This window comes from Streptomyces sp. NPDC014727, from assembly GCF_043083485.1.
Lineage (GTDB): Bacteria > Actinomycetota > Actinomycetes > Streptomycetales > Streptomycetaceae > Streptomyces.
Genome location: NZ_JBIBYR010000016.1, coordinates 1 through 115,343, shown reverse-complemented (window position 1 = coordinate 115,343; position 115,343 = coordinate 1). Strand labels below are relative to the sequence as shown.

At 69.8% G+C, this 115,343-nt stretch carries 77 protein-coding genes and 8 pseudogenes (1 of these 85 running past the window's edge); 49 read left to right on the top strand and 36 right to left on the bottom strand.

Translation table 11 applies throughout. The features are described 5' to 3' along the window. On the bottom strand, window positions 1–2,590 hold the 5' portion of the coding sequence (locus ACF1B9_RS24485) for a S8 family serine peptidase (RefSeq protein WP_391743505.1). It extends 1,640 nt beyond the left edge of the window; the window shows 2,590 of its 4,230 coding nt (coding positions 1–2,590); its start codon is at window positions 2,588–2,590; the stop codon falls past the left edge of the window. Window positions 2,591–2,681: 91 nt separating this feature from the next. Between ACF1B9_RS24485 and ACF1B9_RS24480 the strand changes: the two genes are divergently transcribed. Further along, on the top strand, window positions 2,682–3,644 hold the full coding sequence (locus ACF1B9_RS24480) for a helix-turn-helix domain-containing protein (protein ID WP_391743507.1): 963 nt from the start codon (window positions 2,682–2,684) through the stop codon (window positions 3,642–3,644). Between the two features lie 550 nt (window positions 3,645–4,194). Here ACF1B9_RS24480 and ACF1B9_RS24475 read toward each other — a convergent pair. Next, window positions 4,195–4,461, bottom strand: a complete 267-nt coding sequence (locus ACF1B9_RS24475; protein WP_391743508.1) for a hypothetical protein — start codon at window positions 4,459–4,461, stop codon at window positions 4,195–4,197. A 465-nt stretch (window positions 4,462–4,926) separates the two neighbouring features. Here ACF1B9_RS24475 and ACF1B9_RS24470 point away from each other — a divergent pair, with 465 nt between their 5' ends. The 8 genes from ACF1B9_RS24470 to ACF1B9_RS24435 all read left to right on the top strand — a co-directional run bounded on the left by ACF1B9_RS24470 (window position 4,927) and on the right by ACF1B9_RS24435 (window position 18,771). Further along, window positions 4,927–5,529, top strand: coding sequence for a hypothetical protein (locus ACF1B9_RS24470; protein ID WP_391743509.1), 603 nt, complete (start codon window positions 4,927–4,929; stop codon window positions 5,527–5,529). Window positions 5,530–5,684: 155 nt separating this feature from the next. Beyond that, window positions 5,685–10,295 (top strand): HAD-IC family P-type ATPase, encoded by a 4,611-nt coding sequence (locus tag ACF1B9_RS24465; RefSeq protein WP_391743511.1) that lies wholly within the window; start codon window positions 5,685–5,687, stop codon window positions 10,293–10,295. Then, window positions 10,208–11,218 carry a carboxylesterase family protein gene (locus ACF1B9_RS24460; protein WP_391795942.1) on the top strand — a complete coding sequence of 337 codons (1,011 nt, stop codon included), beginning with the start codon at window positions 10,208–10,210 and terminating at the stop codon, window positions 11,216–11,218. The genes ACF1B9_RS24465 and ACF1B9_RS24460 overlap by 88 nt, the downstream gene beginning before the upstream one ends. Window positions 11,219–11,454: 236 nt before the next feature. Continuing rightward, on the top strand, window positions 11,455–11,976 hold the full coding sequence (locus tag ACF1B9_RS24455; RefSeq protein ID WP_391743512.1) for a hypothetical protein: 522 nt from the start codon (window positions 11,455–11,457) through the stop codon (window positions 11,974–11,976). Continuing rightward, a complete protein-coding gene (locus tag ACF1B9_RS24450; RefSeq protein ID WP_391743626.1) occupies window positions 11,946–13,370 on the top strand; it encodes a hypothetical protein in 1,425 nt (474 codons plus the stop codon). Before ACF1B9_RS24455 ends, ACF1B9_RS24450 begins: the two co-directional genes overlap by 31 nt. Further along, complete coding sequence (locus tag ACF1B9_RS24445; RefSeq protein WP_391743513.1) at window positions 13,367–14,737, top strand: VWA domain-containing protein; 1,371 nt, start codon at window positions 13,367–13,369, stop codon at window positions 14,735–14,737. The genes ACF1B9_RS24450 and ACF1B9_RS24445 overlap by 4 nt, the downstream gene beginning before the upstream one ends. 99 nt (window positions 14,738–14,836) lie before the next feature. After that, window positions 14,837–15,961: an AAA family ATPase gene (locus tag ACF1B9_RS24440; protein ID WP_391743515.1), complete on the top strand. Its 1,125-nt coding sequence runs from the start codon at window positions 14,837–14,839 to the stop codon at window positions 15,959–15,961. After that, window positions 15,958–18,771, top strand: a complete 2,814-nt coding sequence (locus tag ACF1B9_RS24435; RefSeq protein ID WP_391743517.1) for a hypothetical protein — start codon at window positions 15,958–15,960, stop codon at window positions 18,769–18,771. The genes ACF1B9_RS24440 and ACF1B9_RS24435 overlap by 4 nt, the downstream gene beginning before the upstream one ends. On the opposite strand, the gene ACF1B9_RS24430 is transcribed toward ACF1B9_RS24435, so the two are convergent. Next, window positions 18,758–20,044 carry a hypothetical protein gene (locus ACF1B9_RS24430; RefSeq protein WP_391743628.1) on the bottom strand — a complete coding sequence of 429 codons (1,287 nt, stop codon included), beginning with the start codon at window positions 20,042–20,044 and terminating at the stop codon, window positions 18,758–18,760. The two genes, ACF1B9_RS24435 and ACF1B9_RS24430, sit on opposite strands and share 14 nt — an antisense overlap. Before the next feature lie 479 nt (window positions 20,045–20,523). Beyond that, on the bottom strand, window positions 20,524–21,831 hold the full coding sequence (locus tag ACF1B9_RS24425) for a PP2C family protein-serine/threonine phosphatase (protein ID WP_391743519.1): 1,308 nt from the start codon (window positions 21,829–21,831) through the stop codon (window positions 20,524–20,526). Between the two features lie 164 nt (window positions 21,832–21,995). Between ACF1B9_RS24425 and ACF1B9_RS24420 the strand changes: the two genes are divergently transcribed. The 4 genes from ACF1B9_RS24420 (at window position 21,996) to ACF1B9_RS24405 (ending at window position 25,920) form a co-directional block, all read left to right on the top strand. Next, the gene (locus ACF1B9_RS24420) at window positions 21,996–22,529 is read left to right on the top strand and encodes a hypothetical protein (RefSeq protein WP_391743520.1); all 534 of its coding nucleotides are present in this window, start codon (window positions 21,996–21,998) and stop codon (window positions 22,527–22,529) included. A gap of 64 nt (window positions 22,530–22,593) precedes the next feature. Continuing rightward, window positions 22,594–23,607 carry a hypothetical protein gene (locus ACF1B9_RS24415; protein ID WP_391743522.1) on the top strand — a complete coding sequence of 338 codons (1,014 nt, stop codon included), beginning with the start codon at window positions 22,594–22,596 and terminating at the stop codon, window positions 23,605–23,607. Between the two features lie 21 nt (window positions 23,608–23,628). Further along, on the top strand, window positions 23,629–24,963 hold the full coding sequence (locus ACF1B9_RS24410; RefSeq protein WP_391743523.1) for a Dyp-type peroxidase: 1,335 nt from the start codon (window positions 23,629–23,631) through the stop codon (window positions 24,961–24,963). A 63-nt stretch (window positions 24,964–25,026) separates the two neighbouring features. Further along, a complete protein-coding gene (locus ACF1B9_RS24405; RefSeq protein ID WP_391743525.1) occupies window positions 25,027–25,920 on the top strand; it encodes a bile acid:sodium symporter family protein in 894 nt (297 codons plus the stop codon). Window positions 25,921–26,113: 193 nt separating this feature from the next. Here ACF1B9_RS24405 and ACF1B9_RS24400 read toward each other — a convergent pair whose 3' ends face one another. After that, window positions 26,114–28,507, bottom strand: coding sequence for a ricin-type beta-trefoil lectin domain protein (locus tag ACF1B9_RS24400; RefSeq protein WP_391743527.1), 2,394 nt, complete (start codon window positions 28,505–28,507; stop codon window positions 26,114–26,116). A gap of 68 nt (window positions 28,508–28,575) precedes the next feature. Further along, window positions 28,576–28,851, bottom strand: coding sequence for a hypothetical protein (locus tag ACF1B9_RS24395; protein WP_391743529.1), 276 nt, complete (start codon window positions 28,849–28,851; stop codon window positions 28,576–28,578). A gap of 85 nt (window positions 28,852–28,936) precedes the next feature. Between ACF1B9_RS24395 and ACF1B9_RS24390 the strand changes: the two genes are divergently transcribed. Next, window positions 28,937–29,224 carry a hypothetical protein gene (locus ACF1B9_RS24390; protein ID WP_391743531.1) on the top strand — a complete coding sequence of 96 codons (288 nt, stop codon included), beginning with the start codon at window positions 28,937–28,939 and terminating at the stop codon, window positions 29,222–29,224. 279 nt (window positions 29,225–29,503) lie between these two features. Here ACF1B9_RS24390 and ACF1B9_RS24385 read toward each other — a convergent pair whose 3' ends face one another. From ACF1B9_RS24385 to ACF1B9_RS24375, 3 genes are read right to left on the bottom strand one after another with little or no spacing between them, the layout of a single operon-like run. Beyond that, window positions 29,504–30,544: an ABC transporter permease gene (locus tag ACF1B9_RS24385; RefSeq protein WP_391743532.1), complete on the bottom strand. Its 1,041-nt coding sequence runs from the start codon at window positions 30,542–30,544 to the stop codon at window positions 29,504–29,506. Beyond that, the gene (locus ACF1B9_RS24380; RefSeq protein ID WP_391743534.1) at window positions 30,541–32,112 is read right to left on the bottom strand and encodes a sugar ABC transporter ATP-binding protein; all 1,572 of its coding nucleotides are present in this window, start codon (window positions 32,110–32,112) and stop codon (window positions 30,541–30,543) included. Before ACF1B9_RS24380 ends, ACF1B9_RS24385 begins: the two co-directional genes overlap by 4 nt. Before the next feature lie 40 nt (window positions 32,113–32,152). After that, window positions 32,153–33,205: a substrate-binding domain-containing protein gene (locus tag ACF1B9_RS24375; protein WP_391743535.1), complete on the bottom strand. Its 1,053-nt coding sequence runs from the start codon at window positions 33,203–33,205 to the stop codon at window positions 32,153–32,155. Between the two features lie 366 nt (window positions 33,206–33,571). On the opposite strand from ACF1B9_RS24375, the gene ACF1B9_RS24370 reads away from it, so the two are divergent. The 5 genes from ACF1B9_RS24370 to ACF1B9_RS24350 all read left to right on the top strand — a co-directional run bounded on the left by ACF1B9_RS24370 (window position 33,572) and on the right by ACF1B9_RS24350 (window position 39,273). Beyond that, on the top strand, window positions 33,572–34,747 hold the full coding sequence (locus ACF1B9_RS24370; RefSeq protein WP_391743629.1) for an ROK family protein: 1,176 nt from the start codon (window positions 33,572–33,574) through the stop codon (window positions 34,745–34,747). 128 nt (window positions 34,748–34,875) lie between these two features. Next, window positions 34,876–36,174, top strand: a complete 1,299-nt coding sequence (locus ACF1B9_RS24365; protein WP_391743536.1) for an ABC transporter substrate-binding protein — start codon at window positions 34,876–34,878, stop codon at window positions 36,172–36,174. Window positions 36,175–36,277: 103 nt separating this feature from the next. Beyond that, entirely contained in the window at window positions 36,278–38,074 is a 1,797-nt protein-coding gene (locus tag ACF1B9_RS24360) for an ABC transporter permease subunit (RefSeq protein ID WP_391743537.1), read from the top strand. A gap of 295 nt (window positions 38,075–38,369) precedes the next feature. After that, window positions 38,370–38,630: a LuxR C-terminal-related transcriptional regulator gene (locus ACF1B9_RS24355; protein WP_391743539.1), complete on the top strand. Its 261-nt coding sequence runs from the start codon at window positions 38,370–38,372 to the stop codon at window positions 38,628–38,630. A 112-nt stretch (window positions 38,631–38,742) separates the two neighbouring features. Continuing rightward, window positions 38,743–39,273 (top strand): DUF4303 domain-containing protein, encoded by a 531-nt coding sequence (locus ACF1B9_RS24350; protein ID WP_391743541.1) that lies wholly within the window; start codon window positions 38,743–38,745, stop codon window positions 39,271–39,273. Window positions 39,274–39,662: 389 nt separating this feature from the next. Here the strand turns inward: ACF1B9_RS24350 and ACF1B9_RS24345 are convergent, their stop codons facing one another. Then, complete coding sequence (locus ACF1B9_RS24345; protein WP_391743542.1) at window positions 39,663–39,935, bottom strand: hypothetical protein; 273 nt, start codon at window positions 39,933–39,935, stop codon at window positions 39,663–39,665. Between the two features lie 92 nt (window positions 39,936–40,027). On the opposite strand from ACF1B9_RS24345, the gene ACF1B9_RS24340 reads away from it, so the two are divergent. From ACF1B9_RS24340 to ACF1B9_RS24320, 5 genes are all read left to right on the top strand, one after another. After that, window positions 40,028–40,510, top strand: coding sequence for a S8 family serine peptidase (locus ACF1B9_RS24340; protein ID WP_391743544.1), 483 nt, complete (start codon window positions 40,028–40,030; stop codon window positions 40,508–40,510). 753 nt (window positions 40,511–41,263) lie between these two features. Next, window positions 41,264–41,671, top strand: coding sequence for a hypothetical protein (locus ACF1B9_RS24335; protein WP_391743545.1), 408 nt, complete (start codon window positions 41,264–41,266; stop codon window positions 41,669–41,671). Window positions 41,672–42,184: 513 nt separating this feature from the next. Further along, window positions 42,185–42,451: a DUF5988 family protein gene (locus tag ACF1B9_RS24330; protein ID WP_391743546.1), complete on the top strand. Its 267-nt coding sequence runs from the start codon at window positions 42,185–42,187 to the stop codon at window positions 42,449–42,451. Window positions 42,452–42,522: 71 nt separating this feature from the next. Beyond that, window positions 42,523–43,839, top strand: a complete 1,317-nt coding sequence (locus ACF1B9_RS24325; protein WP_391743547.1) for a beta-ketoacyl synthase N-terminal-like domain-containing protein — start codon at window positions 42,523–42,525, stop codon at window positions 43,837–43,839. A gap of 236 nt (window positions 43,840–44,075) precedes the next feature. After that, entirely contained in the window at window positions 44,076–50,435 is a 6,360-nt protein-coding gene (locus tag ACF1B9_RS24320) for an SDR family NAD(P)-dependent oxidoreductase (RefSeq protein ID WP_391743548.1), read from the top strand. A gap of 18 nt (window positions 50,436–50,453) precedes the next feature. Here the strand turns inward: ACF1B9_RS24320 and ACF1B9_RS24315 are convergent. Continuing rightward, window positions 50,454–50,607: pseudogene (locus ACF1B9_RS24315) on the bottom strand (transposase); the annotation flags it as partial. Window positions 50,608–50,728: 121 nt separating this feature from the next. Further along, window positions 50,729–50,917: a hypothetical protein gene (locus tag ACF1B9_RS24310; RefSeq protein ID WP_391743550.1), complete on the bottom strand. Its 189-nt coding sequence runs from the start codon at window positions 50,915–50,917 to the stop codon at window positions 50,729–50,731. 238 nt (window positions 50,918–51,155) lie between these two features. On the opposite strand from ACF1B9_RS24310, the pseudogene ACF1B9_RS24305 reads away from it, so the two are divergent. Continuing rightward, window positions 51,156–51,326, top strand: a pseudogene (locus ACF1B9_RS24305) (universal stress protein); the annotation flags it as partial. 235 nt (window positions 51,327–51,561) lie between these two features. Here the strand turns inward: ACF1B9_RS24305 and ACF1B9_RS24300 are convergent. Further along, window positions 51,562–52,095, bottom strand: coding sequence for a SixA phosphatase family protein (locus ACF1B9_RS24300; protein WP_391743552.1), 534 nt, complete (start codon window positions 52,093–52,095; stop codon window positions 51,562–51,564). 4 nt (window positions 52,096–52,099) lie between these two features. Further along, the gene (locus ACF1B9_RS24295; RefSeq protein WP_391743554.1) at window positions 52,100–52,336 is read right to left on the bottom strand and encodes a hypothetical protein; all 237 of its coding nucleotides are present in this window, start codon (window positions 52,334–52,336) and stop codon (window positions 52,100–52,102) included. A 259-nt stretch (window positions 52,337–52,595) separates the two neighbouring features. Here ACF1B9_RS24295 and ACF1B9_RS24290 point away from each other — a divergent pair. Further along, window positions 52,596–52,709, top strand: a pseudogene (locus tag ACF1B9_RS24290) (VOC family virulence protein); the annotation flags it as partial. 189 nt (window positions 52,710–52,898) lie between these two features. On the opposite strand, the gene ACF1B9_RS24285 reads toward ACF1B9_RS24290, so the two are convergent. Both ACF1B9_RS24285 and ACF1B9_RS24280 read right to left on the bottom strand, forming a co-directional pair. Beyond that, the gene (locus ACF1B9_RS24285; RefSeq protein ID WP_391743556.1) at window positions 52,899–53,054 is read right to left on the bottom strand and encodes a hypothetical protein; all 156 of its coding nucleotides are present in this window, start codon (window positions 53,052–53,054) and stop codon (window positions 52,899–52,901) included. A 103-nt stretch (window positions 53,055–53,157) separates the two neighbouring features. Then, window positions 53,158–53,296 (bottom strand): annotated as a pseudogene (locus ACF1B9_RS24280) (IS630 family transposase); the annotation flags it as partial. 28 nt (window positions 53,297–53,324) lie between these two features. Here ACF1B9_RS24280 and ACF1B9_RS24275 point away from each other — a divergent pair. After that, window positions 53,325–53,912, top strand: a complete 588-nt coding sequence (locus ACF1B9_RS24275; RefSeq protein WP_391743558.1) for a histidine phosphatase family protein — start codon at window positions 53,325–53,327, stop codon at window positions 53,910–53,912. Between the two features lie 105 nt (window positions 53,913–54,017). Here ACF1B9_RS24275 and ACF1B9_RS24270 read toward each other — a convergent pair whose 3' ends face one another. After that, the gene (locus tag ACF1B9_RS24270) at window positions 54,018–55,043 is read right to left on the bottom strand and encodes an Lrp/AsnC family transcriptional regulator (RefSeq protein ID WP_391743560.1); all 1,026 of its coding nucleotides are present in this window, start codon (window positions 55,041–55,043) and stop codon (window positions 54,018–54,020) included. Window positions 55,044–55,197: 154 nt separating this feature from the next. Between ACF1B9_RS24270 and ACF1B9_RS24265 the strand changes: the two genes are divergently transcribed. The 5 genes from ACF1B9_RS24265 (at window position 55,198) to ACF1B9_RS24245 (ending at window position 62,758) form a co-directional block, all read left to right on the top strand. Then, window positions 55,198–56,583: an MFS transporter gene (locus ACF1B9_RS24265; protein ID WP_391743562.1), complete on the top strand. Its 1,386-nt coding sequence runs from the start codon at window positions 55,198–55,200 to the stop codon at window positions 56,581–56,583. Next, a complete protein-coding gene (locus ACF1B9_RS24260; RefSeq protein WP_391743564.1) occupies window positions 56,580–57,824 on the top strand; it encodes an amidohydrolase in 1,245 nt (414 codons plus the stop codon). The genes ACF1B9_RS24265 and ACF1B9_RS24260 overlap by 4 nt, the downstream gene beginning before the upstream one ends. A gap of 417 nt (window positions 57,825–58,241) precedes the next feature. Then, window positions 58,242–58,478, top strand: a complete 237-nt coding sequence (locus ACF1B9_RS24255) for a hypothetical protein (RefSeq protein WP_391743566.1) — start codon at window positions 58,242–58,244, stop codon at window positions 58,476–58,478. A gap of 671 nt (window positions 58,479–59,149) precedes the next feature. Next, complete coding sequence (locus ACF1B9_RS24250; RefSeq protein WP_391743568.1) at window positions 59,150–61,801, top strand: SdrD B-like domain-containing protein; 2,652 nt, start codon at window positions 59,150–59,152, stop codon at window positions 61,799–61,801. Window positions 61,802–61,918: 117 nt separating this feature from the next. Next, on the top strand, window positions 61,919–62,758 hold the full coding sequence (locus tag ACF1B9_RS24245) for a hypothetical protein (protein WP_391743570.1): 840 nt from the start codon (window positions 61,919–61,921) through the stop codon (window positions 62,756–62,758). 108 nt (window positions 62,759–62,866) lie between these two features. Here ACF1B9_RS24245 and ACF1B9_RS24240 read toward each other — a convergent pair whose 3' ends face one another. After that, complete coding sequence (locus ACF1B9_RS24240) at window positions 62,867–64,210, bottom strand: right-handed parallel beta-helix repeat-containing protein (protein ID WP_391743571.1); 1,344 nt, start codon at window positions 64,208–64,210, stop codon at window positions 62,867–62,869. 54 nt (window positions 64,211–64,264) lie between these two features. On the opposite strand from ACF1B9_RS24240, the gene ACF1B9_RS24235 reads away from it, so the two are divergent. Next, complete coding sequence (locus ACF1B9_RS24235) at window positions 64,265–65,476, top strand: Dyp-type peroxidase (protein ID WP_391743573.1); 1,212 nt, start codon at window positions 64,265–64,267, stop codon at window positions 65,474–65,476. Window positions 65,477–65,540: 64 nt separating this feature from the next. Beyond that, window positions 65,541–65,687: pseudogene (locus tag ACF1B9_RS24230) on the top strand (MBL fold metallo-hydrolase); the annotation flags it as partial. A 25-nt stretch (window positions 65,688–65,712) separates the two neighbouring features. Here ACF1B9_RS24230 and ACF1B9_RS24225 read toward each other — a convergent pair. Beyond that, complete coding sequence (locus tag ACF1B9_RS24225) at window positions 65,713–66,963, bottom strand: FAD-dependent monooxygenase (protein ID WP_391743575.1); 1,251 nt, start codon at window positions 66,961–66,963, stop codon at window positions 65,713–65,715. 69 nt (window positions 66,964–67,032) lie between these two features. Between ACF1B9_RS24225 and ACF1B9_RS24220 the strand changes: the two genes are divergently transcribed. Further along, window positions 67,033–67,602: a TetR/AcrR family transcriptional regulator C-terminal domain-containing protein gene (locus tag ACF1B9_RS24220; RefSeq protein ID WP_391743576.1), complete on the top strand. Its 570-nt coding sequence runs from the start codon at window positions 67,033–67,035 to the stop codon at window positions 67,600–67,602. A gap of 144 nt (window positions 67,603–67,746) precedes the next feature. Here ACF1B9_RS24220 and ACF1B9_RS24215 read toward each other — a convergent pair whose 3' ends face one another. Then, entirely contained in the window at window positions 67,747–70,539 is a 2,793-nt protein-coding gene (locus ACF1B9_RS24215) for a BTAD domain-containing putative transcriptional regulator (protein ID WP_391743578.1), read from the bottom strand. A 177-nt stretch (window positions 70,540–70,716) separates the two neighbouring features. Between ACF1B9_RS24215 and ACF1B9_RS24210 the strand changes: the two genes are divergently transcribed. After that, on the top strand, window positions 70,717–72,054 hold the full coding sequence (locus ACF1B9_RS24210; protein ID WP_391743580.1) for an RICIN domain-containing protein: 1,338 nt from the start codon (window positions 70,717–70,719) through the stop codon (window positions 72,052–72,054). 281 nt (window positions 72,055–72,335) lie between these two features. On the opposite strand, the gene ACF1B9_RS24205 is transcribed toward ACF1B9_RS24210, so the two are convergent. The 3 genes from ACF1B9_RS24205 to ACF1B9_RS24195 form a co-directional block, all read right to left on the bottom strand. Next, on the bottom strand, window positions 72,336–73,154 hold the full coding sequence (locus ACF1B9_RS24205; protein ID WP_391743581.1) for a DUF2690 domain-containing protein: 819 nt from the start codon (window positions 73,152–73,154) through the stop codon (window positions 72,336–72,338). Between the two features lie 91 nt (window positions 73,155–73,245). Further along, window positions 73,246–74,256 carry a teichoic acid biosynthesis protein C gene (locus tag ACF1B9_RS24200; protein WP_391743583.1) on the bottom strand — a complete coding sequence of 337 codons (1,011 nt, stop codon included), beginning with the start codon at window positions 74,254–74,256 and terminating at the stop codon, window positions 73,246–73,248. Between the two features lie 77 nt (window positions 74,257–74,333). After that, window positions 74,334–74,765 carry an SH3 domain-containing protein gene (locus ACF1B9_RS24195; RefSeq protein WP_391743584.1) on the bottom strand — a complete coding sequence of 144 codons (432 nt, stop codon included), beginning with the start codon at window positions 74,763–74,765 and terminating at the stop codon, window positions 74,334–74,336. Between the two features lie 749 nt (window positions 74,766–75,514). Here ACF1B9_RS24195 and ACF1B9_RS24190 point away from each other — a divergent pair. The 4 genes and pseudogenes from ACF1B9_RS24190 (at window position 75,515) to ACF1B9_RS24175 (ending at window position 78,753) form a co-directional block, all read left to right on the top strand. After that, window positions 75,515–76,258 (top strand): SDR family NAD(P)-dependent oxidoreductase, encoded by a 744-nt coding sequence (locus ACF1B9_RS24190; protein ID WP_391743586.1) that lies wholly within the window; start codon window positions 75,515–75,517, stop codon window positions 76,256–76,258. A 137-nt stretch (window positions 76,259–76,395) separates the two neighbouring features. Then, window positions 76,396–76,753 (top strand): annotated as a pseudogene (locus tag ACF1B9_RS24185) (IS1380 family transposase); the annotation flags it as partial. Between the two features lie 183 nt (window positions 76,754–76,936). After that, window positions 76,937–77,743 (top strand): MerR family transcriptional regulator, encoded by an 807-nt coding sequence (locus ACF1B9_RS24180; RefSeq protein ID WP_391743588.1) that lies wholly within the window; start codon window positions 76,937–76,939, stop codon window positions 77,741–77,743. Beyond that, complete coding sequence (locus tag ACF1B9_RS24175; RefSeq protein ID WP_391743589.1) at window positions 77,740–78,753, top strand: BtrH N-terminal domain-containing protein; 1,014 nt, start codon at window positions 77,740–77,742, stop codon at window positions 78,751–78,753. The genes ACF1B9_RS24180 and ACF1B9_RS24175 overlap by 4 nt, the downstream gene beginning before the upstream one ends. Window positions 78,754–79,260: 507 nt before the next feature. Here the strand turns inward: ACF1B9_RS24175 and ACF1B9_RS24170 are convergent. Next, window positions 79,261–79,788, bottom strand: a complete 528-nt coding sequence (locus ACF1B9_RS24170) for a DUF4303 domain-containing protein (RefSeq protein ID WP_391743590.1) — start codon at window positions 79,786–79,788, stop codon at window positions 79,261–79,263. 170 nt (window positions 79,789–79,958) lie between these two features. Here ACF1B9_RS24170 and ACF1B9_RS24165 point away from each other — a divergent pair. The 6 genes and pseudogenes from ACF1B9_RS24165 to ACF1B9_RS24140 all read left to right on the top strand — a co-directional run. Continuing rightward, window positions 79,959–80,354, top strand: a pseudogene (locus ACF1B9_RS24165) (IS5/IS1182 family transposase); the annotation flags it as partial. Between the two features lie 268 nt (window positions 80,355–80,622). Continuing rightward, complete coding sequence (locus ACF1B9_RS24160) at window positions 80,623–81,027, top strand: nuclear transport factor 2 family protein (RefSeq protein ID WP_391795939.1); 405 nt, start codon at window positions 80,623–80,625, stop codon at window positions 81,025–81,027. 694 nt (window positions 81,028–81,721) lie between these two features. After that, window positions 81,722–82,162: a hypothetical protein gene (locus ACF1B9_RS24155; RefSeq protein ID WP_391743593.1), complete on the top strand. Its 441-nt coding sequence runs from the start codon at window positions 81,722–81,724 to the stop codon at window positions 82,160–82,162. A gap of 733 nt (window positions 82,163–82,895) precedes the next feature. Beyond that, on the top strand, window positions 82,896–83,975 hold the full coding sequence (locus tag ACF1B9_RS24150; protein ID WP_391743594.1) for a protein phosphatase 2C domain-containing protein: 1,080 nt from the start codon (window positions 82,896–82,898) through the stop codon (window positions 83,973–83,975). Window positions 83,976–84,391: 416 nt separating this feature from the next. Continuing rightward, a complete protein-coding gene (locus ACF1B9_RS24145; RefSeq protein ID WP_391743595.1) occupies window positions 84,392–84,919 on the top strand; it encodes a GNAT family N-acetyltransferase in 528 nt (175 codons plus the stop codon). An 864-nt stretch (window positions 84,920–85,783) separates the two neighbouring features. Continuing rightward, window positions 85,784–86,905 carry an amidinotransferase gene (locus ACF1B9_RS24140; RefSeq protein ID WP_391743630.1) on the top strand — a complete coding sequence of 374 codons (1,122 nt, stop codon included), beginning with the start codon at window positions 85,784–85,786 and terminating at the stop codon, window positions 86,903–86,905. A gap of 201 nt (window positions 86,906–87,106) precedes the next feature. Here ACF1B9_RS24140 and ACF1B9_RS24135 read toward each other — a convergent pair whose 3' ends face one another. From ACF1B9_RS24135 to abc-f, 4 genes and pseudogenes are all read right to left on the bottom strand, one after another. Continuing rightward, window positions 87,107–89,431, bottom strand: a complete 2,325-nt coding sequence (locus ACF1B9_RS24135) for a heavy metal translocating P-type ATPase (protein ID WP_391743596.1) — start codon at window positions 89,429–89,431, stop codon at window positions 87,107–87,109. A 915-nt stretch (window positions 89,432–90,346) separates the two neighbouring features. Further along, window positions 90,347–91,627, bottom strand: a complete 1,281-nt coding sequence (locus tag ACF1B9_RS24130) for an erythromycin esterase family protein (RefSeq protein ID WP_391743598.1) — start codon at window positions 91,625–91,627, stop codon at window positions 90,347–90,349. A gap of 249 nt (window positions 91,628–91,876) precedes the next feature. Further along, window positions 91,877–91,978: pseudogene (locus ACF1B9_RS24125) on the bottom strand (antibiotic acetyltransferase); the annotation flags it as partial. 73 nt (window positions 91,979–92,051) lie between these two features. After that, complete coding sequence (gene abc-f, locus ACF1B9_RS24120; protein ID WP_391743600.1) at window positions 92,052–93,671, bottom strand: ribosomal protection-like ABC-F family protein; 1,620 nt, start codon at window positions 93,669–93,671, stop codon at window positions 92,052–92,054. A gap of 160 nt (window positions 93,672–93,831) precedes the next feature. Here abc-f and ACF1B9_RS24115 point away from each other — a divergent pair, with 160 nt between their 5' ends. Further along, window positions 93,832–94,479, top strand: coding sequence for a TetR/AcrR family transcriptional regulator (locus ACF1B9_RS24115; RefSeq protein ID WP_391743602.1), 648 nt, complete (start codon window positions 93,832–93,834; stop codon window positions 94,477–94,479). A 640-nt stretch (window positions 94,480–95,119) separates the two neighbouring features. Here ACF1B9_RS24115 and ACF1B9_RS24110 read toward each other — a convergent pair. After that, on the bottom strand, window positions 95,120–95,413 hold the full coding sequence (locus ACF1B9_RS24110) for an NUDIX domain-containing protein (RefSeq protein WP_391795941.1): 294 nt from the start codon (window positions 95,411–95,413) through the stop codon (window positions 95,120–95,122). Window positions 95,414–96,137: 724 nt separating this feature from the next. On the opposite strand from ACF1B9_RS24110, the gene ACF1B9_RS24105 reads away from it, so the two are divergent. Then, entirely contained in the window at window positions 96,138–96,467 is a 330-nt protein-coding gene (locus ACF1B9_RS24105; RefSeq protein ID WP_391743605.1) for an antibiotic biosynthesis monooxygenase family protein, read from the top strand. Between the two features lie 433 nt (window positions 96,468–96,900). Here the strand turns inward: ACF1B9_RS24105 and ACF1B9_RS24100 are convergent, their stop codons facing one another. Next, complete coding sequence (locus tag ACF1B9_RS24100) at window positions 96,901–97,917, bottom strand: helix-turn-helix domain-containing protein (protein WP_391743607.1); 1,017 nt, start codon at window positions 97,915–97,917, stop codon at window positions 96,901–96,903. A gap of 258 nt (window positions 97,918–98,175) precedes the next feature. Here ACF1B9_RS24100 and ACF1B9_RS24095 point away from each other — a divergent pair, with 258 nt between their 5' ends. Then, window positions 98,176–101,865 carry a S8 family serine peptidase gene (locus ACF1B9_RS24095; RefSeq protein ID WP_391743608.1) on the top strand — a complete coding sequence of 1,230 codons (3,690 nt, stop codon included), beginning with the start codon at window positions 98,176–98,178 and terminating at the stop codon, window positions 101,863–101,865. A gap of 192 nt (window positions 101,866–102,057) precedes the next feature. Here ACF1B9_RS24095 and ACF1B9_RS24090 read toward each other — a convergent pair whose 3' ends face one another. The 6 genes from ACF1B9_RS24090 to ACF1B9_RS24065 form a co-directional block, all read right to left on the bottom strand. Beyond that, on the bottom strand, window positions 102,058–103,344 hold the full coding sequence (locus tag ACF1B9_RS24090; protein ID WP_391743610.1) for an MFS transporter: 1,287 nt from the start codon (window positions 103,342–103,344) through the stop codon (window positions 102,058–102,060). A gap of 88 nt (window positions 103,345–103,432) precedes the next feature. Then, window positions 103,433–103,639: an MbtH family protein gene (locus ACF1B9_RS24085; RefSeq protein WP_391743611.1), complete on the bottom strand. Its 207-nt coding sequence runs from the start codon at window positions 103,637–103,639 to the stop codon at window positions 103,433–103,435. An 86-nt stretch (window positions 103,640–103,725) separates the two neighbouring features. Next, on the bottom strand, window positions 103,726–105,222 hold the full coding sequence (locus ACF1B9_RS24080; protein WP_391743613.1) for an amino acid adenylation domain-containing protein: 1,497 nt from the start codon (window positions 105,220–105,222) through the stop codon (window positions 103,726–103,728). After that, window positions 105,219–108,563 carry an amino acid adenylation domain-containing protein gene (locus tag ACF1B9_RS24075; RefSeq protein WP_391743615.1) on the bottom strand — a complete coding sequence of 1,115 codons (3,345 nt, stop codon included), beginning with the start codon at window positions 108,561–108,563 and terminating at the stop codon, window positions 105,219–105,221. The genes ACF1B9_RS24080 and ACF1B9_RS24075 overlap by 4 nt, the downstream gene beginning before the upstream one ends. Further along, window positions 108,556–110,355: a carbamoyltransferase gene (locus ACF1B9_RS24070; protein WP_391743617.1), complete on the bottom strand. Its 1,800-nt coding sequence runs from the start codon at window positions 110,353–110,355 to the stop codon at window positions 108,556–108,558. The genes ACF1B9_RS24075 and ACF1B9_RS24070 overlap by 8 nt, the downstream gene beginning before the upstream one ends. A gap of 50 nt (window positions 110,356–110,405) precedes the next feature. Beyond that, window positions 110,406–115,343, bottom strand: a 4,938-nt coding sequence (locus tag ACF1B9_RS24065) for an amino acid adenylation domain-containing protein (RefSeq protein WP_391795938.1), incomplete at its 5' end; no start/stop codon positions are given.

Here is a 115,343-nt window from a genome sequence, read left to right as displayed (position 1 = left end):
CCGCGACGGGCAGTCGGCCCAGCTGGCGCCAGGAGGCACCGTTGTCGGTGGTCAGCCAGGGTGCCGCCTTCTGGTACTGGGTGAGGACGGCCTGCTTCGGCCGACTCGGCGAGAGGGCGACCGACCCGGCCTCGCTGTTGGGGCCGACCGGCTCCCAGCGGTCCCCGCGGCTGTCGACCGGGGTGACCTCGAAGGCGCCGGCGCCGGTGAGCCGCTGCCCGGTGCCGGCGGTGCCGCGCACCGAGACCCGGTAGGCGCCGGCCACGCTGCCGGTCACCTCGGCCCGGTAGTAGCCGCTGGCGGGATCGAGCGTGGAAGTGACGTCGACGGCCTTGCCGCGAGGCGGGGTGACGGTGACGACCGGCGGTGCGGCCAGCCGGGTCGGCGGGGCGATGTGCACGGTCGAGCGACCGTCGCTCGGGTCGGGTGCGGCCTGGACGGCCAGGTGCCGGACGGCGAGCAGATAGGGCACGTTGATCGTCGGCCCCCGGTCGGGAGTCGCCGTGAGACGGCCGCTGATCTCGGTGTCGGCGGCAGGCCGGGCGACACGCAGCGAGACCGTGACGGTCGCGGTTCTCCCGGCCGGCACGGTGACCCGCCTCGGCCAGGCCTTGGCCGGACCGTCGGTCCGCAGCGAAGTGGTGACCGGCCGCATGCCGGGGTTGTGCAGCGTCACCTTCGCGGTGCCGCCGATCTGACGCCCGGACAGGTCGGCGAGTCCGAACGACACCGAGGCCGGTGAGGCGCTGACCGCGGCCGAGGCGGCCGCCGCCACATCGAGCCGGCCCGCGCCCCGCGTCGTGGGCCCGGTGTCGCCCAGCGGCTTCGCGGTACCGATCAGCTCGGCCTTGATCTCAGCGGGCGTCCGGCCGGGGTGCAGCTGGTGCAGCAGGGCCGCCGCGCCGGCGACGTGCGGGGCCGCCATCGACGTACCCGACATGCGGTACTGGCCCGGCCCGTACAGCGACTTGGGCACGGTGGAGCGGATCTCCACGCCCGGCGCGACCAGATCGGGCTTCAGACCGAAGTCCTGTGTGGGGCCGCGTGAGGAGAACGAGGCGATCCGGTCGGTGGTGTCGGCGCCGCGCAGCGTCACCGACACGTTCCCGGCGGCGAGTCGGCCGCTCAACTCCGTGTACTGGGTCGAGTCGATGCCCATGACCACCAGGTGGTCCATGCGCAGCGAGTCGCCGGAGGCGTCGATCCGCGCGGGAGACGACGGCACTTCGGTCACTCCCGGCTCGGGGTTCACCTCCGGCGGCCGGACCCCGTCCGACGCACCGGCGACGAACACCGGGCCGTCGTTGGAGGGCAGGCCGGCCAGCACGGCGATCGCACCGCGCTTCTCCGCCTCCCGCGCCCACTCCACGGCACTCGCCGTCAGGTACTGGGCGGCGGAGGCGACGAGCATCTGCGCCCGTACGATCTTTCCGCGTACGTCGCCGGCCCGCTGCCAGTCCTCAGGGGTGCCCTTGCCGACATCGACGAGCGGCGCCGTGACCGGACCCTTCGGCGGGTTCGCGGACAGGACGCCGCGGTAGCTCTGGATCAACTCGGGTTTCCGGCCGACCAGATAGGCACTGGGCAGCCGCAGATTGCTCGTCGACGCGCCGACCGAGAGCACGCCGTCGGCCGTGCCGGGGCTGCTGACCGTGCCCGCGCCCGGCCCGTCGTTGCCGGCCGCTGCCACCACGACGACACCGGCTCGCACGGCCGCGGTGGCGGCGCGGCCCAGTGGATCGGTGCCGTCGCCGGGGCCGCCGAGGCTCATGTTGATGACATCGGCGCGGTGCGGGTTGGCCGGGTCGGAGGCCGCCTCGATTCCGGCGATGATGTCCGACGTGTAGCCGGAGCCGTCGGCGTCCATCACCTTGTAGGCCAGCAGATTCGCGCCGGGTGCCACGCCGGTGACGCCGCCCTTCTCAGCCGCCTTGCCCGCGATGATGCCGGCGACGTGGGTGCCGTGGCCGTTGTCGTCCATCGGGTCCTCGTCACCGTTGACGAAGTCGTGCCCGCCGACGACCTTGTGCGTCTTGCCGAGTCCGCCGCCCAGGTCGGGGTGGGTGTAGTCCACGCCGCTGTCCAGGATCGCGACGGTGGTCCCCTTGCCGGTGACGCGGCCTCCGGCAGGATCCTTGCGCTGCCAGACGCCGGGTGCGCCGATCAGCGGCACGCTCGCGTCCGTCTTCGTCAGCACCCGGGTGTCGGGGCGGACGGCGGTGACGCCCGGCAGCGAGGACAGCCGCCCCACCTCGGACGCGGGCACCGTCATCGCCACGGCATCGATGAGCAGACCCAGCTTGCGGGTTGCCGAAGGGTGCAGTCCGGCGCTCCTCGCCGAGCCGAGGAACGTCTCCTGCCGCGCGTCGAGCGCGCGGCGGGCGGCGCCGACGCCGCGGGCGGCCTCGGCGGACAGCAGCGATCCGCCGGGCGCGGCGGTGACCGCCGGGTTCCCGGACAGTTCGACGAGCACTCGTTGCGACGGGGCGGGCGCGGACGCGTTGGCGGCACCCGGTGTCGCCGCCAACGTGCCGGCGAGAACAACGGCGGCGAGGGCGGCATGACGCGATCTTCGTGACTTCATTGCCATGCGTAAAGGTCCTAGTGGTGAAGGCACTTGCCGCACAACTGATCTCCGTGGCCCATTGCTGTCGCTGGCACAACTGGGCCACCATCCGTCCATGACTCCCGAGACACCACAACTCACGGCGGCAGGCATCGATCCGTTCGACGAGAGCGTCTACCGCGCCGTTCTGACCCGGCGGACGGCGGCGCCTGCCGAACTCACCGCGGATCTCGACTGTTCGGCCGAGCGCGTCGCGAGGGCGCTGGACCGGCTCCGCGACCACGGGCTGGTCGGCCGGCTCGCAGGCTCCCGCCGCCGGTACGCCGCCATCGAGCCGGGTGCCGCTGTCGAGGCGCTGGTACGGACCAGAAGCAATGAGCTGGAGCGGGTCCGTTCGGCGGCCGACGAGCTGTCCCGGCTGTTCGCCGCCGCGCGAACCGGCGCGACCTGCGAGGACGAGGTGGAGATCACCACCGGCAGCGAGGCGCTCGGCCGCTGGTTCGTCCGCCTTCAACAGGAGGCCCACGAGGACGTGATGACCCTGGACCGACCGCCGTACGCCCTGACGACCTCCAACCCGGTGGAGGCGACGGCGCTCGGCCGCGGCGTACGGTACCGCGCGGTCTACGCCCCCGAGGCCCTGGAATGGCCGGGCGTCCTCGACGACATCCGCGAGCTGGTCCGGCACGGCGAACAGGCTCGCGTGCTGCCCGGCCTGGGCATCAAACTCGCCATCGCCGACCGCAAGCTCGCCCTGATGCCGCTCTCTCTCGACCTCGACGACGTCCGCGCCGCGGTGATCCGCCCGTCCACCCTGCTCGATGCCCTCACCGGCTACTGGGAAATGTGCTGGAAGCAGGCCCTGCCTCTCAACGCCCCCGCCGAGGACCCCCTCGGTGAGGAGGACCGACTCGTCCTCACCCTCCTGGTCAGCGGCCTCAAGGACGAGGCGATAGCCCGTCAGCTCGGCTGGTCCGTCCGCACCATGCGCCGCCGCATCAGCCGCCTGCACGACCTCCTCGGCGCCGCCAACCGCTTCCAGGCCGGAGTGATCGCGGCCCGCCGCGGCTGGTTGTGAGACGGCACGACGGCAGCAGGTGGGACGGCAATGAGTGAATGTGGTCTCGGCGCGTCAACCTCGGACAACCGAGACACGAAACAGCCCAGTCCGGGACACACAAGACGGGGGCCGCGCGGAGGCGTCCACGGAGCAGGCGGGTGAACCGCCGGATCGCCTCCCGCTGGCTGGACCTGGTGGCTTTTGGGAGTCCAGTCGGCGGTGAATGGCGGCTTGTGGAGCCCGGTGAGGCCGGTAACCTCACCGGCGAGTCCGACCGGGCGGTGTTCTCGTTGCGGCCGGAGCCTGAAGGCGGCTGCTGACCGGCCTGCGGCCCTGGGTGTGAGATGTCCCGCATCTGCGCTCGGGGCCGACGTGTGCCCGGTGGCTTCGTTCACGTCCAGCGGTGGTGGCTCGGGCTTGTGCGATGCCGCCACGCCGCTCCTCACGCCCTCCCGGGCGGTGCGCGTGCGTGCGGTGGACGTCCCCGGCCTGGCGTCGCCGCTCCACCTGTGTGGCGACTACCCGGAACATCGTTCAGCGGCCGTGGGTGGTCGAGCCGGCAAGGGATTCACGGGGTGCCGGGCCGGGGGCCGTGGTCGGTGGTGCCGGTGTCGAGTGCCTGCCGGGCGAACCGCAGGGCGTACGGCAGTGCGGCCCGGGTGAGCGGGCCCGCGCCGACGGCGACGGCCGCGGCCAGGACCACGGGCTCCGCGCACACGACGGCGCGGAGCAGGGCGGCGGGAGGGGCGCACAGCCGGGCCGGCGGGCCGGGGAGTACGAGGGTCAGGGTCCGGTCGTCGGTACCGGGGCGCGGCCAGGTGAGTTCGATGCGCATGAGACGGCCTCCGCGGAAGTGGGGCTCGGCGCCTGCGGCCCGGAGGGCGTCGCCATCGCGTACAGCGGGCCAGCCTGGGCCCGGCGGAGGAACGCGGGGCAGGCCGGCCGGCGTGCGCGGGGGGACCGCGGTCAGGCCGGAGGGGCGGTGAGGGAGGTGATGGTGGTGAGGGTCGGCTTTCTGGAATACGGGTCGGGACTGGACCGGGCGCTCATGTCGTCACCTCCTCATGGCCGGGACACGCGCACATGTCCGGAAACCGAAACGCCGGTCGGGCGTCTCCTCGGATTCGTCCGGCGGAGAGAAACGGGCGGCGCAGAGGCCGCACCGCCGACTCCACCATCCAGCGGATACGGACATCTCCAAAGTTGCCGAAATTCTCGGATCTGGTCAAGGTTGTCGAAAAGGTGAGCTATGTCACGGCATCGCCGCATGCCTCGCCTGTCCTACGGAGGGAGATCGACCATGACTGGCAGTTCCCATGCGCACGGCTCAGGGGACACGAAGGCGCGGCATCCCGTTCAGGAGACGCTGGCGCACCCCATGCAGATGGCGGCGACGGCGGTGGAGAAGGTTCCCGGTGCCGACCGGGCCAAGGAGTTCGTCGACGGCGTGCTGGACTCCGTCGGGATCGTCTCGCCCCACGCACGGCGCGTCGCGGCGTACGCCGGTGCCGGGCTGCTCGGTGTGGTCGGTGTGGTCGAGTGGCCGGTGGCCGCGGCGGGCGCCGCCGCCGTGTGGCTCACGCAGCAGCGTCCCAAGGACGCCGCGGCGGTCCGGACGGCCGGCGAGACCCGTGCCGAGGGGGCGTCGACGAAACGCGCCGCCAAGTCGGCCAAGGCGTCGACTGCCACCCGCAAGGCGAAGTCCCCTACCGGCAAGGCGAAGTCCCGTCCCGACACGGCCAAGTCACGTCCCGGCAAGGCCGGTTCGGGCACGGCGAAGTCCCGCGCGCCCAAGTCTGCGAGCACCACGAGCAAGGCCAAGGCCCGCTCGTCCGGGCGGACCACCAAGAGCGCCGCGGCCGGCACCTCGCGCACCAGGGCGGGTGGGCGGAAGAAGACCTGACGCCGGTCCTCCGCCCACTCCGACGGCCGAAACCGCGACGACCGACCGGCGCGACCAGAGGCCGCTCGACGCCCCCCGCTCGACGCCCCCCGCTCGACCGTTCCGACGACCGTCCGTTGCCCTCGGCCCGTGCGGTAGGCCCGCGAAGGTGAGACATGCTGCTCCGCTCAGTGACCGGGCTGCCCGCCGTGGTCCTTCAGAACGCCCTGGCGGCCCCCGTCGGGGCCACGCGCCGGATCGCCCCGCCGGCCACCGGCACGGCGCGGATGGCCGCCGAACTCGTCAGCACCGGCGCGCGTGGCGTCGTGAGCGGCGCGGCGGCGGTGTCGGCGACCGCACTGCGGGTCGGCAGGGTCGCCCGCAACGCCATGACCCCTCGGACCGGTCACTGGCGTGCCGGGTCCCGCATGCACCTCGCGCTGCGGCGGCAACCGGAGGCGCGGGAACCGACCCTGGAGCAGGTCGGTACCGTTTGCGAGAAGGTGGCCGTCGAGCTGGCCGAACACCCCGATGTGCTGGTCGCCTACTGGGACAGCGGCCTGGAACGGCTGGTCGTGCAGACCACCGAGGGCGCGGTCGGTGAGCAGTTGGTGGACCGGGTGTCCGAAATCGCCGCCCGGCACGGGCTGGTGCGGGTCGACGACCAGGCGCTGGAGCACACGCATCCGGGCGCGGCCGGGGGTGTGCGCGCCAATGCCATCGCCGTGGCCTGCGATGCGGCGGGCATCGCCACGGCCCTCGTGGCGAGGGCAGCATTTTTGAGGACCGTGCCGGAGATCGTCGTGGCCGCGGCCGTCGTCATGCGGGAGGACTCCCGGGTGCGGGCGGTCCTGAGCCGCGCACTGGGTCCGGATCCGGCCGATCTGGTGCTCGCCGCGGCCCATGCGGCCGCCTGCGGGATCGGGCAGTCCCCGAGCCCGCTGCTGCTCGACGCGGGCTTGCGGATCGTCCAGTTGACGGAGTCCGTCGCCCAGCTCGCGGCGTTCGACGCGGTGCACGACACGCTGTGCGTCCCGGGCAGGCCCACGGTGGGCGGAGACGACACCGTGCGTCCGCCGCTGCGTTCGTGCCCCGGCGAGGACTACGCCGACGCCGCGATCAACGGAATGCTGGGCGGGGCCGTCACCGCGCTCCTGCTCACCCGCAGCCTCGACGGGGCGGCGGAGACCGTCCTCGCGGGTTCGCCCAAGGCCGCGCGCTACGGCCCGGCGGCCTTCACCTCGGCGCTCGGAAGTGTCCTGGCACGCGAGGACGTGCTGGTCCGCAGCCCGGAGCGACTGCGTCGGCTGGAGCTCGTGGACACCGTCGTCCTGCATCCCGGAGCGCTGCGCAGCATCCGGCGCACCGTGCTGGAGGTCCATCCCAGCAGGACCGGGTGGGATCACCGCCGGCTGTGGCGGGAGGCCACCGCGGCCTTGAGCTCGCCCGGGGACGGGGCGGCGCCGTCCGGGACCAAGAAGCCGGGAGTCGGCCTGCGGCCGGTGCCAGACGAGGCGGCGTCGGACGCCGAACCGCCGGACACGGGCCTGATGATCGCGTCGGTGCGCGGCACCGATGTCGGTACAGTCCTGGTCGGCCGGGAGCTCGACCCGATGGCCGAGGCCGTGCTGGACGCGGCGCGCCGGGCCGGCCTGCACGTCGTCGTACCGGACGACCACTCGCTCGGCGAGTTCGGGACCCTGGCCGACCAACTCGTTCCTTCCGGGGTTCCGTTGGCCGAGGTGGTGGCCGGTCTGCGGAACGGCGGGCGGACGGTCCTGACGGTGGCGCGCGTGCCGGCCGACCGGAGGGCGGTGGAAGGGGCGCCGGCCGACGCGGCCCGCGACGTGCTCGAAGGGCTGCTCGGCAGCGACATCGCCGTGGCCGTCGCCGACGAGCGCGGCGCCGTCGTCTGGGGCGCGGACGTGCTGCCCCTGCGCGGTCTGGAGGGCGCGTGGCGGTTGCTGTCCGCCGTGCCTGCGGCACGGGCGGCCGGTCGCCGGGCCAAGTTCCTCGCCGAGGCGGGTGCCACGCTCTCCGAACTCCTGGTGCTCACCCGGGGGGCCCGGACCCAGCCGGTCCCGTTCCCGCTCGAACTGCGGATCAGTCCGGTCAGCATCGCCGCCGCCGCGGCTCTGGTGTCCGGCTGGTGCGGCGCGCTGGGTGCCGCCTCCGGTGCGCCCCCACACCCCGGGCCGCGGGTGCCGTGGCACGCTCTGCATCCGGAGGAGGTCATGGCCCGGCTGGCGAGGGCGCCGCGAGCCGCGCCCACCGCGTGGGCGGTGGTGCGGGGCCGGGCCGGTCACGCACTGCACGCCGCGGCCGCTCACCCGGTCCTCGCGCCGGTCCGGGTCGGCGCGCGTCTGGCGGACGCGACCTGGGCCGAACTCGACGACCCGTTCACCCCCGTCCTGCTGATCGGTGCCACCGCGTCCGCGCTGCTGGGGTCCGCGGTGGACGCGTTCCTCGTCGTCGGAGCCGTCACGGGGAACGCCCTGGTCGGCGGAGTACAGCGGCTGCGCGCTGAGAGGGCGCTGGCCGAACTCGCCACCGGGCAGCGGCGCACAGCCCGGCGTCTGTCCGACGTGTCGGCGGACAAGCCGTCCGTCGTCGAGGCCGGACGACTGGCACCCGGCGAGGTGATCGAGCTGCGCACCAACGACGTCGTGCCGGCCGACGCACGTCTGCTGGAGGTCAGCGGCTTCGAGGTCGACGAGTCCTCGTTGACCGGTGAGTCGCTGCCCGCGCACAAACAGGTGGCGGCCGTGGCGGAGGCATCCGTCGCGGACCGCAGTTCCATGGCGTTCGAAGGCACCACGGTGGTGGCCGGGCGCGCCCGCGCCGTGGTGGTGGGCACCGGCGACCAGACCGAGGCAGGCCGCGCGGCGTCCCTCGCCGCCCGGGTCCCCGTCTCGGCGGGGGTCCAGGCGCGGCTGCACCAGCTGACCCGCCGGGCCCTGCCCCTCACCCTCGCCGGCGGCGCCGCGGTGGCGGGTCTGTCCCTGCTGCGCGGCCGCCCGGTGCGCACCGCGCTCCAGGGCGGGCTGGCGGTCGCGGTGGCCGCCGTCCCCGAAGGCATGCCCCTGGTGGCGACGGTGGCGCAGATGGCCGCGGCACGGCGGCTCAGCGGGCTGGGCGTCCTGGTGCGCACGCCGCGCAGCCTGGAGGCCCTGGGACGCGTGGACACCATGTGCTTCGACAAGACCGGGACCCTCACCGAGAACAGATTGCGGGTCGTCCGCCTGGTCACCGCCACCGGCGCCGAGCACCCGGCGTCCGCCCCCGAAGCGGAACAGATCCTTCGCATCGCCGCCCGGGCCTGCCCGCGCGCAGCCGAGCAGCCGGGCGTCCACGCCCACGCCACCGACGAGGCCGTCCTGGCGGCTGCCCCGCGCGAGACCGGGTGGACCGTCGTGCGGGCCCAGCCCTTCGAGGCGAGCCGGGGCTACGCGGCCGCCGTCGGAAGGGACTCGGACGGCGGGGACACCCTGGTCGTCAAGGGAGCTCCCGAGGTCATGCTGTCGTGCTGTCCCGACGCGGATCCGGCAACCGTCGACACAGCGCGCGCCCTTGCCGCCAGGGGCCTGCGGCTGCTGGCCGTCGCCAGGCGCCGTCTCGCGGCGGAGGAGGCGGGCGAGGCACTGGACAAGCCGCTCGAACGGCTGGAACTCGTCGGGTTCGTGGCGCTCGCCGACCGTCCTCGTGCCAGTTCGGCCCCGCTCGTGGCCGGCCTCGGCGACGTCGGCGTACGACCCGTCATGCTCACCGGCGACCACCCGGAGACCGCCCGTTCCGTGGCATTGGCCCTGGGCTGGCCGTCGGACGTCAAGGTCGTCACCGGCGACGAACTGGCCGCGCTCGACCGGGCGGGGCGAGCGCGTCTGCTCCGGGACTGCGGCGTCGTGGCTCGCGTCGCACCCGAGCAGAAGCTGCTGGTGGTCGAGGCTCTCCGGGAGGCGGGACGCGTCGTGGGCATGGTCGGAGACGGTGCCAACGACGCCGCCGCCATCCGTGCCGCCGACGTCGGGGTCGGCATCGCGGCGCGCGGGTCGGCCGCCGCGCGCAACGCCGCCGACCTCGTGATCACCAACGACGAGCTGTCGGTTCTCATCGATGCCATCGGCGAGGGCCGTGCCCTGTGGCGCAGCGTGGCCGACGCGATCAGCATCCTGCTCGGCGGGAACGCCGGCGAGGTCGGCTTCTCCGTGCTGGGCACCTTGCTGTCCGGTACGTCGCCGCTGTCGACGCGTCAGCTGCTGCTGGTCAACCTGCTCACGGACATGTTCCCGGCGATGGCGGTCGCGGTCACCCCTCACGATCCGGAACCCGCCGGTGAGTCCACCGCACTCCTCGACGCCCCCGTGGGCCTCGCCGTCCTCGGTCCGCCGCTGACCCGCCAGATCCTTCAACGCGGCCTGATCACCGGAGTCGGTGCGACCGTCGCATGGCTGCTCGGCGAACTCACCCCGGGCTCGGTCCGGCGCACCAGCACGATGGCCCTGTGCGGTGTGGTCGGTGCCCAGCTCACCCAGATCGTCGTCGGACGCCGCCACAGCCCACTGGTGCTGGTCACCGTCCTCGGCACGGCCGTCGTGCTGATCACCCTCGTCCAGACACCGGGTGTCAGCCACTTCTTCGGGTGTACGCCTCTGGGACCGCTGGCATGGACCGGCGTGGCCGTCGCCGTCGGCACGGCCGCCTGCGGCCCCCGCGTACTGCCGCACGCCGACCGGCTGCTGTCCGACCTCGCCTCGCGGGTGCGTCCCGTGGTCCGGTTCGTCCGCTGAGGGCTGTCCGCGTACCGCAGTGGCGCGGCCGGTGCCAGAAGCTCGGGCTGAGCATTGCCGATCTCCGCCAGGCGCTGGAACTCGCAGTTGAGACCACCCGGAGGGTTGCTGCCGCGGCCGGCATCTCCGCCACCTCCACGTGCCTGAGGTCCGCGCCCCCGCACGCATTGGTCGTGGCTTCCGACCGTGTGGTCGACAGCTGCCGGCAGGATCCGGGTTCCGGGCCCCGCCACTACAACCCTGTCATCTACGGTCCGGTCGTCGACGGAGACATCCTGCCCAGCGACCCCCTGTCCGCGAGGGCAGCCGGAGCCTCGGAGGCGGGGGTGGGCCTTCTGGTGTGCCACACCACTCAGGAGTTCTGGTTGATGGATGCCGCCGGCAGCAGTGCGAAAGTCACCACCGAAGAACAACTGAGCGACTTCGCCCGGGACTTCCACCTCCCCGATGATCTGGTTCCGGGTTACCGGGAGCTGATGCCCGATGCCCCCGTCCCCGACATCTATCTTGCGATCTTCGGCGACATGCTGTTCAGCGAATACACCAGTCGGCTGGCGGAGCGGCACGCTCAGGCCGGTGGCCGCGCGTTCACGTCCTGCTTCGCCCGCCACCGCAAGGGCCCCGAGGGAGTGGTACGTGCCTGGCACTGCGCCGACATCCCCTTTGCCTTCGGCAACCTCACCCTCAATAGTGTCGAGTTCCTCATCGGAGGTCCACCCGATGCCGCAGACCATGAGCTGTCCCAGCGCATGATGGGCGCGTGGGTCAGCTTCGCCACCACTGGTGAACCCGGATGGGCCCCCGTCAGCGGCCCGACGACAACTCCCCATGTCTGGGACACCGCGGACAGCCCCGCCGGAGCGCACAACACCGCGGCCCGTGCCCTGTGGCGCGACGTAGATTTCTCACCCCTTGGGCCCTGAACCGAAAGTCGGGTTCGCAGGCGTCAAGGGAAGCAGCACAGCCACATGCGGGGTTCGGAGCCGGCTGCGCGCTGCCGCATCGACCGGACGATCTGCCGCCCCTGTACGGAAGGGGTTCTGAGCTGCCGGTACGGGTTTCGCCGGGTCATCGCCATGCTGCGCCCGAAGCCGTTGTCAGTGGGCGGGGATAGGTTCGTTCATGTTCCGCCGCAAGGACGCGAACACCCCCCTTTGACATGCAGAGGAGAGATGCGTTGACGGTCTGGGAGACGGCGAGCACGGTGCGGGTGGTAGCGCCCGCGCGGCCGCGGAAACTTGCCAAGGTACCGTTCGTGGAGCTGGCTGACGGGCGGCTGCAGGGCGTGGTGTCCAGCGGCTCCGACATAGGACGTGTGTACGTGTCCTCGATCGCGTCCGGCACATACGCGTTCGCGTGCAGCACCAACAACAACCGCCCCTGCGGCGGCGCGCGCGGCACCTTCTGCAACCACATCCGCGCGCTCGTCGGTGAGGCCGTCCTCCAGTACGGCGCCGGGCGCGTCGCCCGATATCTGAAGGCGGAGACAGCCGACGGAGAGCTCGACGGCCCCGGGCTCGTCTCGATGATGACCGCCACGCGCCCCGCGCAGGGCGACACTTCGGCCGCCGCCCCCGTCTTCAGCCGGTTCCTGCGGCACCTGGCCTACCTCGAACTGGAGCCCGTCACCGCACCGTTGCCCGAAATGCACTGGTTCCCGCCGACGAGGGCGGTGGCCTGATGCGTACGGACCTGCTCTTCGACCCCGTCGACGGGCTCGACGAGGCACTCGCGGCCGTGGGCGCCTTCGACGGCGTACTCGTCGACGGGCTCCTCCGTCCGCAGCCCACACAGGTCGCGGGCCTGACCGCGATCGCGGACGCCGTCTCGGGCACTCCGCTGGCCTCGCGGGTCGTCGAGGCCGCCGAGAAGGCGGCGGCCGGTGCCGCCGCCGAGGACCACTTCGTCGTGCTCGCCGCCGCCCGCACCGCCCTCATGGGCTCCGTCCACGACGCGCTGACGGCCCGTGTCGGGGACGTCACCGGACGGCCGCGCGCCGAGGAGACCGCTCCCGCCGCCGACGGGGAGGAGCATGGCGCGAACGTGCTCGCCGCCGCCCGCGCCTGGCTGTGCGACCTCGCCCGCGTCGGCTGGCACGGTATCGACCACGAACTGATCGCCGGTGCCGCGCCCGTGGTCTCCACGATGCTGTCCGACCCGCTGCTGCGGCGGCAGGCGACACTGTTCGACGGCTTTGCCGCGGAACTCGCCGCGTCCTGCCCGGGAGCCGCCCTGGAGCGCGTTCCGGAGCGTCGTTGGGCCGACCTGTGGTCGCGCGCGCTGCTCCTGACCCTGGCGGGCGCCGCCCGCACACCCGCCACGTCCCCCGCGACCGGCCGCCTGCTGCCGCTCGGCGTCGACATGCAGGAACACGCGACCGCCGTGCAGGCCCAGGTCCACGCGGTGTTCGAGCCCGCCGACGGCACGGCACCGCGCCTGGTGCGGGCCTCGGTGTCCGCGCCCAAGCCCGACACCGTCGTCGGTGCCGGACTGTGGCAGCTGCTCCGCCCGCGCATGTCGCTTCTCTCCGCCGTGGGCGAGGGCCGCTCCATGGAGCTCGACGCCATGCCCCTCACCCCCGAGGGAGACCTCGTCTGGGACGACGAGCGGGCCCGCGCGGGCGAGGCCGCCGACCCGTTCGCGACGGCCCGGGTGATCCTCTCCACCGCGACCGATCCCGTCACCGCCCCGCTGGACCGCCATCCGGCCCGGATCGCCGTACCCGTCCTGCTGGAGGGGTACGCGGCCGAGCAGGAGGACGGCGGGCCGCTGGCGTTCGGCCTCGCCGGGCACCTGCTGGCCGTCGACACCGACCGCGCGCCGGCCGCGGGCCCGCTCACCCCGGAGGCCGTCGCCGCGTCCGGCGCATGCGTGGGACTGCTGCGCTGGGACGCCGGGGAGTTCGTCCTCCAGCCGGTGGCCGTCGAGACGACGGTGCGGAAGAAGGCCGTCGCCGTCCACGCGGGCGCGTGGGCCGGTGGCACCACCGACAAGGCCGGAGCACGGGCCGAGAAGGCGGCCACCGACTCCGTCGCCGTCCTGCGTGAACGCGCCGGAAGGCTGCTGCGGAAATGACCGGTCACACCCCTGGGAGCGACCCCGGTTCCGCTGCCCCGCCGGCCGGGCCGGCCCCCGACGACAACCGCCGCCAGGTCCTGTACTGGCGGCTCCTGGCCCGGCTCTTCGACCACGAGGAGCAGAGCGCGCTGGAAGCGGCGAGCCTCGCCGTGGTGGAGGACATCGGCCTGCCGTCCGCACTCCTGGACCCGGGCACAGCCATCGACTCCGTCGTCCAGCGCCACCCGGAGCTGGCGGATGAATTCGACGGCCTGATGACCCCGGAGCCCGAAGCGGACGGCGTGCGCGACCGTGCCGCCGAGGTGCGGCGCGCCGCGCTCGCTTCGAAGCTGCTGCTCAACGTATTCGCCACCGGTTCCGGCACGGTCACCGCCGGCCAGCTGGCCCGCTGGCAGTCCGACGCGAGCCGGCTCGAACGCGCGCTGGGCTGCCCACCCGGCGAACGATCAGCCGGAGCGGGCCCCGGCGGCAACGGCCTGGGGCCCGAACTCGGCGCCATCGAGGCCGACCTGGTGCACCGCATGCACCTGCGCGAGGTACTGGCCGACCCGGTACTGGCCGCCCGGCTCACCCCGAGCATGTCCCTGATCGAGCAATTGCTGCGCGACAAGGGCAACCTCTCCGGTGTCGCGCTGGCCAACGCCAAGTCCCTCATCCGGCGTTACGTGGACCAGGTCGCCGAGGTGCTGCGCACACAGGTGGAGAAGGCCACGGTCGGTGAACTGGACCGTTCGGTCCCGCCCAAGCGAGTCTTCCGGAACCTCGACCTCGACCGCACCATCTGGAAGAACCTCACCAACTGGAGCCCGCAGGAGGAGCAGCTCTACGTCGACCGCCTCTACTACCGGCACACCGTCCGCCGGACCACGCCGCAGCGGCTGATCGTCGTCGTCGACCAGTCGGGCTCCATGGTCGATTCCATGGTCAACTGCACCATCCTGGCCTCGATCTTCGCCGGGCTGCCGAAGGTGGACGTCCACCTCATCGCGTACGACACCCGTGCGATCGACCTCACCCCCTGGGTGCACGATCCGTTCGACGTACTGCTGCGCACCAATCTCGGCGGCGGCAACGACGGACCGGTGGCCATGGCCATGGCCCGGCCGAAGATCGCCGAACCGAAGAACACCGTCATGGTGTGGATCTCGGACTTCTACGAGTTCGACCGTTCCCAGCCGCTGTTCGAGGGCATCGAGGCGGTTCACCGGTCCGGGGTGAGATTCATCCCCGTCGGCTCGGTGACCAGCTCCGGACGACAGGAGGTCAACCCTTGGTTCCGCGAACGGTTCAAGGCGCTCGGCACCCCGGTGGTCTCCGGCCACATCAACAAACTCGTGCACGAACTCAAGACGTTCCTCACCTGAGACCACCCACGGCCCGCCCGCCCGCCGTCCCTGTCGAAGAGGCAGCAGCCCGCCGGCCCTCGCATCGCCACCCGTGACCTGCTCAGAAAGGCCCTTCCCGTGTCCGACCTGCTGCGCGCCCCCGCCGAGATCAAGTACGCCGAGGAACTCGACTGGCTGGAGTCGATCGACGACAACCCCAAGCCGTTCTCCTGGCGCCTGTCCCCGAAGATGGTCCGCCTGTTCATACTCGGCTCCGAGCGCGCCGACGGCCTCGATCGCGAGGTGTCGCAGAAGTGGTTCGGCGACCGGAGCTTCGTCGAGCGGTCCATCGTCACCCTCGCCTCCGACCGGGGCCTGCTGCTGATCGGCGACCCCGGTACGGGCAAGAGCTGGCTGGCCGAGCTCCTCTCGGCCGCGATCTGCCGCAACTCCACCCTGGTGGTCCAGGGCACGGCCGGCACCACCGAGGACCACATCAAGTACTCCTGGAACGTGTCCATGGTCATCGCCAAGGGGCAGTCGCGCGAGTCCATGATCGCCTCGCCGATCATGACCGCGATGGAGGCCGGCGTCATCGGCCGTTTCGAGGAGCTGACCCGCTCCACCAGCGACGTGCAGGACGCGCTGATCTCGATTCTCTCCGAGAAGTACATCTCCGTCCCCGAACTGCAGAGCGACGGCGACGGCGACAACATCGTCTTCGCCCAGCCCGGATTCTCGATCATCGCCACCGCCAACAGCCGTGACCGGGGCGTCAACGACCTCTCCTCCGCACTCAAGCGCCGCTTCAACTTCGTCCGCATCCCGGTGGTGACGAACAAGAAGAGCGAGGCCGAGATCGTCCGCTTCCGCACCGAGGAACTGCTGCGCCGCCACCAGATCGAGCTGGAGGTGCCGCCCACCCTCCTCGACGTTCTCCTGCAGAGCTTCGCCGATCTGCGCGCCTCGGCCGCCGCAGCCGGCAGCGACGACGAGAAGCTGGAGTCCGCGCTGTCCACCGCCGAACAGATCGGTGTGCTGGAGGACGCCGTCCTGCACAGCAACTTCTTCGGCGAGAGCACCCTGACCGCCCGCAACCTCGCCACCTCACTGGTCGGTTCCCTCGCCCGGCGCGAGCCCGAGGACCTGGCCATTCTCAACAAGTACCTGCATGGCGTCGTCGAGCCGCGCGGCAAGGAGGAGGGCGGCTCCTGGCCCGAGTTCCTGGAGGGCGGCCGCGAAGCGATCGCGAAGCTGTCATGAGCAAGACCTCCGAGAGCCGCGCGGCGGCCGCGACCCCCTTCGCCTCCCTGCGCGGTCAACTGCACGAGGCCGCAGACCGGTTCGCCGACGGCCCCGAAGCCCTGGAGGGCATCCTGCTGGGCATGGTCGACGACGTCGACCGCGCGGTGGGTGAACCACTGGAGATCTTCCCCGTCTGCCACCACTCACCCGCCTCGGCGCTCGCCATGGCCCGCCGACTGCGCGAGAAGCAGCCGAAAGTCGTCTATCTGGAGCTGTGCGAGGACATGGCGCCGCTCCTCACCGAGCTGCGCAACTGCCGGCTGCCGGTGGCGGTGCAGGCGTTCGCGAGCGAGATCGACGGCTTCCCCGCCGAGTGGGCCCCTCTGTCGGTCGTCGCACCGATCACGGAGGCATCCGCCGAGTACCAGGCCATCGCCTACGCACTGGACACGCCGGGCGTCGAACTCGTCCTCGTGGACCGCTCCTGCGACCACGTCTTCCAATGGGACACCCGGCACGAGCAGGCGGGGGAGCCGACCGGCGACGACACGACGGGCCCCGGCACCGAGCCCGCCGAGGCCGCGCTGCACGGCGAGGCCGTCGGCGTCGAGATCGGCGACCTGCGACCGCGCTTCGCCGAACTGGAGGAACATCTGCTGCGCCACGGGAAGGTGCGGCACTGGTCGGAATGGTGGCACCAGTACGTCGAAATACCGCTCGGCGACAGCGACCACGACACCTACCGCCAGGTCATGTTCCTCATCGGCAGCCTGTTCCGGCGGCTCGCACCCGGCGACGGGGAGCGTGTGCGTGTGGACGAGGACCGCGAGCGGTACATGTGGACCCGCATGCGCGAGCACCTGACCACGACCGGCACCGACCCGGCGGACTGCCTGTACGTCTGCGGTGCCTTCCACGCGGCCAGCCGGGTCGAGGAGTTCGGCGTGCACGGCGCCGGCGGCTTCACGATCTCCCCGCGCACCGCCACGCGATGGCAGTACGGCCTGATCCCGTCCAGCCACGCTGCGATCGAAGCGCAGTTCGGCCTCGCCTCCGGCTCGGTGTCGATCGCCGCGACGCAGTGGGCGAAGAACCTCAAGCGCACCCGGGTGAAGCCGCACCGCCTGCAGGGGCAGGCCGGTACGAAGAAGGAACGCCCCACGAAGGTCGCGGCGCCCCCCGCCGCCGTCGCACTCGCCGTGGCGGAGGACCAGCTCTCCGGCTTCCTGAGCCGGCCACCGGTCCTCGACACCCTGGACGAGGCCGAACTGCTCGGCTGGTCCGTGGACATCACCCGAGCCGCGCGCCGCAACGGCTACCTCGCCTCGACCGCCGACGCCATCGCCGTGTTCGAGACGTCGATCCTTCTCGCCGGCATGAGGGACCGGGCCAAGCCGACGCCGTACGACTTCCAGGACGCGGCGATCACCTGTATCGAGAAGGACACCGTCCCCGGACGGCGGGACGTAGGCCGCCTCGTCGAGATCATGATGGGAGGCGACCGCATCGGCCAGGTCGGCTACGACGCGCTGCCGCCCCTCGCCCGCGACGTGCACGACCGGCTGGCACCACTGGAGCTGAACCTCCAGCAGCGCGGGGTGCGCCGGGCCCTGCTGGACATGGCGTCCCACCCGGAGCTCCGAGCCTGCTCGGACGTGCTCTGGATGCTGCGCAGACTGATGCCGGCCGGCGCCGCACGGCCCATCATGGGGGAGCGGCGACTGGGGGAGCGGTCGATCCAGGAGTCGTGGGACCTGTCGCTCGGCACCCACCAGCGGGCGCTCATCGAAATCGGCTACGAGGGCGTGAGTCTTGAGCAGGTGCTGGAGCAGAGGCTCCGGCGCACCGCGTACGGGCCGCAGGCGACGACGGCGGACGTGCTGGCTGCCGTCGAGGACGCGACGCTGCACCTGGCCGGCCGGCGCCTCGCCGACGAACTGGGCACACGCGCACTCGAGGTCCTTGCGGCCGAGCGCACCGTCGACGGGGCACCCGAGGTGCTGCGCCGGGTACGCGGACTGCTGGCGTACTACCGCACCAACGAACCCGTCCTGCCTCCGTGGGTCGAGTCCTTCGTCAAGGCCGGTTACGCCCACTACTGCACCCTGCTGCCGACGGCGTTCACCGACGAGGACGCCACCGTCCGCCAGGTGGCGGCGATGCTGGGCTTCCTGTTCACCATGGAGAGCCTCGCGCTCTCGCTGGGCTGCGACCGGACCCAGCTGGAACTGGCCGTCGCCCAGTCGCATCCGCAGGACCCGGCGAAGACGGCCCTGCTGTGGGCGGCGCAGGTACAGCTCGGCACCCTCTCCCGCGAGCAGTTGCGGACCCGCTGCGACGAACTGCTGGCCAACCCACTGGTGGTGCCCTCCTACCCGCACTACCTCAGCGGCTTCGTGCACGCACTGGAGCCGGTGCCGGGTCTGGCGGACATGGTGGTGGAGGCGGTGTCGAACGCGTTCGGCCGACTTCCGGACGCCGTGCTGCTGCCATGGCTGCCGGTCCTGATCACCACGCTCCGGTCGAACGCTGCGGAGCTCGCCCCACTGCTCATTCGCGAGGCCGGGCGGATCTTCCCGGCACGACTCGCGGCGTTGGACGCCTGGCTGCCGCCGTGGCGGCAGCGACCGGCAGAGGCCCCGGCCGTCCGCGCCACCGATGGCGTGTCGTTGCTCCCTGCCCACCCCGCGACCTGTGACGCGCTGGCGGACCTGCTGGGCTGCGACGCCCCGTGGGCCCCGGCCGTCCGGACTCCGGGCACTGTGACCCTGATGGCCCGCCACCCCGCCACAGCACACGCACTGGCGGCCCTGCTCACGGGTCCGTGACACCGGCCTCGGCCGCCGGTACATCGTGTCCCGGCGGCCATGCCTTCTCGGGCCGGCACACCCCACTGGATGCTGCCGCACCTTGGGCCTTTGCCGGGGGCATGGTGTGCAGCAGTTCCAGCCGGCGCTGGGCGGCTTCGACCGCTCCGGGGCGTCGGCCAGGTACGCGGCGGCGCAATGAGACCAGGAGCGGGCCGAGTTCGCGGGCCTGCTGCAGGTCGCGAAGTTCCTGCCACTGGTGGTGGGCGCGGTCTGCGGCGGCTTCTACGGCGGGGTCGTCCGGAGGCTGTTGCCGGGCGAGGCGGGCGTTGGCGGCAGCCATCCACAATGCGCAGCTGCGTGCCGGATCGTCGGCCAGACGGGCGAGGTCGGCCCGGACCTCGATCCAGTGGGTGGTCTGCACGGAATCTGCGCCGTAGGTGCGCAGGGCCCACCCCTCCCACATGGCTGCGAGCGACGCGGCCTCGCCGTGCCGCCCGGCGTGGGCGGCGGCAAGGATCGCAGGCAGCGGGCCCTCTTCGGTCGGTCCGGCGTTCTCCGGTACCGGAGCAGGCATCGTCGGAACAGGCGCAGGTTCCCGGTGCGGCCGGTCCGGTACCGGCACGGCCGATGCCGCAGGGGTGGGGACGGTCGTGCGGTCGACGGCAACGAACAGTGCGTCGTCGGAGCCGGACTGGGCGGCGGCCAGTTCGTGGAGCTGGGCGAGTGGTGGGTTCATACCGCTGCGCCAGGTGGCGGCGAGGGCCTTCAGGTAGACCGGTTCTGCGATGTGGCGGCGGGGTGGCGGCGGGGCGATCCGGCCGTATACACGGATCCCGTGGCCGAGAGCGAGGCCCTCCGTACGCAGCTGCTGCCAGGCGTCCGGGGCGGCGACCAGGTCGATGACGACGGTGGTGGTGCCCGGCCGGCGCAGTTTGAGCTCGCCGGCCAGCCAGTGCCAGGGCAATGCGGTGTAGCGCAGGGTCGTCGGCGTGGTGCGGGCGAGTGCGAGGTGGATCAGGCGCTGCTTGTGGTCGAGGTGGAGTTGTCCGGTCATGTACAGGGAGAGTGGACCGGGTGCGGCGGCCGCGGCGCGGATGCGGGTGAGGACGGTCTGTGGGTCGGCCGGGTCGGTGAGTTCAACGATGGTGGCTGCCGTCGTGCCGGTCAGAATGCTGGGCGGGACGGCCGCGAGCGTGGACAGGACGCTGGCTGCGTCGATGAGACGGCCCTTGCCGACCGGGGCCGCCGCGATCACCACCGCCGTCCCGGATGCCGTGTCCTTGTTGATCATCACAACTGCACCGTAGCGGCTGCCCGGCTTGTGCATAACCAGCGGCCGACTCCGGCCCGATGGACAGGGCGCCTTTCGTCGTGCTCCTGGCCACCCCCGGCTTTCTCGGCGAGTACGGCACCAGCAGGTTCTCCGTCTGTTTGCGGTACACCGCCTCGTCCTCTTCTGACCTGCGGCAACGGGTGGATGCGCCCGACGCGAGACCGAGTTGGTCCGTCCCTGGTCCGGATCTTGGTAGGTGGGCGTCGGTGTCGACGGTCCTGGACGGACTCGGAGTCTCGTCCGGGGCGGAGGCCGATCCGGCGGCTTCTGGATGTGCCGTGGGCCGCAACGTCCCACCGATACCGCATCGTCCTCCGCCGGCTCGGCAAGCGGGTCGCTCGCCGGTCCCTCCAAGTCCCTTTACGACGCCAGCAGCTGTCCTGCCGGAAGCACAGAGGCCACCATGCCTCCGGCCATCACCGCCGAGGCGGCGACACTCAGCGCAACGGTGACCGTCGGACGGACAGGATCGCGACGTCGTCGTGCTGGCCGCCCTCTCCGGCGAACGCGCGCGCGTCGTCGTAGAGGGCGCGTGGCAGGCGGGTGGGGGAGAGGGACACACGCTCGGTGAGGCGTTCGGTGACGGGGTAGAACGTGCCGTCGGCGTCGCGGGTCTCGGTGAGCCCGTCGGTGGTCAGCAGCAGCGTCGCGCCGGATGGGAAGGCGAACCAGTCGACGGTCGCGGGTTCGGGGGTGAGTTCGGCGAGGCCGAGGGGGACGCCCGAGTCGAGGGCCGGTGTGATGACGGAGGCGTTGTGCAGCAACTGGGGTGAAATGTGACCGCAGTTGATGACTTGCGCCTCGTCGTGCGCGTCGATGTTGACGATGAGTGCTGTGACGAACCGTTCGTCGTCGCCGGTCTGTGCGGCGTAGGAGTTGTGCCGTACGACAGAGGCATCGAGGGCATCGACGAGCGCAGTCAGAGTGGGCTCCCGGTGGGCCGCCTCACGGAAGGCGCCGATGACGGCGAACGCGGCGCCGACGGCGGGCAGGCCCTTGCCCTGGACATCGCCGATCAGGACCCGGGTTCCCCATGGAGAGGCGACGACGTCGTAGATGTCGCCGCCGATGAGCCGGTCCTCCTGCACGGGCTCGTACACGCCGTCGACCAGGACGTCGTCGGTGAGCAGAGGCAGGGGGCGCAGGATATGGCGCTGCATTGCCGCAGCGGTGGAGCGCAGCCGCAGCGTCTCGTGCTCGCGGAGGATACGACGGTGGCAGGCGTAGACGGAGGCCGCGCCCAGGGCGAGGGTGAGCAGCATCATGAGGATCCTGTCGAGCCACGACCGCCCGTCACCGTGCCGGACCAGCACGGTGACGGTGACCACAACCGTGGTCCATGCAGACACGAACGTCGTCTGGCGTACGGTGCACAGCGCGGATGCCGTCCCCGGCAGGAATACAAGGAGTCCGAGAAGCCACACCGGGGATGCGGATAGAGCACCGAGGAGCACCATCAGCAAGGTCACTGACGCCACACCGATCATTACTTCGGCGTTGCGCGGTGGTTCGATGGTCTCGTAGGGACGCGCGAATTTCTTCGGATGCTTTTGGGGCACGGGACCTCCCGGGCAGGCGGTGTACTCCCCGTACGTTAGGCAGGTGCGGCCGTGGGTGAGCTGCGCCCCGCCGTGCATGGTGATGGCGAGGGCCGCGATGACGAAACCGGCGATCAGGCCGGCGATGTATCTGCCGGAGGTCGTCCGGCCGGCGGCGCGGTTGCGGTATCGAGTTCTGGCGGACACGGCCGATGTGCGGTGCGATCCGCAGCTCGCTCATGAGCTGGTCCAGACCTATTACTGCGCGCGCGGCTACGGGATCATGACGCCGCCGATGGGAGGCGGACGGCGAGCCTGCGTGGGACGATGAGCGGGAGCGTTCCCGGCCAGTAGGGGTGGGAGGAGCAGAGATGGAGATCAAGCCGCAGGCGGCCGTCATCCCCAAGGAGACCGACCATCTCGAGCAGGGAAAGTACGGCCCTGTTTTCCCCAAGACACCAGCGTGTTACGGGTTCACCATCGTTGCGAAGGTCAAGCCGGGCCGGGCAGAGGCGATGCGGGAGTACGGCAACGCCCTGGCCAAGGCGCTGGAGGGCGATCCCTATCTTCTCGCGCCGCTGAAGCTGCACTACTTGCGCTGGGTGCTCTTCGACGACGACACGCGCTTCATGTACCAGGGGATCTTCGACACCGATTTCGACAAGTACACCGAAGACGCCATCGCGCTGTTCAGCAAGGCGGGGGTGAGCACGGCGTTCGAGAACCTTGAAGGGTTCCCCGAGGACTGGAAGACCAACCCCGAGGCGTTCGTCGGGTTCGTGCGTGAGCACCACTGTCCGAGCTTCATCGAATACGGGGAGTATCCATACGTCAGTGCCGACGAGATCAAGAAGGCTCTGCGGATCAAGAGCGCCCTGTCGGAGATGCTCGACCAGATGCAATGAGCGCCCGCTCCCTGCAATGACAGCAGACCGGCACGCATATGTCCCACTGCGGATCGGAGGCGAGATGAGCGAGGTCAGAACCGCACGCACCTACAACCAGAACCACACCCCGCGCGCATACACCCCTGGCCGGCGGCGGGTGAGCATTTACGTCTCGTGGAGTTATCCGGCCGAGGCGGGCAGGAATCCGGCTGAGCTGGACAACCGGTTCTCCACCCTGACCGAGGTCCGGCGTGTGGCCTGGCCCGCCTACGAGGACCCGAAGTGGTCCGACCCCCTGCAGTTCCAGCAAGGCATTGCGGGTTCACTGGAGTTGTTCTTCTGGGCCTGGGTGCCGTTCCAGCAGTTCGTCGAGGAGATCACCGGACATCCTGTCCCCGTGTATCAGCGCATCGACCAGGCCGGATTCCATACCCCGCTCGACGAGCGGGTACTGGCCGACACCGACACCCTGTTCGTGTTCGGGCTGGATCACATGATCACCGGGCAGGAGGCCGAGCCCGGGGAGATCGAGGCGCTGCGTGCCTTCCTCGGCCGGGATGACACCTGTCTGGTCCTCGGGCCTCACCACGACGTCGGGGCATCGGACGATTTTGCGGTGCGGGACATGGAGTACCGCCATCATGGCGATCCCCTGGTTCCCCGGCAGCAACGGTTCGCCACCCACGTCCGGGGCCTGATGCAGGGACTTGGGGTACCGGTCGAGAACCGCTACGGACTGCGTCCCGCCGTGCAAGAGCCGAACAAGATCGCCCCGCTGTCCACAGTCAGGGACCTGGACGGGAAAGGATGGCTGGAGGGGGTGACAAACTTCAACTTCCACATGCACCTGCCGCACTACGCCGTGACGACGGACGAGCCGGATGCGATTCATGTGCTGGCCAGGCAGCCGATCGACACCTCCAGGCCGCATCCGTTCACCGAGGCCGGCAACACCGAGTTCAACATGTTCCTGTGGATGCCCCCCGAAGGTGAGCGGGCAGGCGACCTGCTGCTGGCAGACTCCACGATCTTCAGTTCGCTGTTCGGCGGCGACGAGAGTCTGCGCAACTTCTGGCGGAACCTGGTCACGAAGTGATGCCGCAAGGAGGCGACAGGCGTGAGCGGACACACGCAAGCCGCACTGGAGCTCGACGACATACAGCGCGGAGTTCTCAGCCCTCGGCCGACCCCGTATGCGGCGACCTACCTTGCGTTCCGCATCGATGACCGGGTACAGGGGCGGGAGCTGATGCGGCGCGCGAGCGCGGTGGTGACCCCTGCCGCCGACTCGGCCAGTCCGCTGGGGGAAACGTGGGTGAGTGTCGCGGTCACGTGCCACGGGATGGAGGTGCTGGGTGTGCCGCGTGCATCGCTGGAGACGTTTGCCTGGGAGTTCCGGCAGGGGATGACCGCCCGGGCCAGGGCGCTGGGCGACGTCGACGAGAGCAGCCCTGAGCACTGGGAAGCGCCGCTGGGCACGCCGGATGTCCACGTGGTCCTCACGGCGGTCGCGCCTGACCCCCCACGGTTGCAGGAGGCCCTGGACCGGGCCCGCCCCGCCTACGACCGCCTTCCCGGTGTGACCGCGATCTGGCGGCAGGACTGCTACGCGCTGCCCACCGAGACCGAGCATTTCGGCTATCGCGACGGCGTCAGCCACCCCGCCGTCGAGGGCAGCGGCATCGCCGGGTCCAACCAGTTGGAGACTCCGTTGAAGGCCGGCGAGTTCGTGCTCGGTTACCGGGACGAGATCGGCGGCATCCAGACTCCGCAGCCGGGGGTGCTGGGGCGCAACGGCAGCTACGTGGCCTTCCGTAAACTCCACCAGCACGTCGCCGCATTCCGGCGCTATCTGCGGGACAACGCCACCGGCCCCGAGGACGAGGAACTGCTGGCAGCCAAGATCATGGGCCGCTGGCGCAGCGGAGCTCCGCTGGCGCTCAGCCCGCACCAGGACGACCCCGCTCTGGGTGCCGATGCACAGCGCCGCAACACCTTCCTGTACGAGCGTGACGATCCAGCTGGATTCGTCACCCCCGGCGGGTGTCACATCCGCCGGGCCAACCCTCGTGACGCGTCGGTGGCGGGGGAGGTGCGCCTGCACCGCATGATCAGACGCGGGGCCGTCTACGGTCCGCCGCTGCCCGAGGGCGCCTTCGAGGACGACGGGGCGGACCGTGGACTCATGTTCGCGTTCATCGGAGCCCACCTCGGGCGGCAGTTCGAGTTCGTCCAGTCCGAGTGGATGAACGACGGCGTGTTCTTCGGCGCGGGCAGCGCCAAAGACCCCGTCACCGGCTCCCACGACGGCGCCAGTGGCTTCACCATTCCCCGGCGGCCGCTTCGACGACGCCTGCCCCCGCTGCCGCGGTTTGTCGTCACGCGCGGCGGCGAGTACTGCTTCCTGCCGGGCCTGCGTGCCCTGCACTGGCTCAGCGACCTCCGGGACTGACCGCGCGGGTCCGGCGTGCTGTGGTGCCGCCGGGCCGCGACGCCCGCCCGAGGGGACTGCCCCATGGACACCCTGCATCTTCTGCTCAACGCCGTCACCGTGATCTTCATCGCGGCCACCATGTTCGCCGTTGGCCTGGGCGCCACCATCGAAGCACTGCGGGGCGTCTTCACGAATGTCCCGCTCCTGGTGCTGGCCCTGCTCACCAACACGGTGGCCGTCCCGCTGCTCGGCTGGGGTATCGGTGCCCTGGCAGGCCTGCCCACTGCACCGTTCGTCGCGCTCGTCCTGGTCGCCTCCTCCCCGGGCGGCCCCTTCGGGGCGAAGCTGGCCATGGTGCAGGACGGCGACGTCGTCGCGGGCGCGGCGATGCAGGTGCTGCTCGCCACCGTCGGAAGCCTCACCTTCGCCCCGACCGTCAACGGCATCCTCACTGCCGCGAACGTCGGCACCAGTGTCTCTCTCGACGTGGCGACGCTGGTGTGGACCGTGGCCCTGCTGCAACTCGTACCGTTCGCCATCGGCCTCTTGCTGCGCCGCTACGCGACACCCACCGCGCTCGCGTGGCACCCGCCAGCCGCTGCGGTCTCGAACGTGACGTTCCTGATCGTGCTGGCGGGCATGCTCCTGGGCAGCTGGCATGACGTCCTCGCGCTGCTCGGCTCACTCGCCCTCCTGGCCGGCTTCCTGCTCGCAGCCGCCGCCTTCGCCGTCGGCACACTGCTGGCCACGGGCCCGCCGGTGCGCCGCACCACCATGGGAGGCGTCGCCGCCGTGCGCAATGCGGGGCCCGCCCTGGCCGCGATCGGCATCGCCTTCGACAACCAGCCCGCCATCCTCGGCGCGCTTGCCGCAGTGCTGCTCAGCGGCCTGGCAGCTGCTCTCCCGATCGCTGCGGTGCTCAGCCGCCGGAGAAACCGTCCCCCGCAGTCCAGTGGGGGAGGAGCGGCACGGTAAACGACAGATTTCACGATCCGGAAGTGTTCAGGAGGGCGGCCCGGTTCGGCTGGGACGCGTGGTCCCGGGTACCTCCGGATCTTGGTTGCTCGGGGGAGTCGAAGGCCAGGCGACGGTGTCTCGCCTGGCCTCCACCGACCACTCACGCCTCGACGACCGAGGTCATCGTCGAGTCGGCACCGCCGTCACCGGGCTAGGGGAGCGTCCACCGCTGGTTGGCGCCGCCGTTGCAGTCCCAGATCACCAGCTGGGTGCCGTTGGCGGTCGTGGCTGCCGGGGCGTCGAGGCATCGGCCCGACTGGACGCCCTTCAGGGTGCCGTCGGGCTGTGGCGCCCACTGCTGGTTGGCGCCGCCGGTGCAGTCCCACAGAATCACCTGTGACCCGTTGGCGGTTCCCTGGCCGGTGACGTCCATGCACTTGCCGTTGTGGGTCAGGGTGCCGTTGGACCAGGTCCATACCTGTGCGCTGCCCTCGTTGCAGTCCCACACCTGCACCTGGGTGCCGTTGGCGCCGGAGTCGTCCTTGGCGTCGGCGCACTTGCCGGTCAGGCCGGAGGTGACCGGACCGACATGGGACGCAGCGGTGCCGGGGGTGACGGCGAAGTTGTCGAACTGGTCGGTCTCGTACCCGGTCACGCCGAGGCCGGCCTGCCCGTCGGTGTAGCTGGAGTCGGTGGCGCTGCCGACGGTGACGCCGTCCACCGTCGCGGAGAGGGTCGAGCCCTCAAGGGTGAACGCGACGTTGTGCCAGCCGCCGGTGCCGAGCGCGGTGGTGGTGCCGCTGGCCAGCGTAGTGAAGGTCCACCGGGAGTCGCTCTTGTCGATGGACCAGGCGCCGGTGTCGCTCACGCGCAGGTGATAGGCGTTCAGGCCGTTGTTGTTCTTGGCCTGCTGGTTGACGCGACCGAGCAGTTCGATGCTGCCCTCCTTCTCGAGCATGGTGTCGACGCTGACGGTGTAGTTGCTCCATCTGCCGTCACCCAAGATCGTGTACGGGGCGTTGTAGGGCTCGTCCGTCCAGCGTATCGGCGTCGTCGGGACCATCTGGCGCAGGCAGGTGCCCGAGCGGCCGCCACCGCAGGCCCGCGTCTGGAACGCGCCGTTCATGTCGGAGAAGTACTTCGGCGACGTGGTGGTGGCGGGGGTCTCGAACGTGTCCTTGTACGGGAGGTCGAGTGCGCCGGGTGCCGGTGGGGTCGCGGTGCCCTTGCGCTGGCCGGTCGTGGTGGTCACGGTGTAGACGTAGCCGGGCTGCAGGGTGAGGTTGAATGTGCCCCCGCGCGGGGTGATGTCCTGCCGGCGGACGAACCAGTTCGCGGAGTTGCCCGACTTGACGTCGGTGGCCCAGACGTGGACCCGGCCTCTGGGCAGGCCGCCCTTGACGGTGAACCCGGCGCTCTGGGCGGCGTCTGCGTCCATGGTCTCGATGACCGTGCTGTAGTCGGAGTTGTTCGTCGACTTCAGCGTCACGTAGCTGCCGTTGGTGCGCTTGCCGCCGAGGTAGCCGCTCGCGGAGTCGATGTACTTCCAGCCCGGCCGGGTGAACTGCGTGGTGTGCGCGGTCACCCAGGTGGTCTTGCCGATCTTGTAATTGCCGGACCACGGCTGGTTGGCGACGGACATCCCGTCGGTGGAGAAGCGGAGGTTCGGGTAGAGCGCGGCGATGACCGGCCAGTTGAAGTAGGCGGTCATCTTCCCGTCGAGGTAACCGCGGTTGATGGACCTGGCCACCGCGGGTGCGCCGGTGTCGGTGTCCTGGGAGCCGTTCTCGCCGGCCCACAGCGGTTTGCCGAGACCCTGCGCCGTGGCGGTGCTGGAGCAGGTGGTGTAGTCACCGAGGTAGCCGCACGGATAGTGGACGCCGACGACGTCCACGGCGTCGTTGAACGCCGGGTCCTCGGCCATGGCGTCGGCCACCTCCCAGTCGCTGTCCGCGGCGACGACCTTGGTCGCGTACCCGCGCGAGGTGAGTGTGGCCTTGAGTTTCTTGTACCAGGCCTTGTCGTAGCCGCGCTCGTTCCAGCCGCCGAGGTAGTCGATCGTCAGGCCGTGCTTCGCCGCGCAACCCATATAGGACATCAGATAGTCGATGGTGTCCTGGGACCAGAAGTTGCCGCCGTCGATCCAGCCGGGGGCGCCCCAGGACAGCGCGGCGAGCTTGATACCGGGGTTGCGGGCCTTGGCCTGCTCGGCCATCCACCACTGGTAGCCCTGGTTGCAGTCGACGGTGCCGGCCGTGTGCATGTGACTGGGCTCGGCGCCGTCGGTGGAGTTGGTGTCGCCGCCGATCTCCAGCTTGAGCAGCTGGAGCGAGGCGCCGTAGCCGGGCTTGTAGAGGTAGTCGAGGAGCTCGCTCCGCTGCGGCTCCGGGTAGTCGGCCAGGAGCCGGGAGTTCCCGCCGCCGCCGGATATGGCGCCGACGCCGTCGAAGGTCAGGCCCGGCTTGGTGCCGTCGATGGTGATCGAGGTCGACGGCGTGGGCGCGGCCTGGGCGACGGAGGGAGCGGTGAGGCCGGTGAGCGTGCTCAGAAGAAGGCTTGTCACCGCGGTGAGCGCGCGCCAACGACGCACTGGTGCCCGAGTCATGCTGACTCCTTCGGGATTCGGATGCTTGAGGAATTGTGGCGCTGAGCAAAGGGAGAGGACCGAACGCTTCAGTGAGTCTCGAAGCTGCCGAGCCGAAGGGACACCGTGCCGGTCGTGCCGTCGGTGATGCGTACCGTGGGCCGGTAGTAGTCGCCGCCTCCGTAGCCGAAGTCGGGGTAGTTCCAGTGCGTGTCGATGTACAGGGATCTTGACGCGACGGCACTCGGCAGGACGTGGAAGGCGTCCACGAGCGGGAGGATGTTGGACGACGACGGGTTCTTCTCGCCGGTCACGACGAGGCGGATGGTGTGCCGGCCCTCGGCGAGTCCGGTCTTGCGGTACACGACCTGCTGGTACTGCTTGACGGGCCCGTACTGGTCGACGGTGGTCTCGAGTCGCCCGTCGATCAGTACGTCGATCTTGCCGAGGATGGAGAGTGTCCCCGGAGCCGGCCGTCAGCTCCAGGGTGTACAGGTTCGGGTGCTCGGCGTCCCACTTGAGCGGGGCCGCGACCTCGATGCCGTACTGCGCGGGCCCGTCGACGGTGAGGGAGCGCCGCAGCGCCTCATGTCCCGCGGGGTCGCGCAGGAGCAGCTCCATCGGCAGCGAGCCGCCGCCCGCCGGAGCCAGGCGCAGGCCCAGTACCGCGTCGCGGAAGCTCTGGTCGAAGGTCGCCGTGGTGTGAACGCCTGCCAGCGAGCGACCATGTGCCGTTGAGGTTCCTCACCGGCTGGGACACGCCCGCGACGGCGTCCGGCACGGGCGTCAGCGTGACGGAGGGCTGGGGCGGGTCGCCGACCCCGGTCAGTGCCCGCGCGCCGGAACCGGTGGCGGCTGTCGCGGTCCCGGCGCTCGCCGGACCGGCCAAGGTCCCCGCCACGACCGCGGATCCGGCGATGAGGAATGTACGTCTGCGCGTCAAGCCGCTACTCCTTCGTGGAGGGCAGGAGCGCCGGGACCGGGCCCCTGGGGGATGGGGGATGGGAGGGAACCCGTCTACGTGGGGAGGCCTATGCGGCGTTCCTTGGTGCGGCGCTGCTGAATGACGACGGCGATGACCAGCAGGGCGCCCTGGGCGACGTTCTGCCAGAAGGTGTTGATGCCCTGGACGGTGAGGCCGTTCTCGAGGGCGCCGAGCAGGGCGACGGCGAGCAGGGTGCCGCCGATGCCGCCTTTGCCGCCCTTGAGGGCGCAGCCGCCGAGCGCTGCTGCGGTGATGGCCTTGAGTTCCAACCCTTCGCTGCCCGAGACGGGCTGCCCCGATCCGGTACGCGCGGTGAGCAGGATGCCGGCGACGGCCGCGACGGTGCCGCAGAGGGCGTAGGCGGCGATCAGGTACTTGTTGATCGAGATGCCCGCGAGCCGGGCCGCGGTGTCGTTGCCGCCGATGGCATAGAGGTTGCGGCCGATGTCCGTGTACGTGAGCAGCACGTGCACGCCGAGCGCGACGACGGCCAGGACCCAGATCATCACCGGCAGGCCGGCGATCTTGCCGCGGCCGAGGAAGACGAACACGCTGTCGTTGAGGACGTAGCCCTGGGCACGGCCGTCCGAGACGAGTTGGGCGACGCCCTTGTACGCGGCGAGTCCGGCCAGCGTGGCGATGGTCGGGTTGACACGGCCGCAAACGATGATCACGCCGTTCAGCACTCCGGCGAGGAGGCCGATTCCGAGCGCCGCTGCGATCCCTGTCCAGGCGCTGGAGCCCGCGGAGGTGAAGACCATGGCGCTGACGACGGACGCGAGACCGGCCTGCGAACCGACCGAGATGTCCAGCGCGCCGCAGATGATGACGACGGTCTGAACGATGGCGAGGAGCCCGACGAGGGTCGCCGCTTCGCCGATGACCTGCATGTTCGACCAGCTGAGGTAGTTCTCGTTGAGCGAGCCGAACAGTGCGAGCACGATGACGAGGGCGCAGATCAGGCTGAGGTTCTGCCCGCCGACCGCGGCGAGCCGGGAGCGCCCGCCGCTTGCTGCCGGCGCCGGACTGCTCTCCGCCCGGTCCGGGCGGCTGGTGACGGCGGTGTCGGTCATCGAAGGGCTCCAGGGGCGGTAGTGGTGAGGTCGTCGGCCATGGCGAGAGCGAGGATGGTCTCCTCGGTGGCCTCGGCTCGGCTCAGTACGCCGGTGATCCGGCCGTTCTGCATGACGGCGATACGGTCCGCGAGACCGAGCACTTCCGGCAGTTCCGAGGAGATCACCAGGAGGGCCACACCGTCGCGGGCCAGGTCCGCGATGATCTGGTAGATCTCGGCCTTGGCTCCGATGTCGATGCCGCGGGTGGGCTCGTCGAGGACCAGCAGCCGGGGTCTTCCGGCCAGCCAGCGCGCGAGGACCACCTTCTGCTGGTTTCCGCCGGAGAGCTTGCCGATCTCGTGCTCGATGGAGGGGGTGCGCACCCGCAGCCGATCGGTGTACTCCTGTGCCATGACACGTTCCTGACGACGCCTCACGAAACGGAGGTGGCGCAGGCCCGCGAGGCTGACGAGGGACGTGTTGTCCCGGATGGAACGCTGCAGGAACAGTGCCTGCGCCTTGCGTTCCTCGGGGGCGAGCCCGATGCCGGCCCTGATCGCGTCCTTCGGTCCGCGCAGCTGCACCTTCCGGCCGTTCATGCTGATCTCGCCCGAGCGGATCGGGAGGTCACCGGCGATCGCGCGGGCCAGTTCCGAGCGTCCGGCGCCGATGAGTCCCGCGAGCGCGACGACCTCTCCGGCGCGCACCTGGAGGCTGATGCCGCTCACGTCGTCGGTGGAGACGTCCTTCAGATCGAGCACGACTTCGTCCCGGGCGACGTCCTGGCGGACGAAGAGGGAGGACAGATCGCGTCCCACCATGAGCCGTACGACCTCCTCCTCGGTCGTCCGCGCGGCGTCCAGCACCCCGGCCACCATGCCGTCGCGCAGGACGGCGACGCGGTCGGCGAGCTGGAAGATCTCCTTCATCCGGTGCGAGACGTAGATGACGGCGATGCCTTGTGCGCGGAGCCGGCCGATGAGCGCGAACAACGCCTCCACCTCGTGCTCGGACAGCGAAGAGGTGGGCTCGTCGAAGGCGATGACCTTGGCCTCACCGGTCAGCGCGCGCAAGATCTCCACCAACTGCCGCTGGGCAGCGGTGAGTTCTGAGCCGAGCGCCTCGGGGGAGATGACCTTGTCGAAGCCCAGGCGGGAGAGGTCGGAGGTGATCCGGCGACGGAGTTCCGCGTGGTCCAGGCGGCGTCCGGCCTTGTGGGGCAGGGAGCCCGCGTAGACGTTCTCCGCGACTGAGACATGCGGGATGATCTCGGGTTCCTGCGGGATGATCCGGATGCCCGCCCTGCGGGCGTCCTGCGGAGCGGCGAACGTGACCGGCTCGCCGTCGAGCACGATGCGACCGTCGGTGGGCTGGTGATCGCCGGTGAGGATCTTCAGCAGGGTCGACTTGCCCGCGCCGTTCTCGCCCATCAGCGCGGTGACCTGCCCCGCGGGGAAGTCGAGCGTGACGCCGCCGAGTGCCTGGACGGTGCCGAACCGTTTGACGACGTTCTCGACGGTGATCAACGCGCCCTGGAGGGCGGTGGATTGCTTGGGCTCCGATGGTTCGGTGCCGGGTTCGATCATGGTGGCCTCGCAAGCGGGAAGCGCGGACAGGAGTTTCAGATCAGCTGCACGTGACCCCGGAGGCCTTCCAGTTGGAGGCGTCGACCATCTTGGTGGAAGCGAATGCCTCCTTCGGGAACTCCTTGCCGTTCTTGAGCTTGTCGTACATGGTCTGGACGGCCAGGGCGCCGACGTCGCTGCCGTTGATGAACAGGGCGGCCTTCATGCCGGACGGCTTGCCGGAGCTCCAGTTCTTGCAGGCCAGGTAGGCGCCGAGGCCGACGCCGACGACGTCGTCCGCCTTGAAGCCGGCGTTCTCCAGCGCGGTGACACCGCCCTGGACGTTCTCGTCGTTGCACCCCCACACGATCCAGTGCTTGACGTCGGAGTTGGCAGTGACTGTGGCTGCGATCTTGTCCTGGGCGCCGGTCGGGGTGTTGTCCGTGGCAACGTCGATGTTCTTCACGCCGGCACCTGCACCCTCCTTGAACGCCTTCTTGGCGGCGTCCACCCGGTCGGTGCAGACGGTGACGTCTTGCTTCCAGGCGGAGATGGTCCGGGTCTCGGCGGGGTTCCAGCCGGCCTTCCTGAACTCTTCGGCGGCGCGCTTGCCGACCTCGCCGCCCATCTGGGCACCGCTGAACCCGATCCGCGGCACCAGCGCGTCGTGATCGCACCCGGACGGGTCGGGGCCGGTGGTGCAGATCTGGTCGTCGGAGGTGAGCAGTGCGGTCTTGCCGTCCTTGGCGGTCTGGACGAGCTGTGGCCCGACCGCAGGATCCGGGACGACGACGATCAGGCCGTTGGTCTTCTGGGCGATCGCGGACTGCACTTCACTGATCGTCTTGTTGGCGTCGCTGCCCAGGTTGACCACCTTGAGTCCGATGCCCAGCTCCTCGGCCTTCGCCTTGGCCCCTGCGGCCTCACCGACGAAGTACTCCTGGTCGCCCTGCTTCTGCAGATACGTCAGAGAGATCTTGCCGTCGACCTTTCCGACGCCTTCGCCGCCCGGCTTCGTGGCCTCCTGGCCGCTGGAACATGCACTGAGCGTAAGGGCCGCGACCATGCCGAGGGCGGCTACCGCGACACCTCGATGGCTCCATTGCATGAACATGACATAACTCCTTGAAGGGCGGGGGCGCAGGGAGGTGCGGCATCGGGTAGTCGAATCAACCAGAACTGAACAGGTCTCGCGTGATGGCGCACAGGCTACAGATTCTGGGACATCAGGGGAGATACCCCTCTCGACCGATGCTTCTTTCTGCTCGTCGAGATTGCACTGCGAACATGATTGAACATGTCAGATCAAGAGTCAACAGCCGTGACATGGCCGGGATCCGAGAGCGGGGGGCGTCGAGCCTGCGGAGAAATCCGGTGTCCTGCACCCCTTGCCAGTTCTTTTCTTGATGCGTAAAAGTATCTCTCGCCGAACTTTTGGTGACAATGAGTCAATCCGTTGGGGAGACATGACGTGAGCGCGATGACGGCCCTGGTGCCTGACCAGACAGGAGCCGAGATCTTCGCCCAAGTGCTCACAGCGGGCCCGATCTCCAGAACGGCCGTCGCACAGCGCCTCGGGCTGTCACCCTCCACGGTGACCCGGCTGCTCGCGCCGCTGATCGAGGACGGCTACCTGAGCGAGGCCGGACAGAAGAGCGCGACGGGTCCGGGCCGCCCCCAACGCCTGCTGCAGGTCAACGCCGACCAGTGCCTGGTCGTCGGGATCCAGATCGCGCGCACTCATGTCGCGGCCGTGCTCACCGACCTCGGTGCCCGTCCGCTGTGCCGCCTGGAGCACATGCTCGACTCCCTGGAGCCCGCTCACGTGCTTTCGGTGGCGGCGGAGTTGACGGCCCGGCTCATTGCGCAGGCACCGAGTGCCGACGCGAGGGTGCTGGGCGTCGGGGTCGGTGTGGGCGGCCATGTCGACGCGGCGAGTGGGGTGTGCCGTTCGGCGGTGCGACTGGGCTGGACCGACGTCGCCGTGACCGCTCCGCTGAGCGCCGCCACCGGACTGCCGGTGGTGGTGAACAACGACGTCAACGCTCTGGTCATCGCTGAACGTTGGTTCGGAGAGGGCCGGGATGTCGATTCGTTCGCCGTGATCTCGGTCGGGCGCGGCGTCGGCGGTGCGCTGATGATCCACGGAGCTCTTCACTCGGGCGCCGGTGGAATGGCTGCCGAGTTCGGACATCTGCCGATCGAGCCGAACGGCCCGGACTGCGCCTGTGGCAACCGCGGCTGCGTGGAGGCGCTGGCCTGTTCCGACGCGGTGTTGCGGATGTTCCGCGAGGCCGGTGGCCGGCCCGAAGCCGACTACGACGCTGTCACGGAGCTGGCGAGGTCAGGGCCGGAAGCCGAACGACGCGCCGCGCTCGATGCGTTTGCCGTGGCCGGCGACGCGCTCGGACGCGGACTGGCATGCCTGTGCAACCTGCTCAACCCGGGACTGATCGTGATCGCGGGCGAAGGCGTGGTGGCCCATGAGCACTTCGGGCCCGCCATGACCGCCGCGTTGGCGCGCCACGCCGTCTCGACCGCGGCACGCGACTGCGTGATCAAGATCGACGAGGAAAGCGAGACGTTGTGGGCACGCGGTGCCGCCTGCCTGGTCATCAAGGAGAGCCTCCGTGCCCGGCTGTCCAGACCGCTCTGAGTGCTCGGCCGGTCTGAGTCCGTCGATCGAACCATCCCCCACTGCTCACTGAATCCGCAGGGCGAGGACGCGGGTTGACGAAGCACGCAACCGCCGCCTTGTCCTTGCGACCGTCTCATGAGGAAGTCATGCGTACATTCACCTCCACATTCGCTGCCGGTGCGGCAGCCCTCTCCCTCGCCCTGCTGGCGACCGGATGTTCCGGATCCAGCGACTCCGGCGAAGCGAAGCAGGCCGGACCGGTGTCGCTGGAGTTCTGGGGCTGGGCCCCGGGCTACGACAAGATCACCGCCCAGTGGAACGCCGCCCACCCGGACATCAAGGTGACGTTCAAGCAGATCCCGTCCGGTGCCAAGGGCGGCTACGACCAGATGACCAACGCGATCACGGCGGGCAAGGCCCCGTGTCTGGCGCAGGTCACCTACAACGACATTCCGTCGATGCTGGTCAAGAAAGCGCTGATGGACATCACGCCGTACGCCTCCGGCGACACCGGCAAGTACCTGGACTGGACCGTCGCGGCGTCCTCGGCCGACGGCAAGATGTACGGCATCCCCGTCGACACCGGGCCGATGGCCCTGTACTACCGCGCCGACCTGTTCAAGAAGTTCGGCATCACCAAGCCCCCCGCGACCTGGGACGAGTACGCCGCCGACGCCGCCGCGGTCCACGCGGCCGACCCGAGCGTCGCCTTCGGCACCGCGCCCCAGGACGCCTACGACATGGCCGCCTTGACCTGGCAGACCGGCAAGTCCTGGTTCGGCACGCAGAGCGGCTCGTGGCAGGTCTCCATCGACAACCCGGGCACGCGAAAGGTCGCCACGTACTGGCAGGACCTGAAGGACAAGAAGTTGGTGATGAACAACGGCAACGCCTGGGACCCGACCTTCGACAAGGCGTCGGAGGCCGGCAAGGTCATGACCCTTGTCAACGCCGCCTGGGCCGTCCCGGGCATCAAGGGGGACCTCAAGGACCTCGCCGGCAAGTGGGCCGTGGCCCCGATGCCGACCTGGACCGCAGGCGACAAGGCCAGCGCGAACTCCGGCGGTTCCGCCACCTCGGTCCTGACAGGCTGCAAGTCGCCCAAGCAGGCCGAGCAGTTCGCCGCGTTCCTGTCCAGTGACCCGGACGCGGTGAGCACCGGCATCAAGGTCGGCGGCCTGTACCCGGCATCGAAGGCCGGTCTGGACAACCCGCTGTTGTCCCAGGGCGACCCCTACTTCGGCGGACAGAAGATCTACGACGTCTTCAAGCAGTCCGCAGCGAACATCCCCACCACCTGGGTCGTCGGGCCGACGTTCGGCCAGGTCGAGGCGGACTACTCGGACGCGATCGGCAAGGGGAGCTACACCCAGGCCACCACCAAGGTCCAGCAGAAGACGGTCGACAAGATCAAGAGCCTGGGGCTCTCCGTGACCGGCGGCTGATGTCGAGGGGACGTCAGGTCGCCCGAGGATTCCCGCGGTGCCGCTCGAGGGTGCGGCGCCGCGGGGCCCCGTCCATACCGCAAGCGCGCGAGGAACGAACACTATGAGCACCCAGACAGCATCACCGCCCGCACCGGCGCGCCCGCGCGTGGTGGCAGGGCCGAGCCGCCACCATCGCCGCCGGACCGCGCTGAACGCCGCCGGGTTCCTGGTTCCGTTCGGCGTCCTGTTCACCGCGATGATGCTCGCACCGATCGGCTACGCGATCTATCAGAGTTTCTACCAGGTCCAACGCCAGGGCCTGTTCGGCGGTGCGCAGACCAAGCGGTTCGCGGGCTTCGACAACTTCTCCGGCGCCCTCCACGACGGCGACTTCATGGCATCGCTCGGCAGGGTGGTGCTGCTCGGTGCCTTCCAGGTGCCGGTGATGCTCGGACTGGCCCTGGTCCTCGCGCTGCTGCTGGACTCGCGTTCGGCCCGGTTCAGGAAGACCTTTCGGCTGACCTTCTTCCTGCCCTATGCGCTGCCTGGAGCGATCGCTGCGGTGATGTGGTCGTTCCTGCTGGTCAAGGACCTCTCGCCGTTCACCGGGCCGCTGGCGGCGATCGGCATCCACACCGACTTCCTGTCGGCCGACTGGATCCCGGTGTCGATCGGCAACATGATCACCTGGGGTTGGACCGGTTACAACATGCTGATCATCTACTCGGCGCTGCAGGCCGTGCCCGGCGACGTGATCGAGGCCGCGACCCTCGACAACTGCACCGGCTGGCGCCTGGCCTGGTACGTCAAGATCCCGATGGTACGGCCCGCACTGGTCCTCACGACGGTGTTCTCCATCATCGGCACCGCCCAGCTCTACACCGAACCGGCCGTGCTCGCCGCCGCGCGGATACCCGGCCTCCAACAAGTTCAGTCCGATCATGAACACCACGCTCACCGCCTCCCAGGCGGACCCGAACCTGGCCGCCGCCGAATCGGTTCTCCTGGCCCTCGTGACGCTGGTTCTCTCCTTCGGGTTCCTGAAGTTCACTCAGCGAAGGACGGCCGACGCATGACCACCACCCGCAGCCCACTCACCGAACGCCTGGCCGTCAACGCTCTGCTCGGCCTGATGGCCCTCTACACCCTCATCCCGCTGTGGTGGCTGTTCGTCTCGGCGACCAAGGGCGAGGGGTACCTCCACCAGGGCAGCCCACTGTGGTTCTCGCACTTCGACCTGGGCGGCAACCTCCGCCGCGTCTTCTCCTTCCAGGATGGGGTCTTCTCCTCCTGGCTGGCCAACAGTGCGCTGTACAGCCTGGTCGGCGCGGCGGTCAGCACACTGCTGTCGGTCATGGCCGGCTTCGCCCTGGCCAAGTACAAGTTCTGCGGCCGCGAGACGATCTTCAACGTGGTCCTGGCCTCGGTGCTGATCCCGGCTCCGATGTTCGCCCTGCCGCTGTTCCTGATGCTGGCCAAGATGCAGCTCACCGACACCTACTGGGCCGTTCTGCTCCCCAGCTTCGTCAGCCCCTTCGGCGTCTACCTCTCGCGCGTCTACGCGTCGGCGTCCGTCCCCGACGAGCTGCTGGAGGCGGCGCGCATCGACGGCGCCGGTGAGCAGCGGACCTTCTTCCGTATCGCGCTTCCGGTCATGGCCCCGGCCCTGGTGACGATCTTCCTGTTCCAGTTCGTCAGCGTCTGGAACAACTACCTGCTGCCCGCCCTCATGATCAACGACGCCTCCAAGCTCCCGGTCACCGTCGGCCTGGTCCAGTGGCGCTCGGAGTTCGCCAACGGCGTCCCGTCGATGCTCCCCATCACCGGAGCGTTCGTCTCGCTGGTTCCCCTGCTCATCGCCTTCGTCGCCCTTCAGCGCTTCTGGCGCAGTGGTCTGACCGCAGGTGCCGTCAAGTAACGACCTCGCCCGCGATCGTCAGCGGCGTCGCGGCGTCTGGGACCTCCGCCTCCGGCGTTGTCGTCAGTCGCTGACGCTCCTTCCCCAAGCTCTCAGCTGCGTTCGAGCAGGGGAGACCCCATCCGACTCCCTCCTCCGCCTTGGATTCGAAGGCCCCAGACGCCGCTCCTTCTCCCACTGCCAATCGTGGGCGAGGTCGTAGCCCCACACCTCGGAGGAAGGAGCCGGTCCGATCGTCGGAGTCGGCTCCGACCGCTGGCCCGACGCCGGGGACGGCGCCACCACCAACGGCGGCGTGTTCGAGTCCTACTGGCAGATGGCCGTTCCGCTCCCCGCCGCCGACGAGCCCATGGACGACCTCGGCGCCGCCCCCACCAACGATGCTCGACAGCTCCTCACGTACCTCAGCGGCGGGCTCACCGACGAGTCCATCGCCCGCGAGATCGGCGTCAGCGAGCGGACGGTGGCACGCCGCATCGTCCGCCTCCAAGAAGTCCTGGGCGCGCAGACCCGCTTCCAGCTCGGCGTCCAAGCCAGCCGCCGCGGTTGGCTCTGAGCGCCTGGACGCCGAGGGACACTGCCATCTCCACTGCTGGTGGCTGTCTACCTTTGCGCCGTGGATACACAACAGCAGTGACGAGACAGACAGCGACGGAAGGGGCCAAGACGTGGAACCCGACTCGTTACTGGCAGCTCTGCTCCCCGCCGCGCGAGCGGCCTTCACGGAGCTCGCCAATACCATGGAGCAGCCGGAGTACTGCGGCTACGCCCTGTACTCCGACGCCGGCGCGATGACAGTCAGCTGCGCGGTCAACACGCCAGCACATCTCGTCTCCGCACAGGCCGGTGACCCGGACGACGCCGCGTACTACACGTGGACGCCGGCCGAATGGGCGCTGGAAGGCGTCGGGCACGAGCACTTCACCGGTCTCAGCCAACACCTGCTCGCCCTCTCCGCAGCCGACCCGACCACGGATCTGCTGCAGCGGCGCGCCATGGTGTACGAGGCATGCGTGGCGACGCTGGAGGCGCTCGTCACCGAGGGCGTCCTGGGCCGGGGCGAAGACACCGTCGTGGTCTTCGCCCTCTCCGACCACTCCGACCCGGAGCGGGAAGTGGACTGGATCCGCCGCCTCAACCCGCCGTCCCAGGCTCGGCGATTCGCCCGCTGGCTCCACAGCACGTCAGTGCAGGCCTGATTCCGGCCATGTGGTTCCAGGCTGCTCACATCGCTGTCAGACGTGATCACGGTGCTCCGAACTCGTGGGACTGTCGACATCGGCCGGACTCCGCAACAATCGGGACCACGCCGCCAGGCCACCCCGGAAAGGGCGCCGCGCACCGCACTCCGGGCAAGTACCGTGGCACGTCGGCCGCGCTGGCACATGTGGGACGTGGTGCTTTGGTGCCACCGGACTGCTGTTCCCCCGCAGGTGTCGGACCGATAGGACCGGTGCATGACTTTCCCGGACGAGGCGTTGCCCTACCTGGCCGCGAGCCGGCTGGACCGGCGGCTGTTCAACGTCACCGACCTGTTCGAGCAGGGCTACGACGACAAGCACAGCGACGGCATCCCGCTGATCCTCGGCTACCGTTCCTCGGCCGCGCCGTCCGCCCGGACCGCGCCGCCCACCGGGACGAAGAAGGTCCGGTCGCTGCCGGCCATCAACGTCACGTCCGTCCGGGCGGCGAAGAAGCAGGCCCGTGAGCTGTGGACCTCGGTCGCCCCCGCCGCGTCCGCCGCGAAGTCCACCGCGCCCAAGCTGAGTGACGGGCTGTCGAAGATCTGGCTGGACGGCCGGGTCAAGGCCACCCTCAAGGACAGCACCGCGCAGATCGGCGCGCCCGCCGCCTGGGACAAGGGCTATGACGGCACGGGCGTCAAGGTCGCCGTGCTGGACACTGGCGCCGACCTCAACCACCCCGACCTGGCCGGCCGGATCGGCACTCAGTATGAGTCTGGGCTCCTCGATGCCCAGCGATGGCACCGACCCGATGAGCCAGGCGGTGAACCGGCTCACCGAGGACAGTGGCGCGCTGTTCGTCGTCGCGGCCGGCAACTACGCAGCCGAGACGGCGATCGGCGGCCCCGGCGCTGCCGACGAGGCACTGACCGTCGCGGCCGTGGACTCCGCCGACAAGCGGGCGTCCTTCTCCTCGATGGGCCCGCGCTACAACGACTACGCCCTCAAGCCGGACATCTCTGCCCCCGGCGTCGGCGTCTTGGCGGCCAAGGCCGGCGGCAGCGCGGCCACCGCTGGTCGTGGTCTGGGAGCACCGCGTTCACGCCTTCTCACCGCGACGCGCTTGAGCGGGCGCTGGATCCTAAGCGTCAGCCGGCGTCAGGCGACGCCGACTGACGCATCCAACTCCCCTCACGAAGTGCCCATTGCGGTAGCCCATCCTTCAGCAGCCGGCACGAATCCCGACGCCTGATCGATTGGGCGGCCACTGCCCCGCGAGAGGATGGGCGGCCCACCGTTGGATGCAACCGTTATCCGCTGAATTGGCATATGACTGCAATGGGTGACAGGGGAATAATACCCGAATGGCCCATGTCGATATGATGAGATGTTCGGTCACTCGCGTGTCTGAAAAAGGGTCGAACGGGCGGTCCGGAGGTTTTGGTCGCTCAGGGCCGCGCATGGAGTGGCCGACCATCAGATCATCTCATCCGACTCATTCGACGTTGCCGCGGTGGCATTCATGAGCGCCCGGCGTCGGACGGGTTGCGGGGGCCGTTCCAGCGGGTAATTCCGAAGGCGCCGTCGCCGCCGCAAGGCGTCGGCCCATGATTCCGGCAGCTCGTCACACGGTTTCCGCTGGTGGCCGCATTTCGGGAGCGTTGCAGCCACCGGTTCAGTGTGCACACTGCTGTTCCGGCAGTGAATTTTGTTGCGTTTGATTTCTACTTCGCACGGTACTCCGATCGAGTGATTCGGGGGTCACCTCTCTTGAGATGTCACTCGTTCGTGCCCCACTACTGGATTACGAACCGGCGGGTTGCCCATCCCTTCCCGGGGGTGTGACTGCTACCCGTTCCTGTCGTCGCTCCCAGCACGTGAAGTGCGCGGACGATCAGGTTGTGTTCTCGTTCCCTGAGCAGGCCCTCCCCTTGGATGGAGAAAAGTACCGCTCCGCCGACGTCGTTGCCAATGAGTGCGTACGTCATCTCCAGGGAGTGTCAGCATGATCCGTTCTCGTCTTGCCGCCGCCACTGTCACCGCCGCCATGGCGGCGGGTGCCGTAGTGGGCATCGCCCCCCTGGCCGTGGCGGCCCCCGCCGCCGCGACCGCCTCCCCCTGTGTCAGTGATCTGCAGGCCGCACAGGCGTCCAACAACGCCGCCGTCGCCGCCGACCAGGCCAACGACACCAGGACCGCCTTCGCCAACAACCTGACCACCGCTACCTCGCTCGTCGCGGCGCTCGGCGACTGCGTCGGACAGTCGCCGGTGGTGGGGGCCAACATCCTCACGGCTTCCGGGGCCAACGCGACCGCCATCGTGTCCAACCTGCTCGGAGCCTCCGGTTCCGCTCTGAGTTCCGAGCAGGCGACCGATTCGTCGATCACCCAGGCGCTGGCCAACGCGACCTGACCGGCGCACAGGCGGGCGCCTGTGACCAGGCTTCCCGCCCCTGCCGATCCTGCCGCCGCCGAATCGTCAGGTACCCGGTTCGGAGCCCGACGTGCAGGCCGACCACTCACCGTCGCTGTGGCGGCGGTGAGTGGTCGGGCCCGGGGGTGACAAGCCGCTCGTTCCTCTCCAGGCGCAGCCGGCGTGTTCCGCACGGCCCGGGCTTTCGGCCCGCGATTCCGCGTCACCGAGGTCGCCATACGCCTTCTCTCCGAGCTGATGCGGCGCTCAGTCATGCTGCAGGCGTACATGCATGTCCGAAAAGAAAGGGCTCTTTTCAGTGCATGGTGAGGTCATCGCGCCGGGCGCTGCCTTTCTCGATTCCCTGTGCCGAGCCTGCCACATGGAGTCCTCGTGCCTGTTTCCCGTATTTCCCTGATTCCCACTCGCGGCCGAGAACCCGAAATTGCTCTATATCTGGCCGCCAGACGAAACGCCGGGGGGTGAAGCGCGCATCCACAGAAAGAACAGGGAATGACGTGTGATCAGCTGCCCTATTCCCGTCAACTGACACCGGAGTTGGATTTGTCTGAATTTGTTCGGGTCAAGCTTTCCGGAGGCCCTGACTGGGTTCCCGTTCCCGCCGTATGGGAAGTCGAGTCCGTGGAGGCCGAACCCAAAGTGAAGATCCTGTGTGGCAACGCCTATGAACACTTCGATTTTTCGGGCTGCTACTCCTTGTACGAGGGCGAGCAGTTGCCTGTCTATCGCTGGTGTCGCCGCACTTACGTGGCCGAATGATCCCATAATCCCATCCTGTGATTCCGAAGGGGAAATTCCATGATCAATCCATTGGTAACTGCGGGTGACTCGTGACGCGGCCGACCGGAGGGCGGGCCCGGGAGGCCGTGGTCACCGGTATCGGGCTGTGCCTTCCGGGCTCGGCGTCTCCGGTGTTCACCGCGGACGATCTCTGGAGAGTCGCATCCACCGGAACGTCCTGCCTCATCAAGAACGGCGTCTACTACGGCAGCGTGGATCTGCCGAACGACGCGTTCGATGAACGTGTGCCCGGCATTCCCGAGTTCTTCTCACGCCACTACACGGACGCCCACCGCTTCGGACTGGTGTCGCTGACGCAGGCGTGCGCGGATGCCGGCCTCGAAGTCCAGCGCGACCTGGAAGAGGCGGCCATTCTGGTGGGTCGTGGCGGCGTGGACGCCAACATCGACAGCTATCTCGCCGTCCTCAGGGCCGACCCCGTGACCTTTCCGGTCATGGAGGCGCTGGAGATGTTCGTCGCGGCAGAGCAGGCCGTCACCCCCTCGGACGTCGCGCTGGTCCAGGGCGCGCTCACTCGGTCGAAGGGCGCCAACTTCACCGTCTCCTGCGGCTGCGCATCCTCGGCCCTCCAGATCGGCAACGCGAAGCGCTTGATCGCCGCCGGTGAGGTCGATGTCGCCGTGGTGACTGGGGTCGACGTCTTCAGCGTTACGCTCATCCGTAACATCCAGCGCCTGCTGAGCGGGGCCCAGGGGACTTACGACGCCATGCGGTCCCAGGACATGCCCAGCCTGCTGCCGTCGTTCGACGCCCTGATGCGTCCGTACGACCGGCGTGCCGAATGCATCAACCATGGCGAGGGGTCCGCGACCGTCATCATGGAGAGCAGGGAGCACGCCTCCCGTCGGGATGCCCGCCTCTACGGGCAGGTCCTGTCGCAGGCCACCACCCGCGACGGGCTGGCCAATCCCTTGGCCTGCGACGAGACCGGAGTGGCACTGGTCTCTGCGGTGCGGCGATGCCTCGGTGACAACTGGGAGATCGCCCAGGTGCCCTACATCCATGGTGGCAGCGACGGCAACGTCGTGGTCACGGCGTTCGAGGCGAACGCGATCAGGGAGCTGTACGGACCTGCGTCGCGTGACCTGCTCATGACTTCGCAGGAGGGCTGCTTCGGCCACAATGGTGCCCCGGCAGGCTGTCTCGGGGTGGCTCTGACCCTGCTCATGATGAACCACGGTCAGGTGTGTCCCACTGCCAACTGCGAGGAACCGGCGGACCATCTGACCTTCGATCCGGTTCCGGGGACAGCATCCCGCCCCCTCGACTTCGACTACGCCTTCAGCTTCAACTACCAGGTCGGGGGCGTGAAAAGCGCGATCCTGCTGGGAAGCCCCGAGGTCTGAGCCGCCGCCCTTCGCTGGACGGCCTCCTTCCTGTTCACGGGTCGTCGCCACGACGCCGGCGACCACCCGGGCCCCACTCCGCGGTTCCCCAGGGCTTCCCGCGGGCCTGGTCCGGAGGGTCCTCCCCCTCACACATGCACTGCGGTGCGCATTGCCCCGCCGGCCGCACGGCACACCCCTTCCCCCAAGCCGCCACACATCCCCCCACGTTTCCCACGAACGACAAGGAGACTCCCGTGGCCAACAACAGTCATCCCCGTCGCCCGGCGAACGCGCCCATCGCCGTCATCGGCATGGGCTGCCGGCTCCCCGGAGACGCCGACTCCCCGGCCGCGTTATGGCGTCTGCTGATGGCGGGCCGAGAAGCGGTGGGCGCTCCTCCACCCGGCCGCGAGATGACGAACCCGGGGCACGGACCGTCGGCCGACGCGCAACCAGCCTTCCGCCGAGGCGGCTACCTGAAGGACGTCTCGCGGTTCGACGCGGACTTTTTCGGGGTCTCCGGTCGCGAGGCCGACGTACTCGATCCCCAGCACCGGTTGCTGCTGGAGGTCGTCTGGGAGGCCCTGGAACATGCCGGACTGCCACCCGACCGTCTCACCGGCTCTCCGACAGGCGTCTTCGCGGGCCTGAGCTACAACGACTACATGGACCAACTGGCCGGCCGCCCCCAGGAGCTCGAAGGGTCCATCCTGACGAACGGGCACTGCGTCGCCGCCGGTCGCGTCTCCTACCTCCTCGGCCTGCACGGCCCCAGCATCACCCTCGACACCGCATGCTCGTCCTCTCTGGTTGCTTTCCACCTGGCCTGCGAGGCACTGCACCGTGAGGAGTGCGACCTGTCCCTGGCCGCCGGCGTCACTCTCATGCTCGCCCCGCGCGTCACCCGGTCCTTCGCCAGGATGGGCATGCTGTCCCCGACCGGGCGCTGCCACACCTTCGACGCCGCCGCAGACGGATTCGTCCGCGGCGAGGGCTGCGGCGTCGTCGTCCTCAAGCGCCTGGCCGATGCCCGCAGGGACGGCGACCGCATCCTCGCCGTCGTCCGCGGATCGGCCGTGAACCAGGATGGCCGCTCCGACGGCCTCGCCGCCCCGTCCCTCACCGCCCAACAGGCCCTCTACCGCACGGCACTGGACCGGGCCGATGCCGACCCGGCCCGGATTTCGCTGGTCGAAGCCCACGGCACGGGCACCCCCGTCGGTGACCCCGTCGAGTTCGCCAGCCTGGCCGCCGTGTACGGCAACGGCCTCTCCCCATGCGCCCTGGGCTCGGTCAAGACCGTCCTCGGCCACTTGGAGCCCGCCGCAGGCATCACCGGACTGATCAAGACCGTGCTGTGCCTCCAGCACGGGATCATTCCTCCCAACCTGCACTTCACGCGGTGGAACCCGGCCATTACCGCGAACGGCACCCGCTTCTTCGTCCCGGTCACATGCACCCCATGGCCCGGCAAGCAGCCGGTCAGGCTGGCCGCGGTCTCCTCGTTCGGCTTCTCCGGCACCAACGCCCATGTGATCCTCCAGCAGCCTCCGAAGCCCAGCCGTCGTGCCCGCCTGCCCGCCCCCCGGCGGCCCCGGACCGCACCGCCCGAAGTGATCCTGGTCGCGGCCGGATCCCACCGGGCCCTGCCGACTGCCGCCCGCCGTCTGGTCGACTGGCTGGACGCGGACGGTGCCACCGTCCCGCTGCGGGACGTCGCCCACACCCTGGCCCTGCGCCGCAGCCCCGGCCGAGGACGCCTCGCGGTCGTCGCCCGTTCCCGCGCTGACACCGTCGATGCGCTCCGACTGTTCGCCGACGGCCTGCCGCATCCGGCCCTCATCTCAGGCGCAGCCGATGTCACCGCCCCTCGCAAGCCCGTATGGGTGTTCTCCGGCCAGGGCTCCCAATGGCCCGGCATGGGCCGCGAACTCCTCGCCCAGAACGAGGCCTTCGCCAAGGCTCTGACCGACGTGGACGCGCTCATCCGCAAGGAAGCGGGCTTCTCCGCCCTGGAGCTGATCCGGGCCGGCGAACCCGTCACCGGATGCCCGCGCATTCAACCGGTCCTCTTCGCCCTGCAGATCGCCCTGGCCGCGGCCTGGCAGGCACACGGCGTCCGACCCGCCGCCGTCATCGGCCATTCCATGGGAGAAGCCGCGGCCGCAGTCGTGGCCGGAGCCCTCACCCTCGCCGACGGTGTCCGCGTCATCTGCCGTCGCTCGGCATTGCTGGAGCGGATCGCCGGGACGGGAGCGATGGCCAGCGTCGACCTGGATCAGGCCACGGTGGAGGCCGCCCTTGTCGACGTCGGGGCCGACGCCGTGTCCGTGGCGGTCCTGGCCGCACCTGACACCACCATCATCTCCGGCGACGCCGACCAGATCGCCCAATTGATCAGCCTATGGGACCAGCGCGGGATCCCCGCCGTGCCCATCGCCGTCGACGTCGCCTCCCACAGCCCTCACGTCGACCCGCTCCTGACCGACCTCCACCAGGCCCTCTCTGGTCTGGCTCCCCGTCCACCTCGTATCCCCTTCTACTCCACCGTGGCCGAGGATCCGCGGCACAGCCCCCTCCTCGATGCCGCCTACTGGTGCGACAACCTGCGCCGCCCCGTCCGCTTCCATCCTGCCGTCGCTGCCGCCGCCCTGGACCGCCACCAGGTCTACATCGAGATCTCACCCCATCCCGTGGTCACCCAGTCCCTCACCGGCAGTCTGGCCGAACTGGTCCCCGATGCGGTGGTTCTGCCCACCCTGCGTCGCGCGCAGGACGAACCCACCACCTTCCGAACCCAGCTGGCAACCCTTCACTGCAACGGCGGTACCGTCGACTGGGCCCTCTTGTACGGCGACGGCGGCTTGGCCGACGCCCCCACCATCACCTTCGATCGCACTCGCCACTGGGCCGCCGGCCAGGCACCGTCGGACGGCGCGGATGCCCTGCCCGGCCGGCACACCGAGATCCCTGGCGACCAGATCCGCCACACCTGGCACGCCACCGCTCCTGCCCGCCATCTGCCCTGGCTCGACGACCATCACGTCCACGGCACCTCCGTCCTCCCCGGCGCCGGCTTCTGCGCCCTTCTCCACACCACGGCCCGCACAGCACTCACCGGTGCGGCCACGGACATCGGCCTCACCGACATCACCTTCCATGACCTGCTGCGACTGAACGACGACACCGAGATGAGCACCACCGTCACGCTCACCACCGGCGAGCAGGCCGCCTGCGAGATCCACTCCCGCAACCCGGACGGCTCCTGGCAACTGCACACCACGGCCCTCGCCCGCCGCGTACTCGCACCCCACGACACCCGTGCCACATCCCTGCCCGGCCTCGGCCACAGGCACCCCGTACCCCTCGATCCCGCCAGGCTCTATGCCAGGCTGCGCGCCTGCGGACTTGAGCACGGCCCCGCCTTCACCGGCATCACCACTCTGCGTACTACGAGCCGCCGGGACAGCTTCTGGGCCGACATCCAGCTGCCGTCCACTGCCCGCACCCCCGAACCCGCCCTCAGCGTCCACCCCGTCCTCCTCGACCTGTGTCTGCAATTGCTGGTCGCAGGAGTCGGCCTCGAAAGCGCGCCCGCACCGATCCTGCCGGTCCAGGTCCGCACCCTGCGGATCCTCGGCGACCCCGCGCAGGCCGTCCACGCCCACGCGCGCGTCACCGAGAAGAGCGACACGACGCTCGTCGGAGACGTCCGTGTCCTGGACGCCCACGGCCGGCCCGTCCTCGCGCTCGACGGCGTGCGGTTCAGCCGCCACGAACCCGCCGACAGCACCGCCGTCGACCAGTGGTTCATGGAACTCGGCTGGTACCACGTCCCCCCTCCCGGCACCGCTTTGACCCCGCCCGGGAACTGGCTCGTCGTGGACGAGGGCGACGGCCAGGCCGAACGCCTGGCCGCGCTCCTGCGTGCCGCCGGTGCACGGTGCGAGGCGCGGGAATGCCCGTCGGACGGGGAGGAACTCGTAACCCTGACCGACACGTTCGGCCGGTACCTGGCCACCGGAACGGACCCCTGGCGCGCCGTAGTCCTGCTGTCCGGCACACCGTCGGCCCCCGACACCGACCCCGTCCAGGGCGCACAGCAACAGGCCCGGCGGCTGCTCGCCTTCGCTCAGGCCGCCGAGGAGCACTGCGGAGCATGGCGCCTGTATGCCGTCACCTGGCACGCATGCGCCGTCACGGCGGACGAGGCCGGTCACCCGGCTCACAGCACAGTGCGCGGCGTGGCACGCGTCATGGCCGTCGAGCAGCCTCGCATGCGACCCACCCTCGTCGACACCGACCCCGGCGAGGAAGGTCTGCGTGCTCTGGCCGCCGAACTCCTCGCCGACGCGCCCGAAGACGAGGTCGCACTGCGCGGTGGCACCCGATACGTTGCGCGCATCGACCGCGCTCCCATCACCCCCACCGAACGCACCGCCCGTGCCACCCGAACCGTCCGGTTCGGGCAGGACGGGTTCCGCCTGCGCGTCGGACGGCTCGGCGATCTCGACAGTCTGGAACTGGCTGCGACCGACCGCCGCCGTCCCGGCGAAGGCGAGGTCGAAGTGCGCGTCGATGCCACGGGCCTCAACTTCCGCGACGTCCTGACCTCCCTCGGCATGCTGGGTTCGGAGCCGGCCACCCGCTACCGCATCGGCTTCGAGTGTGCGGGCGAGGTCAGCGCCGTGGGACCCGGCGTGGACCACCTCCGCCCCGGGGACGCCGTGCTTGCCGTCCAGCTCGAAGGCGGCGCCTTCGGTTCCTTCATCACCCTCCCCGCCACCGCCGTCATCCCCGTGCCGCAGGGCTTGGCGCCCGCCACGGCGGCAGGACTGCCCACGGCGTTCCTCACCGCCTGGTACGCCTTGCGGCACGTCGCACAGCTCGCCCCGGGCGAACGCGTACTGATTCACTCCGCCACCGGAGGCACCGGCCTGGCTGCGATCGCCGTCGCCCGACTCCTGGGCGCGGACGTCCTGGCGACGGCCGGCACCGAGGAGAAACGGAACCACCTGCGCGGCATGGGGATCCGCTGCGTCATGGACTCGCGCACCCTGGACTTCGCCGAACAGACCCGCCAAGCCACCGACGGGCAGGGGGTCGACGTCGTCCTCAACGCCCTGGCCGGCCCTGCCGTCCGCGCCGGGCTCGAAAGCCTGCGCCCGTTCGGTCGGTTCATCGAGCTCGGCGTACGCGACATCATGGCCGACGCCGCCCTCGGACTCGCCCCGCTGCGCCACAACATCACCTTCAGTACCGTCGACCTCATCGAACTGCAGCAGCGGCGCCCGGAGTTGTTCGCCACGGTATTGCGCGAGGTCATGGACCACATCGCCGCCAAGCGGCTCAAACCGCTCCTGTGCACCGAGTATCCGCTCGATCGTGCAGCCGACGTCTTCCACCTGATGGCCCGTGCCGGGCACATCGGCAAGATCGTGCTGACCGTCCCCGACCGGGGAGAGGCCATCGCCGTCATGCCGGACGGCCCACCCGTCGTCCGCGCCGACGGGGCCTACATCATCACCGGCGGTCTGGGAGGTCTGGGACTGGCCACCGCCCGCTGGCTGGCTGAGCAGGGAGCCGGCCGCATCATCCTCAACGGCCGCCGACCCGCGTCGCTCGAAGCCGCACGAACCGTCAACAACCTCACCGTCGGCACCACGGTCGTCCTCGGTGACATCTCCCGGACCGGCACCGCCGAAAGACTGGTCGCGGCGGCCACCAAGGGGGGTATGCCCTTGCGCGGGATCGTGCACTGCGCCATGGTCCTCGACGATGCCGCGCTGACCACCGTCCGCGACCACCAGCTCAAACGGGTATGGGCCCCGAAGGTCACGGGTGCCTGGAACCTGCACCGGGCCGTCATGGACCACTCACTGGACTGGTTCGTCCTGTACTCGTCGATGAGTTCCCTGCTGGGCAACGCCGGACAGGGAACCTACGCGGCGGCCAATGCTTGGCTCGACGCCTTCGCCACCTGGCGCACCCGCAGCGGACTGCGCACGCTGGCCGTCGACTGGGGTCCCTGGGGCGAAACGGGGCAGGCCGTCGACTTCGCCGAGCGCGGCTACGAGACGATCCCCACCCGCAAGGGCCTGGAGGCCTTGCACTCCCTCCTCACCCACCAACGGGCCCAGACAGCCGTGATCCCCGGCCCGCCTCAGACCTGGATCCCCGGCGCGGCCGCGCACTCCAGCCTCTTCGCCCTCCTCGCTCCGGCTCCGGGCGACGGCGCCGAACCCGCCACGGACGGTGTCGACGCCGCGAAGCACTCCGCGGGCGGCGCCGCGAACATTCGCGCCCGCCTCGAGACCCTGCCTGCCGGCATCGCTCGCCAGACGGCCCTGGAGCGCTACCTGGCCGACCACATTCGCGCGATCCTGCGTACCGGTAGCAGCACGCTGGACCCGCACACCCCCCTCAAATCCCTCGGCTTCGATTCTCTCCTGGCCACCGAGCTGCGCATTCGCCTCGGTAACGACCTCGCCGTCCGCCTCGCCGGCAACTTCATCTGGCAGCATCCCACCATCGCCTCCCTCGCCACGGCCCTGGCCATCCACATGGGCCTGGCACCACAGGATGAACCGACCCTTCCCGACACTGACCAGTAGCACTCGGGCAGGTTGGCTCACGCATCTGCCCGGCGGTGATGCTCGCGGCGTCGTCACCAGGGGCCAGATGCAGCGCGTCCGGTGGTGCGGTCCATGAACTGCGGCCCGTTTCCAGCGCGCAGATCACCGAGTACGGCCGGCCGGGAACAGGAATGTGCTGGTGTGTTCCTTGGTCGGAGCACATGCTCAGCCGAAGGCCGCCTGCTGCGCCGTTGCGGCGTGGAGGAGCAGATCATTCGCGAGCTTCTCCGGCCGGCCCGGACAGGGGGCCCATGGCCGTATCGGTAATCGCGTCAGGGGTCGGCGTCGAGTGGGACGCCGACCGACACTTTGGCGATGTTGGCCGGCGGGTGGAAGCCGTCCGCCTCCGCGAAAGGGATGCCCAGCCGGTCGGCCAGCAGGCGGGCTACTGTCGCCTTGCCGGTCCCGGAGACACCTGCGACCACGATGCACGGTGAGCGGGACTCGGCATTGAGGGACATTTCGGTGCTTCCTCCACTGAGTCGCCACGGCGGTGGGCCCTCGGCCATGCCCGCAGTCACCTGCGAGGCTTCCCGCTCGCCCGGTTGGCTCAGCGACTCGTGGCTGCGCTCGGCGTGAGGCTGGAGGCCAAGCCCGTAGGCGGCCGGGCCGCGGCCCCGGTGCGGCCGCCGCAACCGTCGAGCCGAGGAGGGACCATGGCTGACCAGTCGGGAGAGACAGGGCGCATCGTTGTCGTGTTACGGCACTCCCGCCAGTGTGCTGCTCGACGCGGCCCGTGACGCCTCCTTGCTCGTGGTCGGCAGCCGAGGCCTCGGAGGCTTTGCGGGACTCATGCTGGGATCGGCCGCCCATCACTGCACTCAGCACGCTGCCTGTCCGGTCGTGGTGATTCGTGACGGCGGGCAGTGAGCGTGGTGTCCGATGCCAGGCCCTCGTCACACCGTGAGTACGGGAGGCGGATCCTCGGGGCGGACGAGGATCCGCCCCCGCCGCTCTCAGCGAGCGATGCCCGTCCGTTCCGCCTGCGCCAGCATCGCGCGCCACGTCCTTGTCGGCGGCGGCGTCCTCCAGGTCGAGACGACCAGACCGGCATCGTCGTCGGCGTCCTGCTGTTCGGGCTGCTGGGGGCGGGAGGCGGGAGTCCTCAAGGCGTGGCGGCGAAGCCGCGGGGGACGGCGAAATCAGCGAGCGTCGCCGTGCCCGGGGCGAGCTGGGCCCATGTGCCCGGCAGCTCCAGTACCGCGACAGCGGAGGTCGGGAACTTCTCGCGGGCTCGCGCAAGTGCCTCGTCGTCCCCGCCTCCCACCAGGGACAGGACCACGTCCTGCACGCCGGGCTGGTGGCCTATCAGCAACACGGTCCGCCACCGCTCCGGGACTTCGCGCACGACGGCGACCAGGGCGGACGCGCTCGCCTCATACGCCCGCGGCTCGAACACCACCTCCGGCGACGCGTCCAACTGGGCCGCGACCAGATCCCACGTCTGCCGGGTACGCCGGGCGGTCGAGCAGATGACCAGGTCGGGCACACAGTGTGCCTCGTGCAACCAGCGTCCGGCCGCGGGGGCGTCCCGGCGGCCCCGGCCCGCGAGCGGGCGTTCCTGATCGGGTACACCGTCCGGCCAGGCTGACTTGGCGTGCCGAAGCACGATCAGTCGGGCCGGAACGAACCCGGGCACGGTCTCACCCCGCTTCAGACAGTGGAACGCGCCCGATCGCGCGTATGAGTTCCAGGCCGAGTATCCGGTCCAGAGAGGCGAAGGTCTTGAACTTCGCACCCTCGGGCATGCCGACGGCCGCCTCGGCGCGGAGTAGCAGATCGAGAACGGCCGGAGTGTCGAGGTCGGCCGCCAGCGCGTCAGCGGCCCCGCGACTGAACTTCTCCGGGGCCGGTTTCGAGGGAAGACACGCCCATTGCACCGCCCGTTCCCTCCACCGTAGAAGCGTCCGTTCGGCATCGACGACGTCATGTGGCGTGAGGGTGACAGGTGTCGATTCGACTGCGACGGTGACACAAGGCACTGCCCCCACCTCCCGTAATGCCAGAAAAACGGGATCACGTACAGGCCATCGGCGCTGCGGTGGCGCGCTTACGGCGAGCCTCATCGCCGGATGCCTCCATTGTCCAGCGCGGAGGCAGGCGTCACAACTGCCGCACCCTGGCCGGACAGAAGAGGCGGTGCTGGACGGTCCCGGCCAGAGCTTCGGAGCGCAGGGCACGGCGGTCTCCCTCTATGTGCAGCACCCGGACGGCAACACCGTGGAACTGCGCTGGTACCCGCAGGACGCCTGAGGTTACCCACGGCGACCCAGTGGGAACCCCCTAACCCCGCACGATCGCTGGACTTTGCAGGACTCCGAACAAGTCGCCTGATTGTCCCAGGCGACGTCAGGATGACCCGACTGAATGGTTGGCTCTGCGCCTATGGCTACGTTCAGTGATGGGCATTCGGACGCGAGGGCGCCGCGATCAGGGCCGAGTTCAGCCTGATTTCCCGGCCACGCCCAGCACGTCTTCTTCCGGTGCTGGTTCTGTGCTGACTTTCGTGTCGTTGTCCTGGGGCATGGCGGGGTCACCGTGGACTTGCTGCGTACCTTGATCGGTGACGATGCGGTGCCGGTCGATGTGATGCAGCACGGCTTCCCCTCCTGCGCGTTCACCACAATGACCTGCCCGTCGTGGACATCGCTTCGGTTGCGCACCTGGAGTGACCAAGTTGCCCATTCTGCCGGGTGATTCGCCGAGCAGCAGCCGTGGAAGTAGGCGATTCCGTGGGTTCGGCGGTAAGTCGCCGGGAGCCGGTCCGGCTTGCCTTGCTTTGCCCAGCAGGAGCCGGCGGTCGGACGGATGCCGAGCGGGCCGAACTCGTCGAAGGCGAAGGCGAAGGCTCAGATATCGTGTGCAGCCATGGGTGAACTGATATTGATCAGGCATGGCCAGACCGAATGGAGCCTGTCGGGCCAACACGCCGGCCGCACCGACATCCCGCTGACTGACGCGGGCGAGGCCGCGGCCAAGTCGCTGGCTCCGAGGCTTGCCCAACGCCATCTGGTCGCCGTGTTCAGCAGCCCGCTGAGCCGCGCCATGCGGACGGCCGAGTTGGCCGGCCTGACCGGCGTCCAGCCCGATCCCGACCTGATGGAGTGGGACTACGGAGGGTATGAGGGCCTGACCGCGGCGCAGATCCTGGAGACAACGCCTGGTTGGGACCTGTGGCGGGACGGCGTGATTCCCGGCGACGCAGCCCATCCTGGCGAGGGGCTCCCACAGGTGGCCGCGCGCACGGACGCGGTGCTGGACCGGATCCGGCCACTGTTGGACGATGGCGACGTCGCCATCGTCGCCCACGGTCATCTGGGGCGCGTGCTCACCGTGCGCTGGCTCGGCCTCGACGCGTCCGCCGGCCGGCTGCTCGGCCACCCGCATCCAGGCACGCTCAGCTTCCTGGCCACCGAGGACGGGCAGCCCTTCATCGCCGCCTGGAACGTTCCGTAGCGGCAGCCCGCTGCCTCACGCCGTGCATCGACCCACGTCGCGGCGGACCATTCCGCTCCGTCGTGCCACCCGAGAGGGCGCCCCCAGGCACCGCCCGTCACTGGGTCAATTCGGCCCGGCAAAGATCGGCGCCAGCGGGATCACCGCGGTGCTCCGGCCCTCCGCGTCGAGGATGTGACCTCCCCGCTTGTACGTCCGGAAGCTGACGTATCGGTCCGCGATGGCAATGGACGGGAGCTCGCGGACCAGCGCGGCCTCGAAGGGCGCGATCTCCGCGGTACTGCGGAACCACATCGTCAGCAGCATGTTCGAGGGCCCGGTGATCGCCTCCAGGATCCGGCACCTCGGATGTGTGCCGAGCACCTCGCCGACCCGGTTCACCTCGTCCGGCCTCACCGCGATCATGAACGTGGTCGGGACGACAGGCCCGACGATGGCGTTCGCGCCTTCACAGCGCAGGGCGATCCGGCCGGAATCGATCATCTTTCCCACGCGGCGCCGAGCAGTGGGTCCGGTCGTCCCGCACCGGTCTGCGAGGTCCGTCCAGGGCTGCCGCCCGTCACTCAACAGCACGTCGAGCAGAAGGCGGTCGAGATCGTCGAGCGCAGGACCCGCCCTGCGGGGCGCCCCGGCCTGCGGCCGTGTCAGCAGGGCGGACTGCTGCAAGTCCAGCGCCTGCACCCGCCACCGCGACCCCTCCCGATAGGTCGCCAGCACGACGAGCGTTGTCACAGAGACGATCCCTTCGATCGTCTCGATCCGCTCACTCAGCACCCGGGCCAGGTCGTCGAGGCTCGGTGCGAAGGCGTCGACCAGGAAGTCCGCCTCGCCCGACGTCGCGGACACCGAGACCAGGGCGGGCTCGGCGATCAGTGCTGCGGCGACGTCGTGTTTGGCCTGCGGCCGGCAGCTGACGACCAGGAACGCCGCGCACCCGTAGCGCACGAACGCGGGACCCGGGCCGATCGCAATCCATGCCAGGCCGCACGTGGACAGTGCGCTCCACCTTCTGGCCAACGTCTTCGGCGTGTGCCGCAGCGCCCCGGCCAGCGCCGCCCAGTCGGCGCGCGGGTTGAGCTGGAGCGCGTCGATGATCGCGATGTCGAGTTCTGATCCCGGATTGGCGTTCATATCGGGCAGCTTGACGCCCCTGTGCGTCAAATATGGGCAGGCTGACGAGTTTGGTGATGCAAGTCACCCACAGTGGTGGGGCGGGCTGCCCGTACAGCCAGGTTTCCAAGCGCCATCGAAGTCGAGGTCAATGATGCGGACACAGTCACCACCGTTGGAGCAGGCAGTCGCGCAGCGGCACCTTCCTGCAAAGGTGCTCCTGGGCTCGATGGCCCTCGTGGAGCTCCTGAGCGGCGTGACCCAGGGCTACCTCACACCACTGCTGCCCTCGCTGGGCAGCGCCCTGCAGATCACCGATGCGGGACAGACTCGGATCTACCTGTTGTCCCAGCTCGCCTTCGCCGTGTGGACACCACTCCTCGCCAAGCTCGGCGACACATACGGCTACCGCCGCTTCCTACGGGTCTCCATCGCGCTTGTCGCGGTCGGCTCGCTACTGATGGCGGCCTGGCCGAGCCTGCTCACCATCTGCGTCGGCGTCGTGCTCCAGGCCGCCGTTGTCGGCTTCATGCCGCTGCTCATCGGCATCATGCGGTACCGGGCACCGGAGCACCGCCGCTCCGGAGTCGGCCTCCTCGTCGGCGTGCTGACCGCCTCGGTGGGCGCCGGTGGTGTCATCTCGGGCTCGCTCAGCGAGCACTCTGCGGCCTTGGGCCTGTGGGTTGCGGTGCCGGTCGCGGTCCTGGCCGTGATCGCCGGCCTGCTGCTCCCGGACGGGGCTCCGCGCACCAGGGAGCGCCTGCCGCTCCGGGCGTTCGCGCTGCTGACACTCGGCCTCGTCGGCGTGGTGTCCGCGCTCTCGCTCGGCAACAGCTGGGGCTGGACCTCGGCCCGCACCGTCGGCTCGCTGGCCGGAGGCCTGCTCGCCCTGGCTGCCTGGATCGCCATCGAGGCGCGGGCGGCGACCCCGCTCGTCAATCTGCGGATGCTGACCAATCCGCCCGTAGCCATCGTCTCAGGGGTCACGTTCTGCCTGGCGTTCTCAACCATCGGTTTCTTCGGCGCGAACGCCGTCTTCCTGGGCTCCTCACCCGACAAGGCCGGGTTCGGGCTGGCCTACGGGCCGCAAGCGATCGCGCTGATCGCGCTCGCGCTCAATGTCTTCGCTCTCGGCAGTTCCCTCTCCACCGCTGCGCTGCTGCGCAGGTTCGGCGAGCGTCAGACGCTCGCGCTCTCCGGCATCGTCATCGCCGCGTCGTTCCTGAGCCTGCTGGCGTGGCACCACACGGCGCCGCAGTATCTCGCCGCGATCGCGCTGCTCGGCGTCGGCTTCGGTGGCTACCAGGCCTCGACCCGCGCGTTGTGCGTCGAGTGCGTCCCGGAGAAGGACACCGCCATGGCGGCGGGCATCAACGAGCTCGCGTTGTCGTTCGGCGCGGCGATCGGCGCGTCCGTCGTGGGCGCCATCATGGCGGCCCACCAGACCTCGGCCGGCGTCACCATGCACGCGTACACCTGGCTGTGGTCGGTGTGCGCCGGCGTCGCGCTCACCGGTGCGGGACTGGGTCTGTGCTACCGCAAGCGAGATGAGTATCGGTGAGCGCCGAACGCACCGCCGTGCCGGCCGACATCGCGACCGCGATCGCGACTGCAGTCGATCGCTGGGCCGACAGGCTCGTCGAGCTCAGCCACAGCCTGTACCGAGAACCGGAAGAGGCATTCGCGGAGCATCGGTCCTGCGCCAAGATCGTCGACGTCGTGGCAGCCGGAGGCTTCGCCGTCGAGCAGGGGGTCGGTGCTCTGGACACGGCGTTCACCGCCACGCGGGGGACCGGCGACCTGACGATCGGCTTCTGCGCCGAGTACGACGCGCTGCCCGAGATCGGGCACGCGTGCGGGCACAATGTCAACGGCGCCGCGGCGGTCGGCGGCGCGCTGGCACTGGCCGCGGTCGCCGACGAGCTGGGCATCCGCGTCAAACTCATCGGAACGCCTGCGGAGGAGGCCGGGGGCGGCAAGGCGATTCTCCTGCGGGCCGGGGTTTTCGACGATGTCGCTGCGGCGATGATGGTCCACGCCGGCGGGCAGGACGAGGTCGACGGCTCGTCGCTGGCGATGGCCCAGTGGACCGCGGACTACACCGGCCGGCCCTCGCACGCCGCGACCGCGCCGTGGGAGGGCGCGAACGCGCTCGACGCGATCTCGGTGGCTTACCACGCGGTCGGGCTGCTGCGGCAGCAGCTCGAGCCGGGGCTGGTCGTCTCTTTCATCGTCACCGAGGGTGGGCGGGCACCCAACGTCATTCCCGCGAACACGCAAGCGGCGGTGGAGATCCGGGCCGGCTCGGTGGCCCAGCTCCGCCGGGCGCAGGCCCGGGTCCGGGCCTGCCTGGAGGCCGGCGCGCTCGCCAGTGGTACGACGCTGGAGATCACCCCGTGCGGGGAGGAGTTCGCCGACCTGCTGCAGGACAGGTTCATGACCGACGCTTATCTCCGGGCGCTCAGGGCCCGGGGGCGGACCGCGGTGTCGCGCGCAGGTGAGCACATCGCGTCGACCGACATGGGCAACGTCTCGCAGGTGCTGCCGGCCATCCATCCGACCATCGGTTACGAGGTCGGCGGCGCCGCCCACCATACGGCCGAGTTCGCGGAGCACGGAGCGTCGCCCTCCGCCGACGCGGCGGTGCTCGACGGGGCTGCGGCAATGGCGCTGGTAGGAGCGGAACTCGCAGGCGATCCCGAGCAGCGGGCCCGGCTGCTCGGCGGGGTGCGGAGGCGGCGGTGCGGCGCCGGGTTCCGACCGCGGTGTGGAACCGAACATCGACAGTGCGCCTGCCGATGACCTCATCCATGCGGTTCAAGCGGCGTGCAGGTACTGGTGGAGGACTCCGCCGAGCTGGTCGTGTCGGCGCATGTACAGGCGGGCGATTCGCTCTGGTCCGGTGATCGGCTCGGGTGCCGGGCGACGCCGGGTTGGTCATTCATGTCACCGCCGCGGCCGTCCGATCGAACGGCCGCGGCGGTGGTCGACGGCATCAGCGTCGCTTCCCATGACCGGGAGTGCCGGCCCACCACCGCGCCTGCTCGTCCACGCTACCCGCCGACCCCGGATTCTCATTTCGCGGGAATCCGCTGTCCGGGTACGGAAGCCGCTCCACAGCCTGCGCGGCGTGATCGGTTCCGAACAGGCATTCCGGACGACCGTGGTGCCGGCCTCGTGCAGACAGCTGAGGATCAACTCCTGGCTGGGATACGGCGCATGGACATCGTGATCCCGCTCTTCGAGCGCTTCGAGTCGCTCGACGCGATCGGGCCGTACGAGATTCTGGCCCACGTGCACGGTGCCACCGTGCGCTTTGTCGCCCCCGAACCAGGCCTGGTGCAGGACGTGTTGGGTGCACTGCCGGTACACGTCCCGACCAGGTACTCCGAGGTGGAGCACTGCGACGTCCTGCTGGTCCGGCGGCGGAGGCGCCTGGACCGTGGATGTGCATAGGAATTTCTGACGGAGCGGGTGGCACGTGCTGCGCGTCGGGATGATGTCGGCGGTCCGGCGGGGGAGGCCTCGTCCTCGGGCCGACGCCGTGTTGTGGCGAATCCGTCCAATGAGGAAACGACCCTTCGTCCAGGGACCACCGTGACCCGGGCCGGGCCGTGGCGACGCCGTCATCCCATTGACCGAGCAGCTCACGGATCTGTGACACGCAAGGACCTGTTTCTCGACGAGTGCTCGCTGAACGGAATCGAGAGGGGAGATGACTGTGGCCGGCTCCCTGTCGTCGCGTGCCCGCCAGGGATTGCGGGACAGCCCTTCGGCGTGCCGCCCGCGCTGTGGGCGGAGGCCGTTGCGCGAAACTTCGGCGGCGGACGAGTTCGCCATTCCGCCACGATCTTGCCCAAAGCCCTTCTAAGATCGCTGGCAAGGCGGTTCTCCGCATCTCTATGTACTCCCCCACGAGCAGGGCGTCAGGCCCTTCTGAATGCTGAGAGCAGGAGATGACATCTACGAATGAACAAGCAAAGGGAGCCGCGCCCGAGCAGCGTCGGCGGAGACCGGGCATGCTCGGTCGCCGCACCGTTGGCTGCCTGGCCGCGCTCGCCTTGGGAATCGGTAGCGGCTCGTTAGCCGTGGCGCCTGCGGCACACTCGCAGGCGGGGGACGGATCGGTGACGGTCCGGGTGATCCGGGCCGTGGACAACAGCGGCGTGTGGACACCCGCGCTGGAACCGGGCATCGCGGGCGTCAAGGTGACGCTCACCGACGACGCCGGGACCGGCATCGAGGGGGTCACGGCGGCCGACGGCACCGTGACACTGACTCCGACGGAGGGCAGGACCACCAGCGGCAAGTACCGGGTCCAGGTGGTGAATCCGAAGCCGGGTGTGCTGTTTCCGGCCTTCGCCTCGCGTCAGGGACTGGACGGTGCGCCCAACCAGTTGAGCAGCAATGAGGAGTTCGTCGACCTCTCCGGCGACAAGAACGTGGCGTACACCACCGGGCTGTGGAGTCCGGGTGACTACTGCCAGAAGAACGCACCGCTGATGACGACCTGTCAGCCCGCAACGCGCGAGGGCGCGACCCAGCGCACGCTGGTCTCCTTCCCGTACGACGCGCGCGGCCAGGACGGCGTCGACGTCAACGTCACGAACATCGCCACCAACGCCGAGACCGGCACGCTGTTCGGCATCGCGTGGAACAAGGCCGACAAACGGGTGTTCTCCTCGGCGCTGGCCAAGCGCACCACGGACTACGGTCCGGGTGACGCCGGGGGGATCTATGTGACCGACCCCGCGCGGAAGAAGACCTCCCTGTTCACCGTCGTCCCGGACGCGGGGACGACGGCGCACGGCCCGGGTACCGACGATGCGTTCCTTGCCGTGCCCGGCAAGGAGAGTCTGGGCGGCATCAAGATCACCGATGACGGCAAGGACCTGTTCGTCGTCAACCTCAACAACCGCAAGCTCTACCGCTATGACGCCACGGTGGCGACCGCGGCGGCGCCGAAGGCCGTCTACGCGATCCCGGACCCGGGCTGCCCGGCGGCCGGGGACTGGCGCCCCTTCGGCCTGGGGATGCAGGACGGCACCGGCTACCTCGGCGGGGTCTGCTCCGGCGAGTCCACCGGGAAGGGTTCGGACCTGCGCGCGGTGGTTCTGCCCTTCGACCTGGGCACCGGCGCCTTCCAGGAGGCCGTGCTGAACCAGCCGCTGGACTACCCGCGCGGCTCGACGGTCGGCGCCGGCCCGTGCGACGGCGCGGGCTGGTACCCGTGGACGAGCACCTACCCGGTCTCGCAGAACGGACGGCCGTGCGGCAATTCCACCATCGCCAACCCCGAACCGGAGTTGGGCGAGATCGCCTTCGAGGCCGACGGCTCGATGCTGCTGGCCTTCCGCGACCGCTTCGGCGACCGCGCGCCAGCCGGTCCCACGCCGAACTCCGCCGCCCTCGTCATGTCGGGCGGTGACCTGAACAAGGCCTGCCCGGCGGACGGCATGTATGTGATGGACACCAACAACGGCTGCGGGCTGTCCCCTCGGGGCACGCGGTTCTTCGACACCAGCTGGGGTGGTCACCGCAACACGGCCTTCGCCGGCATGGCGCTCTCCAAGGCCGAGAACACCATCGCGACCTCCGCTTTCGACCCCAACCACACCGCCCTCGGGTACGGCACGTCGTTCCTCCAGCGCGATGGCACGCAGGACCCGGAGTTCGGCCTGCGCCTCAACCCGCCAGGGACCGTAGCCCCGTTCGGCAAGGGTGCCTCGATGGGCGACCTGGAGGTGCTCTGTGACCAGGCCCCGCTCCAGATCGGCAACCGGGTCTGGTACGACCCCGAGCGCAAGGGCATCCAGAGCCCGGGCCAGCGCCCGGTCGCGGGCGCGACCGTCAACCTGTACGACGAGTCGGGCAAGCTCGTGGGAACGACCGAGACGACGGCGCGCGGCGAGTACTACTTCGACGACTCCAATGTCACCGGAGGCCTCCAGCCGAGGACCAAATACACCATCCGCCTCGACAATCCGGCCGACTACGCCAAGGACGGCCCGCTCTACCAGTGGGTGCCTACGGACGCGGATGTCGGCGACAACCACTTCATCGACTCCAAGGGCATCGTCCCGCGCGACGCGAAGTTCCCGGAGCGGGCGCTGACCACCGGCGGGCCGGGAGAGAACGACCACACCTACGACTTCGGCTTCCGGCAACAGGAAGGAGTGCTGCGCCTGGTCAAGCACGACCAGGACGGCAAGCCGCTGGCGAAGGCAAAGTTCCAGCTGTGGAAGGAGACGAATGGTTCCGACGGCTTGCAGGCCACCGGGACGGAGCCGGACACGCCGGTCGACAAACCCTGCCTGACCGGGACCGACGGCATCTGCCAGGGCGCCGGCGCGCAGGGGACGTACTACTGGCAGGAGGTCAGCCCGCCCGAAGGGTACGCCGTACCCGACGTGGCGGTGTTCGGGCCGCTGGTGCTGACCTCCGACAACCTCGACGAGGGGGTCTCGGTGACCGCGGTCAACCAGCGGCTGCCTGGCCCCACGCCGACGCCGACGCCGACGCCGACGCCGACGCCGACGCCGACGCCGACGCCGACGCCGACGACGTCGGCACCGGACACACCGGGCAAACCGGGTTCGCCGGGGGCTCCAGGCGCACCGGGTGTACCGGGTGCACCGGGCCACGCGTCCAACTCGGGCCTGGCGTCCACCGGCATGAGCCAGGCGGTTTTGCTGGCCCTGGCCGGCTGCGCCGCGCTTACCGCCCTCGGCGGGGCTCTGGTCGTACTGATGCGCAGGCGAAGGGCACAGCACCGCTAGCCCCGAAGCGGGGCGACCGGCACCGGTGACCCTCCGGGCCGGACTGGGGGGGGTCGCGGACCAGCGGGTCGCGAACCCCCCCACCAGTGTGACCGACCGACGAGAGAAGGCGACCGCATGGCTCGGAAGACAAAGACCGACGGCCGTACGCCGCGTCGGGCCCTCTGGTGGAGAACACTGATCGCGATCACGGCGTGCGGTGTCGCAGTCGGCGGCCTGGCCGCCTACCGGACCTTCTCCGACGACGCCGCCGCCGAGCGGCCGGTGACGACGGAGGAGGCGTCCAGGCTTGCGCTGTCGCGGCTGAATCTGTACCAGGCCAGTCCTGTGGCGGTGACACTCACAGCCACCGAGGGCGGCGAAGTGGTGGTGCGGGTCAAGGGGGTCGTGGACTACCGAACCCACCGGGCCGTGGGGAGCTACCAGGTCACCGGGGCCTCCGGTTCCTCCGGGACCACCGGAACGTCCGGGCCCGCCACCGGGCAGCTCGACCACGGGCTGATCGTCTGGGACACCGGCGGCCTCGGCCTGGCACCCGCGCCCAAGGGAGACGACAGCCCGGCCTGGCAGCAGGCCGGGCACATCCCGCGCTCGGGCTGGTCCGCGCGCTCCTACACGACCGATCCTCTTGACGCCGGGCTTCAGTTGCTGATCGGGCTGGGCGCGGACCGCCCCGACAACCCGCTGCTGCTGGCACAGTCCGGGGCTCGCCGGCTGGGGCGCGAACGCATCGACGGCCGCAGCTACGACCGGTTCGCCGGGCCGCGAGCCCAGGGTGCCGCGCGCAGTGCGGGGCCCGACGGCGGACGGTCGCCGCTGACGTACTGGGTCGATGGTGACGGCGGCCTGCGGCGGGTGACGATGCGGATGCCGGGCCTGGGGACCCCGACCACCCTGGAGTTCTCCGGACGCGACGACCGCGCGAAGCTCCCCGAGGCGCCGTGGGCCACCAGTTGACGTCTCCGTGCCGATGCGCCCCGGCTTCCGTGGGTGTCGACGACGCTCCTCGGCCCCCCCTTCGGGGCGGCACGGTGAACGCGGGCCGAGTCCACCGCAGCACCGTGCTCAGCGCGAGTGCGGCACGGCGTCCACGTCCTTCGGGAGCGGGTACGCGGCCGCGTCGACGGCCCCAGGCAGGCCGGTCGCCGGGCTGCCGGGGGCCGTCGGGTCCGGCATGGACGGCTGGGCGGGTGGGGCCGGCACCTGGCTGAACGGGACGCCGGGCGGCGCCTGCACCGGCGCCGTCCGGCCGGTGGGCAGCGCGCCCCGACCGCGGTTGCCGCAGCCCGCGCGACCCTCCAGGCCGTCCGGGCTCTGGGTGGCGGGCCGGTTGCCGGCGAAACAGTTGCCGGGGTCGGCCGAGGCCAGCACGAGGTCGACGCCGTTGCCGGTGGCGTGGTTGCCTTCGACGCGATTGCCGCTCGCCGGATGTCCCGGCGGGTCGGTGACGACCACTCCGGCCGCCCGGTTGCCCCGGACCAGGTTGCGCTGGACGCGGTTCGCGGTGCCGCCGCCGATGCCGATGCCGATGCCGAAGCCCCCGTCCGCCTGCTCGGGCGTGTCGGCGGCGTTGTTGTCGGCGACCACGTTGCCCGCGATCACCGAGCCGTGCTGCGGGGCGAGGGCCTCCAGGTCGTTGGAGTTGACTGTGACGCCGACCCGGTTGCGGGCGACGCGATTGCCCAGCACCGACAGGCCGTCCGAGGCATTGGTCAGTTCGATGCCTACTGCGTTGCGCTCCACGGTGTTGCCGCGGACGAGGGTGCCGCAGGGCTTGCACTGGCCGACGTAGATGCCGGAGTCGGCGTGCCCGGAGGCGTAGGAGTCCTCGATCACCCCGTCACGCGCGTCAAAGGCGTAGATGCCGTACAGGCCGTTGTTGTATGCCGTGACCCGGGTCGCGCGGAAGCCCTGGACGGCAGGGAAGCGGGTGGTGTCCAGCGGGTCGTAGGCGGAGCCGCCGGCGCCGCGCTGCTGCAAGCGCTCGTCGGTGACGCCGGTGAACAGCACGCCGTTGGCGAGGTAGCCGTGCACGGTGAGGTTCTCGACCACCGAGCCGGCGCCGGTCACCGTGATGCCGTTGGCCAGACGCACGCCGCCGTCGAAGACCACCTTGTTACGGTCCGTTCCGCGCAGTACCACGCGGGGCCTGGTGACGCGTACGCTCTCCCGGTACACGCCCGGCCCGATCAGCACCGTCTCGCCCTCACGAGCGGCGTCCACCGCTTCCTGCACCGAGGGGAAGTCCTGCGGAACGCGCAGCACGCTCCCGGCCGGATGCCGCCCGTCGGCGTGCGTCGACCCCGTTGTGGAGCACCCGGTGGCCGCCATCGTGATCGAGACGACCAGCACCGACAGACGCAGCGCTGCCCGAAACATCGCCGCCGAAACCGCTGTACGCGCCAACATGCCTTCTGCAGACAGGATTTGCATGGCAGTTGTTTTATCGTCTCCAATAGGCGTATGCCCACCGAACAGGGAAATGCGCAGGATTCATCCAGAGCCGCGTCAACCCGTTTCGGGCGGCGTCGGGCACTGCTCGCCGGCGGGGCGGTGCTCGCCGCCGGGATCGGCGCGGCGGCCGACGAAGTGGTGAGGGACGACCGGACGGCCGGCCGTGCCACCACCGGCGCCCCGTCGGCCGAGGCCGCGATCCTCTTCCACGGCGCCCGGCAGGCGGGCGTCACGGCGCCCCAGCAACCGGCGACGCACCTGCTCTCCTTCGACCTCCCGAAGGCCTCCGCCGCCACCGACAGGAAGACCCTGCGCGGCGTCCTCGGCGCGCTGACCCGCACGCTCGCCGCCGCGGCCTCCGCCGCCCCGCCGGATCCGCGACTCCAGAGCGGCGGCGTGTCCCGGCTCACCTCCCTGGTCGGCATCGGCCCCGCCCTCGCCGCCCGACTCGGCCTCAACGTCCCCGATTCCTTCAGTGAGTTGCCGTCCTTCCCCGGCGACCGCCTCGACCCGCACCGCAGCAACGGCGATCTTTTGGTCCAACTGTGCGCAGCCGACCGCTGGACGCTCACCATCGTTGCCGAACTCGTCGGCACGGCCGCACACGCCGCCGGCGCCGTGCCGCGCTGGACCCAGTCCGGCTTCCTGCCCCGCACCCCTCCGGGCACCACCCCTCGCAACCTGTTCGGTTCCAAGGACGGCATCGCCAACCCCGATCACGCGGCGGCCGAGCAGTGGGTCTGGGGCCCGACGGGAGCTCACCGGAACGGCACCGTCCTGGTCTACCGCAGGATCCGCATGGACGTCACCGGCTTCGCGGCCCTCCCCGAGGGCGAGCACGACCGGGTGATCGGCCGCCGCGCCCACGACGGCGTCCCTCTCAGCGGCGCCGCCGAGCATGACGAGCCGGACATCTACGCCAAGAACCCCGACGGTTCCTACGTCATTCCCGCCACCGCCCACGTGCGTCTCGCCAGCCCCCGCTTCGACGCCGGTGCCCGTATGCTTCGCCGCAGCTACAGCTACGACGACGGCCCGACCGACCGCGGCCTTCTCTTCTGCGCCTTCATGCGCGACCCCGCCCAGTTCACCCGCGTCCAGAACCGTCTGGCCGCGCGAGACGCCCTCAACCCGTTCCTCCAACACCGGGCCTCGGCCGTGGTCTACGTCCTGCCCGGTGCCGCACCCGCCGGGACTCTCGGCGAACAGCTCTGGACATGAAGTCCGCCTCGCTCCCTCCGCCCGGAAATGCCCCGGAACGACTGGTCAGAGGTGGATCAACGCGATGTTCCCGGTGACCAAGAACGGCGTCGTCCTCATGGACGCCTCGCCGTTCCTCGGGGACAAACTGCTCGAGGCCATGGAGTCGGTCACCCCCAAGCCTCTCACCCACCTCATCTACAGCCACGCGCACGCCGACCACATCGGGGCCGCTCACCTGCTGAACCGGAACGGCCTCAGACGGCGCTGGTCAGTGCCGGGCTCTCGGGGAGCTGCCAGGTGCCGCCGCGGTCCTGCGTCGAAAGGCGTGCGGCGAGGTCGGGGACGTGCAGGAAGCAGGCCAGCGCGGTGGTGGCCTGGAAGACATCGATCGCACGTTGGGTCATCGGCAGGCCCAGGCGCAGCCGGCGCGGGTTGACTTCGCCCTGGATCTCGTTGACGAAGGGCCGCAGCACGCGGTCGTAGTTCGCCAGCGCGGTCGGCAGGTCGCCCGGGTGCCGGTTGATCTCTCCGGCCAGGACGTGGGCGCCGACCAGGCCCCCGGAGATGCCCATGCCGCTGTAAGGGGAGGCGCAGTGCGCGGCGTCACCGGCCAGGACCACGCGGTCCTTCGACCAGGTGTCGGTGCGGACCTGGACGATCTCCTGGGAGTAGAAGAACGGGCTGGTCTTCATGCCCTCGATGAAGCGCTCGGTCTGCCATCCGGCATCGCGGAACCTGCTCGCCCAGAACTCCTGCTGGCGCTCGACGGGCGCACGGTGGATTGCCGAGGCTTCCTCTGATTCTTCCCGTATGACGAAGTACACCTGGGTCTCGGTCGGATTGTGGCTGCGGCGCATGATCTGACGGCCGCCCGGGACCATGTAGGTGTCCCGGGTATTGCTGTCGGACGCGATGCGCGGAACGAACCAGTAGGCCATGTGGATGCCCACCCGCCAGTACGGGTCGAGACCCTCCGGGAGAATCGCGCGCCGGATGCGCGATCCCTGCCCGTCCGCGCCGACCAGGAGGTCGAATTCGCCGGAGGACCCGTCGGAGAAGTACCCGATGACCTTGTGGGCGTCCTGCTCGAAGCCGTCCACGCACACGCCGAAAACGTACTCGGTGTCGTCCTTGGTGGCGTCGTGCAGGATGCGTAGCAAGTCCCCGCGCATGATCTCGTACTCGGACGTGAGGGTCTGCCGGCCCTTCCCCGAGGTGTTGGCCATGATCGTCGCCTTGGGCTTGCCGCGTGCGTCGATGAAGGCGACGCCCGCCTCGTCCACAAGCTTGCCGCGGACGGCGTCGAGAAGCCCCATTCGCTTGACGGCCTCGATGCCCTGACCTCGCAGATCGACCTGGGCCCCGGCGGCCCGCAGCGCCGGAGCGCGTTCGACGACGGTCACCTGGTGGCCGCCCCGGGTGAGCCAGAGGGCCAGGGCCTGCCCCGCGATCCCCCCACCGGCGACGAGGACCCTCAGAGGCTGCTTGTCCGATCCTCTCGCCATGCCATCCCTCCAAAATCTATCAGTGAAAGATTCCTTTCCAGGGTCATCTATCAGCGATAGATTGTCAACGTGACCAAGATAAACCGCGAGGCCGTCATCGCTGAGGCACTCGACCTGCTCGACGAGGTCGGGCTGGACGCCGTCAGCACGAGAAGGCTGGCGAAGCGACTGAACGTCGAGCAGCCGTCGCTCTACTGGTACTTCCGCACCAAGAAGGACCTCCTCGCCGCCATGGCGGAGGCGGCAATGACACCCCATGCGACCGCGCTCCTGCCGACACCCGACGACGACTGGCGCGACTGGTTCGCGGACAACACACGCAGCTTCAGGCGCACCCTGCTGATGCGCCGGGACGGCGCACGGCTCCACGCCGGCAGCACCCCCACCGGCGACCTCGACCGGATCCGCCGCAAGATGGACTTCCTCGTGGCCTCCGGCGTCCCTGAGCGGGATGCGCAGATGGCGATGCAGGCCGCAAGCCGCTTCACAGTCGGCAGCGTCCTGGAAGAGCAGGCAGAAACCGACCCCGGTGGCAGCGCGGATCTACCGGCCGACGTGCCGGTCATCGATCACGAGTCGGCATTCGAGGCAGGCCTCGCCCTCATCCTGAACGGCCTGGCGCACCGTGTCGGGGTATAGGGAGTCGACTGGTTCCGCGGGTCAGGCGCCAGATGGGTGGGGAGATCCACTGAGCGGGTGCGGGGCCACCTCCGAGCAGAGGGTGGCCGTTTTCAACGAGTGGCCGTTTTCAACGAGCCCTATCAGCGAGTCCAGGATTCGGGATCACGCCCCCTGTCTGCTGGTCTCCGCGCCGTCCTCCGCCTCTGCCTGCGACCGGTCACCCGACTTGGCCGTTCCGCTCAGCGTGGCCCCCAGCCGGATCACTCCCTCGGCCCTGACCAGAGATGTGCCGTGGGCGTCCACTTGACGCATCAGCGGTGTCATCAGGGGTAGTCCGGAGGGCGGCTGGTCCGCGCCTACGGCAACGTGCAGCCGGGCCACGAACCGTGCGAGGCCGGCAGGGCCGGCCGGGTTGTCCATGTCGCCCGCGTACCGCTCGGCCCTGGCCATCGCGGCTTCCGACTCCTGCACGCGTCCGGTGGCTCGCAGCACGAGTGCCAGCAGCACCCCCGACATGTGAAGGCGTGGGTGGCTGTCGGTGGCCTCCGCCCAGCGGAGTGCGACGCGCAGGTCCGCCTCCGCCGCCACGTAGTTGCCCACCAGACATGAAAGCCAGGCCCGGGTGTGCAGCGCCCTGGCCCGGTACTCGGGTTGGCCGGCTTCCGCTGCCCGGTGGGCGGCCGATCCGGCGATCCGGCAAGCCTCGTCGTAGTGGCCACGGCTCGGGAAGAGGCTGCAGACCGCGATCAGCATCAACAGGTCCACGGCCATCCGCAGGGCGTCGGGGACCGACGCCAGCGACTGCTCCACGGCAGCGGTCAGCACGGCGTGCTCCGCGCGGAACCAGGTCCGGGCCTGAGCGGTGCCCTCGAAGGCGATGCCCGTATGGTCCGCTGGGTGGAGCCAGGCGGGGGAGGGGGCGTTATCCGGCAGAGCCGTGCGTGCCACGTGGACCGCGCTGCCGTAGAGGAGGGCCAGGACCCGGCGCAGCGCCTCCACCCGGTCCTCGGCGCGCTCCGTGGATTCGGCGTGGCCTTGGCCGTAGAGCCGGAGAAGGTCATGCAGGCGATAGCGGCCCGGGGCGGGGGACTCCAGCATCCCGGCGTCGACCAGGGCCTCGGTGAGGTTCTCGGCCGCGTGCTCCTCCGTACCGAGCAGAGCGGCGGCGACCGGCAGCGGCAGGTCGGGGGCGTCGAGGAGGGACAGGAAACGAAAGGCCCGGGCCAGGTCGGGGGTCAGGGCGTCGTAGCCGAGCCGGAAGGCGGACTCCACCATGTGGTCGCCGTGGCTCAGTTCGTCCAGTAATACACGGGTGTCGGTGAGCCGCGCGCCGAAGGCGCGCAGGCTCTGGCAGGGGAGGGCGGCGAGGCGGGCACCGACAATGCGCACGGCGAGCGGCAGGCGGCCGCAGGAGTCGACCAGGTCCCGGGCGGCTTCAGGCTCCGCGGCCACTCGTGCGGCGCCCGCGAGCGTGCCGAGCAACGACACCGCCTCGGCCTCGGCGAAGATGTCCACGGCGAAGGAGCGGGCGCCGGGTACGGCGAGATGAGGAGCCCGGGTGGTGACAAGTACCGCGGAACCAGCGGTGCCGGGCAGGAGCGGGCGGATCTGGGCGGCGTCACGGGCGTCGTCCAGGACGAGCAGCACACGACGGTCGGCGAGCAGGGTGCGCAGCAGCGCTGCCCGTTCCTCCCTGTCCAGCGGCAGCCGGTCGGGCGGGGTGCCGAGCGCGGAGAGGAGATCGGCGAGCACACCGGCCGGATCCGCCGGATGGGAGCCTGCGCGCAGGCCGACGTACAGCCGGCCGTCGGGGAAGGCTTCGCGCAGGCCGTGTGCCACATGGACGGCGAGCGCGGTCTTGCCGACGCCGCCGATGCCGGCGACGGTCGCGATGACGACGGCCCGGCTGTGCCCGGGACGGGCCTGGAGCAGGTGCGCCCTTATCTCCTCGACGAGCCGACCACGCCCGGTGAAGTACCCGATGTCGGAGGGCAGCGGTGCGGCGGTCATCCCCGCGCCGCCCCGCAGAGTGCCGACGATCGCGGGTGCGCCGGGCCGCCGGTCCGCGCCCGTGGACGACTGCCGCTGGAGCCCGAAGGCGCCTGCCAACTGGTCCGGGCGGAGGGGCGGGGCCGCGGGACGGACGTCGGTGCCCACGGGCCACGCGGGGGAATGCACCGTGTGCCCCGCGCGGAGTCTGCGGTGCAGTTCCGTCAATTCCGCTGACGGCGGCGTCCCCAGTTCCCGCTCGAGCACCTCGCGTGCCTCGTCGTACACACGAGCGGCATCTGCCTGGCGTCCGGCGCGCTGCAGCGCCAGCATGAGCAGCCCGTGCGACCGCTCCCGTAAGGGGAACTGCTGTACCACCGCCGGTAGTTCGGCTGCGGCCTCCTCGTGCCGCCCCAGTTCGACGGCCGCGGCGTAGAGGTCTTCGCGCGCCGCCACCAGTGACTCGGCCAACTGCTCGCGGTGGTGCTCCGCCCATGGTCCTGGCACCCCGGCCAGAGCGATGCCCCGCCAGCGTCCGACCGCGCGTGACAGCCGCTCGTACACGGCCTCGGCAGAATCGCGCCGGTCCACGGTCTCGTGCGCGAACATCTCGGTGTCCACGTCCACCACTGACTCCAGGAACCGGTAGCCGCCTTCCGCGGCGACGATCAACCGGCTTCTGGACCGCGCGGGCCGGTCCGGTTCCAGGGCCGCGCGTAACTGGGAGACATATGTACGTACGGCCGAGGGCGCGCAGCGCGGCGCGGCAGCCGATCCCCACACCCCGTCCACCAACTGCCCGACCGTGACGACGTGCCCACGCCGCAGCACCAGCATTGCGAACACCGCCTGCTGCTGCGGCGGTCCGAGGGCTATCCGCTCACCGCCACTCCTTGCACCGACCGGCCCCAGCAGACGCACCGTCAGCTTCTCCGACGGCCCCTGTGCCTGTTCAAACCCCCGCATGACCGCACCCCTTGGCCAGGATGGTAGCCGTGTCCCTTGCCGAGCAAGCCCTGGAACACGCCGCCGCCTTCCTGCCGGGTTCTCGCCGCGGCGTTCATCGAACGTTGAGCTCTTCCTGGCAACCCGCGTCGAACCTTGGACAGCCCGCAACGGCACACGACGAAACGGAGCGGATCCATGAACCACACCATCGGCAGATGGAGCAGGGCCGTCCTCGGCCGCTTCCTGCCCGTACTCGCCTTGGCCGGCCTGCTCTCCGCCGCCCTCACCGCGCCCGCGCACGCCGAACTGCCCGGCGGCGGATGGGGCGAGCGCCATCTCGACGAGATCACCCTGCTGGGCAGCCACAACGGCTACGCCAACGGACCCGACGGCATGAGCGCGCCGTTCACCAACCAGACATACTCGCTGCGCGACCAGCTGTGGAACCAGGGTGTGCGCGCCACCGAACTCGACGTCTACGACTACAGCTACGGCACGGGCGACGACCGCCCGCCCTTCGCGCGCACCGGCCACGGCGAGGTGTTCCGCCAGTGGGGCCGCCCGCTGGCCGACCACCTGAGAACCATCGTCGACTTCCTCAACAGCAACCAACAGGAGGTCTTCGTCCTCACGCTGGAGGACAACGCCTCCAAGGACCTGCTGGCCGAGGCCTTCGACTCCGTCCCCGGCGCCCGCTCGATGATGTTCGACCCGCGCGCCTGGAGAGTCGACTCGATAGGCTGGCCCCGCATCCAGGACATGGTCAATACCAACCAGCGGCTGCTGGTCCTGTCCGGCAAGGTCGACCGGGAGGACATCGGCATCTTCCCCATGAGGGACTGGACGATCCAGAACCACTACGACAACGGCATCCGCCAGTGCACCGACCGCAGTGGAGACGGCATCTCCGACCCGCTGGACGTCGGCGGGCGGTACGGCGCGAGCGGACAGCGGGCATTCCAGAAGCTGTTCTTCAACAACCAGTTCAGCTCCCGTACCTACGACGACTTCTACCAGACGGCCAAGACGGCCTGCGAGGCTGCCACGCTCGGGCGCATGCCCAACATGATCTCCACCGACTGGATCGGCTACGACAACCAGGACGCGTGGCGGTTCGTGAACGACACCGACAAGGGGGTGGGCTGGAACGTGGGCGACCGCGAACTCTGCCTCGACGTGGAGGGAGGCCGCAGCGACAACGGCACTCCCGTACAGATCTACTCGTGCAACTGGACCAACTCGCAGGCGTGGAGCCGCGTCCCGATCCTCAAGCAGAAAGTGTTCGAGATGCGTGCCTTCGGCAAGTGCCTGGACGTGGCCGGTGGGTCCACGGCCAACGGCACCCGGGTTCAGCTCTACGACTGCAACGGCACCGGTTCGCAGCTCTGGTGGCACGACAACCGCGCCCTGCGCAACCCCATGTCCGGCAAGTGCCTCGACGTGCCGTCCGGTGACTTCAGCCCGGGGCGCGACCTTCAGCTCTACGACTGCAACGGCACGCCGTCCCAGGCCTGGGACTGGCGCATGGTCTGACCCGGTAAGCCCGGCCACCGGTCACGGTCCCGTTGGTCGGGCTCAGCCTGCACGGTCGACGGTCCGCGGCGCCGGCAGAGGGCTGCAGCAGCGCCGCCAGAAGAGTCCGGTCCAACGCGTTCGTCACACTCAGGTACGCCAGTCTCAGCAACAAAGCCGATCACCATGCCGTGCTCACTGTCAGCCGTGCGAGGGCAGCGACTTGAGCGATCCTGTCTGTCACCCTCGGAGATCTGGCCCCACCTGCACGGATGACGTATTCGGCAAGGTGGAGGAGAGCCTCAGCGGGCCTCCGGCAGATCCGCGGAGAGCTGTACGGCCCCGGTGCAGGCCAGTCGGTCCGTCACCTCGACGCACGCCTCGGCCCCCTTCGGGCTGGTCGCGGGCAGCATCGGGCTGCTTTTGCCGTGCGTCACCCTGTCCCGGCGCGAGGCGAGCAGCTCGTCCGCTCCGGATCGGATCGAGACCTCCAGGGCGCCATCGCGCGCGTCCGTCTCCACCTCGGACCAGACGGTGGCGCAAGAGGGGCTGAACCGGAGCCGTACGGCGTAGGCATCCTCCGTGACGGTGCTCTCAGTGCGGGCATCCCGATTGCAGCGGGAGGAGCCCGGATACTGCCCCCGGCAGCTTTCCATGCGGCAGGACGCCGCTTGCCGCTCCGGGCTGCCGCCCGACAGGGCCGGGGCACCCACGGCGCAGGCCACGGCGCCCAGCGTGGCGGAGACAGCCAGTACGACGGCCGTCCGCAGCCGTCGCGCCCGGGCAGCTGCGTCGAGCGGCAGCCGCGGCGCAGGGGGCTGGGGCGCCGCGCTCAGCGGTCTGGTCTCGGCCCGGCAGGCGTTCTCCCACAGGGCGACCAGCGGCGCCATCTCCGTGCCCCCGAGTCGCCCCAGCGCCTCGACAGCGGTACGCGGCGGGAGCTTGACGCCGTTGAGATATCGGTGCCATGAGGACTTGCTGTGGGCGGTGCGTGTGGCCAGCGCGGCCAGGCTCAGCCCGGTCTGCTGTTTGAGGTCGCGCAGCCGCTCCACCAGCAGCAGCCCGTCGGGTCCGAGCGAGTCGGGCAGTTGCTGCCACCGAGCCGTCGCTTGCTCCTTCATGCCGTTCCCAATCCTTCTATCAGGCATCCGGTTCATTTCGGATCGCGTGATGTGTGCCCTGGGGCCGGGGCGGCCACACGCATGGCCGGAGTCATCGGGCGATCGGCTTGTAGTACAAAGAGAAGGTTCGGTCCGAGGGCGGGCCCTGGGTGAAGCCAAGGCACAGCCAGGGCCCGCCTCGACGCAGCACAGCCAGGCCTTCCGGTTCGCGCGGGTAGAGCCCTCTCGCAGTGTGGTCCAGCACCTGCTGCACCACGCGGCCGGTACGCACGTCGATACGGAACAGACGGACGTCGCCGGCCGAGCCGGCGGGGTTGTCAGCGCCGTATCCGTGGCCGAGCAGCTGGTAGGCGTACGGGCCGTACAGCGCCATGCCCTGGAAGGGGAGTGCCAGTTCGGCGCCGGGCTGAGCGAAGCCGGTGACCGGCCGGAAGTCCCCGGCCGCGAACTGTTTGAGCCCGTACACCCCGTAGCGCGGTATGCCGTCCACTTTGTACCGCAGCAGCAGCCGGTTGTGCGCCGGGTCGAGGGCCACCTGGTTGTTCGTGGAGCCGGGGAGCGGGCGATGTGTGGCAATCCTGCGGCTGGCGCGGGTCAGCACCCGGCCCGCGGTGAAGGTGAAGCGGCAGATGGCGCGGCCGTAGCCGGAGCCCGGCTGTGCGTCCCACTCCGTCCACAGGGCGCCGGCGCGGCGGGCCGTGTCCTCCACGCCGAGGGCGCTGCCGTGGCCGAAGCCCAACAGGTACATATCGCCGGTGAGTGCGCCGTCCATGGTGAGCCGGTTCAGGCACATGTCGCCGCGGGCCGCCCGCTCGGCACGGGTGTACGCGCGCGGCTCGCCCGGCAGCCGGACGCCGCCCTCCATGACCTGGAGCGCGTACATGTGGCCGTGCCGCTCGTCGAAGGCGAAGGACTGCAGCACCGTGGAGTGGTGCAGCCGTACACCCTGGAGCCACGGCTTGCCCGCCGGCGCCAGACCTGCCGGCTGAGCCCTCGGCTGGGCTTCTGCCCTGCCGGCGGGGAAGGCGGCGGCCAGTGCGACCGCAGCTCCAAAGCCGAGGACGGCTCTGCGGCCCGGATCGGATGGAAGGGAAAGGGACATGGGGTCTCCTCGCTTGCTCGTGAGCTTCGTGGAACGGGCCCGCCCGCCCCGTGAGCGGGACGGGCGGGCACAGCGGCTCAGCACCAGGGGATGGCGCTCACGTTGCGGACGTAGCGGGCGGAGATGTAGCCCTTGTTGTGGGAGAGCTTGTACCAGCGGTGGTTGCCGCGGACGTTGCGCCCGTACTTCTTGCACGGGATGTGGACCGTGCTGGCGGGACGCAGCGTGCCGATGACCCGGTAGCCCGTGCCCGGGCCGGAGCGGATCCTGAGCGGCATGTGGCGGGTTACCACGCGGCCCTGGCCGTAGCCGGTGCAGGTGACGGGCCGGGTCGTGGAGTGGCTGGGCGCCCACAGCTGGGGCGGGGCCGTGCGTCGGTGGGGCATCTGCTGGTGAGGCGCAGTGTGCCGCTGCTGCGCGGCGGCGGTGTCGGCGGAAACGACTGCGGCGGGCAACATCGCGATCGCCGCAATCGCCGCCACGAGGCCGCGCTGGACCGTGCGATTCATGGACTCTCCTATGAGGGTGTTTTCAGGATCGGCTGAGTGAGACCCTGTGTCGCTCAGCGTTTCCTAGCCGCCGGACGAAGATTCCGTCCCACGCGTTTCCGGGAGAAGGCGGGACGTCCCACCCGAGGGGACGGTTGAGGCTGAGCCGCCGTCGCCCGGGAGACCAGCCCCACCTCCCGCCAGGCGGCGGATGAGGACCCCGTCTGGGTGGGCGGTGACCGGCTGTTCGATCTCGTCTTCAGTGCCTTGAGGCGGGCCTTGCCAGCCGTCGGCTCGTCGGCGAGTTCGCGGATGAGTTCGGCGGTGCGCCGCTCGCCGGGAGGCGCGACGCGCGCTGTGGCCCCTTGCGGCCGCGGTGGACTGTGCCGCTTGGGATTCGTAAGGAGGTAACGGAGCTGCTGCTGCCTGCTCTTCCGTCGCGGGCTGGACGTTCCGGACTCCGGACGGTTTCCTCTCAGCAGGTGGGGCGGGCCGGGAAGGCCTGCCGCTCAGGTGGCACAGCGGCGGGCATGGCGAGAGGCGGTCTGCATCCAGGCGGCCATCACCGAACGCGCAGCCGCTAACGGGGTTACACGGTACGAGGTCGAGAAGACCGTGAAGACGACGTGCGGCACCCCGGGACGGAGTAGCCGAAGGTGCTGGAGCCTGCGGTGGCGGGGACAGTGGAGGCCAGGAACCAGGGGCCGCGCATCGTGGTTCACCCGCCTGTCGGGCGGGCGCTGCCCCGGCCGGCCGAAAGGTGCATCCCAATGTCTGCGGAGCGCGTAAACCTCGACCCGCACCCCGTCACCGCCCTGGTCACCGGGGCCACGTCCGGCATCGGCCGGGCGGTTGCCAAGCGGCTGGCCGCCGACGGAATGTCTGTCGTCGTGACCGGCCGCAATGCCCAGCGCGGCGCCGAGACCGTCGACGAGATCACCACGGTCGGCGGCCACGCCCGATTCGTTGCGGCGGACCTGGAGGACCCGGTCGGCATCGATCGGCTCGCCGCGGAGGTCGGCGAGATCGACGTCCTGGTCAACAACGCCGGACAAGCCGTCTGGGCACCGACCGAGGACATGAAGGTCTCTGACTATGACGCGATGTTCGCCGGCAACGTCCGCGCGCCGTTCTTCCTCGTGGCCGCCTTCGCCCCGGCGATGGCGGCGAAGGGATCGGGCAGCGTGATCAACATTGGCAGCATGGCCGGCAGCCTCGGCTTGGCCAATGGTGCCGCGTACGGCGCGACCAAGGCCGCGCTGGCATCACTGACGCAGAGCTGGACGGCTGAGTACAGCGGCCGTGGCGTCCGCTTCAACACCGTTGCCCCCGGCCCGGTCTACACCCGGGGCGCGGCCCGCGAGCTGTTCGACGCGATCGCCGAAACCACAGCGATGAAGCGCGCGGCCGAGCCTGCCGAGGTAGCCGAGGTCGTCGCCTTCCTCGCCTCGTCGAAGGCCAGCTACGTCACCGGTGCGACCGTCGCCGTCGATGGCGGCCGCACCGCCATCTGAACCCTGCCTCGCACACTGGCCTGCGCGTTTCGCCTACGGCGGTGCCCGAGTCTTGACCGGGGGCGAGGAAAGTGTCTTCTGAGCTGGGGTGATGAGGCCTTTCGAAGGTCTCTGTCATCACAGCAGGAAGACACTTTCTGCGTGCGCGCTACCCGGCGCGTCCCAAGCTCGTCGTGTCGGCTGAGGTGACGGGGATGGTCCGCCACGCCGGATCCCGCCTGCTGGCTGATCTCGCCGATGTCACTGGTCCGACCAGCGCCTTCACGGGCGCTCCGCGTCGGCTGCGGCCGTGTGGCACCGGGCACGATCCCAGCCGGATCGCGGTCGATCTCCCGGTCATGCTCGCCGACGGCGGCGGCGATATCGGACCTGGCCCTGCTGCGCGATCAGGTGGAGGGGTTCGGCCCCGTCGCCTCCATCCCGACTGCCTGGCGCCTGCCGGCCGGCATCGACTCGGCTGCACTCGCCCGTCTGCGCGGCCCGGGTGCCGACGCCGGGGCCGCGTGAGCCAGTGCGTGGTGCGTGAGGGATGGCGAGCCGGACCAGAAACAGACCTCAATTCCTGATGCGTCGGCAACGGTCGAACGAACGAGTTCACCAGTGTGCAACCCCGATAGGAGCCGCAAGAGCGGGAGTGCGGCTGGACTCTCCCACTGTGGGAGGGTCCACCATGATGGCGTGCAAGACGAACTCTTCACCATCGGGCGCTTCGCCCGCCTGTGCCGACTCAGCGTCAAGCAGCTACGGCACTACGACGAGATGGGGCTATTGGCTCCGGCTCGCGTGGATGCCGGCTCCGGCTACCGCTATTACGCACCCGAGCAAGCACGTGATGCCCTGACCATCGCCCTGCTCCGCGAGATGGATCTCCCTCTGGCTGTGATCGCCCAGGCACTGGCTGCCGAGCCTGCGCACCGGGCGCAGATCCTGCGCACTGAGCGGGACCGGGTGGCCGAGCGGATCAGCAGGGACCAGGCACGGCTTCAGATGCTTGACCGGCTGGCGGAGGGTGGCCTGCCCGGCTATGAGGTGACGATGAACAGCGAGCCGGAGCGACGGCTGGCAGTGGTGCGAGCAGTCTGCACCCCTACGGAGATCGGGGAGAGGGTCGAGGAATGCGTAGGCCGGCTGCTGCCCGTGCTCGGCAAGGCGGCAATCGCATGGAAGCCGCCGCTGTGGGGCCTGTACCCGCTGGACCTGGATGAACGTATGGAGATCGCCGTCGGGGCGCAGACGCCACAGGGACAAGGGACACCCGGCCTGCAATTCGAGGCGCTGCCCGGCGGACTTGTCGCCGAGACTCTGCACATCGGCTCCTACGCCCAGCTTCCCCTGGCCTACAACGCTCTCTTCGCCGCCGTTCACGAGCGCGGACTGCGCCCGCAGGCACCCGTACGTGAGGCCTATCTCGTCGGACCGGCAGAGGCACCGCAAGAAGAACTGATGACCCGGCTGATCATCCCCGTCCAGGAAGGCATGGCATGACGACGGTTTTGGACATCGACGCCCGCGGTAGGCAGCACTGCGAGACGACGGCTCTGGGGGTGCTGCTGCGGCACCAAGGACTCGATCTGTCCGAGCCCATGCTCTTCGGCCTCGGCTCCGGCCTGTCCTTCATCTACTGGGACAGCAAGAACATGGGCTTCCCCTTCCTGGGGGGACGGGTCAAGCCGTTCGACCTCACCAGAAACCTGGCCACCAGACTCAAGGTGGAGCTCCTGGTCCAGGAGACCACCTCGCCCCGCAGGGCGTGGGAGAACGTGGCGGCCCCCATCGACGCAGGTCGCCCCGTCGGGCTGCAGCTCGACAGCTACTACCTGGACTACTTCGCGTCGAAGGTGCACTTCGGCGGCCATGTCGTCGCCATGTACGGCTACGACGAACACGATGCCTACCTGGTGGACACCGACCAGCAAGGCGGAGCGGTGTCCACCAGCCTGACCAGCCTCGCCCAGGCCAGGGCCGCGCGCGGCCCGATGACCGCCAGACACCGGTCCTTCACCCTCACCGCTCCGAGCAACCTGCCCTCCCCACAGGGCCAGATCATTCCCGCGGTCACCGCCTGCGCCGACGCCTTCCTCGACCCGCCCATCGCCAACCTCGGCCACCGAGGCATCGAGAAGGCCGGCAAGCTGGTACGCACATGGCTCCAGCGCACCGACGACCCGGAGCGGGACCTGCCGCAGGCTGCCCGCTTGATGGAGAAGGCCGGTACCGGCGGCGCCCTGTTCCGTAACCTCTACCGAGACTTCCTGGCCGAATGCACCCAACTGCTCGACAGCAGCCACCTGCGCACCGGCCATGCGCTGTACACGGAGGCAGCCACCCTGTGGACGGAAGCCGCAGCACTGATCAGAAAAGCCGGTGAATCAGGCGATGTGCAATGCCTCGTACAGGCAGGCAGCATCATCTGCGATCTTTCACGAGTGGAGCGCGAGGCCATGCAGGCACTGAGCCGCCTGGGGAGTGATACCCCAAGCGCGATCCAGCCCTGACAGTGAGCGTTCTCCATCTTCGGTCCGTGCTGGCCAGATACACGCAGGCGGCGGTCTGGACGAGGTCCGTGATCCGGACAAACATGCGAAGCCTCTGGGAGAGATGGATTGCTTGGTCAAGGACCCATATTCCAGGTGCTTCACCCCTGTGCCGGGCCAACAAGCCGACTGCCGACGCAGGTTGGAAAACCTCCTTGGCCACTGAGCCTCTCCCGGTATCCGGCTGGCACGCTGTGCGACGAGAGGGCAGGACGGTCGTGTTCGAGGCGGAGCAGGACCAACGCGGCTTCGGATCGCGCCGATCCGCCAGGGGGTCAACGCTAACCGTCACAGGCCTTGAAGGGCTGGGGGCTGGTGAGGGCGTCGCCCTCTTCCGTCTGCTCCCAGAGCTTCCCTCTAGGTGTCTTCCGCTTGCCGGGTTGGGTGCTGTTGCGGATCGTCGCAGTTCAGGGCCGACGATGCCGTAGCTTCACAAGACAACCGCTGGGGCGGAAACGATGCCGACCGTCAGCGCCGTGTAGAGAGGCTGTCGTATCGGCGTGCGAGGTACGGTGGGTTGAGCCGGTGGATCCAACGTCTGTCACGTTTCGGCTGCTCGTCGTCGCTGACGATGAAGACGACGACGCTTTCGCGGTCCGGGCCGCCGAAGAGGCCGTCGTGGGCGAGTGAATCCAGAGCTGCCACACACGTCTCGTACACCTGCGCCCTGAAGGCTTCGGGGTCGAAGTCGTCTCGGTCCAGGCGGGCCCACTCATATGCGCGTAGCTGCGTGCAGAACTCGTCGAACCGTTGTTTCTCGATGCCTTCGAATGACCACTCGGGTGGGCTCCAGGCGTACAGGTCAGCGTCAGAGGGGTCGTTCGCCTGCATGCGAGCCAGGTGATCTCGTGTGTTCGCGGCGCAACAGATGGTTATAGCGTCCGCGTCGGAGTAGAGGGCGTAGCCGCATACTTGGTTGGGGTACTGCTCGGTAAGCTTGACGAATGCTTCGCGGGTGGCTTGCCGAACCTCGCGTTGAAGGACGTTGAAGTCCACGAGACCCAGTGAGCCTTCCTGGTAATGCGCTGCTCATGCTGCGTAACGATCAAGGTATTGCCGGACCCTCGACCGATCTTCGAGCCCTGCTGTAGAGCGGTGTGAAGCCCCTGGTACGAGTGGGTCTTTCCGCAGATCAACTTTATGCCGCGAGGCTTCAGGTGGACTCTATGGTGCCATACTCCGCTGTGCTCGATGTTCGGGAGGGTGCGGTGTTTTTCCTGGCGCGGCTGCTGTGGCTGCACCGCCGCGAGTTGGGCACCCGCCGGGGCCGGCGGGCGCTGGGCTGCTACCGGCAGGCGGTGCTGGTGATCCGCTGGTATCTGGACGGCACCCGGCTGGCGCAGCTTGCGGCGGACAATCGGATTGGCGGGTCGACGGCCTACCGGTACCTGCACGAGGGCATCGACGTGCTGGCCGCGCTCGCCCCAGAACTGGCCGAGGCGATCAACGCTGCTAAAGCGGCAGGTCACCGACATCTGAACCTGGACGGCACGGTGGTGCGCACCGACCAGTCTGCGTACCCGGGACCCAACGGCGCGGACCTTTGGTGGTCCGGGAAGCACAAGCAGGGGCAGCCGGTGGTTCTGACCGGTGTACTGCTGCGCCCGGTGTGTTGACCTCCGAACACCTGGGTGGCGAAGTCGATAAAAGCCCTCGTGTCGTCGGTGGCGACGCACGGCGCAACGGTCGTGTAAAGAGCCGAGTCGCTGGGTTGGGGGTCTACGCTTTCACCGTTGCCCATTACGTTCAACGGCCCGGCCTCCGGAGAGGAAGCCTCGGAGCGTTCCCAGATCCCGGATCGCTCCGGTCGTCTGCAGAAGGGACAATGCGATGAATCCTGATATGCGGACCAGGGCCGCACTTGAGGAACACTGGCGGGCATCGGAACGGGGGGATACCGAAGCCGAGCACGCCATCTACGCTGCGGACGCGATCCTCGACTACCCCCAGTCAGGTGAAAGATTCCGGGGCCGCGCGGCGATTTCGGCGCAACGTGGCAGGCACCCTGCCAGTCGGCACTTCACCGTCCACCGGATCGTTGGCAGCGGGGATCTGTGGGTGAGCGAGTGTGTCATCACGTACGACCGGGTGCCCACCTACTCAGTGAGCATCATGGAATTCACCCACGGGCATGTGGTGCACGAGACGCAGTACTTCGCGGACGCTTTCGGTGCGCCTGAATGGCGGGCAGCACTCGCGGAGCCCATGCCGGGCAGAAAGATCGCCAGGGCCTGACCCAGGGCCACAGGCTGTCCCGTACCGTGGCGCCGGAGGTTCCCAAGGCCATGCTGCCGCTGCCTCGCCACACGGCCGACCGGAGCGCCGGTGCCGGCCCGGGAGGCAGGGGTGCCCTGCCGGCACAGTTCCACACCCGGTTGATGGCGGGCCCGGCTGCGTAACAGCCCTCCGACCGGCCGTCGTTGGCCTGGAATGCCCCAAGTCGTCGCCTGAACGCGACTTTGACGACCTGTCCGGAATATCGGGGGCCGTCGCGTTCTCCGTTCTCGTACAGAGGTGGCGTACCGGCCATTCCCTCGCCTCCTGCCTCCGAGGTCCAGGGACTGTCCGGTGAGTCAGGGGCGGAGCCAGAGACGTACGGCAGCAACGGTCGCGGAAAGTGTGCGCGAAGGAGACGAGGGTGGCGTGGTGGTGCCGACCGTTCCAGGCGTGGCCCTCGAAGTGGGTCAGGCCCAGGGACTGCTTCATCCCGCGGTAGTCGTGCTCCACTCGACAACGTGGCTTCGCGGCACCGCCAACCTGCTCCTGGCGTCATCGCCCTCGGCCCCGCTCGGCTGTTACAAGACAGCGACACAGACCCGATGAACGTCTGCCCCCGCTGTGCCGTCGTTTCTAGTGACTACGCCAATCGGCACGTAGGTGCCCTATGGCGCGAAAGGCTGTTCTCATCATAGAAAGGGGCAGAACTGTGATGGTCTCGAAGCGGCGCTCCCTGCGCACAGCTGTCGTCGGTGTCCTCGGCGCGGCCTCCCTCGCCCTCGCGGGTACCGCGATGGCAGCAACCCCGGCCGCATACACCGCAACCCCGGCCGCATACACCGCAACCCCGGCCGCCGTCGCCCAGAAGGCCGTGCCCGCCGGGGCCGGCATCACGGCCAAGCCGTCGGTGTCCTCCGTCCGCGCCTGGCAGCTGTTCCGGGTCACGGGCCGGACCACCGGCCTCAAGGCGGGCAGCAAGGTGACCCTTCAGCAGAAGCAGCACGGCAAGTGGGTCAGCCTGCCCGCGTCCACGAGCATCTCGCGGGACGGCTCCTACTCGCTCGGCGTCAAGCTCGGACTGAAGGGCAAGAACGACCTGCGCATCGTCAGCGGCGCCACGGCCTCGCCGGTCTTCAACGTGACGGTCCGCTGAGAACCGCTCCCACCACGGCAGAGTTCGGCGGAGATTCCCTTCGCCGTGTCCGGCCCGCACGCGCAGGGGATGACCGCCTGACAGTCAGGGCAACCTCGTCCGATTCGTGCGCGCACGGTGCCGCGCGCTCGAGGTGGCTGTTGTGGGGTCTTTGTGGGTGAAGGCCGCGCGGAAGTCTTCCAGGGTGTGTGGCGAGCGTGACTAAGCCCTTCCCTCGCCGAGGGAAGGGCTTAGTGAGCGAGCGCTGGGCAGGCCTTGCACCTGCATTTCCCCGCAGGAAGCGAGGTGTCTTTCCTTGGACCACCAACGCAGCGTCAGTCGCCGTGAGTTGCGGCGGACTTCCAAGATCAATCATAGCGCATGCGGGCGTCAGCCGGCACTTGCCATCACGGAGGCGGTTGAGCGGCGGACCCGCTGCTCCGCCGAGGTCGAGGTTCGCGCCGTCCCGGGCCGCTGGGAAGTCGACCTCGTGATGGGCGTGCGTCCCTCGGGACAGCGCGGCGCGTGGGCGCCCGATTCCCTCCTGAACGCTCCGAGAGGCACACCCGTACCCACCGCCCAGCGCGGCATCGAGGCCCAACGACGGACCGGTGTCCTCGGCTGATCACGCGCTCCCGAACGAGTGGGAGACCATCGGACGGGATCGAGCAGAGCCCTTGCTTGACCTTCACCTTGGGGGAGCCCACAGCATCAGTGAGGCCGGGCGACGTGCCCGGCATGAGGAGGAACGAGCATGGGGCTGCTGACCATCGGGACGTTCGCGAAGGCGTCCCGGCTGTCGCCGAAGGCGCTGCGTCTTTACGACGAGCTCGGCCTGTTGACCCCCGCTCGCGTCGACCCGGTGACCGGCTACCGCCTCTACGCACAGGAGCAACTGGACCAGGCCCGACTGGTCGCCTGGCTCCGACGCCTGGGGTTGCCTCTCGCCCGGATCCAGCAGGTCTGCACGCTGGAGGCAGGCCCGGCGTCCCAGGAGATCCGCGCGTTCTGGGCCCAGGTAGAAGCCGACACTGCCGCACGGCGGGATCTTGCCACCTTCCTCATCGACCACCTGTCCCGGAAGGACCCTGCCATGTTCCCGACCGCCACGCCCCTCGAAATCCGTTACGCCGCCCTGTCCGACACGGGCCTTGTCCGCAAGAGCAACCAGGACACCGCCTACGCCGGGCCCCGCTTGCTCGCTGTCGCCGACGGCTACGGCAGCCAGGGAGCCCCCGCGAGTGCGGCCGCCGTCGACGCACTCAAGCACCTCGAAACCGGCAGTATCCCGGTCGGCAATCTCCTCAACGTCCTTGAAGACGCGATCGAACAGGCCAAGCAGGCCGTCCTCGGCCTCGCCGGGGGCGGTTCTTCCCCCGAGGAGGCCGGCACGACACTCACCGCGATGTTCTGGACCGGATCGCAATTGGCCCTCGCCCACATCGGCGATTCCCGCGTCTACCTCCTGCGCGACGGAGAGCTGTTCCAGATCACCCACGACCACACCATGGTGCAGTCGATGGTCGACGAAGGGCGCCTCAGCCCGGAAGAAGCCGCCTCCCACCCCCAGCGGTCGCTGCTGATACGAGCTCTGAGCCAAGGAGCCGACGCCATTGCCGACATGCGCCTCCATGACGCACAGCAGGGAGACCGATACCTGCTCTGCTCCGACGGTCTGTCCACCGTCGTGTCGACCGGGGAGACCCGCCGGGTGCTCTCGGAGATCGGCGAGCCCGAGCAGGCGGTCCGCGAACTCATCGCCCTCGCCAACGGCTCCGGCGGCCCCGACAACGTCAGCTGCGTGGTCGCCGACGTCATGGAGCTTCAGCAGTAAGGCAGTAAGAGCGAGCGACATGCACCAGATCCGCTCTCAGGAACTCATCCGCGAGGCCGACAAGTACCGGCTCGTCCAACAAGTCAGGCGACCCGAGCCGGTTCCCCGAGCCATGGGAGCCAGTACGTTGCGACAGGCTCCACGGCGCCTGCCCGCCCGGCTGCGCGGGTGAACCATCAGGCTGCCCACGGTTGAGCGGGACATCAACCGCCAACTCGTCCCGCTCAACCGTAGGCACAGGTCATCGCCCCACCCTGCCCACAGATGTCTGGGGCAGGACAGTCACAGCCGGTAAACGATTACCCGACTGTGGCTGGAGGGAGGGAGGGAGGGAGGGAGGGAGGGAGGGAGCGGGCGGTCGGCGTCCCCGTTCGGTCGGTGGGCGCTGTGTCGAGCGCACGTGCGAGGATCGCGCCGTGAACGATCTGCACTTCCGCCTCGCCGACGAAGCCGACCTCGCCACTCTCGTTCGCCTGCGCGACGATGCTGCCCGCTGGATGATCGCCCAGGGCAATACCGGCCAGTGGCAGCCCGGTGAGCTGGACGAGGACCACTTCCGCCGGATCATGGCGACGGGCGAGGTCTGGCTCGCCGAGGCCGAGGGGCGTGCGGCCGGGGCCTGGGAACTGTGGTGGGCGGACGAGGAGGCCTGGGGACCGCAGCCGCAAGTGGCCGGCTATGTGCACCGGCTGATGGTGGACCGCAGCACTGCCGGGCCGGGAACGGGGCGGTTGCTGCTGCGAGCTGCGGAGCACCGCGTGGCCGTTGCGGGGCGGGAGTACATACGCCTGGACTGCCTGGCCGGCAACGTGCGCCTGAACACGTACTACTTGGACGACGGCTACCGGCTCGTCGGCCACAAGGCGGGTAAACCGCAGCCAGGCGCTGCACCCAAGTCGTTCACGCTCTTTGAGAAGACCCTGCGGGTCGGCCGCCAGGGCTGAGCAACCTCGGCCCGGACTGCGAGCCCGCTGAGGACGACCATGGCGCATGGGGAGGCCCCATGGACCGTGCCGCTCGCGGCGTCGGTGGTCGGCTGCAAATCGTTCGTTGCGCGCTGACCAGTACTCCGGGCGGCGCGCTCATGGCCGGCTGTCGGGCAGAGTCACAGGGGCGACGGCGCCGGTGAGGCACTCGGCACGGGGGAGCAGTGCTCCGGGACGTCGCTCAGAGGCTGGAACGTGGGACCTGCGGCCGGCGTGGCCTGCTGCGGCTCTCCTGCGAGTTTCGCAGGGGCCGCGGCTGCGGCTGTCTCGCGCAAAGACGCCGCCACTCCTTTTTTTGGCTTTCATCAAATCCTCTTCTTCGGCTGTCCGGCACCGGACCCACATGCCCGGACCCACAACGGCCCGCCCGCAGGGCGTCGCGTCCTCGCCGGCCCGCGGTCGGAGCACTGATGCGGTTGGCCACCAGGACTTCATCAACGATAATTCGGCCAGCGGGAGTGATCCGAACGAAACGCCCAAGGCGTGCGCGTGCGAATGTGAGCGGCGCATCGCGCCGCACGGCCATTACAGAGTGTGGGGAGACCTGCCGCGCGTGCGAGCAGGTGCCACTGAGCGTGCACCTCTGCGAGCACCGGCCGATAATCTTGCTCAGCGGCCGAATACCGCGGATCTGGATCCGGCGAGGAGTATTGCGCCGTTGCGGGTCTCCCCATCACTCGATCCGATCACGATCGGACGAGTTCGATGCGTTGCTTATTTCTGCGATCGAAAGTGGTTGAGCATGGTGGTAATGGAGAGGGCCAACGTTCTGACGGCGGCGGCAGACAACGATGCCCGTATGTGGGCTGTGTGCTGCGCGTGATGTCGGCGCCATCGAACACGACTGAGGACACTGCGGAACCTCTCGTTTCGCCGGTCAGTTCGCACAACGAATGGGACCCGCTGGAAGAGATCATTGTCGGGCGTCTCGACGGTGCGACAATCCCCTCCAGTCATCCGGTCGTGGCCTGCAACATCCCATCAGGGGCGGCGCGGTTGCAGCGGTTTGCTTCGGGCTTCAAGTATCCGCGCATGCTGATCGAGCCGGCGCAGCAAGAGCTCGATCGGTTCATTGCTCTCCTGCAGTCCCTCGGTGTCACGGTGACACGCCCGGACGCGGTCGACCAAAGGCAACGCTTCGGTACCCCCGATTGGTCGTCGCGTGGTTTTTGCAACACCTGTCCGCGTGACAGCTTGCTCGTGATCGGCGACGAGATCATCGAGACTCCGATGGCATGGCCGTGCCGATATTTCGAGACCCACTCATATCGCGCGCTCCTCAAAAACTACTTCCGGCGCGGTGCGCGCTGGACGGCGGCGCCGAAGCCGCAGCTCGTTGGCGCACTGTTCGAGGAGGATTTCCGCATCCCGGAGGTCGGCGAGCCCGTGCGCTACATCCTCACCGAGTTCGAGCCGGTCTTCGACGCGGCTGATTTCGTGCGCGCGGGGCGCGACCTTTTTGTTACGCGGAGCAATGTGACCAACCAAATGGGCATCGACTGGTTGCGCCGCCATCTCGGTCCTGGCTATCGCATCCATGAGATCGAGAGCCGCTGTCGCACGCCGATGCACATCGACACGACCTTCCTTGTGCTCTCGCCCGGTAAGGCGCTGGTCAATCCTGAATACATCGATGTCGACCGACTGCCCGAAATTCTGAGCTCATGGGACATCTTGATCGCGCCCGAGCCCAACCCGATCGACGATCCTCTACTCAAGATCACTTCGATGTGCGGCAAGTGGCTCAACATGAACGTTCTCATGATCGACGAGAAACGAGTGATCGCGGAGCGGCACCACACCGACATGCTGCGTGCGCTGGAAAAGTGGGGGTTCGAGCCGATTCCGTGCGACTTGCTGCACTATGCGCCGTTCGGCGGCTCATTCCACTGCGCGACACTCGATATCCGGCGTCGCGGGACGCTCGAATCATATTTCGATTGATCGGTCCGCCGATCGTAATCACTCAAGGTCCATACACGGCGTCTCGGCCGGTGTGGGCCACCACACGGTTCTTGTCGGGCCTCCCTCGACAGCACCTGCGGAGCTTGCGGGGCCGGCGGGGCGGTTCGCGGTGCCGGACGGGGCGGAGATGAGCTCAATGAGCAGCGGCGATCCGTCGGTGTGTCCGTGCGTGCCTGAGTGTCATGGTGTCAGTGAAAAGTAGTTCTCTTCTTCCTGGGCGAAGTGCAGTCGCAGGACGGTGTGCAACCCGTAGAGGCAGGAGCGCAAGTCGCCGAGTTGATCGGGTGTCAGGCAACCGCCGGCGTGGGCCAGGCGCAGGTGGGTGGCGATGCGTCGGGCCAGGCGTTCGATCTCGGTGTGGGCGCGGCTCATGGTGGCGGTGGCCTCGGGGCCGCCGAGCGTCGGGGCGAGTGCCGGGTAGAGCTGGTGTTCTTCGGCGTACTCGTGCGGAAGGAGCCGTTCGGTGAGCAGCCGGTGCGTCTCTTCGACGGCCGCCAGGGCCTTGTCGTCGGGGCTGTCGCAGAGACGGTCGGCGGCGTCGCGTACGGCTTCGAGGACATCCTGCAGGTCGTCGTGTTCGGCCGCGAAGCGGTGAACGAGCGCTTCAGCGGCCGGGGTGAGGGCCGGTCGCGTTGTCCGGTCAACGCGCAAGGCACGTAGGGCGTTGAGGATCACCGCGACGTCGATGCCCTCTTGGAGCAGGGCGCCGGCGGCGGGCGGGAGCAGGCCGGCGGCGGCTGCGACCATGGCGGCCAACGACATCAGCATGCCGCCGAGCGCACTCTGTACGGCGATACGCCGGGCGCGTCCGGCGATGGCGACGGCGTCGGCAAGACGGTCCATGCGGTCAGTGGTCAAGACGATGTCGGCGGCCTCGGAGGAGGCGGTGGAGCCGCGGGCGCCCATGGCGACCCCGATGTCCGCTGCGGCGAGCGCGGGGGCGTCATTGACCCCGTCGCCGACCATGACGGTGATGGCCCGGCCGCGTTCGGTGCGGACCGCGGCAACCTTGTCCGCGGGGGCGAGTTCGGCCCGTACGCCGTCGAGGCCGAGGACGCTTGCCACTTCGTGCGCCGGTTCGGCACGGTCGCCCGTGAGCATCATGATCCGCTCGATGCCGGCTGTGCGTAGGTGTCGCAGGGTTCTGGGCACATCCGGGCGGATGGGATCACGCAGGAGGATGGCGCCGACCAAGTTCTCGTCGACGCTCAGCCAGGCGACGGCCGCCCCGTCGAGCAGCGCGCGATTGTCCTGGGCCCGGGCCCAGGCCGGGGGAGCATCTTGCGTGTCGACACGGCCGACCGACAGCCGGTGCCCGTCCACGGTGCCCGAGGCGCCTCGGCCCGGTTCCTCCGTGACGTCCGAAGGCACCGACAGTCCCAGCCCGCGTTCCCGGGCGGCGTCGACGATGGCGTGGGCGAGCACGTGCGGCGAGTAGTGGTCGACCGAGGCAGCCAGACGCAGTATCTCTGCGGGCTTCCACCCTGGTGCGGCAGCGATGTCCAGAACGCGCGGACGTCCACCCGTGAGGGTTCCGGTCTTGTCGAGCAACAGAGTGCGGGCGCGGCCGAGGTTCTCCAGCGCGCCGCCGTCGCGGATCACCACGCCGAGGCGGGAGGCACGGGACAGGCCGGAGACGATCGCGACCGGTGCGGCCAGCAGCAGGGGGCACGGGGTGGCGACCACCAGGACCGCGACTGCCCGGACCGCGGAGCCGCTCAGGAGCCAGGCCAGTCCGGCCACCGCGAGGGACAGAGGAAGGAACCAGGCCGCATACCGGTCGGCCAGGCGGACCACGGGGGCGGACTCCGCGCCGGCCTGCTGTGCCAGCCTCACGATCTCGGCGTAGGTACTGTCCTGTTCGGTAGCGGTGGCCCGCAATTCGAAGGCACCGCCTGCGTTGACCACCCCGCTGCGCACTGACTCGTCCGGCGCCCGCTCGACGTGGAGCGGTTCACCAGTGAGAGCCGACTCGTCAAGGACAGCGGCGTTCTCCAGGCGGCCGTCGACCGGAACCACTTCGCCCGGGCCCACCACGAGCAGGTCACCGACGCCCACTTCGGCCAGCTTCACGGTGTGAACGCCAGCGTCGGTGAGTCGACGGGCCGTGCGGGGGGCGTGCTCCAGCAAGGCCCGCAGGTCGTGGGAGGCCCGCCGCTGAGCGGCGGTCTCGAGCGTGCGGCCGGTGGCAAGCATCAGGGCGATCAGGGAACCCGCCAGGTACTCGCGCACGGCCAGGGTGCCGCCGAGGGCCAGGACGGCGATCAGGTCCACGCCCGCCTGACCTCGGTGCAACGCAGCCAGAACCCACCCCACCGCTGGGACGATGGCGGATACGGTGCCCAGGCCCCAGAACAGGTCAGCCAGGCTGTCGGCGCCGACCACCCAGGCCACTCCACCGGCCGTGAGGGCCGCTGCCGCAGTGGCCAGCAGCGCCGGTTCGAGCCCCGCGGACAGGGCTGCTGCCAGACGGCGAACCGGTCCTGTCCCGGCGGAATGCCCCATGGCTCACCTCTGCCGTTCCGGATTTATGGACTGCAGCCCCATGTCCTGCCTCTCGCCCCCCTACCTGTTCACGACACACCGGCATCAGCACCGTCAACAAGGGCGGCGGCCACCTGCCAGGGCCGACCGGACGGTCCACAGGTTGGGCGACAGAAGGGGCATCGCCCACTGCCTGTCCAGTGGAACCGGAACGCTCCAGAGCTTGGCCGGGTGAAGCCGCTGCGTTCGGAGAACTCACGCGAGGTCCGCGCGCACCACCTTGCATCCGGCCGAACAGCAACGCACGCGGAGCCCCGGCCGGTCCACCTCCAAGCGTGCCCATCGAAGCAGCTCTGCGCCAGCCAGACCTCGTCGGGGAAGGCCTTCGACTCTCGTTGGGCTGGTGGTGCTGGAGTCAGAGGAAAAGAGCATGCCCATGAAACAGCCGGTGGTGCGCAATGGCTACCACCGGCCCCGGAAGGTCACTACGGCGGTCGGCGTGATCGAGGTGAAAGCGCCGCGGGCCGACGGCAAGCGCGTCGATGGGGCCACCGGCGAGCGCAAGCGATTCTCCCCCGCGATCCCGTCGTGGTGCCGCAGTCCCCGAAGATCAGTGAAGAGATGCCCCTGTTCCAGCTCCACTGCCTGTCTTCGGTCGACTTCGTGGCCGTCCTGGAGCAGCTCCTGGGCAGTACGTCCGGCTTCCCCCGGGCGACCACCGGCTCACCGCGCAGTGGCAGACCGACCACAAGGCGTTCAGCGAGCGTGACCAGTCCAGGTCCGACTACGTCTACCTCTGGGCCGACGGCACACACCTGCGCATACGCCGACTCCTGGGCCGGCCTGCGACGCGACTGTGTCCCGCGCGGCATGTGCGCCCCGGTCCGGATTACTGCGGAGCAGGCGCCCGGCCCCGTGTCGGCGCCGATGGGGAAGTCACTGCGTCTTCTCCTCGACGGTGTCGGTGACGTGGCCGAGGCCGAGGTCGTCGGCCACGGTGGAGGTCGGGGTGTGGAGGATGGCGTCGAACGCGTCGAGGACAGGGGTGTGCAGGTAGGCGCTCTGGATCCGGATGCGGTCAGGGCCCGGGGCCAGGTCGGCGTCGCTGCCGGCCTCCGGGCGTGCCCGGTGCAGACCGGCGATGCTGAGTCCGAGGTCGGCATCGGCGAAGGCCGCTTCGATACTTCCCGGTTCGGGGGCGTCCAGGGGGGTGGGGTCGACGGTGAAACCGAAGCGGGTGTTTTCGTCGCGGCGCATCTCCGCCGTGTGTCCGGTGGTGCTGGTCAGGGCGAGGGCGACGTACTCGTCCCCGAGCGCGCGGTGCAGGTGCTGCCCCATCGGCAGTCCCGTGAGGTGACCGTTGAAGGAGACCGGTGTCTTCTGGATATGGGCGTTGTGAGCCGCCAGCACGACGCGGGTACCGGGTTCGAAGCGCCCGAGGTGCCACAGGACCGACTCGGCCATGTAGGCGTCCCGGGCCGACGTATCGGCGGTCAGCCCATTACCGGCGAAGAGGCCGGCCATGGCGCGGAAGGTGTAGTCGCAGTGGCAGGCGCCTTCGAGTCGGCGCACGGCGATGTCGTAGCTCTGCTGGTCGCCGCGGGAGACGTACAGCGGTTCGAGGGAGCGGAACCGGATGAGCAGGCGCATCAGGGTCGCGCTGAGGGCGTCCTGTTCGGCGGTGGCCAGGCGTGCCCACGCGGGCGCGGCGTCCGCCCCGGAGCCACCGGCGAACGATTCGGCGATCCGTATCGCCTCCTGGGCCGCCGGCAGGGTTTCGGGATCGATCCGGCGCAGGTAGTCGGCCACCGGGGCCAGGGCGGGAAGCAAGGATCCACCGGCCGCCGGGATGTCGATGCCGGCGAAGCGCACCGGTGGTGTGGCTGTGCGGTTGTGCCCGCGCATCCAGCGCAGCGGCCTGTCGACTCCTACGGGGATCGTCGCGTCGAGGTGGGCCGACAGGTCATCGTCCGTCCCCTCGCCCAGGGCCCATGCGTCAAGAGGGAAGCCTTCGCTGAAACCGTATTCGAAGGCCAGGACGGTGAAACCACAGCGTTCGACCAGGAACCGCAGGATGCGCTCGCGCATGAGCGCGAACTCGTCGATGAAGTGGGAACTTTCACCGATCGCCATGACGCGGGCATTGCCGATGATGTCACGCAGCGGCTCCAGGTCGTAGCGGCGCTTCACGGTCGAGGTGGGTGAGCGGGACGGCATGGGTGCGAAGCCAGTCGGCGAACGCGTTGTGCTGGGACGAAGCAGGCATGTGAACACTCAATTCTCGGTGCTGGAATGTGAAGGGACAGCCGGTACGGGAGCGGGCCACCCCTTGTAGGGCGACCACCGGAGTTCGGCAATCTGGCCGTGAAGCCGTTCGGCCCCACCGCGCACAGCGTTTCCTCGGGAGGAGCCCGGGTTTCGCAGGGCGGTCGTCCTCTGTCAGGGTTCGTCCAACAGATCGGCGGCGGGCCTTGACGTGTAGGAGAACTCACCGACCTCGATCAGCGGCGAGGTGATCAGCGGCTTGAGCAGTGCCACCCGTGGCTGCTCGGGCATCGGATGCACCACGGTCGGGTCGGCGGGAACACGTGCGTCAAGAAGTGCTTCCTTTCCGAAGGGATGTCTGCGGGTCTGGAGGGCCTCAGGCCTTGGCGGTGGACGTCGCGGTCGGCTGCACGGCCAGGTGGGCGCCCCGCCAGCGCCGACGCAGCCGGCGATCATGGCTGACGATGACGACGGCGCCGTTGTAGCCGGTCAGAGCGGTTTCCAGCTCCTCGACGAGGGCGGGTGACAGATGGTTGGTGGGTTCGTCGAGCAACAGGAGGTCTGACGGCTCGCTGAGCAGTCGTGCCAGAGCGAGACGCTGCCGCTGTCCGGTGGACAGCCGGCCGACCGGCACCGTGAGCTGATAGCGGTCGAACAGGCCGAGGGACAGCAGCCGGTCGGTGTACCCGGCGGCCTCCCCCGCCCGCCCACGGGCGAAGGCGGCCAGTACGGTCTCGTCCGGTTTCCCGGGGCGCGGCTCTTGGGGGAGGTAGCCGACCCTGCCGCGGCGCCTGACGCTCCCGCTGTCGGGGGCGACTTCCCCGGCCAGGACACGGAGCAGGGTGCTCTTGCCCGCTCCGTTCGGCCCCGTGATCAGCAGGCGTTCGCCCGCCGTGATGGTGAGGTCGGTGCGGTCGAGCCGGTCGGTGACGGCGATGTCGGCGGCGTCGAGTACGACGCCCTGCAGGCGGCGGGCCCGCAGTACGGGGGTGAAGCGCAGCGGCTCGGGCGGGGGCGGGACCGGGTCGGCAAGCAGGCGGCGCAGCCGCTCCTCGGCGTTGCGCACCCGGCTGGCCAGCGACTGCTGCACTCGGCCTCCCGCCCGGTCGTAGGCCATCTTGTTGCCGTCCTTCATCGGACGGCCGTGGGCCACCTGGCGGGCGGTGGTCGCGGCGGCCTCGCGAAGCCGGTCGACGTCGGCCCGCCACTGGTCGTGCGCCTGGACCCAGCGTTGCCGGGCAGCCGCCTTCTCGGCGAGGTAGCCGGTGTAGCCGTTGCCGTACCGGACGACGCGGCGCCGGTCGGCGTCCACCTCCAGCAGGCTGGTGGCGACACGTTCGAGGAAGACCCGGTCGTGGGAGACCGCCACCGTGCTGCCCCGTCGGGTGCGCAGCTGATTTTCCAGCCAGCTCAGGGCAGCCTCGTCGAGATGGTTGGTCGGCTCGTCCAGCAGCAGCACCTCCGGTGCGGCCGCCAGAACGGCCGCCAGCCGCAGCCGGACCTGTTCTCCGCCGGACAGACTGCCCACGGTACGTTCACGGCCCACCAGCCCCAGGCCGAGGCCGTGCAGGGCACGTTCCACCCGGGCGTCGGCATCGTAGCCGCCGCGCAACTCGAAGACCGTCATCAGTTCGCCGTATTCGGCCATGCCCGACTCGTCGCCATCGGCCATCGCGGCCTCCAGACGACGCATTCGCTGCTCGACTGCGCGTAGATCACTCAGGGCCCGGTCGATGACCTGCTGGACGGTCGCCTGCGGCGCCAGACGCTCGTCCTGAGCGAGATAGCCGATGCCGCCGGCCGCCTGGACGACGACCTCCCCCTGATCGGGCCGTTCACGCCCGGCGAGCAGGCGCAGCAAGGTGGTCTTGCCGGAGCCGTTCTCGCCGACGATCCCGGTGCGCTCGCCCGCGGCGAGCGAGCAGGTCACCGAGTCAAGGACGAGCCTGCCGTCGAAGGACTTGCTGACGGCGAGCGCAGTGATCTGTGTAGGCATGCAGGCACTCCAAAGCATTCGAGAACAAGGCGGCCGTCAAAGGCCGCGCGGCCGGGCGAACGCTTCGGAAGAGCATCGATCGATCACTCCACTAGTGCGACAACTGATGTTTTAAGATGCTGTCATATCACCGTCCCTCTGAGCAATCGGATTACCAGCGATGACTCCCATCGACCCAGGACCGGAATGCACCCGGCCGCCTCCGACCCGACGCCGGCCCGGAGGCCGCACCGCCCGTATTCGTGCGCAGGTACTCGACGCGGTCCTCGCGGAACTCGGCGAACACGGTTATGACGGGCTCACCATGGACGCCGTCGCCGTCCGCTCGGGCGTGCACCGCACAACGGTGTACCGGCGCTGGGGGGACGTCGGCGGCCTGCTCGCCGACGTTCTCGACGCGGCGAGCGACGACGACTGGCAGCCACCGGACACCGGCTCACTGGAAGGCGACCTGGCAGCACTGAACCTGGAGATCCAGACAGCCCTGACTGCACAGCCACCGATCGTCGCAGCGCTGATCGCCGCCTCGTTCCGCTCCGAGAAAGCCTTTCACGCCCAACAACGGCTCTGGGAGGACCGATACGCCCGCTGCGAGATCGTCGTCAGCCGGGCTGTCCGGCGCGGCGAACTCTCACCGCACACCGACGCCCGGCGACTGCTCATCGTCGCCACCGCGCCGCTGTACCACCAACTGGTGCTTCTCCGCACACCACTCGACCCGCACCTGCCCGGCCATGCGGCCAGAACCGCCGCCCTCGCCGCAGCCGCCGGCGCCTTCGCCGCGCCCCCGTCAGCGGTCCACACGTGAGTGGGGGCTTCACCGGTCCGCAGCCCTTCGAAGGCTCGCACGGTGTGTTTCACGGGCAATCGCCTGTGAAACGCCGTCACCCGGCGGACGTGTCCAGGGCGATTCCGGACGTCGGCCTTCCCGTCGTCCCACCTGGAGTCGACGCCGGCGACGAGACCGGGGCGACCAGGAAGTCCGTCGGCGCGTCGGCGGGCGACGGAAACGGCCGCAGGGGAACAGGTCGAAGGCAGCTGTCCAACGCCGGAAGGAGGGGCCTGGGAAGGTCGTCGCAACTGGCTTGGTAGGCGGCGGTGATCGTGGCCTGCCGTAGGGAGAACTGCGGGAGGCATCTGCTCAGCGGTTCCTGCTCGGGCACGGGGTGGCTGTCCTCGAACCACGCGGCGACGCCGAGGTTCAGGCCCGGCCGCAGCCGGCCGGTCTCATCTCCACCGAGAACGACTGGGCCCTGATGTCCGCCAAAGGGCCATCCGGCACCGTCACGGTCACGTTGTACCCCGCCGGTCGCGACCCGGGGCCCGATCCGCTTCAGTGGGACGAGATCGCCGAAGCTGTCGTCCGTGCCACCGCCGGTCGGCTGATCCTGTGTATGGCCGAGGGCTCCACCAACGATCACGAGGACACACCGATCGCGGCTCAACTCCTATGGCGTGCAGGGCGGAGACCAGCCGATCGCAGAGCACTGCCTGCGGCCTGGAGGTGCGCGCTGAGCAGATCCGGGGATGCCACCACGGCGGCCATGGACGCTGCCTGGCCGACGTCCCGTTCTCCAGGAAGACCGGCCCGCGACGGTGACGCCGAGCTCCTCTCTCAGCTCGCGGGCGGCAGCGGTGGAGGGAGACTCGCCTTTGTCGACGGCACCGCCCGGCAGGAGACAGGCATCGCGGTAGTCGACGTGCTGAATCAGGACCCGGCCGCGCCGGTCGGTGATCAACATCGAGACGCCTGCCCACAGGGCGGCCGAGGCGCGAAGGGTCCCGTACTCTTCGTCGGTCATTGCTGTATTGGGCAGCTCGCCGGGGTCGGACGTCATGGTCATGTCCCTACCTTTCTCCTTGGGTTGATTCAGGTCAGTTGTACGGTCCGGCGACCGGGGGAGACGGGGAGGGGCAGGCGGCTTCAGACGGTGAGCCGATGCGGTTCGCCCTGGACCGGCCCGGGCGTGAGCCGCGTGAAGTGTTCGGTTCGGATGATCTTGTGGCGGGTCTCTTCGGGCAGGCGGGCGAGGATGCCTGACGGGGAGCGCTCGCGGGCGACTTCGCCTTGCTCTCATCAGGGGGCGCCTACGGTGCCCCTGGACCCCAGGCGAACGTGCGCACGCGCTCGGAGACACGGAAACGCTGGCTGGAATTCTCCCTCCGTAGCAGGCCGGCGATGCGATCCCCGCAAGCCCGTCGGCCACCAGGTCCGTGGAGGCCTGCGCATGGGCGGGCCAGACGCTACGACGGCGCGGGTGTACATCGAGGAGCACTGGACGCCGTGCGTGCTCCGATCGGCGACGGTGCGGGACGGGCCGGCGGAAATCGGGCTCGCCTGTGGGGCGTAATCGAGGGCGATGTCAGTCTCCTGGTGCCGGTCCCGATCCGAGCGGCGCCCTGCGGAACCGTGTCGTACACGAGCCGCTCCTCATCCTGCCAGCCGTCGTGCGGCAGGATGAGGCCATGAGCGTAGTCAAGATCAACGTACTGACCGTCCCCACCGAGCAGCGGACGACGCTGGAGAAGCGCTTCGCCTCCCGTGCCCATGCCGTGGAGAACTCCGACGGGTTCGAGTGGTTCGAACTCCTCCGCCCTGTCGAAGGCACCGACAACTACCTCGTCTACACGAGGTGGCGTGATGAAGAGTCCTTCCAAGCCTGGTTGGAGGGCCCCATGAAGACGGCCCACCAGAGCGGTGACACGGAGAGCAGTGAGCGCCCCAAGCCGGCGGCGAGCCAATCCACACTGTGGTCCTTCGAGGTCGTGCAGCAAGCGGCGCCGCCAAGCGCATAGACAAGACGTCGTGCGAACAGCTTCGGCAGCGCCTTCGCATCACGGTCGGGACCGCGGTACCAGCGGAGGAGGGCCTGAGCGACCTGTTCCGATGTCGGGCCTGTCGTCGGTGAGGCGTCGCGGGCCGCCGTGCACCCTGCCCCCTGCTAAATGGACCAGCAGGGCAGGGATCCCGGTCCAGCACAGACGACCAACGGACCCATCGGGATTCTCACAGCGATTCCCGGATTCTCATGTGCCGACGGGATCGCAGGTCAGCCGGAGCAATGAGGTGACACGGGAAGCACGCCGCGCGTTCGCCACGAACTGAGCGGCACCCCCTGCCGCCGGCCCGGTGAGTCCGTCAGGTCAACCGACAACCGACCTGACGGACTCACCGACGTCCGCTGCGGTACGGGAGCAGCGGCTCGTATCTCATGACAGCCACCCCCTCTCATGACAGCCACCCCCGCCGCGCCGCCTGCCACACCAACTGCGTCCGCGTCGCGGCGCCGGCGCGCTGCATCAGCACCTGGATCCGGCGCTGCACCGTGCGCTGGCTGACCCGTAGCTGCGAGGCGATCGCCTTGTCCGCGACCCCGGCGACGACCAGGGACAGCAGATACCGCTCGTCGTCGGCGACGTTCGCGCCGGGCCGCGGACTGCCGCCGAAGTCGGCCAGCTCACCGGAGTCCGTGACGTGCAGCGGCGACGCCGCCGCCCACTGGCTCTCGAACAGAGCGATCAGCGCGTCGAGCAGGCTGCTGCCGTGTACCACCGCGGCCGTCGGCTCACCCAGCGAACCACCCGAACCGCCGTGCATCAGCGGGCAGATGGCGATCGAACCGTCCGCGATCACCATCCGCACCGGCAGCGTCCCGGTAGCTCGCGCCTGCTCACCCGCGCGGATACTCCGGGCAACGTTGTCGACCATGCCGGGCTCCTCCAGCAGAGCGCGCTCGTAGACAGCCTCGTACCGCACCCCACGGGCGAGCAGCTCCCACTCCTCGTCGTTCTCCGCCGCGGGCATGGCCACATGGCCGGCCTTGCAGAGCCAGCGCATCTCACTGGCCCCGTACGCCATATGACGCAGCCGCTGTCGGATCACACTCACCCCCGTGATCACCTCGACAAGCTGCCCCGCGTCGTGCCGCCGCCCCGCGGCCCGGTACTCCTCGGTGAGCTGCTCCACCCCCCGCCGCGCCGACTCCAGCGCCTCATGCCCACGCAGCAGCAACGGACGCAGCGCCGCATCGGGCGCCACCGGCACGTAGCGCACCGCGCCCCCCGCCGGCGAAACGGCCACCCGCCCCACCAGCCCCTTGTCGTGGAGCGAGGTCAACAGCCTGTGTGCCTGCGCCACTTCGAGCCCCAGCTGCTCCGCGATCACTGCGGCATCAGCCTCAGGCACCCCGACGAGGAAGCGGTACACCCGCTCTTCTGCCTCCCCGATCCCCGCGGCCTCCAGCATGTGTCCGCCTCTCACGACGCCCCCACCCACCCCATGTACCACCCAGCGGAAACAGCGTGATCTAACCACACCCGCACACCGGGACGACGTCCGCGCTATCACGTACGACGACCACCCGGCTTCGATACGCGCAAAGTGGCGGCGAGCGGACATGTCACTTCTTCGTCAGGCGCGGCCGTAGCGGCGGTGTCCCTTCCTGCCAAGGCTTGACCCGCCGGTCGCGGAACCCTCCCTGCCGGCGGAAGGAGAGCGTTCAGCATGCGTTTCAGACGAAGAGCCGCACTGCTCAGCTTCACCTTGGCGACCACCCTGGCCGGCGGCGGCCTGGTGTACGGTGCCACCCCCGCCCCGAAGACCGGGGAGGACGCGGTAACCACCCCGTCCCAAGCAGAAGTCCGCACCGCGAAGGTCACCCTCGTCACCGGAGACCAGGTGACGGTGGCCATGAGGGCGGGCAAGACCCTCGCCGTCAACATCCTTCCGTACCACCGCAGTGCGGCCGAGCTGCGGACGTACACCGTCGGCACCGATGTGTACGTGATCCCGCGCGACGTCGAAGCGCTGGTGCACAACGGTCAGGTGGACGGCCGCCTGTTCAACGTCACCCAACTCATCGCCCAGGGGTACGACGATGCCCACCACGCATCGACCCCGATGATCGTGCGCTACGCGTCCGGCGCCAAGGACACCGCACCCGGCGGAGCCCGCCTCACACGGAAACTCCCCGGCGTACGCGGAGCCGCCGTCAACGCCGACAAGCGCAAGGGCGCCGCGTTCTGGGAGGCCATCGACGACGACAGTGCCCGCGCAGGTACCCCCAAGGCCCGCTTGTCAGGCGGCATCCAGCGCCTCTGGCTGGACGGGCGGGTCAAGGCGCTCCTCGACAGGAGCGTCCCGCAGATCGGCGCCCCGGAGGCGTGGAAGGACGGTTTCGACGGCACCGGCGTGAAGGTCGCGGTGCTGGACACCGGTGTCGACGCCACCCACCCCGACCTCGCCGACCGCATCGTGGCAAGCCGCAGCTTCGTCCCCGGCGAGACGGTGCGCGACGGCCACGGCCACGGCACCCACGTCGCCTCCACCATCCTGGGAAGCGGAGCCGCCTCCGGCGGGAAGTACCGGGGTGTGGCACCGGGCGCCGGACTGATCGTGGGCAAGGTGCTCGACGACGACGGCACCGGGTCGGATTCCTCGATCATCGAAGGGATGGACTGGGCCGCGCACTCGGGGGCGAAGGTCATCTCCATGAGCCTGGGCGGCGGGGAAGGCGCCGACGGCACCGACCCCATGTCGATGGCGGTCAACGAACTGACGGCGCAGACCGGCGTGCTGTTCACCATCGCGGCGGGCAACAGTGGCCCCGCGGCGACGTCCGTCGGCTCACCCGGAGCCGCGGACGCGGCCCTGACGGTCGGCGCCGTGGACTCCACCGACGCGGTCACCGACTTCTCCAGCCGGGGCCCACGAGGCGGTAACGGCGGGCTCAAGCCGGAGATCACCGCGCCGGGCTCGCGGATCGTCGCCGCCCGCGCCGCCGGCACGACGATGGGCACACCGGTGGACGGCTCGTACACCACCGCGAGTGGCACCTCCATGGCCACGCCGCACGTGGCCGGCGCCGCCGCCATCCTCGCGCAGCGCCACCCCGACTGGACGGCGGCCCGCTTGAAGAGCCAGCTGATCAGTACGGCCAAGACCACCGCCGCCACCTCCGTCTACGCCCAGGGCGCCGGCCGCGTGGACGTGGCACGCGCACTCCGGCAGCCCGTATCGGCCAGTGGCACGGCCGACTTCGGACTGCGGGACTGGGACGCCACCGCCCCGGTCGGGAAGAAGATCGAGTACGTCAACGACGGCGACCAGCCGGTCACCCTCGCCCTGAAGATCGAGAACGCGGGTGAGGAACTGCCGGCCGGAGTGCTCCGCCTGGGAGCCGACTCGGTGACCGTGCCGGCGCACGACACCGCCGAGGTCGACCTCACCCTCAACACCGTCGGCGTGACGACCGGATCCCACGGCGCGCACGTCACCGCGGTCTCCGCCGACGGGCGGACGGCGGCAGTGACGGCGGTCGGGTTCGGCCGGGACGTACAGCGGTTCGACGTCACGCTGAAGGTGCTCGACCGCGACGGCAAGCCGACGAGCGGCATCGCCGCGGTCACCGCCTGGCAGCTGGGCCGCTTCGGAATGCCCGAGACGTACCCGGTCGCAGCGGACGGGACCGTCGTGGCGCGGGTACCGCGCGGCGAGCACGCCTTCATCTCGGAGATCTTCCACTACAACTCCGACCGGAGCCGGCTGGAGGAGTACACCTACGCCGCCCAGCCGGGCACGATGATCGACTCCGATCGGACCTTCACCCTGGACGGCGCCAAGGCCGGCCCGGTCACCATGACCACCTCCCGGCCGACGGAGACCAACCGGGCCCGCATCGGTCTGAACTTCCAGGCCGTGGACGGCGACCTCGTCCACGACCGCGAGACGTGGCTGGACGGCGAGACGGCCGTGTACGCCGTCCCGTCGCAGACTGCGAACGAGCGCTTCGAATCGCGCGTCGGCTGGTCGCTCGGCGCACCCGCACTCGACGCCCGCCTCGTCGGGCACGGCAACCGGGCCCTGGACGCGGCCTACCTCGAGGGCTGGACGGGCTCCGCGCGTATCGACGGCACCCGCGTCCTGCGCGTGGCGAAGGCCGGCGAGGACGTCCGGGGCAAGCTCGCTCTGGTGAAGCGGAGCGCCGAGCGCACGGTGCGCGAGCAGGTCGACGACGCCGCGAACGCCGGTGCGCTCGCCATCCTCATCTACAACGACATCCCCGAGAACTGGCTCGCAGGCAACTGGGGCCCGACGGCCACCAAGATCCCGGCGATGACTCTCTCCGGCACCCAGGGCGCGGAGCTGGAGGCCCTGGGCAACGCCGTGATCAGGATCTCCGGTACGGCGGTGAGCCCGTACTCCTACGAACTGCTGAAGTACCGCAAGGGCGGCATCCCCGCCGACCAGCGCTACCGGGTACGCGACGAGGAACTGGCCACCGTGGACTCCTCGTTCCACGCCTCGACGCCGGCCACCGAAGGCGGATACGCCCGGCTGACGCGCTCGCCGATGCAGCCGACGGCGTACTTCGGCTTCGACCGGGTGGTCCTGCCGCGCTCCCGGACCGAGTACGTCTCCGCGAACGTGCCCACCTGGGAAGCGGTGAAGGCAGCTCCCGTGTGGACGTCGGACGGCTCCTGGAAGCTGACGGACATCTCGACGCTCAAGGCCGGACAGCGCGTGCACCGCGACTGGAACAAGGCCGTGGTCCGCACCGCGCTGCGGGACGCACAGTCCAACTCGGCCGTCCGGCAGGGCGATGTCGGTGCGGTGCTGTCGGGCGGTCTGCTCGACACCGCACCGGACCAATCCTTCTCCGTCGAAGCCGCAAGCGACAAGGCGCTGTCCACCGTCTACCGGGACGGTCAGCTCCTCGGCAGCATCCGTTCGGCGCCCGTCGCCTTCCCGATGACGGCAGAGCGCGCTGAATACCGCGTGGTCACCGACGTGCAGCGGGACGCCCCCGGCTGGACGACCTCCACCAAGGTGCGCACCGACTGGCGCTTCCACTCCGAGCGGAAGGAAGGTCTGACCCTGCTCCCCGTCCTGTCGGTCGACTACCGGCTCGACGTCGACCAGGCCAACAGCGCCCGGCCGCACTCCACCACCCGCGTCGGACTGGGCGTGCGCCACCCCAAGGGCCTGAATGGTCTGAAGCTCGCCGGGGCGAAGCTGTGGGCCTCGTACGACGACGGCATCAACTGGCGGCAGGTCCGCCTCGACGGCGGCCTCAACGGCAGGATCGGCAACCCCGCGAACGCGGGCTTCGTGTCGCTGCGCGTGCAGGCCACCGATGCCGATGGCAACTCCATCGAGCAGACGGTGACCCGCGCCTACCAGATCCGCCGCTGACCGATGCCGGGGCGCCTGCACCGCAGGCGCCCCGGCGTGCGCGTTCACCCAGCGACGGTGATGTGGGTGGGCCGCACGTGGTATTCGGCCACTGCTGGGCCCCGCGGGCGTCCGGGGCACAAGCTCCGCCCCGTACGCCCTTCGTCGTACAGCCCTCCACACTGCGCTCGGCGCGGTTCGGTGTGGCGGGGCTCACCCCACCCGCGGCTCGCCCGCGGGTGCGCCGCGGTCCTGCTCGCCCGCTCGGGCCGCGCCCGGTGCGGGCCCCTCGTCGGCCGGGGCGTCCGCCACCGACGGCACCACCTCCGGAGCGGGAATCGAGCGGACCAGCAGACTGACCGCGCACGCCACCGTGGTCACTGTCATCACCAGGTACATGACCCGGTAGTCCAGCACCCCGATCAGTGCAGCGCCCGCCGTGAGCGACAGGGTCTGCGCCCCGTCCTTCGCGGTGTTGACCGTGGCGTTGACGCGGCCCTGCATGCGGGCCGGAGCGTACAGGTGCACCGCCGCGCCCAGCACCACGGCCACGAACGGCAGGCCCGCACCGATGAGTGTCGTCCCGACGAGGAAGAGCGCCACATCGCGGGAGACGCACAGCAGCAGCCCCACCGCGACGAATCCGTAACCGACGCAGCTGGTACCGACGTCCCCCAGGCGCCGTACCACCGTCCCGGATATCAGACCGCCGAGCGCGGAACCGGCGCCCTGGATCGACGCCATGACCCCGACGAACGCCGCCGGGCGGCCCAGGCCGTGATCGACGGCGGCGAAGGCCGCGGTCTCCAGCATGCCGATGCCGCCGAGGAAGACGACCATCGCCAGCGTCAACCGGAACAGCAGCGGTGTGCCGCGCAGATACCGCAGGCCGGCGGCGAGGGAGGTGCCGAAGGACTCCTCGACGGGATCCGGTTCCGACTCGACCACCTGGACCGAAGCGATCAGCAGCGCGGCCGCGCTCAGTGTGAGCGCCCCCAACACGGCCAGCGCGACACCGCCGAAGGCCACGTACACCCCGGCGCCCGCCACCGGGGAGGCGATGCGCACGCCCTCCCTGGTGGCGATGAGGAGCGACCTGGCCTGGACGGCGTCGGACGACGGCAGCAGGTCCTTCAGCAGCGCCTGACGGGCGGGCGTGGAGACCAGCACCCCGTAGGCGAGGGCGACCACATAGATGATCCACAACTGGCCGGAGCCCCGGACGGCCAGCAGCGACAGCACGAGAACCGCCATGCCGCCGTACATCCTGACCAGCAGCGGTTTGCGATGCACTCGGTCCACGAGGTGCCCCAGCAAGGGCGCGGACAGGCCCGGCACGGTGAGTGCCAGCATGACCAGACCGGCGGCGGCGTTCGAGCCGGTGAGGTCCTTCGCCCAGATGGCGAGTGACAGAAACATGGCGCTGTCCCCGAAGCTGGAGACCGCCTCGCCGGCGAACATCCGACGGAACTGCGCATTGCGGCGAAGAAGCGCCCACACGGCTGACCTCCACTGCTGGCTGGGATGCGACCGGGGAAGGCACCCGTACGACGACGGGTTCCCTCCCCGGCCCTCGGTCGGTGAGCTGTCAGTTCTCGCCCATGGCCACCCGCAGGCTCCTGGGGCGCATGTCCGTCCAGACCGCGTCGATGTGGGCCAGGCACTCCTCGCGCCCGCCGCTGAAGTCCGTGCGGTGCCAGCCGGCCGGGAGCGGCCGCTGCTCGGCCCAGAGGCTGTACTGCTCCTCGTCGTTGTGGACCACGCTGTACCGGGTGCCGGTCGTCTGCTCGCTCATGAGTCTGCTGCCTTTCTGACTGACGGTTGAATCGACTGGAAGGATCTGTTCGGGCGCACGACCGGTGACGGTGTGCTGTGCCTTGTTCAGGGTCGTCTCAGGCGCTCCTCGACGATCCGCCGCACCCTGTTGCGGTCGGTCTTCCCCGAGGCGTTGCGCGGCAGTTCGTCGAAGAACAACAAGCGTCCCGGCCGCATGTGGACCGGCAGGTCCCGCCGCAGACGTGCGCGCAGCGCGGCCTCGGCGGCCCCCTGGCCGACGGGTTCGCCCTCCCCGGCCCGGTACACCACGGCGAGGTGCAACTCGGCCCGCCCACGCAGCGCTTCGGTGAGCAGGGCGACCGCCTGCGAGACGCCTGGGGTGCGCTCGGCGACCGACTCGATCTCGCCCAGCTCGACCCGGTGTCCGCGGATCTTCACCTGGTCGTCGATCCGGCCGTGGAAGAAGTACTGCCCGTCGGCACCGATCCGCACCATGTCACCGGTCAGATAGGCACGGGAGCCGTCGGGCCCGGTGGTGAAGGACCGGGCGGTGAGACCGGGCTCACCGACGTAGCCGCGCGCCACGCCGACCCCGTAGAGGCAGAGTTCACCGACCTCACCCTCGGGCAGGGGCTGCCGCGACCCGTCCAGCACCTGGGCGCGCAGGCCGGTTATCGGCACGCCTATCGGCAGCGGGTCCCGGTAGGGGGGACGGACCTCGGTGCACAGGCCGCAGACGGTCGTCTCGGTGGGGCCGTACCCGTTCCACAAGGTACCGACGACCCCGTCCAACTCCTCGGCCAGCGCGGCGGGCAGCGCCTCCCCGGCGCTGACCAGGTGGGTGAAGGCCCGCTCACCGGCCAGGAAGGGAAGCAGCAGCCGCAGCTGACTGGGTGTGGCGTACGCGGCGCCGGGCGCCTGGGTGAGCAGCCATTTCGCGAAGAACTCCGGGTTGCGCGCACACCGCGACGGAGCGACGGCGATCGTGCCGCCGCTCGTCAGCGGCACCAGCATCTCCGGCACCGACATGTCGAAGACGATGCTGCTGTGCGCGAGCATCCGGTCGCCCGGCCCCAGCCCCATGGACTCGGAGAAGTGGTCCAGCATGGTGAGCAGCCCGGTGTGCTCGATCTCCACCCCCTTCGGGAGCCCGGTCGAGCCCGAGGTGAACAGGATGTACGCGGCAGGCTCGCCCGCGTCCTGCGGGCCGGTGGTCCCGGTCGCCCGCGCGGAGACCACGTCGGCGACGGCGGCGCGGACGATGCCGTCGGCGTACGGAAAGGGAACGGCCGCCTCGCAGCCCGCCTGTCGGACCTGGTGGCGGCGGCGCTCGGCCGGCGCGGCCGGATCGAGCGGCACCGCCACCGCGTCCAGCAGCCAGGTCGCCAGCAGGGCGACCACGTAGTCGGTGCCGTACCCGCACTCGACAGCGACCCGCGTACCGGGGCGTACTCCATCGGCCGACAGCCCGGCCGCGCGGGCGCGGGCGGCGGACTCCAGTGCCGCGTAGCTCAGTTCGCCGCTCTCGTCGACGATCGCCACGGCGCCCGGCTGGACCTGCGCCCAGTGCAGGAAGCGGCCCAGGGAAGGAGCGGAGCTCACAGCCCACCTCCCGTCAGTTCCTGCCGCACGAGGGTGGTGAGCCCGCCCAGGGTGGGATTCTCGAAGAAGTCGACCAGATCGATCGTGACGTCCAGCTCCTCGCCGAGGAGGGCCAGCAGCCGCATGGCCTTGATGGAATGTCCGCCCGCGTTCAGGAAGTTGTCCTCCGGCCGGACGCTCCCGGTGCCGAGCACCTCCTGCCAGAGTGCGGTGACCGTGCCGTCGACCGGGTCGCCGTCCTGCGACAGATCGGCGGACTCCGCCGGAGCACAGCCACCGGCCGCGGCCGACGTCGACAGGAGTGCCTCGCGGTCCGCCTTTCCATTGGCGGTGACGGGGATGCGGTCGACGACGATCAACGTCGGCAGCATGTACTGCGGCAGTTCGCTGCGCAGTCCGTCCCCGAGCACGGTGACGTCCAGGGCCGCCTGCGGTCCGTCCCCGGCGGTCTCCGATGCCACGAAGGCGGTGATCTCGATGCCGTCGTCCGTCGGACGTGCGTGCACGACGGCGTCGGCTACCCCGTGCTGCCTCCGTACCGCCGCCTCGATCTCGGCGAGTTCGACGCGATGGCCACGCACCTTCACCTGGTCGTCGAGCCGCCCCACGTACTCGTACCGTTCACCGGGCAGGACCCGTACCTGGTCGCCCGTGCGGTAGAGCCGCTGCCCGGGACGCCCGGCGAACGGGTCGGGGACGAAAGCAGCGGCGGTCTGCGCCGGGGCGTCGAGGTAGCCGTGGGCGAGCCCCTCGCCGCCCACGTGCAGTTCCCCGGTCCCGCCGGTACCGACCCGGTGCCCGGATGCGTCGAGGACGTACGCCGTGCTGCGCGGGAGCGGACGGCCGAGGGGGACCACGCCCTCGGCGAGATCCTCGGCGGTCACCTCGTGGGTGGTGCTGAACGTGGTGTTCTCGGTGGGACCGTAGCCGTTCACCACAGCGGCGGGCGGGGCGGCCGCGAACAGCTTCCCCAGCCTGCGTGCATCGTGCTTCTCGCCGCCGAAGAGCAGCACCCGAAGATCCCGGAAGGCGTCCGGTGCGAAGTCCACCATCTGGTTGAGGAGCGTCACGGTGAGGAACATGACGGAGATGCGCTCGTCGGTGAGGAAGGAACGCATCCGCCGCGGTGACAGCAGGACGTCCCGGTCCGCGACGACGAGCGTGCCGCCGCCGGCCAGCGCTCCCCAGATCTCCAGCGTCGCCGCGTCGAAGGCGGGATTGGAGACATGGGCGACCCGGTCGGCGGGGCCGAACGTCACGAAGTCCGCGTCCGGCACCAGCCGTACGACGGCACGGTGCGGCACCACCACCGCCTTGGGACGGCCCGTCGAGCCCGAGGTGCAGATCACGTAGGCGACATCGGCGCCCGTCACCCCCGCCGGGGCCACCGGGGCCTCGTCGGTGACGAGCAGCTTCCCCAGCAGGTGGGTGGGCACGACCTCTGCGAGCAGCTCCGCCGCGGCGTCGTCCGCGACGACGGCCACCGTCGCCGCGGTCCGCACGATGTGCCGGGTGCGCTCGGCCGGCTGAGCGATGTCCACCGGCAGGTAGGCGGCGCCCGCGTACAGGACGCCGAGGCATGTGGTGACCGACGCGATGCCACGCTCCATGGGCACGGCCACCACCGCGCCGCGGCCGATCCCGGCCGTCCGGAGTCCCGCGGCCACCACGCTCGCCCGCCGGTCCAGCTCCCCGTACGTCAGCGTCGCCCGCCCGTGTCGCACCGCCACCGCGCCAGGGTGCTCCACGGCCCGGCGGTGCACCCTTTCGTGGATCGGTACGAACGCGTCGAGCGCGTCCGTACCACACTCCGGTAGCGGGGCGTCCGGTTGTGCGAAGGCCTCGCCGACGGCCGTCACCATGCGTCGGTGGAGGGCGGCCGCCGCCTCGTCGGTGAACAGGTCCGTGGAGTACTCCAGTTCGCAGACTGTTCCGCGACCGGTCCGCGTGACCAGCCACAACACCTCGTACTTCGCGGTGCCCGTGCCGATCTGCTCACGCTCGGCGCTGTGACCGTCCCATCGCAGCCCGCACCGTGTGGTGTCCATGTACGTGAGGGCGGTCTGAGCCAGCGGGGCCCGCGAACGGTCGGTGCCGGACCGTACCTCCTCGACGAGCGTCTGGAAGGGCACCTGCTGATGGGCCAGGGCACCGGTCACCACACGACGCACCAACCGCACCACGTCACGGGCCGTGGCCCCCGGTCGGACGGTGAACCGCAGCGGGAGCGTATCGACGAACATGCCGACCTCGCCCGCCTGGGCAGGACCCCGCGACGAGGCCGGCACGGCGAGCACCAGATCCCGGTCGCCCGTCACCGCGATCAGGCCGGTCACATAGGCGGCCACCCATGCCATGAACGCACTGAGCCGTTCCTCCTCGGCCGACGACAGGATCGTCGACACCTGCTCGTCCGTGAGCAGGATGCGATGGGCGGCGCCTGCGACACCGGGCCGCGCAGGACGGGCCAGATCGTGCGGCAGGGACAACGCCCCCGGGCAGCCGGCGAGCATCGTCCGCCAGTGGTCCAGCGCCGCCCCGGCATCCCGGGGCCGTACGGACCCGGCCCGCCGGCCGGCGGATTCACCCTCCCACCCCGTGCCCTCTGGGCCCGAGCCGTCCTCGTAGAGGTGCTGGAGCTGAGTTTCGAGGAGGTCCAGCGAGACCCCGTCGCACACCAAGTGGTGCACGGTCAGGACCAGTTCAGCGCCCGCGTCGCCCCGGTCCACGACGAGTGCGCGCAACAGCGGAGGCCGACCGAGGTCGAACGGTGTGCGCACCTCGGTGTCGACGAGTTCGCGCACACTCTCGTCCGACACGCCCCGCGCGTCCACCCACCGGCAGGCCACGGAGGCCTTCTGCGCGGTCAGTGAGAGCGCGGGCTTCACGAAGCCGCGCCGCAGTGCCTCGTGCCGTGCCGCCAGCGTGTCGAGCGCGGCGCGCAGCCTGATGACGTCGAGACCCCCGGGGAGGCGGTAACGGACGGCGAGATGGTAGACGGCGCTTCCCGGGTGGAGCTGTTCGGCGGTCCACAGCCGTTCCTCGGCAGCGGTCAGCTCTCTCGTCTCCGGCGCTCCCTGGTCGGGGCCTCCGCTCAACACCGCCGACAGTGCGCCGAACTCCGGGTACTCGTAGAGGATGTCCAGTTCGAGGTCCTGGCCCATGAGTTCGCGCAGCGAGATCGCCACCTCCACGGAGAGGACGGAGTCGCCGCCCTCGTCGAAGAAGTTGCAGTCGTCGCGGACGTCGTCCAGGCCGAGAGCGTCGCGCCAGATCGCGGCGACGGCCTCACGGAGCTCCGCCGCGGAACGTCCCCCTGCGGGGGCGGGCCGCTCACTCATCGGTCGCCCCCGTGGTCCCGGCGGCCGACGGCTGGTCGCGGGTCACCAGCCAGTCGCCGATCGCCAGCGCGTCCAGCGTCGAGCGAGCGTACGTGGCGACCGCGACGTCCGGCGTCCGCACGATCGGCTGGCCGCGCAGATTGAACGAGGTGTTGACCACCATCGGGACGCCCCGGTCGTCACCGACCCGGCGGATCAGGCGCCAGAACCTCGGCGCGCTCTCCCGGTCGACGGTCTGCACCCGGGCCGAGCCGTCGACATGTGTGATCGACGGCAGCCTGTCACGGTACTCGGGCCGCACCTGTGCCACGAACAGCATGTGACGGTACATCGATTCCTGACCCGGCTCGATCTCGAAGTAGGTGGTGGCCTCCTCCGCCAGGACGGCCGGCGCGAACGGCCGGAACTCCTCACGCTGCTTCACGACGGTGTTCAGATGGGCACGCATGCCGGGCGACGCCGGGTCCGCGAGGATGCTCCGGTTGCCCAGCGCACGCGGGCCGAACTCCATCCGCCCCTGGAACCACGAGACGACCTTCCCCGCGCCGATCAGCGACGACACCTCGGCCAGCAGTTCGTCCTCGGCCAGCTTCCGTACGGTGAATCCGGCACCCAGCCCACGCAGCTGCGCCTCGATGTCCGCGTCGTCGAACTCCTCGCCCCAGTAAGGCATCGTCATCGGGGCCGGCGGCGCCGGTACGTGCTGCTGGAGCTGCCACAGAGCCGCGCCGAGGGCCGTGCCGTCGTCCCCCGACGCCGGCTGCACGAACACCCGGTCGAACAGACCGCTGCGGGCGATCACTCCGTTGGCCGTGCAGTTCAGCGCGACGCCACCCGCCATGCACAGATTGCGGGAGCCGCCCGCGCCATCCGCCGTCTCGCGCAAGACATACAGGAGGCTCTCCTCCAGCTTGCGCTGGACGGTCGCCGCGACATCCATGTGCCGCTGGTCGAGCGGTGCCTCCGGATGCCGGGCCGGACCGAACAGCTCCTCCAGCCGTCGGATGGCCCCCCGGTGCGTCTCGCGCTCCGTCGGTGACTTGTCGTGCGCCAGGACGGGGACCAGCAGCCGTCCGCCCGGAGCCCTGCGCACCAGCTCGTCAGCCACATTCGCGTACCGGCTCGCGTCCCCGTAGGGCGCCAGGCCCATCACCTTGTACTCGTCCATCCCCGGCAGGAACCCCAGGTACTGGGTGACGACGCTGTAGAGGATGCCCAGTGACGCGGATATGGAGTAGCTGCGCACACCGTGCAATGCGTCACCGCTGCCCCGCAGCACCGACGTGGACTCGGCCTCGCCCATACCGTCGGCCACCAGAACCGTCGCGTCGGGGAACCCGCTCAGGTAGTAGCTGCTGGCGGCGTGGGCGACATGGTGGCCCACCCGGACGAACTTGCGCTCCCAGTCCTGGTCCGGATAGTGCGCGCGCAACACCTCGTACTGCACGTCCTCGCTGTACACCTCGCGGTACCAGCGCCGGGCGAACTCGTCGCGCTCGAACGCGGCGGTCGGTTCGTACCGGAAGCCGTGCGCGACGAAGTCGACGTCGTCCAGGGTCACTCCGGCCATTCTCAGGCAGGCCTCGACCGCGTCGACGGGGAAGGCCCCCGTGCCCTTCACCCCGTCGTGCCGCTCCTGCGCCGAGGCGGCGATCACGCCCTGCTCCCCGACCAGGGCCGCGGCCGAGTCGAGGCCCTGCACCACACGCTGTTCCCGCCGGTCCAGGCCGGGCAGCATGTTCTTCTTGACGGACAACGATCGGTCGAGTCCGCTGACACCGAGCACCAGCACGTCGAGTTCCTTTCGAAAGGGTCCAGCCGGATTCGGATGTGTACGGCGGATCAGGACCGGCCGGACACACCCCCGTCGGTCTGATCTGTCGGATCGTCCGGGCCGGCGAACACCTCGGCCACGTCCCCGATCCAGGGCTCCCGCATGAGCTGGTAGTGATCGCCGTCGGCGTACGAGACACGCAGCGTCCCGGCGCACCGCTCCCACCCGGTGATCTGGGCACGGACGGCCGCCTCCTCGCTCCGGTGGGACACCACGAGGTGCACGGGGCCCGGGTAGGGGGAGGGCCGGTGCCCGGCCAGGCCGGACAGCATCCCCTGCCAGAACTCCATGAGTGACGCGGTGACGGGCCCGTTCAGCTCGGCCAGCGCCTCCGCGTCCACGCCGAGCAGTCGCAGCACGTCGTCGATGGCGTGCTCCGCCAGGAGCCGGCGCGGTCCCAGCCGTGCCACATCAATACGCAGCCGCTCCAGCGCCGCCGCGTCCGCCGCCGTGTCCGGTCCCTGTCGGGGAGCGGCGTCGATGACGACGACACGATCGGCCACGATGCCCCGGTCCGCCAGCCGTGAGGCGACCTCGTGCGCCAGCACACCGCCCGCCGACCAGCCCGCGATCACGGGCCGCCGCCCCCGGAGCAGGGGCGCCAGTTCGCGGGCGTAACCCGACGCCAGCGAGGCGAAGTCGGCCGTGTCCCCGCCGCCCATCAGGTCCCCCTGGACCCCGAGGACCTCGAAGGACCCCGAGATCCGGGCCGTCAGATCCCGGTAACAGAAGAGCGTGCCGCCGAGCGGATGCACCAGCACCAGCGGCTGGAGTCCGGGAGAGCCGCCGAGGCCGATGACGCTGCGCGGGCCGCCCCTTCGGCCCCTGCCCTCACGCTCGTGCCGCGCGTCGTCGAGGTACGCCGCCTGACCCGCCAGTGTGGGAGTGCTGTACAGCTGCGGCAGGGGAACCGTGGTGCCGAACGTGGCGTCCAGCTCACCCGCGAGCCGTACGGCCAGCAGACTGTGACCGCCGATCGAGAAGAAGTCGTCCTGCCGGTCGGCACGAAGGCCGAGGAGCTTGTGCCACACCTCGGCGACGCGCAGCTCCGTCCGGGAGAACGCCGACTCCGTCGCGCCACGACCCGGTACGCCCGGACCCCCGATTCCTTCAGATGACCCGATTCCTTCGGGACCCGAGCCGGGGCCGGCCGTCAGCAGGGCGCCACGGTCCAGCTTTCCGGCCGGGGTGAGCGGCAACGCGTCGACCACGACGAAGTGCGCCGGAACCGCTGCCGACGACAGCCGCGAGGCGGCATGCCGTCTCAGTTCCCGCTGGTCGGGGGCACCGCCCTGGGCCGGTACGATGTTCGCCAGCAGCCCCTCGTGGTCCGGATGGCGGCCGACGATCGCACCGGCCACGCCCGGATGGGCGCGCAGCACCGCCTCGACCTCCTCCGGCTCGACGCGCTCGCCGAGCACCTTCAGCTGGTGATCCACCCGCCCCAGGAACTCGAGATCGCCGGAGTCGGTGAGACGGCCGACATCACCCGTGCGGTAGAGACGACTGCCCGCCGGGCCCCAGGGGTCCGGCACGAAGCGCACGGCCGTGGCCTTGGGCCGGCCGAGATAGCCCCGGCCCACCCCGGCTCCGCCGACGCAGATCTCACCCGCGGTGCCGGGCGGCACTTCTCGCCCTGCGGCGTCCAGGAGATGGATCCGGGTGTTGGCGCAGGGCCGGCCGATGACGGGCCCGCCGTCGCCGGTCACCCGTGAGACGGTCGCCTCGACCGTCGCCTCCGCAGGCCCGTAACTGTTGAACACCTGCACCCCGGACCGTACGCCCAGCGCCGTCCACAGATCGGGCGGGCACGCCTCGCCCCCGAACACGAGCAGCCGGGGCGGCCACGGAGCATCCAACAATCCTTGTTCTAGGAGGAGTTGAAGCTGGACGGTGGTCGTGTCGATGACGTCCACGGCCCGCTCACGGTCATGGGCGAGGGCGACGAGATGTCCGGGGTCACGCCGCTGCTCCTCGTTCAGCACGCACAGTGTGTGACCGTCGAGCACCAGGAGAACCTGCGCCAGCAGGAAGTCGGAGATGTACGCCGATGTGCCGGTCACCACCCGCAGCGGCTTCTCGGCCCCCAATGAACGGGTGCGCGCCAGCGGTGTTCCCACCGCGTAGGCGGCGAGGCTGCCGTGCTCGATCATGACGCCCTTGGGGCCGCCGGTGGTGCCGGATGTGAACATCACATAGGCCAGGTCGCGGGCGCTCACGGACGGAAGCGCGGGACTGTCCGGGTCCTCCCCGGACCGCGAACCGGTCTCCTCCTGCCCTGCCTCGTGCGTGACGGACGACAGATCGAACAGCGGGTGACCGCTCGGGGCGGCCTTCGGGTCGTCGGTGATCAGCACCACGGGCCGGGCCTGATCCAGCATCGAGCGCAGGCGGTGTTCCGGCAGCCCGGGATCGAGCGGGACGAACGCGGCCCCCGCCTTCCACACCGCCCAGAAGGTGGTCAGCGCTGCCGATCCGGGCCGCAGGAAGATTCCGACGAGATCGCCGTGACGCACCCCGTCCCGGCGCAGGCGCCGGGCGAGGCGGTCGCTGTCCGCGTCCAGCCGGGCCAGGCTGATCCGTGTCCCGTCGTCCTCGATCGCGAGCGCGTCCGGAGTACGGGCGGCCTGCCGCCGCAGCAACTCGTGCACCGGAACCCTGCCGGCCGCCCGGGCGTCCGTCGTGTAGTTCAGCATGTCGAGCAGCGCCTGCTCGGCCTCGCTCAGCAATGGCGCCCCGTACGCGTCCGCTCCGATGTCCGCCGCCACCGCTTCCAGTGCCCGCAGGTGGTAGTCGCGCAGCCGGGTGACCTGGTCGGCCGACAGCTCCGCGGTGTCGTACTCCAGCTCCATCCACATCCCGCCGAGTACCGATTCCCGGCTGAGCGTGACGCTGAACGGGAAGCTCGTGGGAGCCACGCCAGGGACGTCGCTGCCCGGTCCCTCCTTGGCCAGTGCACCCGCCTCGGCGAGCGCACCGAACTGCGGGAAGCTGTTGTAGGTGAAGTTGACCTCGAAGAGCGGTGCACCACCCAGCTCGCGCCGGAGTGCGGCCATCGGATACCTGCGGTGCGGCAGCATCTCGCGCTCGGCGTCGAACACGGCCCGCGCCAGATCGGCCCAGCTTCCCTCCGGCAGACGGAGCCTGAACGGCACGGTGTTGAGGAAGAGCCCCCGCACTTCGGCCCCGTCGGTCTCCTCCAGCCGCCCGTTGGCCGTCAGCCCGGTGATGACATCCGGGCTCCCCGTCGCCAGGCCCAACGCACGCAGATGGGCGGCCAGCAGCACTGCCTTGAGCGGAACACCGGCCTGCGCGGCACCGCGCTCCAGTGCGGCGAGGAGCTGCGGGGGCAGATGCGTGGTGACGTTGCGGTAGCCCGGCTCGTCGGACAACGCGGCCGAATCACACGGGAGGCGGGTGTCGGGGCGGTCGGTGAGGAGGTTGTGCCAGTAGGTGGTGTGTGCGGGGTTGGTGAGTGCGTCTTGTTCGGCTGCGATGTAGTCGCGGTAGGTGGAGCGCAGGGGTGGGAGCGTGGGGGTGTGGCCGCCGAGGAGAGTGTGGTAGGTGTCGATGATTTCGGCGAGGGTGGAGGCGAGGCTCCAGCCGTCGAGGATGGCGTGGTGGTCGGTGACGGTCCACTGGAAGGCGTCGTCGGACAGCACATGGACCGTCATCCGGAACAACGGTGCCGCACCGATGTCGAACACCTTCGCCCGCTCGGTACGGACGCACTCCCGCAGAGCCGTGCGCTGCGCGTCATCCCCGAGTCCCCGCAGATCCAGCACCGTCAGTTGCACATCGGCGTCGGTGTGCACCAGTTGGAGCGGCTTGCTGTAACCGGTCAGCGCCAATGACGTACGCAGAACGGGATGCCGCTTCACCACCAGCGCGAGAGCCCGCCGGAAGACCGGAGCGTCGAACGGACCGGCGACCGGAAGGTTCTCGACGTTCAGATAGGGGTTGCGGTCGGGGTCGCGTTGCATTTCGTAGACCATGCCGATCTGGAGTTCGGCCATGGGGTAGGCGTCGTCGAGGTGGTGGGGGAGGTGGTTGCGGTCGTGGGGTGTGAGGAGGGAGAAGGGTTGGGTGGTGGGTGGTGCGGTGGTGGGTTGTGTTGTGGTTGTGGTGGTGGCGAGGTCGGCGAGTGTGGGGTGGTGGAAGAGGTCTTGGAGGTGGAAGGTGAGTCCGTTGTCGCGGGCTCGACCGAGTATCTGGATGCTGCGGATGGAGTCGCCGCCGAGGTCGAAGAAGTTGTCGTGGCGGCCGATGCGGTCGACACCGAGGATGTCGGTCCAGATCGCTGCGAGCAGTTCCTCCGTCCCGGGCAGGGGGGCAGTGAACTCGGCTGTCAGGTCGGGGCGTTCGGTCGTCGGAGCGGGCAAGGCACGGTGGCTGAGCTTGCCCTGCGGGGTGAGCGGGAGGGAGTCGAGGAGGACGAAGTTCCTCGGGATCATGTAGTCGGGGAGGTTGCCGGCGAGGGCGTCGCGGAGTGCGCTGGTGGTGGGCCGGTCGGTGCCCGGTTCCGACACGAGATAGGCGACCAGGTCCGTATGGTTCTCAAGATCGTCCCGGACGACGACAACGGCCTGCAGGACCGCATCCAGCCGGGCCAACTGACTCTCGATCTCGCCCAGTTCGATGCGGTATCCGCGGATCTTGACCTGGGCGTCGGCCCGGCCGAGGTATTCCAGGTCGCCGGAGGGTGTCCAGCGGGCGAGGTCCCCGCTGCGGTAGAGGCGGGAACCGGGGGCCGGCGTCAGATGATCCGGTACGAATCGTTGTGCGGTGAGTGCGGGTTGACCGGTGTAGCCACGTGCCAGGCCCGCGCCGCCGACGTGGAGTTCGCCGATGACTCCGATCGGGGTGGGGTTCCCGTTCGGGTCGAGGACGTGGAGTCGGAGGTCGGGGAGGGGGTGTCCGATTCTGGTGGTGTTGTTGTTGAGTTG

Bases quoted from the DNA above. Each gene is read 5' to 3' on its own strand.
- ACF1B9_RS24405 (WP_391743525.1), top strand. From the start codon at position 25,027: ATGGACACCCTGCATCTTCTGCTCAACGCCGTCACCGTGATCTTCATC.
- ACF1B9_RS24175 (WP_391743589.1), top strand. From the start codon at position 77,740: ATGACGACGGTTTTGGACATCGACGCCCGCGGTAGGCAGCACTGCGAG.
- ACF1B9_RS24445 (WP_391743513.1), top strand. From the start codon at position 13,367: ATGACCGGTCACACCCCTGGGAGCGACCCCGGTTCCGCTGCCCCGCCG.
- ACF1B9_RS24465 (WP_391743511.1), top strand. From the start codon at position 5,685: ATGCTGCTCCGCTCAGTGACCGGGCTGCCCGCCGTGGTCCTTCAGAAC.
- ACF1B9_RS24430 (WP_391743628.1), bottom strand. From the start codon at position 20,044: ATGATCAACAAGGACACGGCATCCGGGACGGCGGTGGTGATCGCGGCG.
- ACF1B9_RS24415 (WP_391743522.1), top strand. From the start codon at position 22,594: ATGAGCGAGGTCAGAACCGCACGCACCTACAACCAGAACCACACCCCG.
- ACF1B9_RS24095 (WP_391743608.1), top strand. From the start codon at position 98,176: ATGCGTTTCAGACGAAGAGCCGCACTGCTCAGCTTCACCTTGGCGACC.
- ACF1B9_RS24455 (WP_391743512.1), top strand. From the start codon at position 11,455: ATGCAGAGGAGAGATGCGTTGACGGTCTGGGAGACGGCGAGCACGGTG.
- ACF1B9_RS24235 (WP_391743573.1), top strand. From the start codon at position 64,265: ATGCCCACCGAACAGGGAAATGCGCAGGATTCATCCAGAGCCGCGTCA.
- ACF1B9_RS24330 (WP_391743546.1), top strand. From the start codon at position 42,185: ATGACGTGTGATCAGCTGCCCTATTCCCGTCAACTGACACCGGAGTTG.
- ACF1B9_RS24240 (WP_391743571.1), bottom strand. From the start codon at position 64,210: ATGTTGGCGCGTACAGCGGTTTCGGCGGCGATGTTTCGGGCAGCGCTG.
- ACF1B9_RS24150 (WP_391743594.1), top strand. From the start codon at position 82,896: ATGGGGCTGCTGACCATCGGGACGTTCGCGAAGGCGTCCCGGCTGTCG.
- ACF1B9_RS24245 (WP_391743570.1), top strand. From the start codon at position 61,919: ATGGCTCGGAAGACAAAGACCGACGGCCGTACGCCGCGTCGGGCCCTC.
- ACF1B9_RS24155 (WP_391743593.1), top strand. From the start codon at position 81,722: ATGGTCTCGAAGCGGCGCTCCCTGCGCACAGCTGTCGTCGGTGTCCTC.
- ACF1B9_RS24255 (WP_391743566.1), top strand. From the start codon at position 58,242: ATGGACATCGTGATCCCGCTCTTCGAGCGCTTCGAGTCGCTCGACGCG.
- ACF1B9_RS24195 (WP_391743584.1), bottom strand. From the start codon at position 74,765: ATGAATCGCACGGTCCAGCGCGGCCTCGTGGCGGCGATTGCGGCGATC.
- ACF1B9_RS24475 (WP_391743508.1), bottom strand. From the start codon at position 4,461: ATGCGCATCGAACTCACCTGGCCGCGCCCCGGTACCGACGACCGGACC.
- ACF1B9_RS24105 (WP_391743605.1), top strand. From the start codon at position 96,138: ATGAGCGTAGTCAAGATCAACGTACTGACCGTCCCCACCGAGCAGCGG.
- ACF1B9_RS24390 (WP_391743531.1), top strand. From the start codon at position 28,937: ATGGAGAGTGTCCCCGGAGCCGGCCGTCAGCTCCAGGGTGTACAGGTT.
- ACF1B9_RS24100 (WP_391743607.1), bottom strand. From the start codon at position 97,917: ATGCTGGAGGCCGCGGGGATCGGGGAGGCAGAAGAGCGGGTGTACCGC.
- ACF1B9_RS24160 (WP_391795939.1), top strand. From the start codon at position 80,623: ATGAATCCTGATATGCGGACCAGGGCCGCACTTGAGGAACACTGGCGG.
- ACF1B9_RS24200 (WP_391743583.1), bottom strand. From the start codon at position 74,256: ATGTCCCTTTCCCTTCCATCCGATCCGGGCCGCAGAGCCGTCCTCGGC.
- ACF1B9_RS24370 (WP_391743629.1), top strand. From the start codon at position 33,572: ATGACGGCCCTGGTGCCTGACCAGACAGGAGCCGAGATCTTCGCCCAA.
- ACF1B9_RS24190 (WP_391743586.1), top strand. From the start codon at position 75,515: ATGTCTGCGGAGCGCGTAAACCTCGACCCGCACCCCGTCACCGCCCTG.
- ACF1B9_RS24215 (WP_391743578.1), bottom strand. From the start codon at position 70,539: ATGCGGGGGTTTGAACAGGCACAGGGGCCGTCGGAGAAGCTGACGGTG.
- ACF1B9_RS24135 (WP_391743596.1), bottom strand. From the start codon at position 89,431: ATGGGGCATTCCGCCGGGACAGGACCGGTTCGCCGTCTGGCAGCAGCC.
- ACF1B9_RS24375 (WP_391743535.1), bottom strand. From the start codon at position 33,205: ATGTTCATGCAATGGAGCCATCGAGGTGTCGCGGTAGCCGCCCTCGGC.
- ACF1B9_RS24480 (WP_391743507.1), top strand. From the start codon at position 2,682: ATGACTCCCGAGACACCACAACTCACGGCGGCAGGCATCGATCCGTTC.
- ACF1B9_RS24335 (WP_391743545.1), top strand. From the start codon at position 41,264: ATGATCCGTTCTCGTCTTGCCGCCGCCACTGTCACCGCCGCCATGGCG.
- ACF1B9_RS24385 (WP_391743532.1), bottom strand. From the start codon at position 30,544: ATGACCGACACCGCCGTCACCAGCCGCCCGGACCGGGCGGAGAGCAGT.
- ACF1B9_RS24205 (WP_391743581.1), bottom strand. From the start codon at position 73,154: ATGAAGGAGCAAGCGACGGCTCGGTGGCAGCAACTGCCCGACTCGCTC.
- ACF1B9_RS24115 (WP_391743602.1), top strand. From the start codon at position 93,832: ATGACTCCCATCGACCCAGGACCGGAATGCACCCGGCCGCCTCCGACC.
- ACF1B9_RS24130 (WP_391743598.1), bottom strand. From the start codon at position 91,627: ATGCCGTCCCGCTCACCCACCTCGACCGTGAAGCGCCGCTACGACCTG.
- ACF1B9_RS24140 (WP_391743630.1), top strand. From the start codon at position 85,784: ATGTCGGCGCCATCGAACACGACTGAGGACACTGCGGAACCTCTCGTT.
- ACF1B9_RS24270 (WP_391743560.1), bottom strand. From the start codon at position 55,043: ATGAACGCCAATCCGGGATCAGAACTCGACATCGCGATCATCGACGCG.
- ACF1B9_RS24360 (WP_391743537.1), top strand. From the start codon at position 36,278: ATGAGCACCCAGACAGCATCACCGCCCGCACCGGCGCGCCCGCGCGTG.
- ACF1B9_RS24310 (WP_391743550.1), bottom strand. From the start codon at position 50,917: ATGTCCCTCAATGCCGAGTCCCGCTCACCGTGCATCGTGGTCGCAGGT.
- ACF1B9_RS24435 (WP_391743517.1), top strand. From the start codon at position 15,958: ATGAGCAAGACCTCCGAGAGCCGCGCGGCGGCCGCGACCCCCTTCGCC.
- ACF1B9_RS24225 (WP_391743575.1), bottom strand. From the start codon at position 66,963: ATGGCGAGAGGATCGGACAAGCAGCCTCTGAGGGTCCTCGTCGCCGGT.
- ACF1B9_RS24110 (WP_391795941.1), bottom strand. From the start codon at position 95,413: ATGTTGATCACCGACCGGCGCGGCCGGGTCCTGATTCAGCACGTCGAC.
- ACF1B9_RS24400 (WP_391743527.1), bottom strand. From the start codon at position 28,507: ATGACTCGGGCACCAGTGCGTCGTTGGCGCGCGCTCACCGCGGTGACA.
- abc-f (WP_391743600.1), bottom strand. From the start codon at position 93,671: ATGCCTACACAGATCACTGCGCTCGCCGTCAGCAAGTCCTTCGACGGC.
- ACF1B9_RS24340 (WP_391743544.1), top strand. From the start codon at position 40,028: ATGAGTCTGGGCTCCTCGATGCCCAGCGATGGCACCGACCCGATGAGC.
- ACF1B9_RS24075 (WP_391743615.1), bottom strand. From the start codon at position 108,563: ATGAGTGAGCGGCCCGCCCCCGCAGGGGGACGTTCCGCGGCGGAGCTC.
- ACF1B9_RS24420 (WP_391743520.1), top strand. From the start codon at position 21,996: ATGGAGATCAAGCCGCAGGCGGCCGTCATCCCCAAGGAGACCGACCAT.
- ACF1B9_RS24275 (WP_391743558.1), top strand. From the start codon at position 53,325: ATGGGTGAACTGATATTGATCAGGCATGGCCAGACCGAATGGAGCCTG.
- ACF1B9_RS24085 (WP_391743611.1), bottom strand. From the start codon at position 103,639: ATGAGCGAGCAGACGACCGGCACCCGGTACAGCGTGGTCCACAACGAC.
- ACF1B9_RS24470 (WP_391743509.1), top strand. From the start codon at position 4,927: ATGACTGGCAGTTCCCATGCGCACGGCTCAGGGGACACGAAGGCGCGG.
- ACF1B9_RS24210 (WP_391743580.1), top strand. From the start codon at position 70,717: ATGAACCACACCATCGGCAGATGGAGCAGGGCCGTCCTCGGCCGCTTC.
- ACF1B9_RS24365 (WP_391743536.1), top strand. From the start codon at position 34,876: ATGCGTACATTCACCTCCACATTCGCTGCCGGTGCGGCAGCCCTCTCC.
- ACF1B9_RS24380 (WP_391743534.1), bottom strand. From the start codon at position 32,112: ATGATCGAACCCGGCACCGAACCATCGGAGCCCAAGCAATCCACCGCC.